General features: G+C 46.7%; 102 protein-coding genes, 1 pseudogene and 3 other annotated features (2 of these 106 cut by a window edge). Of the genes and pseudogenes, 19 read left to right on the top strand and 84 right to left on the bottom strand.

Going from position 1 to position 115,343, the window contains the following annotated elements:
• The 3 genes from LOZ80_RS02320 to LOZ80_RS02310 form a co-directional block, all read left to right on the top strand.
• On the top strand, nt 1-474 hold the 3' portion of the coding sequence (locus tag LOZ80_RS02320) for a carbohydrate ABC transporter permease (RefSeq protein ID WP_238169912.1). Its footprint begins 348 nt before the window's first position; only the last 474 of its 822 coding nucleotides appear in the window; the start codon falls outside the window, past its left edge; it ends in the stop codon at nt 472-474.
• An 86-nt stretch (nt 475-560) separates the two neighbouring features.
• Complete coding sequence (locus LOZ80_RS02315) at nt 561-1,955, top strand: ABC transporter substrate-binding protein (RefSeq protein WP_238169911.1); 1,395 nt, start codon at nt 561-563, stop codon at nt 1,953-1,955.
• 210 nt (nt 1,956-2,165) lie between these two features.
• Nucleotides 2,166-3,338, top strand: coding sequence for an FtsW/RodA/SpoVE family cell cycle protein (locus tag LOZ80_RS02310; protein ID WP_238169910.1), 1,173 nt, complete (start codon nt 2,166-2,168; stop codon nt 3,336-3,338).
• 37 nt (nt 3,339-3,375) lie between these two features.
• Here LOZ80_RS02310 and ileS read toward each other — a convergent pair whose 3' ends face one another.
• The 5 genes from ileS to LOZ80_RS02285 form a co-directional block, all read right to left on the bottom strand.
• Complete coding sequence (gene ileS / locus LOZ80_RS02305) at nt 3,376-6,459, bottom strand: isoleucine--tRNA ligase (protein WP_238169909.1); 3,084 nt, start codon at nt 6,457-6,459, stop codon at nt 3,376-3,378.
• Nucleotides 6,460-6,515: 56 nt separating this feature from the next.
• Nucleotides 6,516-6,772, bottom strand: a binding site (T-box leader).
• 56 nt (nt 6,773-6,828) lie between these two features.
• On the bottom strand, nt 6,829-7,503 hold the full coding sequence (locus tag LOZ80_RS02300) for a cupin domain-containing protein (protein WP_238169908.1): 675 nt from the start codon (nt 7,501-7,503) through the stop codon (nt 6,829-6,831).
• Nucleotides 7,504-7,813: 310 nt separating this feature from the next.
• Nucleotides 7,814-8,374 carry an AAA family ATPase gene (locus LOZ80_RS02295; protein ID WP_238169907.1) on the bottom strand — a complete coding sequence of 187 codons (561 nt, stop codon included), beginning with the start codon at nt 8,372-8,374 and terminating at the stop codon, nt 7,814-7,816.
• Between the two features lie 425 nt (nt 8,375-8,799).
• Nucleotides 8,800-9,360, bottom strand: a complete 561-nt coding sequence (locus tag LOZ80_RS02290) for a dihydrofolate reductase family protein (protein ID WP_238169906.1) — start codon at nt 9,358-9,360, stop codon at nt 8,800-8,802.
• Between the two features lie 88 nt (nt 9,361-9,448).
• The gene (locus LOZ80_RS02285) at nt 9,449-10,396 is read right to left on the bottom strand and encodes an aldo/keto reductase family protein (protein WP_238169905.1); all 948 of its coding nucleotides are present in this window, start codon (nt 10,394-10,396) and stop codon (nt 9,449-9,451) included.
• 403 nt (nt 10,397-10,799) lie between these two features.
• Here LOZ80_RS02285 and serC point away from each other — a divergent pair, with 403 nt between their 5' ends.
• A complete protein-coding gene (gene serC, locus LOZ80_RS02280; RefSeq protein WP_238169904.1) occupies nt 10,800-11,891 on the top strand; it encodes a 3-phosphoserine/phosphohydroxythreonine transaminase in 1,092 nt (363 codons plus the stop codon).
• A 6-nt stretch (nt 11,892-11,897) separates the two neighbouring features.
• Here the strand turns inward: serC and LOZ80_RS02275 are convergent, their stop codons facing one another.
• The 5 genes from LOZ80_RS02275 to pdhA form a co-directional block, all read right to left on the bottom strand.
• Nucleotides 11,898-14,048, bottom strand: coding sequence for a methyl-accepting chemotaxis protein (locus LOZ80_RS02275; protein WP_238169903.1), 2,151 nt, complete (start codon nt 14,046-14,048; stop codon nt 11,898-11,900).
• Nucleotides 14,049-14,303: 255 nt separating this feature from the next.
• Nucleotides 14,304-15,719, bottom strand: coding sequence for a dihydrolipoyl dehydrogenase (lpdA, locus tag LOZ80_RS02270; RefSeq protein ID WP_238169902.1), 1,416 nt, complete (start codon nt 15,717-15,719; stop codon nt 14,304-14,306).
• Nucleotides 15,720-15,723: 4 nt separating this feature from the next.
• Nucleotides 15,724-17,040 carry a dihydrolipoamide acetyltransferase family protein gene (locus LOZ80_RS02265; protein WP_238169901.1) on the bottom strand — a complete coding sequence of 439 codons (1,317 nt, stop codon included), beginning with the start codon at nt 17,038-17,040 and terminating at the stop codon, nt 15,724-15,726.
• Between the two features lie 31 nt (nt 17,041-17,071).
• A complete protein-coding gene (locus LOZ80_RS02260; protein WP_238169900.1) occupies nt 17,072-18,052 on the bottom strand; it encodes an alpha-ketoacid dehydrogenase subunit beta in 981 nt (326 codons plus the stop codon).
• A gap of 58 nt (nt 18,053-18,110) precedes the next feature.
• On the bottom strand, nt 18,111-19,193 hold the full coding sequence (gene pdhA / locus LOZ80_RS02255) for a pyruvate dehydrogenase (acetyl-transferring) E1 component subunit alpha (RefSeq protein ID WP_238169899.1): 1,083 nt from the start codon (nt 19,191-19,193) through the stop codon (nt 18,111-18,113).
• A 263-nt stretch (nt 19,194-19,456) separates the two neighbouring features.
• Between pdhA and LOZ80_RS02250 the strand changes: the two genes are divergently transcribed.
• Nucleotides 19,457-20,188, top strand: coding sequence for an alpha/beta hydrolase (locus LOZ80_RS02250; RefSeq protein ID WP_238169898.1), 732 nt, complete (start codon nt 19,457-19,459; stop codon nt 20,186-20,188).
• A gap of 44 nt (nt 20,189-20,232) precedes the next feature.
• Here LOZ80_RS02250 and LOZ80_RS02245 read toward each other — a convergent pair whose 3' ends face one another.
• The gene (locus tag LOZ80_RS02245) at nt 20,233-21,060 is read right to left on the bottom strand and encodes a lipoate--protein ligase family protein (RefSeq protein ID WP_238169897.1); all 828 of its coding nucleotides are present in this window, start codon (nt 21,058-21,060) and stop codon (nt 20,233-20,235) included.
• 192 nt (nt 21,061-21,252) lie between these two features.
• On the opposite strand from LOZ80_RS02245, the gene LOZ80_RS02240 reads away from it, so the two are divergent.
• Nucleotides 21,253-22,521, top strand: coding sequence for an ATP-binding protein (locus tag LOZ80_RS02240; protein ID WP_238169896.1), 1,269 nt, complete (start codon nt 21,253-21,255; stop codon nt 22,519-22,521).
• On the opposite strand, the gene LOZ80_RS02235 is transcribed toward LOZ80_RS02240, so the two are convergent.
• The 10 genes from LOZ80_RS02235 to alaS form a co-directional block, all read right to left on the bottom strand.
• Nucleotides 22,507-24,327 carry a peptidoglycan D,D-transpeptidase FtsI family protein gene (locus tag LOZ80_RS02235; RefSeq protein ID WP_238169895.1) on the bottom strand — a complete coding sequence of 607 codons (1,821 nt, stop codon included), beginning with the start codon at nt 24,325-24,327 and terminating at the stop codon, nt 22,507-22,509. The genes LOZ80_RS02240 and LOZ80_RS02235 overlap by 15 nt on opposite strands.
• A gap of 141 nt (nt 24,328-24,468) precedes the next feature.
• The gene (locus LOZ80_RS02230) at nt 24,469-26,670 is read right to left on the bottom strand and encodes a methyl-accepting chemotaxis protein (RefSeq protein WP_238169894.1); all 2,202 of its coding nucleotides are present in this window, start codon (nt 26,668-26,670) and stop codon (nt 24,469-24,471) included.
• 178 nt (nt 26,671-26,848) lie between these two features.
• The gene (locus LOZ80_RS02225; RefSeq protein WP_238169893.1) at nt 26,849-28,132 is read right to left on the bottom strand and encodes a peptidase U32 family protein; all 1,284 of its coding nucleotides are present in this window, start codon (nt 28,130-28,132) and stop codon (nt 26,849-26,851) included.
• Between the two features lie 29 nt (nt 28,133-28,161).
• Nucleotides 28,162-29,091: a peptidase U32 family protein gene (locus LOZ80_RS02220; protein ID WP_238169892.1), complete on the bottom strand. Its 930-nt coding sequence runs from the start codon at nt 29,089-29,091 to the stop codon at nt 28,162-28,164.
• A gap of 38 nt (nt 29,092-29,129) precedes the next feature.
• Nucleotides 29,130-30,236, bottom strand: coding sequence for an endolytic transglycosylase MltG (gene mltG / locus LOZ80_RS02215; RefSeq protein ID WP_238169891.1), 1,107 nt, complete (start codon nt 30,234-30,236; stop codon nt 29,130-29,132).
• 86 nt (nt 30,237-30,322) lie between these two features.
• Entirely contained in the window at nt 30,323-30,619 is a 297-nt protein-coding gene (locus LOZ80_RS02210; protein WP_189013324.1) for a DUF1292 domain-containing protein, read from the bottom strand.
• The gene (locus tag LOZ80_RS02205; RefSeq protein WP_167067890.1) at nt 30,616-30,924 is read right to left on the bottom strand and encodes a DUF1292 domain-containing protein; all 309 of its coding nucleotides are present in this window, start codon (nt 30,922-30,924) and stop codon (nt 30,616-30,618) included. Before LOZ80_RS02205 ends, LOZ80_RS02210 begins: the two co-directional genes overlap by 4 nt.
• Before the next feature lie 6 nt (nt 30,925-30,930).
• Nucleotides 30,931-31,347 carry a Holliday junction resolvase RuvX gene (ruvX, locus tag LOZ80_RS02200; protein WP_238169890.1) on the bottom strand — a complete coding sequence of 139 codons (417 nt, stop codon included), beginning with the start codon at nt 31,345-31,347 and terminating at the stop codon, nt 30,931-30,933.
• Nucleotides 31,348-31,365: 18 nt separating this feature from the next.
• Nucleotides 31,366-31,626: an IreB family regulatory phosphoprotein gene (locus tag LOZ80_RS02195; protein WP_028555746.1), complete on the bottom strand. Its 261-nt coding sequence runs from the start codon at nt 31,624-31,626 to the stop codon at nt 31,366-31,368.
• A gap of 111 nt (nt 31,627-31,737) precedes the next feature.
• Nucleotides 31,738-34,365, bottom strand: coding sequence for an alanine--tRNA ligase (gene alaS / locus LOZ80_RS02190; protein WP_283214735.1), 2,628 nt, complete (start codon nt 34,363-34,365; stop codon nt 31,738-31,740).
• 489 nt (nt 34,366-34,854) lie between these two features.
• On the opposite strand from alaS, the gene LOZ80_RS02185 reads away from it, so the two are divergent.
• Nucleotides 34,855-35,076, top strand: coding sequence for a DUF3951 domain-containing protein (locus tag LOZ80_RS02185; RefSeq protein WP_238169889.1), 222 nt, complete (start codon nt 34,855-34,857; stop codon nt 35,074-35,076).
• 218 nt (nt 35,077-35,294) lie between these two features.
• Here LOZ80_RS02185 and LOZ80_RS02180 read toward each other — a convergent pair whose 3' ends face one another.
• From LOZ80_RS02180 to cymR, 5 genes are all read right to left on the bottom strand, one after another.
• Nucleotides 35,295-36,365: an AI-2E family transporter gene (locus LOZ80_RS02180; RefSeq protein ID WP_238169888.1), complete on the bottom strand. Its 1,071-nt coding sequence runs from the start codon at nt 36,363-36,365 to the stop codon at nt 35,295-35,297.
• A 158-nt stretch (nt 36,366-36,523) separates the two neighbouring features.
• The gene (locus tag LOZ80_RS02175) at nt 36,524-36,724 is read right to left on the bottom strand and encodes a hypothetical protein (RefSeq protein ID WP_238169887.1); all 201 of its coding nucleotides are present in this window, start codon (nt 36,722-36,724) and stop codon (nt 36,524-36,526) included.
• 10 nt (nt 36,725-36,734) lie between these two features.
• Nucleotides 36,735-37,256 carry a PRC-barrel domain-containing protein gene (locus LOZ80_RS02170; RefSeq protein WP_238169886.1) on the bottom strand — a complete coding sequence of 174 codons (522 nt, stop codon included), beginning with the start codon at nt 37,254-37,256 and terminating at the stop codon, nt 36,735-36,737.
• A gap of 28 nt (nt 37,257-37,284) precedes the next feature.
• The gene (locus LOZ80_RS02165) at nt 37,285-38,433 is read right to left on the bottom strand and encodes a cysteine desulfurase family protein (RefSeq protein ID WP_238169885.1); all 1,149 of its coding nucleotides are present in this window, start codon (nt 38,431-38,433) and stop codon (nt 37,285-37,287) included.
• A 9-nt stretch (nt 38,434-38,442) separates the two neighbouring features.
• Nucleotides 38,443-38,862: a cysteine metabolism transcriptional regulator CymR gene (cymR, locus tag LOZ80_RS02160; protein ID WP_189013338.1), complete on the bottom strand. Its 420-nt coding sequence runs from the start codon at nt 38,860-38,862 to the stop codon at nt 38,443-38,445.
• Nucleotides 38,863-39,176: 314 nt separating this feature from the next.
• Here cymR and mnmA point away from each other — a divergent pair, with 314 nt between their 5' ends.
• The 3 genes from mnmA (at nt 39,177) to LOZ80_RS02145 (ending at nt 41,843) form a co-directional block, all read left to right on the top strand.
• Nucleotides 39,177-40,265 (top strand): tRNA 2-thiouridine(34) synthase MnmA, encoded by a 1,089-nt coding sequence (gene mnmA / locus LOZ80_RS02155; protein ID WP_238169884.1) that lies wholly within the window; start codon nt 39,177-39,179, stop codon nt 40,263-40,265.
• A gap of 36 nt (nt 40,266-40,301) precedes the next feature.
• A complete protein-coding gene (locus LOZ80_RS02150; RefSeq protein WP_238169883.1) occupies nt 40,302-40,994 on the top strand; it encodes an AlkZ-related protein in 693 nt (230 codons plus the stop codon).
• 477 nt (nt 40,995-41,471) lie between these two features.
• Nucleotides 41,472-41,843: a DUF3889 domain-containing protein gene (locus LOZ80_RS02145; RefSeq protein ID WP_238169882.1), complete on the top strand. Its 372-nt coding sequence runs from the start codon at nt 41,472-41,474 to the stop codon at nt 41,841-41,843.
• Here the strand turns inward: LOZ80_RS02145 and LOZ80_RS02140 are convergent.
• The 6 genes from LOZ80_RS02140 to LOZ80_RS02120 all read right to left on the bottom strand — a co-directional run bounded on the left by LOZ80_RS02140 (nt 41,838) and on the right by LOZ80_RS02120 (nt 48,018).
• Nucleotides 41,838-43,157 carry a replication-associated recombination protein A gene (locus LOZ80_RS02140; protein ID WP_238169881.1) on the bottom strand — a complete coding sequence of 440 codons (1,320 nt, stop codon included), beginning with the start codon at nt 43,155-43,157 and terminating at the stop codon, nt 41,838-41,840. The genes LOZ80_RS02145 and LOZ80_RS02140 overlap by 6 nt on opposite strands.
• A 223-nt stretch (nt 43,158-43,380) precedes the next feature.
• A complete protein-coding gene (locus LOZ80_RS02135; RefSeq protein WP_238169880.1) occupies nt 43,381-44,139 on the bottom strand; it encodes a tRNA threonylcarbamoyladenosine dehydratase in 759 nt (252 codons plus the stop codon).
• A 24-nt stretch (nt 44,140-44,163) separates the two neighbouring features.
• A complete protein-coding gene (gene aspS / locus LOZ80_RS02130) occupies nt 44,164-45,945 on the bottom strand; it encodes an aspartate--tRNA ligase (protein WP_238169879.1) in 1,782 nt (593 codons plus the stop codon).
• Between the two features lie 72 nt (nt 45,946-46,017).
• On the bottom strand, nt 46,018-47,283 hold the full coding sequence (gene hisS, locus LOZ80_RS02125) for a histidine--tRNA ligase (protein ID WP_238169878.1): 1,266 nt from the start codon (nt 47,281-47,283) through the stop codon (nt 46,018-46,020).
• Between the two features lie 126 nt (nt 47,284-47,409).
• Entirely contained in the window at nt 47,410-47,544 is a 135-nt protein-coding gene (locus LOZ80_RS39105) for a hypothetical protein (RefSeq protein WP_283214734.1), read from the bottom strand.
• Between the two features lie 168 nt (nt 47,545-47,712).
• A complete protein-coding gene (locus LOZ80_RS02120) occupies nt 47,713-48,018 on the bottom strand; it encodes a winged helix-turn-helix transcriptional regulator (protein ID WP_189013353.1) in 306 nt (101 codons plus the stop codon).
• A 159-nt stretch (nt 48,019-48,177) separates the two neighbouring features.
• Between LOZ80_RS02120 and LOZ80_RS02115 the strand changes: the two genes are divergently transcribed.
• Both LOZ80_RS02115 and LOZ80_RS02110 read left to right on the top strand, forming a co-directional pair.
• The gene (locus tag LOZ80_RS02115) at nt 48,178-48,570 is read left to right on the top strand and encodes a DoxX family protein (protein WP_238169877.1); all 393 of its coding nucleotides are present in this window, start codon (nt 48,178-48,180) and stop codon (nt 48,568-48,570) included.
• Between the two features lie 1,185 nt (nt 48,571-49,755).
• Nucleotides 49,756-50,046: a hypothetical protein gene (locus LOZ80_RS02110; protein ID WP_238169876.1), complete on the top strand. Its 291-nt coding sequence runs from the start codon at nt 49,756-49,758 to the stop codon at nt 50,044-50,046.
• 91 nt (nt 50,047-50,137) lie between these two features.
• Here the strand turns inward: LOZ80_RS02110 and LOZ80_RS02105 are convergent, their stop codons facing one another.
• The 10 genes from LOZ80_RS02105 to LOZ80_RS02060 all read right to left on the bottom strand — a co-directional run bounded on the left by LOZ80_RS02105 (nt 50,138) and on the right by LOZ80_RS02060 (nt 61,959).
• Nucleotides 50,138-52,084: an FAD-dependent oxidoreductase gene (locus LOZ80_RS02105; RefSeq protein ID WP_238169875.1), complete on the bottom strand. Its 1,947-nt coding sequence runs from the start codon at nt 52,082-52,084 to the stop codon at nt 50,138-50,140.
• Nucleotides 52,085-52,282: 198 nt separating this feature from the next.
• Complete coding sequence (locus tag LOZ80_RS02100; protein WP_238169874.1) at nt 52,283-52,456, bottom strand: hypothetical protein; 174 nt, start codon at nt 52,454-52,456, stop codon at nt 52,283-52,285.
• A gap of 87 nt (nt 52,457-52,543) precedes the next feature.
• On the bottom strand, nt 52,544-52,984 hold the full coding sequence (dtd, locus tag LOZ80_RS02095; protein WP_238169873.1) for a D-aminoacyl-tRNA deacylase: 441 nt from the start codon (nt 52,982-52,984) through the stop codon (nt 52,544-52,546).
• A 39-nt stretch (nt 52,985-53,023) separates the two neighbouring features.
• Nucleotides 53,024-55,207 carry a RelA/SpoT family protein gene (locus LOZ80_RS02090; protein WP_238169872.1) on the bottom strand — a complete coding sequence of 728 codons (2,184 nt, stop codon included), beginning with the start codon at nt 55,205-55,207 and terminating at the stop codon, nt 53,024-53,026.
• Nucleotides 55,208-55,392: 185 nt separating this feature from the next.
• Nucleotides 55,393-55,905, bottom strand: coding sequence for an adenine phosphoribosyltransferase (locus LOZ80_RS02085; protein WP_238169871.1), 513 nt, complete (start codon nt 55,903-55,905; stop codon nt 55,393-55,395).
• Nucleotides 55,902-58,349, bottom strand: a complete 2,448-nt coding sequence (gene recJ / locus LOZ80_RS02080; RefSeq protein ID WP_238169870.1) for a single-stranded-DNA-specific exonuclease RecJ — start codon at nt 58,347-58,349, stop codon at nt 55,902-55,904. The genes LOZ80_RS02085 and recJ overlap by 4 nt, the downstream gene beginning before the upstream one ends.
• Before the next feature lie 21 nt (nt 58,350-58,370).
• The gene (locus LOZ80_RS02075; RefSeq protein WP_238169869.1) at nt 58,371-59,270 is read right to left on the bottom strand and encodes a cation diffusion facilitator family transporter; all 900 of its coding nucleotides are present in this window, start codon (nt 59,268-59,270) and stop codon (nt 58,371-58,373) included.
• 66 nt (nt 59,271-59,336) lie between these two features.
• Nucleotides 59,337-60,263, bottom strand: a complete 927-nt coding sequence (secF, locus tag LOZ80_RS02070; RefSeq protein WP_238169868.1) for a protein translocase subunit SecF — start codon at nt 60,261-60,263, stop codon at nt 59,337-59,339.
• Nucleotides 60,253-61,485, bottom strand: a complete 1,233-nt coding sequence (secD, locus tag LOZ80_RS02065; protein ID WP_189013541.1) for a protein translocase subunit SecD — start codon at nt 61,483-61,485, stop codon at nt 60,253-60,255. Before secD ends, secF begins: the two co-directional genes overlap by 11 nt.
• Nucleotides 61,486-61,608: 123 nt before the next feature.
• A complete protein-coding gene (locus LOZ80_RS02060; protein WP_337950992.1) occupies nt 61,609-61,959 on the bottom strand; it encodes a post-transcriptional regulator in 351 nt (116 codons plus the stop codon).
• A 163-nt stretch (nt 61,960-62,122) separates the two neighbouring features.
• On the opposite strand from LOZ80_RS02060, the gene spoVB reads away from it, so the two are divergent.
• Entirely contained in the window at nt 62,123-63,688 is a 1,566-nt protein-coding gene (gene spoVB, locus LOZ80_RS02055; RefSeq protein ID WP_238169867.1) for a stage V sporulation protein B, read from the top strand.
• 33 nt (nt 63,689-63,721) lie between these two features.
• On the opposite strand, the gene LOZ80_RS02050 is transcribed toward spoVB, so the two are convergent.
• Entirely contained in the window at nt 63,722-64,399 is a 678-nt protein-coding gene (locus LOZ80_RS02050; protein ID WP_238169866.1) for a DUF421 domain-containing protein, read from the bottom strand.
• A gap of 106 nt (nt 64,400-64,505) precedes the next feature.
• Nucleotides 64,506-65,849, bottom strand: a complete 1,344-nt coding sequence (locus tag LOZ80_RS02045) for an ArsB/NhaD family transporter (RefSeq protein WP_238169865.1) — start codon at nt 65,847-65,849, stop codon at nt 64,506-64,508.
• 109 nt (nt 65,850-65,958) lie between these two features.
• Between LOZ80_RS02045 and LOZ80_RS02040 the strand changes: the two genes are divergently transcribed.
• The gene (locus LOZ80_RS02040; RefSeq protein ID WP_238169864.1) at nt 65,959-66,339 is read left to right on the top strand and encodes a TIGR04086 family membrane protein; all 381 of its coding nucleotides are present in this window, start codon (nt 65,959-65,961) and stop codon (nt 66,337-66,339) included.
• A gap of 95 nt (nt 66,340-66,434) precedes the next feature.
• Nucleotides 66,435-67,271 (top strand): phosphatase PAP2 family protein, encoded by an 837-nt coding sequence (locus LOZ80_RS02035; protein WP_238169863.1) that lies wholly within the window; start codon nt 66,435-66,437, stop codon nt 67,269-67,271.
• Between the two features lie 65 nt (nt 67,272-67,336).
• On the opposite strand, the gene yajC is transcribed toward LOZ80_RS02035, so the two are convergent.
• From yajC to LOZ80_RS01995, 8 genes are all read right to left on the bottom strand, one after another.
• Entirely contained in the window at nt 67,337-67,645 is a 309-nt protein-coding gene (gene yajC / locus LOZ80_RS02030; protein WP_238169862.1) for a preprotein translocase subunit YajC, read from the bottom strand.
• A 15-nt stretch (nt 67,646-67,660) separates the two neighbouring features.
• Nucleotides 67,661-68,800 carry a tRNA guanosine(34) transglycosylase Tgt gene (tgt, locus tag LOZ80_RS02025; protein ID WP_238169861.1) on the bottom strand — a complete coding sequence of 380 codons (1,140 nt, stop codon included), beginning with the start codon at nt 68,798-68,800 and terminating at the stop codon, nt 67,661-67,663.
• 41 nt (nt 68,801-68,841) lie between these two features.
• Nucleotides 68,842-69,921 carry a tRNA preQ1(34) S-adenosylmethionine ribosyltransferase-isomerase QueA gene (gene queA / locus LOZ80_RS02020; protein ID WP_238169860.1) on the bottom strand — a complete coding sequence of 360 codons (1,080 nt, stop codon included), beginning with the start codon at nt 69,919-69,921 and terminating at the stop codon, nt 68,842-68,844.
• Between the two features lie 9 nt (nt 69,922-69,930).
• A complete protein-coding gene (locus LOZ80_RS02015) occupies nt 69,931-72,123 on the bottom strand; it encodes a SpoIID/LytB domain-containing protein (protein ID WP_238169859.1) in 2,193 nt (730 codons plus the stop codon).
• Between the two features lie 1,917 nt (nt 72,124-74,040).
• Complete coding sequence (gene ruvB / locus LOZ80_RS02010) at nt 74,041-75,048, bottom strand: Holliday junction branch migration DNA helicase RuvB (protein ID WP_189013394.1); 1,008 nt, start codon at nt 75,046-75,048, stop codon at nt 74,041-74,043.
• Between the two features lie 88 nt (nt 75,049-75,136).
• Nucleotides 75,137-75,769 (bottom strand): Holliday junction branch migration protein RuvA, encoded by a 633-nt coding sequence (gene ruvA, locus LOZ80_RS02005; RefSeq protein WP_238169858.1) that lies wholly within the window; start codon nt 75,767-75,769, stop codon nt 75,137-75,139.
• Nucleotides 75,766-76,269 carry a crossover junction endodeoxyribonuclease RuvC gene (ruvC, locus tag LOZ80_RS02000; protein ID WP_189013398.1) on the bottom strand — a complete coding sequence of 168 codons (504 nt, stop codon included), beginning with the start codon at nt 76,267-76,269 and terminating at the stop codon, nt 75,766-75,768. Before ruvC ends, ruvA begins: the two co-directional genes overlap by 4 nt.
• A 119-nt stretch (nt 76,270-76,388) precedes the next feature.
• Nucleotides 76,389-77,060 (bottom strand): BofC C-terminal domain-containing protein, encoded by a 672-nt coding sequence (locus LOZ80_RS01995; RefSeq protein WP_238169857.1) that lies wholly within the window; start codon nt 77,058-77,060, stop codon nt 76,389-76,391.
• Nucleotides 77,061-77,555: 495 nt separating this feature from the next.
• Here LOZ80_RS01995 and sigW point away from each other — a divergent pair, with 495 nt between their 5' ends.
• Entirely contained in the window at nt 77,556-78,167 is a 612-nt protein-coding gene (gene sigW / locus LOZ80_RS01990; protein WP_238169856.1) for an RNA polymerase sigma factor SigW, read from the top strand.
• A 61-nt stretch (nt 78,168-78,228) separates the two neighbouring features.
• Here sigW and LOZ80_RS01985 read toward each other — a convergent pair whose 3' ends face one another.
• The 5 genes from LOZ80_RS01985 to LOZ80_RS01965 all read right to left on the bottom strand — a co-directional run bounded on the left by LOZ80_RS01985 (nt 78,229) and on the right by LOZ80_RS01965 (nt 83,398).
• Complete coding sequence (locus LOZ80_RS01985; protein WP_238169855.1) at nt 78,229-79,518, bottom strand: LysM peptidoglycan-binding domain-containing protein; 1,290 nt, start codon at nt 79,516-79,518, stop codon at nt 78,229-78,231.
• Nucleotides 79,519-79,711: 193 nt separating this feature from the next.
• Nucleotides 79,712-80,575, bottom strand: a complete 864-nt coding sequence (gene pheA / locus LOZ80_RS01980; protein WP_238169854.1) for a prephenate dehydratase — start codon at nt 80,573-80,575, stop codon at nt 79,712-79,714.
• The gene (gene thrB, locus LOZ80_RS01975; protein WP_238169853.1) at nt 80,572-81,549 is read right to left on the bottom strand and encodes a homoserine kinase; all 978 of its coding nucleotides are present in this window, start codon (nt 81,547-81,549) and stop codon (nt 80,572-80,574) included. Before thrB ends, pheA begins: the two co-directional genes overlap by 4 nt.
• A 50-nt stretch (nt 81,550-81,599) precedes the next feature.
• The gene (locus LOZ80_RS01970; RefSeq protein ID WP_189013403.1) at nt 81,600-82,886 is read right to left on the bottom strand and encodes a homoserine dehydrogenase; all 1,287 of its coding nucleotides are present in this window, start codon (nt 82,884-82,886) and stop codon (nt 81,600-81,602) included.
• A gap of 29 nt (nt 82,887-82,915) precedes the next feature.
• Nucleotides 82,916-83,398 carry an ACT domain-containing protein gene (locus tag LOZ80_RS01965; RefSeq protein ID WP_229757699.1) on the bottom strand — a complete coding sequence of 161 codons (483 nt, stop codon included), beginning with the start codon at nt 83,396-83,398 and terminating at the stop codon, nt 82,916-82,918.
• Between the two features lie 166 nt (nt 83,399-83,564).
• Here LOZ80_RS01965 and LOZ80_RS01960 point away from each other — a divergent pair, with 166 nt between their 5' ends.
• A complete protein-coding gene (locus LOZ80_RS01960; protein WP_238169852.1) occupies nt 83,565-84,074 on the top strand; it encodes an NUDIX domain-containing protein in 510 nt (169 codons plus the stop codon).
• 105 nt (nt 84,075-84,179) lie between these two features.
• On the opposite strand, the gene LOZ80_RS01955 is transcribed toward LOZ80_RS01960, so the two are convergent.
• From LOZ80_RS01955 to LOZ80_RS01850, 21 genes and pseudogenes are all read right to left on the bottom strand, one after another.
• Nucleotides 84,180-84,953, bottom strand: coding sequence for a C40 family peptidase (locus LOZ80_RS01955; RefSeq protein WP_238169851.1), 774 nt, complete (start codon nt 84,951-84,953; stop codon nt 84,180-84,182).
• A gap of 442 nt (nt 84,954-85,395) precedes the next feature.
• Nucleotides 85,396-86,573, bottom strand: a pseudogene (locus tag LOZ80_RS01950) (IS3 family transposase).
• 1,058 nt (nt 86,574-87,631) lie between these two features.
• The gene (locus LOZ80_RS01940) at nt 87,632-88,705 is read right to left on the bottom strand and encodes an anthranilate phosphoribosyltransferase (protein WP_238169848.1); all 1,074 of its coding nucleotides are present in this window, start codon (nt 88,703-88,705) and stop codon (nt 87,632-87,634) included.
• Nucleotides 88,706-88,876: 171 nt separating this feature from the next.
• Nucleotides 88,877-90,178, bottom strand: coding sequence for a GTPase ObgE (obgE, locus tag LOZ80_RS01935; RefSeq protein ID WP_238169847.1), 1,302 nt, complete (start codon nt 90,176-90,178; stop codon nt 88,877-88,879).
• A gap of 26 nt (nt 90,179-90,204) precedes the next feature.
• The gene (locus tag LOZ80_RS01930) at nt 90,205-90,987 is read right to left on the bottom strand and encodes a Spo0B domain-containing protein (protein ID WP_238169846.1); all 783 of its coding nucleotides are present in this window, start codon (nt 90,985-90,987) and stop codon (nt 90,205-90,207) included.
• A gap of 188 nt (nt 90,988-91,175) precedes the next feature.
• Entirely contained in the window at nt 91,176-91,487 is a 312-nt protein-coding gene (gene rpmA, locus LOZ80_RS01925; protein ID WP_147947051.1) for a 50S ribosomal protein L27, read from the bottom strand.
• 5 nt (nt 91,488-91,492) lie between these two features.
• Entirely contained in the window at nt 91,493-91,846 is a 354-nt protein-coding gene (locus LOZ80_RS01920; protein WP_238169845.1) for a ribosomal-processing cysteine protease Prp, read from the bottom strand.
• 11 nt (nt 91,847-91,857) lie between these two features.
• Nucleotides 91,858-92,169 carry a 50S ribosomal protein L21 gene (rplU, locus tag LOZ80_RS01915; protein ID WP_029194673.1) on the bottom strand — a complete coding sequence of 104 codons (312 nt, stop codon included), beginning with the start codon at nt 92,167-92,169 and terminating at the stop codon, nt 91,858-91,860.
• 12 nt (nt 92,170-92,181) lie between these two features.
• Nucleotides 92,182-92,270, bottom strand: a sequence feature (ribosomal protein L21 leader region).
• Nucleotides 92,271-92,322: 52 nt separating this feature from the next.
• Nucleotides 92,323-93,486 (bottom strand): Rne/Rng family ribonuclease, encoded by a 1,164-nt coding sequence (locus LOZ80_RS01910; RefSeq protein WP_238169844.1) that lies wholly within the window; start codon nt 93,484-93,486, stop codon nt 92,323-92,325.
• Nucleotides 93,487-93,509: 23 nt separating this feature from the next.
• The gene (locus tag LOZ80_RS01905; protein WP_238169843.1) at nt 93,510-94,385 is read right to left on the bottom strand and encodes a M50 family metallopeptidase; all 876 of its coding nucleotides are present in this window, start codon (nt 94,383-94,385) and stop codon (nt 93,510-93,512) included.
• Complete coding sequence (locus tag LOZ80_RS01900) at nt 94,378-95,271, bottom strand: M23 family metallopeptidase (RefSeq protein WP_238169842.1); 894 nt, start codon at nt 95,269-95,271, stop codon at nt 94,378-94,380. The genes LOZ80_RS01905 and LOZ80_RS01900 overlap by 8 nt, the downstream gene beginning before the upstream one ends.
• Before the next feature lie 125 nt (nt 95,272-95,396).
• Nucleotides 95,397-96,545 carry an FtsW/RodA/SpoVE family cell cycle protein gene (locus LOZ80_RS01895; protein WP_238169841.1) on the bottom strand — a complete coding sequence of 383 codons (1,149 nt, stop codon included), beginning with the start codon at nt 96,543-96,545 and terminating at the stop codon, nt 95,397-95,399.
• A gap of 7 nt (nt 96,546-96,552) precedes the next feature.
• Nucleotides 96,553-97,347: a septum site-determining protein MinD gene (gene minD, locus LOZ80_RS01890; protein ID WP_238169840.1), complete on the bottom strand. Its 795-nt coding sequence runs from the start codon at nt 97,345-97,347 to the stop codon at nt 96,553-96,555.
• A 39-nt stretch (nt 97,348-97,386) separates the two neighbouring features.
• Nucleotides 97,387-98,055 (bottom strand): septum site-determining protein MinC, encoded by a 669-nt coding sequence (gene minC, locus LOZ80_RS01885; RefSeq protein WP_238169839.1) that lies wholly within the window; start codon nt 98,053-98,055, stop codon nt 97,387-97,389.
• 72 nt (nt 98,056-98,127) lie between these two features.
• The gene (mreD, locus tag LOZ80_RS01880) at nt 98,128-98,655 is read right to left on the bottom strand and encodes a rod shape-determining protein MreD (protein ID WP_189013427.1); all 528 of its coding nucleotides are present in this window, start codon (nt 98,653-98,655) and stop codon (nt 98,128-98,130) included.
• Between the two features lie 13 nt (nt 98,656-98,668).
• Nucleotides 98,669-99,532, bottom strand: coding sequence for a rod shape-determining protein MreC (gene mreC, locus LOZ80_RS01875; protein WP_238169838.1), 864 nt, complete (start codon nt 99,530-99,532; stop codon nt 98,669-98,671).
• 19 nt (nt 99,533-99,551) lie between these two features.
• Complete coding sequence (locus LOZ80_RS01870; RefSeq protein ID WP_238169837.1) at nt 99,552-100,589, bottom strand: rod shape-determining protein; 1,038 nt, start codon at nt 100,587-100,589, stop codon at nt 99,552-99,554.
• Nucleotides 100,590-100,623: 34 nt separating this feature from the next.
• Nucleotides 100,624-101,313: a RadC family protein gene (gene radC / locus LOZ80_RS01865; RefSeq protein ID WP_238169836.1), complete on the bottom strand. Its 690-nt coding sequence runs from the start codon at nt 101,311-101,313 to the stop codon at nt 100,624-100,626.
• Between the two features lie 111 nt (nt 101,314-101,424).
• Nucleotides 101,425-101,874, bottom strand: coding sequence for an RrF2 family transcriptional regulator (locus tag LOZ80_RS01860; RefSeq protein ID WP_238169835.1), 450 nt, complete (start codon nt 101,872-101,874; stop codon nt 101,425-101,427).
• 111 nt (nt 101,875-101,985) lie between these two features.
• Nucleotides 101,986-102,594 (bottom strand): Maf family protein, encoded by a 609-nt coding sequence (locus LOZ80_RS01855; RefSeq protein WP_238169834.1) that lies wholly within the window; start codon nt 102,592-102,594, stop codon nt 101,986-101,988.
• Between the two features lie 53 nt (nt 102,595-102,647).
• Entirely contained in the window at nt 102,648-102,890 is a 243-nt protein-coding gene (locus LOZ80_RS01850) for a DUF4321 domain-containing protein (RefSeq protein ID WP_189013437.1), read from the bottom strand.
• 145 nt (nt 102,891-103,035) lie between these two features.
• On the opposite strand from LOZ80_RS01850, the gene LOZ80_RS01845 reads away from it, so the two are divergent.
• Nucleotides 103,036-104,286 (top strand): N-acetylmuramoyl-L-alanine amidase, encoded by a 1,251-nt coding sequence (locus LOZ80_RS01845; protein ID WP_238169833.1) that lies wholly within the window; start codon nt 103,036-103,038, stop codon nt 104,284-104,286.
• 48 nt (nt 104,287-104,334) lie between these two features.
• On the opposite strand, the gene LOZ80_RS01840 is transcribed toward LOZ80_RS01845, so the two are convergent.
• The 6 genes from LOZ80_RS01840 to LOZ80_RS01815 all read right to left on the bottom strand — a co-directional run bounded on the left by LOZ80_RS01840 (nt 104,335) and on the right by LOZ80_RS01815 (nt 114,007).
• Complete coding sequence (locus tag LOZ80_RS01840) at nt 104,335-105,684, bottom strand: SPOR domain-containing protein (protein WP_238169832.1); 1,350 nt, start codon at nt 105,682-105,684, stop codon at nt 104,335-104,337.
• 159 nt (nt 105,685-105,843) lie between these two features.
• Entirely contained in the window at nt 105,844-107,232 is a 1,389-nt protein-coding gene (gene murC, locus LOZ80_RS01835; protein WP_238169831.1) for a UDP-N-acetylmuramate--L-alanine ligase, read from the bottom strand.
• 7 nt (nt 107,233-107,239) lie between these two features.
• Nucleotides 107,240-108,616 (bottom strand): bifunctional folylpolyglutamate synthase/dihydrofolate synthase, encoded by a 1,377-nt coding sequence (locus LOZ80_RS01830; RefSeq protein ID WP_238169830.1) that lies wholly within the window; start codon nt 108,614-108,616, stop codon nt 107,240-107,242.
• Nucleotides 108,617-108,686: 70 nt separating this feature from the next.
• Nucleotides 108,687-111,359 (bottom strand): valine--tRNA ligase, encoded by a 2,673-nt coding sequence (locus LOZ80_RS01825; protein WP_283214733.1) that lies wholly within the window; start codon nt 111,357-111,359, stop codon nt 108,687-108,689.
• A 96-nt stretch (nt 111,360-111,455) separates the two neighbouring features.
• Nucleotides 111,456-111,713, bottom strand: a binding site (T-box leader).
• 179 nt (nt 111,714-111,892) lie between these two features.
• The gene (locus LOZ80_RS01820) at nt 111,893-113,002 is read right to left on the bottom strand and encodes a LysM peptidoglycan-binding domain-containing protein (protein ID WP_238169829.1); all 1,110 of its coding nucleotides are present in this window, start codon (nt 113,000-113,002) and stop codon (nt 111,893-111,895) included.
• 117 nt (nt 113,003-113,119) lie between these two features.
• Entirely contained in the window at nt 113,120-114,007 is an 888-nt protein-coding gene (locus LOZ80_RS01815) for an RluA family pseudouridine synthase (protein WP_238169828.1), read from the bottom strand.
• Nucleotides 114,008-114,277: 270 nt separating this feature from the next.
• On the opposite strand from LOZ80_RS01815, the gene LOZ80_RS01810 reads away from it, so the two are divergent.
• Nucleotides 114,278-115,343: the 5' portion of a phosphodiester glycosidase family protein gene (locus tag LOZ80_RS01810; protein WP_238169827.1), read on the top strand. It continues 416 nt past the right edge of the window; only the first 1,066 of its 1,482 coding nucleotides appear in the window; the start codon lies at nt 114,278-114,280; its stop codon lies off the right edge, out of view.

The raw sequence follows: 115,343 nt of genomic DNA, 5'->3' as shown, positions 1-115,343 counted from the left end.
TGGGAAGTCACGATCATTCCGAACTATTTGATGGTCAAAAAGTGGGACTGGCTCGATAGCTTGCAGGGCTTAACGGTCCCCTTCCTGGCAACAGCCTTCGGCACTTTTCTGCTGAGGCAATTCTTCCTGCAACTGCCCAAAGAGTTATTCGAAGCGGCACGGATAGATGGATGCGGCCATTTCCGCAGCTTCTTCCGCATCGTTTTGCCCCTTGGACGGCCAGCATTAGCCACTCTCGCTGTGTATGCCTTTTTGAATGCCTGGAACATGTACTTATGGCCACTTCTAATCACGAACAGTGAGGGCATGCGCACGGTGCAGATCGGCATCGCCATGCTCCAATTCGAAGAATTAACCGTGTGGAACTTGGTTTTGGCCGGTGTCACTGTCGTCTTGCTACCTTCCCTCTTAATGCTGATTCTTGGTTTAAAACAACTCGTTCGCGGACTTACCGCAGGAGCTTTGAAAGGCTGATCCATAAGGATGGCTACTCAGTTCAGCCCAACGCTGATCTCGATTCCCATAAAAAAATGCAAACAAAAGGGAGAGAAACAAAGAACATGAAATCATTGAAAATGAGAAGCTCCGCGCTTGCGATGACCGCACTGATGGTCTTATTAACCAGCGCTTGCGGCAGTAAAGCAGAAACGGCAACAACTGCCAGCACAGCAGACACGAAAGCTTCTACACCTTCAGCGACAACTGACACCAAGAAATCGGCTGAGCCGGTTAAAGTCATTTGGTGGCACTCCATGAGTGGCGAACTTGGCAAAGCTGTCGATAAATTGGTTGCAGACTTCAATGCTTCTCAGAAAAATGTCATCGTGGAAGCAGTTTTCCAAGGTACCTACGACGAAAGCTTAAACAAAATGAAAGCTTCCATGGATACCAAAAGCGGTCCTTCACTCATTCAAGTATACGAAATTGGTTCCCGCTTCATGATCGACTCCAAAGCCATTACGCCGGTACAGCAATTCGTGGATGCAGATAAATTTGATCTTTCGCAGCTCGAAGACAATATTTTGAGCTATTATAAATTTGATAACAAACTTTATTCTATGCCTTTCAATACATCGAATCCAATCCTTTACTACAACAAAGATATGTTCAAAGCAGCCGGTCTCGATCCCGAGAAGCCGCCAAAAACGTATGAAGAAATTGCCACCGCCGCTAAAGCGCTGTCCAAAGACGGCAAATCCGGTTCTTCCTTTGCGATCTATGGCTGGTTCATGGAGCAATTCTTTGCCAATCAAGGTGTGGAATATTTGAATAATGGCAACGGTCGCACAACTTCAGCGACGGAGTCACTGGTTAACAATGAAGCTGGCGTAAAAACATTGACATGGTGGAAAGACATGGTCGACAACAAAACTTCCGCGAACCTCGGTCGCAAAACCGATGATACCAAGAAAGCATTCTTGGCTGGTCAAGTGGCGATGACTCTGGACTCCACAGCCTCCCTTCGCGGTATCGTGAGCGGTGCTGACGGGAAATTCCAAGTTGGGACAAGCACGCTGCCGAAGCCAGCGGATGCCAAAGAAGGCGGTGTCGTTGTAGGCGGAGCGAGTCTGTACATCTTGAACAACAAATCCGAAGCTGAGCAAAAGGGAGCATGGGAATTCATTAAATTCCTCACGACTCCGCAAACACAAGCATGGTGGCACGTAAACACTGGCTACTTCCCTATTACCAAAAAAGCTTACGACGAGCAGCTTGTGAAGGACAACCTGGCCAAGTATCCGCAATTCCAGACGGCCATTGACCAGCTTCACAATACCAAAGCGAATAAAGCAACTCAAGGCGCTGTCATGGGCGTATTCCCCGAAGCCCGTCAAATCGTAGAAACAGCCATCGAAGAAGCTTTAACTGGCAAAAAAGCGCCAAAAGAAGCGCTCGATGGAGCTGCGAAGAGCATTACAGAGAAGATTGCCGCTTATAACAAAACGGTTAAGTAGGCTTTAACGAACAAGAGGAGCAGGGCGCCTAGGCGCCTTGCTCCTCTTTGGTTATTTGATGATCGATGGCAATTTGCGCTACATGATGCAGACCTTCGCTAGAGCCTGTGTATCGAAAATAAAATGTAACTTTTTGTAAATAGCTCCGTCTAATTTAAATAACGTGCGTTTCATAACCGCACATACTAAATTTGAAGGAGCACAGTTGGAATGGCATTTCTGCTCAAAAGAATTATCACCAAGCTTGATTGGATTATCTTGTTATTATTGCTCGTTTTTATGTTCATCTGTATTTTTTGTATATATAGCGCAACCCTAACAGACCCTGATCTTGCTAACTCTCCTGTCAAAATGATCGTCTATTACATCGCGGGCTTTATCGTTTTATTCGCCATGCTCTTTGTTAACTACCGGGTCATTCTCAAATTTTCAACATCCTATTATCTTATTGGACTAGGCCTGTTGGTCTTGTTATATTTTAAAGGTTCTACGATAAACAATGCGCAGGGCTGGTTTAAATTAGGTCCAATCAGCCTCCAGCCTGCTGAATTATGCAAGCTGATTTTGATTCTTTTTCTGGCTTATTATCTCTCTAATAGAAAAAGCCCGGAAGCACCGCTTAACTTTCTGAAGGACGTTATTCCCATGGGCGTTATTACATTTATTCCTTTTGTTTTGGTTCTGATGCAGCCCGATCTGGGTAATTCCATCGGTTATCTCGTCATTTTCATCGTCATCTGTTGGTTCGGCAACATTCGGCTCAAGCATGCCTTAATCGGGCTAGGCATCGTCATTGTCTTATGTGGATCTTCCCTCTACAGTTATGTCAAATATCATGAGAACGTTCAAGCCTACATGGTATCTAAAAATAAAGCCTACTGGCTGGATCGCATCGATGCCGTCCTTTTGCCCGAGGAGGCTTCCGAGAAAGCTACCTATCACATGAAACAATCCGTTCGAGCCATCGGTTCAGGAGCTTTACAAGGTGACGGCTACCTGCACGGTGGATCCGTACAAGGCGGACAAGTCCCCTATACGTATGCCGATTCCATTTTCGTCGTTATAGGTGAAGAATTTGGATTTATGGGTTCATCCGCGTTGATCATACTTTACTTTCTTCTTATTTATAAAATGATAACGACCGCGTTAATGATCAACAATAAGGCTGGCATCTATATCATCGGCGGTATTGCCGCGATGTTCCTGTTTCAAGTTTTTGAAAATATCGGGATGCTCATCGGCCTTATGCCCATCACTGGCATAACCCTGCCATTTATTAGCTACGGAGGCACCTCATTATTAATCAATATGCTTTCCGTTGGTTTCGTTCTCAATATTAGAATTTACGATGATGTTGAAATAGACGATATTCTTGTCGGTTAAAGGAAAAAGCAGGTGCCGCGGCACCTGCTTCACTTCCTTACTCCTCAATCAGCAAACCGAAACTCTTATCCCCAATGGATACCGGCTCCATGCCATCCACCTTCGAGAATCTAACCCCGGCAAGCAGCACATTCTCTTGCAGCACATGATCAAAGCGCTCCAAAGCTTCTTTCAGCGGCAACCCCACATCCAAGACAAGGTTGATCCTCTTTTCAATCGGAAGCTCCAGCTTTTTGCGATAATCCTGTATAACACGGATCACTTCCCGGACAAGTCCCTCTTGTTCCAGTTCCTCCGTTAATGTGGTGTTGAGGGTAACGGTAACCTGATTACCGGAGGCTGATGCGAAGCCTGGTTTTGCCTGCTTGTCTACAAGCAAATCTTCGAGCTCGACACGCAGCTCAGCTCCCTCGATTATCACTGTTAAGAAGCCCTTGTCGATAGCTTGTTTGGTTTCTGCAGCAGACAATTGCTTCAGATAATTTTGCAAAGGACTGACGGCCTTGCCGTACTTTTTCCCTGCTACTTTCAGATTCAACTTCACGTTGAAGTCTACAAAACCACTGTCGCCTTGTTCCAAACGAATTACTTTAACATTCATTTCATCTTTGATGATATCCTCGAACCGGCTCAAGTCAAAATCACCATTCAGTGAAACCATCATCTCGGAAAGCGGCTGACGCGTTTTGATCCCCGTCTCATTCCTCACGTTGCGAGCCAGTTCAACAATTTGCCGAGTCGTTTCCATCTCGCGTTCAAGGGTTAAATCAATGACGGATTGGTTCTCTTGCGGATAATCCGCCAGATGAACGCTTCCGTCTCCGCCTAGATTCCCATAGATATCTTCTGCGATAAGCGGTGCAAATGGTGCGATCATCCGCGCAATCGTCAGCAAGACTTCACGCAGCGTTTGATAAGCGGATACCTTATCAGCGGTCATTTCACTTCCCCAGAAACGGTCACGGGAGCGGCGGATGTACCAGTTGCTAAGCTCATCTACAAAAGCCTCGATTTGCTTTGCAGGGTTCAAGAAATCATTTATTTCCAAGCCTTTGCGCACATTCTGCAAGGTGCTGTTCAGCCGCGAGATGATCCAGCGATCCAACTCATTCTCGGAGGAGAGTTTCGGGTGATCCTCTGGCTTATACTGGTCAATCTCTGCATATAACGCATAAAAAGCATGTGTATTGTTGAGCGTATCCACCAGTTTGGACTTCGCTTCCGCTACGATTTGCTTAGAGAATCGTTTGCTGTTCCATGGAGCGCTGTCCGCAAGCAGAGCCCAGCGAAACGCATCCGTGCCAAACTCATTGATGATATCCCAAGGATCGATACCGTTTCCTTTGCTTTTGGACATCTTTTGCCCATTCTCGTCCAAAACGTGACCTGTAGAAAGCACAGCTTTGTAAGGTGCTTTCCCATTGTACAACGTTGAAACCGCTAGCAAGCTAAAGAACCAGCCTCTCGTTTGATCAATCCCTTCGCAGATCATGTCTGCCGGGTATTGCTCATTGAACAGCGCTTCATCTCCAAAAGGATGATGATACTGTGCGAACGGCATAGAACCGCTATCGAACCAGACATCGATAACCTCAGAGGTTCTGTGCATGACGCCTCCACAAGAGCAGCGAAGCTTCACTTCATCGATATAAGGCTTATGCAGCTCTAAGTTTTCGTCTAGCGGCTGCACCGATTTTCCCTGTAAATCCTTGCGACTTCCAGGAGCATATTCGCACCCGCAATCATCGCATAACCAGACGTTAAGCGGAGTACCCCAATAACGGTTGCGACTGATGTTCCAATCCACAAGTTCCTCCAGAAACTTTCCAAAACGGCCTTCTCGAAGGTGCCCAGGATACCAATCGACTTTGCTGTTATTTTCAATCAATTGCTCTTTGATAGCGGTCGTTTTGATAAACCAGCTTTCCATGGCGTAATACAGCAGCGGTGATTTACAGCGCCAGCAGAAAGGATAACTATGCTCGTACCGCTCTTTGGAAAATAACAGATTGCGCTCGGATAAATACTTCACGATATCCACATCGCAATCTTTGACGAAGCGACCAGCGAAGTCGGTGATCAGGTCGTGGTAACGTCCCGCCAAATTGACCACGTTCACGAAGTCCAACTCGTGCTGGCGAGCAGTGCGATAATCATCCTCGCCATGTGCGGGAGCAATATGAACGATACCCGTACCGCTTGTATCCATAACATAATCTGCGTCTACAACGATATGACCTTTGTTCGGGCTGATATAGCCGAATGGCGGCTCGTAGGAAGTGCCAACGAACTCTGCCCCTTTATGGACAGATAGTATCTCGTAGTCTTGCTTGAACAGCTTCTCCACAAGCTTCTGGGCCACGATATAGACTTCATCTTGATATTTCACCCTAGCATAGTCGATATCGTTGTTCACAGCCAAAGCTACGTTCGCTGGCAGTGTCCAAGGCGTTGTCGTCCATGCCAAAAAGTTCTCATTTCCGCTTTTACTTTTGAATTTCACCGTAGCGCTCAAATCTTTCACATCTTCATAACCTTGCGCGACTTCGTGCGAACTCAATGTCGTTTGGCAATCTGGACAATAAGGACTGACCCGATGCCCTTTGTACAGCAATCCTTTGTTGTGCACTTCCGCTAAAATATGCCAAACGCTCTCGATATACTCGTTCTTCAACGTCACATATGGATCATCCATGTCCGTCCAGTAGGCGATGGCTTCGGTCAATTCCCGCCACTGCTTTTCATATTCAAATACACTGCTTTTGCATTTCTCGACGAACTCGGCTACCCCATACTCTTCAATTTCTTGTTTGCCGGAAATTCCGAGCTGCTTTTGAACGCCAAGCTCAACAGGCAAGCCATGCGTGTCCCAACCCGCCTTGCGGACGACATGGTGTCCCGTCATCGTTTTGTACCGGCAAATGAAATCCTTCACAACACGGCCGAGCACGTGTCCGATATGAGGTGAACCGTTCGCTGTCGGTGGTCCTTCATAGAAGACGAAATTCGGTTTGCCTTTGCGATTCTCAATCGATTTGTGGAAAGTATCGTTCTGTTTCCATTGCTCCAACACACGCAGATCGCGTGTTCTTGCTTTCTCTTTCACGTCAACTTTTCTCATCAGTTACAAACGCTCCTCTATTTTCCTGGTATGAAAAAACAAAAAAATCCCGCCCCGTAAGGGACGAGATTACCTCTCGCGATACCACCCTAGTTCCATAATGATCAATCGTCTTGACCATCACAGCTCCTTATTCTGCGTACGAACATACGCGGCCCTTGTAACGGCGGGATCCCGGGGCAGCTTACTCAATTCCTTCAGCTTTCCTTCTCGGAGAGGATTTTCGACTAATTCCTGCATATTGGCTTTCAGCTCTTGGCCAACTCTCTGGGAAACAAGGTATTAGCTTACTCGTTCTCGTCAACAAATTTAAATCATAGTTGAACATGTAATTCCTTTATTTTTACACCATTTACGCTTCAATGTCAATTAACGATTTGGATACCCGTAGTGAATAGGGCTTTGTGGGGGATTTGAGTATTGCGGCATTGTCTGGGGCTGGCTCTGCATATTCATATAAGATCCATGACCATACTGTTTGTTTTGCTCGTGCGCTTGCATCACACATTCATCCGTAGGTCCAATAATAATCGTTTCGTTATTAAGAGGTTTGAGCACTTTCTTCAAAAGTTCAGGATCCAAACAATACGTATGGGCAAGAACTTCGATCGGCGTTTTGGTAAGAATATCAGACCCGAAAATATACTCCGGATAAGGCGCATCAAAAATCGCCAGCAAGTGGGTATCATCTTCTAAAGCTACTTCCCAATGCCACCAGCCCTGCGGAATATTGCCCACTTGTCCGGGCGTTACCGTGATGTTGGTAATTTCATTATCGAACGGGTTGATCAGAGAAATCATGGCTTTCCCTTGAATACAATAGACAAGTTCAGAAGCATTTTGGTGATAATGCGGCTCAACCACACGCCCTCTGCTCAAGTAAATATCGAGCATAGACACATTGCCAAGCGTATTTAAATTATCCCGCCCTAGGCGATTAATGAAATTTTCCGCATTTCGTGTCATCAAGCGATTCTTGTTAATATCGAAAAAATACTGCACATTAGGGTTCGTGTACACGGTACTAGGCGTAGGTGCAGGCATCCATCTTTCCACTCCACTCCGTTAGTTTATATGCACCCATGATATGCAGCGGAGTTATAATCGTGACAGGAGTCTAGGTGATAATTGCCTCTACCCAGCTGTAACAAGCCAACAGTTCCTCCTCTTTTACCAAATCTGAACGATGTTCAAACATAATTTTCACTTGTTTATTCTCGTGTGTAAGAATGTGCAAATATTCTTCAATAGGAGCCCAACCATCGTTTGAAACTTGATGCCGCATAACAGGAATCCGACTCTCACAATCCACCCTGTCTCTTGCATGATACTCTCATAGGCTTGCGATCTAATTTCACAATTGAAACCTGTCTTTAACCATTCTAGCAACTTCCTCAGGACTTAAATTTGTATTATTAATTCTTATATAGTTTGCCCGCTTGATCTCATCTTCTAGAGAGTTCAATCTGTGATTCTCAGCGGTCATTCTTAGATTTTGTTCCGATTGTTCTACATTTCTTTTCGTTGATTTATGTTCAAGCCTGTGTGGTGATTTATTACGTTCAAGCCTCTTGGATAAATCTGCTTCAAGCTCAACCAAGTAAACCTCACTACCCTTTGATTCAAATATATCGTAAACTTTATCGATAAATTCCCAGTCGGATTGCTGATCAAATGCCCACACATAGGTAAAAATCATTCCGCTCAGATCATTGCTTTTAGACACAGCTTCAAATATTTCTGTCCGAAATAAGTCGACAAGTCTCCATGTTTCTTTACTAAATCCAAAAAAGGGATAGAGCAGGTCAATCGTCATATGATTATGAAAGACTGTCATTCCAGTCACTTTTTCTAGTTCATGTCCTACTGTCATTTTACCAACGGCTTGTGGTCCAAAAATAATTATTAATTTCATAACTCAGCCTCATCTCCATGTCGAACATTAACCTGACAGTAATCCAGAATCTGTAAGCATGCAAGGGAAAGAACTAGTTCATATAACTTTCCTGAAAAAAACGGCTTCGCCGCCAGGAGAGTCAGCCTCTTATTAGCGACAAAGCCTTGTGAGGGAACTATAGTACGTTATTTAGGCAAATAACAGGGATGCGAGGGTCATAGCGGAACTACAGGGTCTTATTTCCACGAAAAGCGATAAAATTCCCGCGGAATAGCAAAATAGCGAACTGTAGTTCCCTCAGCTTCGCGATATGGACACTTTGGGCTGGAATAGCGCCCTGTAGTTCCCTCATGCTCTCGACAATGACACTTTTTGCAAGAATAGCGTCCCACAAACCCGCAATATTTCGTAAAATAAGACCATCACCTTATTCCACTGCCACTTTAACGAATCCCATAATACAGCAAAACATTCCCTGACCCAAACCCTCTGGAGGCAAGAAGCTTTAGATTCATTTTCCCTACGTTGTCAAACAACCCTCTACCCGTACCCAAAACAACTGGAGTGACCACAATCAATAACTCATCAATCAAGCCCGCATCCACAAGCTGCTGAACGATAGTGCCACTGCCAAATACGGTAATATCCGCGCCATCGCCTTGCTTCAAAGCTCTAACTTCTTCCACAAGATTATCTTTGATCAATCTGCTGTTCACCCAAGTTGCTTCTTCCAAGCTGTTGGAAAAGACGACTTTCGTCATCTGATTTAGCTCTTCCGCCAACGCTCGGGCCTGCTCAGGTGCATTAGGGTTCGTCGCTACATTCGGCCAATAACTCACGAACATCTGATAAGTCAACTTGCCAAATAGTAATGTGTCTGCATGCATATATTCATGCGCAGCTTTATCCACTTCCGGATCATGCAGAAACCAATCAATTTCCCCATTAAGTCCAGTAAAAAAACCATCCAGTGATAGTCGATTAAACACGATTACTTTTCTCATAACTGCCTCCTAATGGATACTGTAAAAAAACTCATCCCCGCTGATTAGCATCAGAAGGAATGAGGTTCTATGTGTTTGCAATCTATTTTTAAGCCAAAATCTCTTCGAGCTTCTGAACAACATCAGCCGGCAATACCACACCAGATGCTTTCACGTTTTCTTCCAGCTGCTCAATCCGGGTCGCACCGACAAGCGCGCTTGCTACATTAGGCTGTCTTAGAATCCAGGCAAGTGCCAAGGTAGACAACGAAATACCCAACTCGCTCGCAATGCCAGTCAGCTGCTCAACCTTATCCAAATGAGTATCGGTAAGGAAATTAAAAATCCACGCATTCGCCGAGGAATCATTCGCTCGACTTCCCTCCGGCAGCGGCTGCCCTTTGCGGTATTTGCCCGTCAGCACACCTTGTGCCAGCGGTGAAAAGACGACTTGAGAGACGCCGTTTCGCTCACTCAGCGGAATGATTTCAGACTCAATCGTGCGATTGAACATATTGTATTGCGGCTGATTCACAACAATTCGATCGAGCAAGTAGCGATCCGCCACAGACAGCCCTTCCTGAATTTGCGAAGCAGTCCACTCACTAACGCCAACATACAGAACCTTGCCTTGACGAACCATATCTTCAATCGTGCGCAAAGTTTCATCAACAGGTGTCTCAGGGTCATAGCGGTGGCAATAGAAAATATCGACGTAGTCTGTTTGCAGACGTTTTAAGCTGGCATGAACTTGCTCAAACACATGTTTGCGCGATAGCCCTCTGTCGTTGGGACCTTCGCCCATCGGCCAGAATGCTTTCGTGGCAAGCACATAGGAATCACGGGAATGCGATTTCAAAGCTTTTCCAAGCAAAATCTCAGCCTCGCCTCTGGCATAAACATTCGCTGTATCCAAGAAGTTAATTCCTAAATCAAAAGCCCGCTGTGTCAGCTTGGCAACCGTTTCTTCTGCAACAGAATTACCGTAGGTTAGCCAACTGCCCAGACTGATTTCACTTACTTTTAACCCTGTTCTACCCAATCTCCGGTATTGCATCTGACAACGCCTCTTTCCTTTTTTAGATTAAATCCTCGATTTAAACGCGCGTTCAGTTTATTATATCACTTCGTAGATTCAGAGGAAAACTTCTCCAGAAACGATTGATTTTTTGTCGTTTTCGATTTATACTACATATCAATATTCATACATGATCGTGCCTAGGAAGAGAATCCAACTCGGAGGCGTTATCGCCAAGATATGACTGCTGCTGTAGCTGTCAATCTAAGTTAACCGGCACCGCCCGTTACCGCGGAACCAAGTGGAGAAGCATTCACCGGAATGTTTCTTAAATTGGGTGGCACCGCGAGCAAACGCTCCTCGTCCCAATCGGATGAGGGCGTTTTTTGTCGTTTTTCAAAGTCATATCGTTCGAAAAACCACTAACGGGAGGTAACACGCAATGACGAAACGTTTGTACAATTTTAACCCAGGACCCGCAGCTTTGCCTTTGGAGGTGCTGGAAGAAGCCCAAGCAACCTTCGTGGACTATCAAGGGAATGGCATTTCTTTGCTGGAGATGTCCCATCGCAGCCGCGGAGTTGAAGAACTGAATCACGAGACACAACAGTTGCTGCTGCAATTATTAAATTTGCCAACAAGCGAATATGACGTGCTTTTCATGGGCGGAGGAGCAAGCGCACAATTCGCACTGCTTCCTATGAATTTTCTGCACACAAATCAGACCGCACATTATGTGCTAACCGGCAGCTTCGCCGAAAAGGCCTATAAAGAAGCAACATATATCGGGCAAGCCGCGATTGCAGCAAGCTCCAAAAATCAGAATTGGAGCCATATCCCACTCTTGGATGAGATCCAACTGAGCGGCAATCCCGCCTATCTTCATCTCACCCTAAACAACACAATTGAAGGCTCCCGCTTCAATTCGATTCCGAATGTCGGAAGCACGCCACTCGTTGCCGATATGACTAGTGACATTTTGAGCCGAAAACTTGATCTTCAGCCTTTTTCCATGATCTATGCCGGTGCTCAAAAAAATCTGGGACCTGCCGGAGTCACAGTAGCCATTCTACGCAAAGATTGGCTGCTGCAAGGCTCCAAGTTGATCCCAGAAATTATGCGTTATGAAACATTTGCCAAACACCAATCGCTGTTCAACACACCACCGGTGCATGCCATTTATATGATGAATCTTATGCTGAAATGGGTTCTGCAACAAGGCGGTGTTGCGGCACTCGAACAACAGAATGCAGGCAAAGCCAAGTTGGTTTACGATGTGATCGATAACAGCAATGGCTTTTACAAAGGAATCATTGCACATAAGGATCGATCTGATATGAATATCACATGGCGCATGGCAGATGAAGCTTTAGAGAAAGCCTTTATTCAAGAATCATTGGCACACGGTTTCGAAGGCTTGGCAGGCCACCGCAGTGTCGGCGGCTTGCGAGCATCGGCCTACAATGCCGTGCCGGTGGAGGCTTGCCAAGCATTAGCCGAATTAATGATTGCTTTTGCTCAAAAACAAGGCTGAATCTTCCTACTGCAAGCGATATTTGGCCAAAGCCTCAAGCAGTTCATTCGATAACTGGTTAAGCATGTCAGAAGATGCTGCAACTTCCCGTGTTGAGGCAACTTGCTGCATTAAAGAGGCTTTTACATTCTGTGTATGCGCTGTTGCTTTCTTCGAGATGTGGACGCTATCTTCCATGGAAGCTGACACCTGCTCTGTACTCGCAGAAATTTGTTCGGAAGCGGCAGAGACTTCCTGAATCTGTTCCGCTACACGATCAACTGATTTCAATATCGAGTCAAAGGTTGTGCCTACCCGTGTTAACATAGCACCGCCTTTCTCAACCTCAATAATCTCGGCCTGTGCTTTGCTAGCCACTTCCTTGGAACTGAATTGAACGCTTGCAATCATGTGAGCGATTTGTTTGACAGATTCCGAGGATTGGTCAGCAAGCTTTCTGACCTCCGTCGCCACGACCTGGAAGCCCCGCCCATGCTCACCGGCACGTGCAGCTTCAATCGAAGCATTCAGCGCGAGCAGCCTCGTTTGTTCCGAAATATCTCGGATCACTTCCAAAATCCGGTCAATATGTCTCGCCGTTTCGACCAAATGGGCAAGCGTTGCCGATGTTTCGGTAACTTTTATTTTAATCGCATCCATTTGTTCAATGGCTTGGTTGACTCCTATATATCCTTGTCTAGCTTCATCTGCGGCTTCTGTTGCTGCCTCTGCAACCAGAGATGACGTTTCGGCAATACGCTGGATACCGGAGGAAACTTCGCTCATGGCCGTCGATGTCTCTTCAGCAGCTTGCACCAAGACTTCCGATCCCGCGGCGACTTCTACCATAATCGTTGATATCTCTTGGGAACCTCGGGTTGTGTCCTGTACAGACACTTTAAGATGCTCGGAGGAAGCATAAGCTCGTTCGACTACCACTCTGCTTTGCCCCACCACCTCCATGAAACTATCCGCCAAATTATTAAAAGCCATAATAACTTGCTGAAATTCATCCTTCGTTTCGGCCTTCACCCTTACCGTCAGATCACCTTCCACAAGCTTAATTGATGCTTTGCCCAGCTCATCTATCCCTCTCTTCACAGCCAGATAGAAGGCAGCAAATAAATAGGCAACACAGACAAGCATCGCCAGGATGATAACCGTAATCACAACCATATTCCGCATATGAATATGGACTCTTTGCTGCAATTGGTTGTTCAGAAGCTCCCTCTGGCTCTGGTAAAGTTGAATGCCCGCTTGTTTAGCTTCCTGACTGGCGTCAAGCATTGCTTTGGGGGTGATCTGAATGACCCCGGCATTCACCATTTTTTCATTGAGGATGTCTACAATCACGCTGGCTGCAGAACGATTCTTGTCCAGAAGCTCTCCCATTTGAACGCTTAGTTCCGGATTCTTCTTCTGTATCGTCTCAGTCGTGCTGGTGATACGGGCAAGCAGTGCTTCTATATCTCCGCTCAAACGGATTAGATCTTCTTGTTCCTGCGGATTTTTAATTTGTCCACGTACAGCAACTTCTTTCCCGATCAGCTCGACTTTCTCCAGCTTCGTCCAGTAATCTGGAAACAGATCTACGGTAAGATCGATGAGATAATGACTGACAAGCTCAGGATCAAGAGCCAAATTCGCAGACTGACTGACTTCCTCCATAAGCAGCATCACATGCTGTTCCATTCCCTCATGTTGTATTTCATAAAAGTTCTGACTGATAGCTTCACTCCCGCTCGTCAGCGATGTCCATTGATCCGTTAATTCCTTAAAAATCTTTTCATCGATCTGGAGAGCATTCGCCATCCCATTCTCTTGTTTCATGGCAGATAAAATACGATCGGTTCTTTCTTTAATCACAGAACTAGGTTCGCTGTTCGCCGGCGGCCCGCCATTTGCCCCCTGGCCAAGACTTCGACTATAGGTATCCATAGCGATCATCAATTCACCCAAATAACCCTGATACGCAATACCGCGCATCTCCCGCTTGACCGTCCGAATGTCTTGGGTAACGCTCATAAATAATTGAACCGTCAGAATGAGAATCGGCACAACAAAAACCCCGCCAATGACGAAGAACTTCTGCGGATAACGCAGCTTGTTCATCATCGAAATGGCGGGTTTAAAAGCATGTGAGCCTCTCCAAGCGCGAAGTCTATCGAACTTTTCCATGTGATCTCATCACCTTTGTCAGTTATTCTAACATGAACAATTATCGAGATCATTGTACTATAGAATTGACAATTTCGGACAAATTTCGCATTAGATTAAATCACTTGCACAAAGAATTGAGAAAAATATGTCAAAATATCTAACACAAAACGAATTTCCGCATATAAATAAAAGAGTCCCGTAGAGCGGCCTAGGCCAAACTCTCGGGACTTTTTATCTAAAGGTAGTAGAAACCAGGGAATAACGTTAAGTTACTTATTTACCCAATTGGTGAATCGGGTGTCCAAGGGCACCTTCTGCTGCATCCATAATCATTTCAGTCAAGGTAGGATGTGCATGAATGGTAAGCGCAATGTCTTCCAGATTAGCGCCCATCTCAACCGCAAGAGCAAGCTCTCCGATCAAGTTCGAAGCTTCTGGACCAACGATTTGACCACCAAGCAGTTGGCCTGTTTCTTTGTCGCCGACAAGCTTCACAAAGCCTTGACCTGCGTTCAAAGAGTTGGCGCGGCCGTTAGCTGCATAAGGGAACTTGCCGATTGTTACATTGATTCCTTGTGCTTTGGCTTCCGTTTCACTCAGTCCTACTCCGGCAATTTCCGGATCTGAGAATACAACAGCTGGCATAGCTTTGTAATCTACGATACTGGAGTGGCCTGCAATAGCTTCAGCAGCGACTTTAGCTTCATAAGAAGCTTTGTGTGCCAAGGAAAGACCTGGTACAACATCTCCGATAGCAAAGATATGAGGAATGCTTGTTCTGCCTTGGTTATCAACTTCGATCAGTCCACGGTCCGTCAATTTCAAGTTAATAAGATCAAGACCAAGCTCGCCATCTGTATTTGGACGGCGACCAACCGTTACGAGCACATAATCCGCTGTCACTTGTTTCTCTTCACCTTTGACAGTGAAAGTAACCGTTACATCGTTGTCTGTTTTCGTGCACGATTGCGCTAACGCTTCAGTATGAACCTCAACGCCAACTTTCTCCAGGTTGCGGGCAACAAGCTTCGTCAATTCTTTCTCGAAGCCTGGAAGCACATGGTCAGAACCTTCAAGAACAGTGACTTTCGTACCGAATTTCGCGTACGTTTGGCCAAGCTCGATTCCGATGTAGCCGCCGCCGATAACGACCATGCTTTTCGGAATTTCAGGCAAGTTCAGCGCCTCGGTGGAAGAAATAATTCTTCCGCCGTAAGGGAACGCCTTAAGCTCAATCGGACGGGAACCCGTCGCGATAATACAGTGCTTGAAGCGGTAACGAGGAGCTTCTGCGTCATTGAACACACGCGCTTCGTGCTCATTGATGAACATCACTTCGCCTTGGAACGTTTGGATCTTGTTGCCTTTGAGCAGCGCGCTAACGCCGCCTGTTTGCTTAGCAACGATACTGTTTTTCCACGCTTGCACTTTCGCGAAGTCAACCTTCACGTTGTCCACGGAAATCCCCATGCTATCCGCATGCTGGGCATGCTCGTAGGTGTGAGCCGCAGAGATCAAAGCTTTGGAAGGGATACAGCCGCGGTTCAAACATACGCCGCCCCAATCCGATTTATCAACAATCAGAACACTTTGTCCAAGCTGAGCAGCGCGAATTGCCGCTACGTAACCGCCTGGGCCAGCACCGATGACCAACAAGTCAATATCTAAAGAAGCATCTCCTACTACCATGCTGTTACACCTCCAAGACGAGAAGCTCTGGATCAGCCAGAAGCTGTTTGATGTAGTTCAAGAAGCTTTGTGCTGTCGCTCCATCCACGATACGGTGGTCGAAGCTCAAGGAAAGCGCCATAACCGATGCGGCAACGATTTGACCGTTTTTCACAACAGGCTTTTCAGTGATACGCCCAGCGCCCAGGATCGCAACTTCAGGGAAGTTGATAACTGGCGTGAAGAACATACCGCCTACAGAACCAATGTTCGTAATGGAGATCGTGCCGCCTTTCATCTCGTTCGGAGACAATTTGCCTTCGCGTCCGCGAACTGCCAAATCTTTGATGGAAGAGGCGATGGACCATACGTTTTTGCGGTCAGCATCATGGATGACAGGAACGAGCAAGCCATTCTCTGTATCCGTTGCGATACCGATGTTGTAGTACTTTTTGTAGACGATTTCTTGCTTCTCTTCGTCGATCATGGCGTTCATAACCGGGAATTGACGGCAAGCGGCGACCAAGGCTTTCACGATGAAAGGCAGGTAAGTCAACTTCACGCCTTTTTTCTCGGCAAGCGGCTTCGTGCGCTCACGCAGAGCGACTAATGCGCTCACGTCGATTTCGTCCATCAGTGTCACATGCGGTGCAGTGTACACGGATTTCACCATAGCGTTCGCGATGATTTTGCGGATTCCTTTGAATGGAATCCGCTCTTCGACGCGATCGCCCACGACAACCTGCTGCGGAGCCGCCGCAGGTGCCGCTGCACCAGCTGCTGCTACGGCAGCTGTATCAGCTTCCGGAGCTGCGGCTGCGCCCGCTCCGCTGAAGCCAAGCACGTCCTCGCGTGTTACGCGGCCGTGCTTCCCTGTAGGCGTCACCTCTGCGAGTGTGATGCCTTTTTCTCTTGCAAGCTTGCGGATGCTAGGCGTCGCAAGCACTTCGCGGCCCGCGCTCGGCGCGGCCGCAGGTGCTGGAGCAGCTGCCGCAGGCGCTGCTGTAGGAGCCGGTGCTGCCGCCGCTGGGGCAGCAGGAGCCGCTGCAGGCGCAGCGTGGCTGTCGCTCTTGTGATGCATGGATTCCGCAGGCATCTCACCTGTCACTTCAATCGTCATCACAAGCTCGCCGATGTTGCACACTTGTCCTTCTTTTACGGAAACAGCAACGACTTTCCCTTCAACCGGACAAGGTACTTCGACAACCGCTTTGTCGTTTTGTACTTCCATAAGGATCGTCTCGTCTGTTACGGTGTCACCCGCTTTAACCAACAGTTTGACGATCTCGCCTTCATGTATGCCTTCACCAAGCTCTGGGAACTTGTATTCAAACAATGCCACGTGCACTACCTCCTATTACCTTCGACTGTGATTAGAATTCGAGTACTTGATTAATCCCTGCAATGACACTTGCTGGACTAGGCAACCAAGCGTCTTCGATTTGAGCGAACGGATAGACGGTATCTGGCGGAGAAATACGCAGAACCGGAGCTTCCAGGTGTAGAATAGCCTTTTCATTAATTTGTGCAATAACTTCTGCTGCAACACCGGAAGTTTTTTGAGCTTCTTGCACGATAATCGCACGATTCGTTTTCTTAATGGAAGTAACAATCGTATCGATATCAAGCGGAAGCAGCGTACGAAGATCGATCACTTCGACTTTCACGCCTTGTGTTTTTTCGATTTCTTCTGCAGCTTTCACAGAAGTGTGGACCATAGCACCGTAAGTGATAATCGTAACGTCAGAGCCTTCGCGAACGACATTCGCTTTCCCCAGCTCAACCGTGTACTCGCCTTCTGGTACTTCTGCGCGGAATGCGCGGTATAAGTTCAGATGCTCCATGAAGAAGACAGGGTCATTATCGCGAATAGCCGCGATAAGCAGTCCTTTGGCATCATATGGGTTGGAAGGTACAACAACTTTAATCCCAGGCGTTTGAACTAATAAGCCTTCAAGTGCATCCGTATGCAGCTCAGCCGCTTTTACGCCACCGCCAAAAGGTGTACGGAAAACGATCGGTGAGTTATAACGTCCACCGGAACGGTAACGCATACGAGCAGCTTGTACGCAAATTTGGTCAAGAGCTTCATAGATAAAACCGACGAATTGAATTTCTGCGATCGGGCGGAAGCCTTGAACACCAAGACCAACCGCGAGTCCGCCGATAGCGGACTCAGCAAGCGGTGTATCAAATACGCGGTCTTCGCCGAATTCTTTTTGCAAACCTTCTGTCGCACGGAACACGCCACCAACATGGCCAACGTCTTCACCGAACAAAATTACATTTGGATCTCTTTCCAATTCAACGCGCATAGCGTCTTTTATCGCTTGAATCATCGTCATTTGTGCCATGACTTCTCCGTGCCTCCTAATTGTTTTCGTGAGAAAACTTGCATCGTAAGCTGATTATTTATTTATACGCTTGCTTCTGTTCTTCGAGATGTGATGGTGTTACTTCGAACATGGAATCAATTAAGCCGGAGACTGTCATTTTCTCAGTTTCTTCCGCTTTTTTAATATGCTCGGCAACGGTTGCTTTCGCTTCTTCTTTTACTTGGGCTTCTATTTCTTCGTTCCATAGACCTTTTTTGGTCAAGAACAAACGCATGCGCGTAAGCGGATCTCTCGGCTCCCAATCGGACTCTTCATCTTTGGTACGATATTTCGTCGTATCATCAGCCAAGGAATGCGGACGGTAACGGTATGTCAATGCTTCGATTAACGTAGCGCCTTCGCCTCTGCGTCCTCTTTCAGCAGCTTCCGTTACAGCTTGAACAACAGCCAATACGTCCATGCCGTCAACTTGAACGCCTTTGATACCGGCAGCAAGTGCTTTATGGGCAACAGAAAGTGCTCCTGTTTGTTTGGAATAAGGAGTTGTGATGGCATAACCGTTATTTTGCACAAAATAAATGACAGGCAATTTGAACGCGCCTGCAAAGTTCATGCCTTCATAGAAGTCGCCCTCGGAACTACCGCCGTCACCCGTATACGTGATCGCTACACGCGGTTGGTTACGCTTTTTGAATGCCATGGCTACACCAGTAGCATGCAAAATTTGTGCGCCGATAATGATTTGCGGCATTAAGACGTGCACGTCTTGCGGAATTTGACCGCCATGTTGATGACCGCGGGAATATAGGAATGCTTGGTAAAGCGGAAGTCCGTGCCATACGAGCTGCGGCATATCGCGGTAACCTGGGCAAATAAAATCATCTTTATTTAAAGCAAATTCACTACCGATCATGGAAGCTTCTTGTCCGGATACCGGTGCGTAGAAACCAAGACGTCCTTGACGACCGAGATTGACAGCTCTTTCGTCCCATACACGAGTGAATACCATTCTTCTCATTAATTCTTTTAATTGGTCATCGCTAAGATTAGGCATTTTGTCGGAATTAACAATTGTGCCGTCTGGAGCCAGAACTTGTAAAGGCTCAACCTTTTCTGTGGTCACTTCATAATTTGCTTGGCTGACAAGTGGCTTACTCATACCATTTCACCTCTTATATGATTTTGATGCCTGCTAGCTACACTTCTGTTATAGTATTATTATAAACCTGTTTTCGTGAATTGTACACCAGTATCCTTGTGGTATATGACCTTTATTCAGAGAATTGAATAGTACAGTTTCGGAAAATATATAATACAGTTAACACAAAATTTACAACTGCTATAATACACCTTACCCTTTTCCAAATAAACTTACGCTCTAATCCCCAAAAATACCCAAGCGCATTTCAAAGGAGCCTACACATGTCAGATGATTCTCGCTTTTATAAACGGACCATTATCAAAGATGAACTATCCTCGATTCATCTTCAAGAAAATCGTTCACTTCGCATCTATTTGCCTCCTGGTTACAACGAACTGCTGTCCTACCCTGTCATTTACTGCCAAGACGGTGAACAGTTCTTTAATTTCGGGCGAATTGCCACGACCCTCACGCGCTGCATCTTAGATGAAGATCTGGAGCCCACCATCGTGGTCGGCGTGGATGTGAATAATGTCAACCGAACTTCCGAATATGCGCCTGAAGGAGACCGTCATGATGCCTATTGCCGCTTTTTCGCAGAGGAGCTCCTCCCTTATGTAGAAAGCCGTTATCCTGTCCGTACCGAACGAACAGAACGTATTGTTGCAGGAGACTCACTGGGAGGGACTGTATCCTTGCATCTCGCCTTAGATTATCCTAGCCTTTTTTGCCGCGTTATATCCTTATCAGGCGCATTTTTTGACATCACGCGAGAACGGATCAAAGCTGAGGATGATTTATCTTGGCTAGAGGTGTACATGTTGATAGGATTGGATGAAACGGATGTAAAGACGGAGCGTGGCACTTTTGATTTTGTCCGCGAAAACCGGTTAGCCAAAGAGGAAATGGACACCAAGGATGTCAAACTTCATTATATTGAGAAACCAGGCAAGCATCTGTGGGGATTTTGGCAGGGGGAGCTGGACGCAGCGCTGCATTATTTCCTTGCTTAAATAAAACGGTCCAATCCTCAACAGAGAGATTGGGCCGTTTTGTTTCAAACTTTGATCGCATAACGATTCTTCAACAGTTCCATCATTTCTTGAATTTGTTGTTCTTCAGGATACCCGGGGATTTCCTCCCGTTTCTTCACTTGCCCCCCTTTGGCTGCCATGGCCTCGAGTAGATTAGCTATGAAAAGCTCAGACGTCAAAGGAATCTCCAGACATTCCGATAAACTTGCCATACTGCCCGGCGCCACTATGGGATAATCGGTAGAAGAAGCTTCACCCGCGGCTCTCTCATAGAAATTTCTAGCCAGCGATGCCTTTTCCTCGCCAGTCCCTTCTACAATTATGAAGGCTTGCACTGAAATAGCCCGCTGCTGCCTGCGTTGCGCAATGCCGCAAAATTTCCGCCCTTTGACACTTAGATCAAACTCGCCAGGACAAAAGGAGCCCAGTACTTCTCCTTGTTCAATCTGATCTGTCAGAGAACCCATAACTTCGCGAATCAAGGCTACCATGGAATCAAAATCTTTGCGATGTTCCATATCACCTGCCTCTTTGGGCATTAACAGAGAGATGTTCACGACGCCCAAATCAAGCGGAACCGCGGCGCCTCCAGAGTTTCTAACCGCTGTTTCGTAGCCCATCTCAGTCAGCCAAGTGCGGGCTGCTGCAGCTTCTGGAAGCCTGCTGTCTCTGAGTCCCATTACAAAAGACCTAGGGTGCCTCCAAATGTGCAAAATAGGCGGAGTCCCCTGTCCAATGGCCCTGCATAGAAGCTCCTCCAGCGCAAAAGCATATAAAATTGGTTTCGATTCCGTTTCACCGGACCGATCCAAAACAATCATAGCTGATGTAGATATAGGTATTTGGGTCATCTTTTTATTCTCCTGAACCAGTAAATTAAGTGCTCCTAGAGAATTGTATGCTATCCTAGACCTAGTCGCAATGCATATCTGGGCTATCCATGTCATAAAACATCAAAATTTTGGAAAGAATCAAAGGATTTTCATATTTACTGTCGAAATAAAAACTAAGCAATCAAATTTTTAATTAAGTAGGCGAGATCATTGAATGTAATTGACGACTTACTACTCAATATTTTGGTACTAACCTCACCGATCTTACTCTGTCACATCCTATGGCTCGATCGGCCCAATCCCTTCAATTTCAGAAGATTAGGTCGCCCATTAATTGGTCTGAGCTGCTCCATGGCCGCGATATTTTGTATGTCGCATCCATTTTTCACAATAACAGGTGACGACTTTGACTTGCGCATTATCCCTGTTCTTGTCGCCTTTCTCTACGGAGGCATTCGATCTGGCCTTACAGTATCCACGATCATCCTAGCCTACGCCTTCTACATCGATGGGTCCAATTTTATCTCGATTATTACTTTGTCTGCTCTTCTTGTACCCTTCATCTTGGCTTTCATCGCATTAAGTAATTGGAAGCACTTAACCCCCAAAGTCATGTTTCCCAGTCTTCTTGCCTTCATCAGCGCCATAGCTACCTTCTGTATAACCATGCTTTATCGGATCGGTTCATTCGTCGCTGTAGATAAACCCTTTCTTCTTTATGGCTTATTATTTTGTCTCGTACATATGCTCACGATGTGGTTGTTAACTTATCTGATCGTTCGTATTCGAGAAAACAGTGCCATGCGCCAAGAAGTTCAGCGATCAGAGAAGCTGAATGTGCTAAGTGAATTAGCCGCTTCTGTTGCCCACGAGATTAGAAACCCAATGACCGTTGCCCGTGGTTTTATGCAAATTCTCAGTCAATCTACTGTTACGGAAGAAAAGAAACTGATTTATACCTCGATGGTTATCGAAGAAATCGACCGCGCACAGAACATTATTACTGATTATTTATCTTTCGCCAAACCACAGGCGGAAAAGCTCGAAGAGCTGGACGTGTCGAGTTTATCGCACAAACTTATCAATCTCATTAATCCGTACGCTGCCATGCGCGGAGTAGAAGTCAGTATCGACATGGAACCTGCTCTCTTAGTCAAAGCCAACAGTGAGAAACTGATACAATGCTTGGTCAATTTAACGAAAAACGGCATCGAAGCCATGCCTAGCGGCGGTCTGTTGCAAGTCTCCGGCTTCCGTGACAAAACGAAGATCATCCTGCAAATCAAGGATAACGGAATCGGCATGACAGCTGAGCAAGTAGACCGTCTGGGAACGCCATTTTACTCAACCAAGAATAAAGGCACAGGGCTAGGTCTCATGGTCTCTTATCGGATCATCAAAACATTCGGCGGACTCATTGATGTGACGAGTGAACCGGAGCATGGGACCTGTTTTACCATTTCTTTACCGGCCGCTTGATCCTTCGCTGCTGGCCAGAATATCCATAACACCTTTAAACAAGGGGATGGACTTGTTGCTATCCGATGCATTCAAGTTCTTAACGACGACAGACACCGCGTACTTTGGCGTCGCAACAGGTCCATATCCAATAAACCATTGATTCACTTTCTCCTGTTTCCCGTTCTGCATCTGAGCTGTTCCTGACTTACCCGCCAATTTCCACTTGGCATCCTGCAGACCTTTTCCCGTGCCGTCAGTCACAACTTCTCTCATCCAGTTTAGCAATGTTTTGCTGGTAGCAGCTGACACACGCCCCGCTTCAACCTGCTGCAACTTGGGGGCATAGCTTTCCATCAGGCGATCTGTCTGATAACGAATTTCTTGAACAACCCTAGGCGAATATCCTTTGCCGCCATTCAGTAAAGTGACGATCATATTCGAAGCTTGCAGCGGAGTCATCATCACATCTCTTTGGCCAATGGCTGTTTGCATCAGAACACCTTCGTCATCGTGCGGGGTATGCGCGCCAAATAGCTGGCCACTCTCCTCAGCATCCAATTGGTGAAGGATAAGCTGGGTATCTGTTTTCCCAGTCCATCCCACTTCATTCAGAACCCCTAGTTTGTGGGCATAAGTCTCCAACTGACTGGCTGTAAGCCGCTGCATCACTTTGGCAAATACAATGTTGCAGGACTGTGCGAAGCCTTGTTCTAAGGTTAGCGGCCCATGCCCTGCTCTTAACCAGCATGTAAAGCCATATTTGCCAAGAGCCCCTTCACAGTTAAATGTCTCCTTAGGATCAACAACACCTTCATCCAGCGCCGCAGCAGCAACTACTGTTTTGAAAATAGATCCTGGCGCTGTCGCTTTTACTGCATAATTGCTCCAGTTATTACTTGCCAGATCAACTTGCGTCGGATCATAATTGGGCCTGCTCGCCATGGCAACAATATCACCTTGCTTCACTTCCTGCACGACTACGGCGCCATCTCGAATTTGCATGCTATCCATCAACGCTTCGATTCTCTGTTGTATACTGCCATCTAGTGTGATCACTAGCTTAACCGGATAGAACGTATTATCAGGGGCAATCATACGGGCATCCAACCCAGCCAGCGGCCGTTTCCCTGCATCCGTGAAATAAGAGATAGAGGTCTCACCTATGCCGCGGAGAAACAAGTCAAAGGTTTTTTCAAGGCCGGCGCCACCAATTTTGGAAGTAAGTGTCAGCTTGCCCTTTTCCAAATCATCCCCATACAAACGCATCACGCGATCCGGGTTTTGCCCGATAAACCCAATCAACTGACGAGCCGTCATCCCGGTGGGATAGCGATCTTCCATCTCAGTCACCTTCACATTCGGCAAGGTCAAAGTCTGTATCTGAGCCTCCTGCCCAGCACTCAAAGCAACGGGTTTCCCTGTATCTGTCACACTCCAGACTTGCGGTTCTTTCAATTGACTGGAGAAAGCAAGCCAGCGTTCCTTGGTTGTCTGCAAAATCCGAACAAGCTGATTAACCTGCTGCGGATCAACTCTGACTTCCTTGCTCATAGGGAACACAACCAGTGATTTTATCATTTTCCCTGTCAATGGCTTAAGGTTGCGATCCAGAATTTCACCTCGGCCGCTATCGAGCACCAAAGCTCTCTGCCTTTGAATGACCGAGTTTTTGAGCAAATTAACACCTCGGGATGAATAATTCTCTGTTGCCGCAATTTGTATCCAAAAAAGCTTGCCTATGATCCCTATAAACAGAAGAAGGATAGCGAAAAGCACAAGAAAGATCCGACGTTTTTCAAGAGCCGACAATTGGCTTGGTTTCATTTCCTTACTCCTAACTAAAAGTTGGTATAACATTCAGTATCGTCATTCCTGACCCTTGTCAAACGGCTTGCTAAGCGCCCCTAACATAAAAAATCCACTCTCCGCTTAGGAGAGTGGACTATGTATGAGAAGAAGGATAGCTTAAACTTCAAATTTGGAAAGCGTATCATTGAGTGACTTGGACAGCAGGTCCAGCTTGTCTGACAATTTCACCAGACCATCGCTGATGCTAAGCTGTTCAGAGCTCAATGAAGCAACTTCCTCAGAGGTAGCAAGAGATTCCTCAGCTACTGCACTTACATTCGTCATCGCGTCGGAGAGAACCACTTGGGACTGTTCCAGTGTAGAGATCGAATCGCTCACAGTGCTCAATTGCTCAATGAAACCACCCATATGACTCGTAACTTGCTTGAAAATAATATCAGCTTCTTTAACAGCTAATATTTGTTCTTGGAAAATCGGCGTTGCTGTCGACAGCACCTTCACCGTCTCGTCAATTTCCTTCTGAATCGTCTCTGTAATCTGACCTACAACATCAATGGATTGCCTCGATTGATCCGCAAGCTTACGGATTTCGTCAGCAACAACCATGAACCCTTTGCCAGCAGCGCCTGCACGGGCAGCCTCAATCGTTGCGTTCAAAGACAAGATGTTGGTCTGCTTCGTCATATTATTGAGCAAATCGAGAATTTTACGGATAGAGCGTGTGCTGTCTTTCAAATTATCAACTTTGTCTGCCATAGACCGAATCATCTCTTCGGTCAGGTTCGTTTTGGAAATCAACTCGGACATATATTTCGTTCCTTGCTCACTGGAGCTTTGAACATCTGCCGCTGCTGTCCCCATTTCCAGATTGGCTTCGATAACTTGTTTCATCTGAATACCAATGTGATGCGTCAACTCATTGCCTCTTTCGGATTCCGTCGCCAAACCGCCGGCACCGTTAGAAATTTCGTCTGTGGCTACGGCAATTTCTCTTGCTGCTGTAGCTGTCACTTTGGAAGAGTTCGTTAATTCTTGCGCCGTTTCGAATACGGATTGAGCAGAAGCACTCGTCTGCGAAACAAGGTTCGTAATCTGCTGCATCATGACATCAAAACTTGCGCCTAGTTGGCCGATTTCATCTTGTGTCTTGTAGTTCGCTCGTACGGTTAACTTCCCTTTGGCACCTTGCTGCATCAGGTTGCGAAGATTAACCAGAGGACGACCGATCATTCTAGCCACGAACAATCCAATCAATACCGCTGCAATCGCCGCAAATAAGGCAATCAGAAGCGTATAATTAAATATTTTCTTAGCATCCTTCACCAAACTGCTTACCGGGATATCGCCAACAAGGTTCCATCCGGAGATGGAAGATTTATAATACGCAACGAGGTGATCGTCTTTGGTAATAAACGAACCATTCTCTTCTTCAAGCTGCTCTTTGCTTAGTTGAATCGCTGAATCTTTCTCAATATCCGTCAAATTTTTGGCAGCGATATTTTTGTTCTCATGATTCGTGACCACAACTGCGCTGTCATCGCCTAGAGAAATGCCATTCAGTTCTTTCGCGAGAATATCTGCGTTCAATTCTAAGACTAGAATGCCGGAAGTGCTGTTAGTCAACGTATTTCTCATAACACGACCAATGGCAAATGTATTCGCCGAACTGCTGGAATATCCTTTGCTTTTGCTATCCAACCAAGCCACTTTTCCGCCTGCATCAACGATCTTTTTAAACCAATCGGTCGAACCTGTGTTGTCAGACAACGAACTTCCGCCAGCACCGGTAATCACGATCAATTTGCCGTCCGGTCTATACAAATGAAGCGTTTTAATCGATTTGTTCGAGAACGTCACAACATTTAATTTCTCGGTCAATTGACGAATAACTTCAAGTGATTCATAAGAGGATGCATCTAATTTCGGAATTTTATCAAGTAAATCCTGCAATTCCTTATTCAACATAATCTGCAACGAGACGTCATCAAAGGTTTGATAAAGGAAATCTAATTTCTGACCTGCTTGTGTAACGGTTTGAAGACTGGATTCTGATACTTTGTTTTTAATAACGCTTTTGGAAATGGAGTAAGAAATCATCCCTACAATCAGTACGAAAAAAAGAATACTGGCAAAAAACATTAAAAACAATTTCATACCTACAGATTTCACAGGATTCTCCATTTTAACTTGCCTCAATTCCTTAAATGCAACCGTGCCCATTTGTTTAGATGTTTTACCTGCTACACCTACCATACGACCCCATGGAACATTTTGAATTGCTTTTACGAGAGATTGAAGTGCTTTGTTAAAGAAAGCAAGAATACTTTGCACCTTGTTATTCATTCTGTTCACCGCCATTGGTTTCTACTTCTTAAATGGGCCCCTTACTTTCGAACTATATGAAAAGGGTTACATAAGAAGTTGGTTAATAAATTCGACACACTTTAACATTTTCCTTTAATATTCGATCCACATTTAAATAAAAAAATAGAAACTTTCTCCAATATACCCCAGTCTGGAGAAAGCTTCCATGGTACTATTTACCTGTTTTTTTACGCATCATATCCCATTGTTTCACAGGTTGATCTGTTTTTAGTTTAATAAGTTGCAGCGGATGTCTGGCAGCATCTAACTCTTGATCCTGCTCATTCCAGATCAAGTCGACCTTTTGTTTGAATTGTGTCCCCTGCGGTCCAAAAAACTCAATTTCCTGCCCTGGCTTGAAATGATTTCTCTGCTGAATGACAGCCGTGCCTGATTCTTCATCATAAGACATCACAAGCCCTACAAAATCAAAGCCAACTACTTTATCCTCAGGCTCAAAAATATGATCTTCATGTCCTGGAGCCTCATAGAAAAAGCCGCTATTTAATGGTCTGTTGGCTGCTTTATGAATTTCATCCTGCCAGACTTGGCTGATAGCGAAATGCTCCGGATCAGCAAAATAGGCATCTATCGCTTGCCGATAGGCATTCACTACCGTTGCCACATAATGAATGCTTTTCATGCGGCCTTCGATCTTAAAGCTGTCTACCCCAGACTCGATCATTTCAGCAATGTGGTCGATCATGCTCAAGTCCTTCGAACCCATGGTAAAAGCATCATCCTCTTCACCAAACATAGGCAGGTCAGTTGCTAGAGGGGCTGAAAGCGGCTGATCCTTGGCGAACAGATCGTATTTCCAACGACAAGATTGCGAACAGCCTCCACGATTGGAATCGCGGTCCGTAAAATGGTTGGAAAGCACACAGCGCCCTGAATAGGAGCTGCACATGGCCCCATGAATGAAAGCCTCTATCTCCACATCCACATGCGCCTTGATTTGATCAATTTCAGACATGCTGACTTCGCGGGCCAGAACAACGCGTTCAATGCCTTGATCTTTCCAAAATTTAACCGTTTGCCAGTTCATTACCGACTGCTGTGTACTGACATGTACCTCCAGCTTAGGCGCGACTCGCCGGCAGGTCTCCATAATGATCGGATCCGCGGCAATGATCGCCGAAATCCCTACCTCTTGAAGCCCGCGCAAATAGTCATCCAAGCCCTCGATGTCCTCATTATGGGCGTATATATTCGTTGCCACGAACACTTTGGCCCCATATTGATTGGCAAACTCGACACCTTCCCGCATTTCTTCCAGAGAGAAATTGTCCGCATTGGACCTCAGTCCATATTTCTGCCCGCCTATATATACCGCATCTGCTCCATAATGGATCGCAAATTTCAATTTTTCCAGACTGCCCGCTGGGGCCAGCAGCTCCGGCTTATCCAGTCTTACCCGTTTGCCTCTTGCTCGTGCTTCTAATGCTGTCGTCATCTCGGAGAGCACCTTCTTTCATTCATATATCAATAAACCTGTTCTTTGTAGAAAAATCCATATGACAATTCACGTTCAGGGTCTTGCAGACCAGCTATGGCATCCAGCCATTCCTGCCTGAACTCGTACCCTTGTGGATCTGCGGCATAAGCATCGATGGCAGCCCGATATCCTCTTACTACAGTTTCATTATAGGCCTCAGATTTCAATAAACCTTCAATTTTCAAGCTATCTACTTGACCATCCATGAGCTCTGGCAGGTTTTCCAGCATACAGATATCCTCCGAGCTCATAATGTGGGTGCCGTTGCCGTCTTCATAAACAGGGTACCGCTGATCACGGCGTTCATGTTCGATCAGAAATAGCCCCCGCTCTATTGAACGATCTTGTGTAGAAGCATCATTGCCCTGATGCTCGATATAATTTTTGACAAGCTCACGCTTGGAGTGATAGATATTGGTAATTCCATGAACTTGAACCTCAACCGCCAGTTCCGTCTGCTGCTTAAAAGCCAGAACCTGTTCCATGTTCAACTCTCTGGCCAGCACAACACGTGTTGCTCCTTGCTTGCCCCAATAATTCGCTGTTGCGTAATTCGTCGACGTCATCTCCGCGTTCCAGTGCAGTGCTATCGGCTTAGCCAAACTGTGTGCAGCCATTAACACGGACGGATCACCAAAAATAACTGCATCCACGCCATATTCCTGCAATTTGCTCATATATTCGAACAAGCCATCCAACGAAGCATTATCGAAAATTTTGTTTACAGCCACATAAACTTTAGCTTGTTTCTCATGCGCCCAAGCTACTGCTTTCTGGATTTCATCGAGCTTGATCTCTCCCGGAAGGCGCATGCCATATCGCTCTTCCCCGATAATTACAGCATCAGCGCCCGCTTCAATTAATCGTTGCAATTCAGCGACACTGCTGCAGCTTACTACTAGTTCTGGTTTCTTCACTTGCTTACCCTACCTTCTGTCAGCTTTCTAGCCTACGATTAGTTTCCGGCCTTTTTACTTTCAGCAATATTCTTCTTATGCGCTTCAAAGGTTTCTGCAAACAGATGTCCCTTCGTACCATCCTTTTTCGTTACATAGAACAAATACTTCGTTTCTTCGGGATAAATAGCCGCTTTCATCGAAGCGAGACTTGGACTGGCAATCGGCCCTGGCGGCAAACCAACGTTTAAATACGTATTATAAGGACTTTGGATCTGCAGATCCTTCTCCAGCAGTCTGTCTTTGGACTTATCAAATAAGTATTGGACCGTTGCATCAATTTGCAAAGGCATATTCTTCTTTAAACGATTCTGGATCACGCCTGAGACAAGCGCGCGTTCTTCGTCGACCACAACTTCCCGCTCTATCAAAGAAGCAATCGTCAGCATCTGGTGAATGCTAAGCCCACGCTCCTTGAGCTTGTCCTTCCAATCAGGAGGAAGCGTTGCTAGTTTCTTATCCAACTGCTGCAAAGTGCGCTCTATGAACTCTTGTTCACTCGAGCCTTTCTTGAATTCATAGGTCTCAGGGAACAAATAACCTTCTAGCCGGTGCTTGAGATTCTTATTATCGGGAATCGATGCAGTCGCCTCTGTCTTAATATCAATTGGCGCGTCAGCTATTTGTAGAAAAGCTTCTTTTTTCCAAGGCGTCTGCTCACTAATTTTGGCGGCAATTTGATCAATGGTATAGCCTTCAGGAATGGTGATGCGTATCATATCTTCCTTGACGATATCGCCTCTATTCAGCTTGTCAATCATCTCATCGAACGTCATACCTGGCTTCATGCTATATTCGCCTGCTTGAAATTTCGAGCCTTGTTTGTTCCATTTCAAATAATACGTGAAAATCGATGAGTTCTTAATAAGTCCTTTGGTTTCCAATTCTTTGGCGATTAACGCAGATCCCGAACCTGGCTGTATCGAAACTCGTACTTCCTGTTCAGCAGCATCGACAGGCTGCAAAGCATTCGCAATATACAGGCCTATACCGCCTGCTGTGCCAATAATAATGAGCAGCAATAAACCAATCACAAGCAGGGTGACTTTCACCTTGCTTCGTTTGGGCTTATTCTGTTCATTCTCTTGCTCAAGCAAGTTATTCACTTTAATCCTCCTAAGAGCTTTCGTGAAGAAAGCTATCTACGTAAACAAACAAAAACGAGCGGATGCAATCCGCTCGGTGGTCATCTTTACACATCATCCTGATCTGGAAATACCATCTCGTCGTAAAGTTCTGAGACGGTTTCCCACTCATCGTCATCTTCGATGGTCTCCAATTCGTACTGCCCATCTGCATCCGTGATCACTCGGAAAACAGCTACATCGTCTTCCTTCTTGAGCGCATCGGATTGCAAAACTGCGTACGTGTAATCTCCATACACAAACTCTTTCAGCAGATGATACACCGTTGACTCATTTTGCTCGTCAAACAAGATAATATCATCCCCGTAAGCTTTGCGCAATACGTCGGAAGGCGTCGTACTCATGCTTCTTCTTCCTCGTCGAATTCCGCCATAAGCGTGTTGAACGTTTCTTCAACAATATTCCACTCTTCTTCATCTTCGATGGTGAACAATTTCAAATCTTCGCCATCATCATCTTCTTCATAACGGAAAGCATACACTTCATCGGATTCTTCGTCTCCGCCGTCTGTTGGAACAACCATCATGTATTTCTTGTCGGAACCGTCCACTTCGAATTTCATGATAACCTCGAACTCTTCTTCGTTGCCTTCGTCGTCCGGGATGTAAATGATTTCTGGTTCTTCTTCACGCAATTCTTCTTTGGACATGTTCGTTCACCTCTTCATATTAGCATCCATGTACCCTTGCAGGATGAGCTGCGCAGCCATCTTATCAATGACTAACTTCCGTTTCTTCCGACTAACATCCGCTTCTAGCAGTGTGCGTGTCGCAGCAACAGTCGTTAAGCGTTCATCCCACAAGTGTACAGGTACACTTAATTTTTGTTCCAGTTCTTTGGAGAACTCAATCGCTAGCTCCCCGCGAGGACCTATCGTATTGTTCATATTTTTGGGCAAGCCAACAATAATCTGAGTTACGCCATATTCTTTGACAATGGCTTCCAGCCTATCGATGTCTTCCCCAGGCTTGCGGCGATGGATGACTTCCAGCCCTTGAGCGGTCCAACCAAGCTCATCGCTCATCGCGACACCAATCGTTCTATCCCCATAATCCAAGCCTATCCATCTCATGCCGGTTCTCAATTCCTTCTATTTGTGTTGACCCAGATATGCACGAACCAATTCTTCAATCAGTTCGTCGCGTTCCCGTTTGCGAATGAGGCTCCGGGCATTGTTATGCCGCGGAATGTAAGCAGGATCTCCGGAAAGCAAGTATCCGACAATTTGGTTGATCGGATTATACCCTTTTTCCTGAAGAGCGTCGTACACCGCTAGTAAAACATCTTTGGGCGACGTCTCAATTTCTTCTGCCTTCACGTTGAACTTCATCGTTTTGTCCATGGAACTCATCAGGAGCACCCCACTTTCCTTGTGTAACCTTGTCATATATTTGAAAAATGTTCCGTGTATACTGGATATATTCTCTATGGGTTTAAAAATTCCTGTCCCGTCAAAAAATAATTATGCAAATTGGGAAAGAAGTCCTTCCACACTGGACAAAGCTGCCGGCAATTTGGAAGCATCTTTACCGCCTGCCTGCGCCATATCCGGACGACCGCCTCCGCTTCCGCCTACAGCCAGTGCTACCTCTTTGATAATTTTACCAGCATGGAAACCTTTGGCCACCAAATCAGGTGTGACCGCAGCAACCAGATTAACTTTATCATCGGCAACAGCGCCAAGCACGATAACCGCAGATCCCAACTTCACTTTCATCTCATCGACGATGTTGCGAAGTGAATCCATATCCGCTGCATTCACCTGTGCGGCCAATACGGACACGCCCGCAGCTTGCTTCACTTGGTCCGTCAGAGAGCCAGCCTCGATGCGCCCAAGCTTGCCGCGCAGCGATTCATTCTCGCGTGCCAGTTCCTTCATTTGCTGAAGCGTTGCTTCAACCCTTTTAGGAACATCCTGCACATTCGACTTAAGCAGGTTAGCTGATTCCTTCAGCAATTGCAATTGCTGGTCTAGATATTCGTAGGCGCTGCGACCGGATACGGCCTCAATCCGACGTACGCCAGATCCGATCCCGGACTCGCTGACAATTTTGAACAAACCGATTTGACCGGTATTCGTAACATGACAGCCTCCGCACAACTCCAAGCTGTAATCACCGACTTGCACGACACGCACGATATCGCCGTACTTTTCACCGAACAAGGCCATAGCTCCCATAGCTTTCGCATCTGCGATGGCTTGGAGTGAAATATCCACGTTGATGTTATTCCATATTTGACGATTGACACGCTGTTCCACATCCTGCAGCTCTTCGCTGGTGATGCTTCCGAAATGGGAGAAGTCAAAACGCAAGCGATCCGGTTCTACAAGGGATCCCGCTTGATTGACGTGGGTACCCAATACTTCCTTCAAAGCTTTGTGCAGCAGATGGGTCGCTGTATGATTCTTGATGATGTCTCCACGCTGAGCCGCGGCTACGATCGCTTCTACTGAATCCCCGATACGCAGAACACCGGATTCCACGATCACTTTGTGGACATGCTGCCCATGAGGCGCTTTGCTAACATCTTCCACTTTCAAAGTCACTTGATTGCTGCGAATAATTCCGTAGTCGCTTACTTGACCACCGCTTTCTGCATAGAACGGCGTACGATCCAAGACAACTTGGCAAGTCTCGCCTACGCCCACGATGTCTACTAGCGTATTTTCATGAACAATAGCTGCAATATTAGCACTAACTACCAATTCATTATAACCAACAAATTCGCTTTTAATCGTCAATTCGGATAGCGGACCGCCTTGAACCTTCATTCCACCTTCTTTGTGACTAGCTGCTCTTGCACGGTCCCGCTGCTCCTGCATGGAAGCGTCGAATCCTGCACGATCAACGGTCAATCCCTTCTCGGAAGCGAAGTCCTCTGTTAAATCAAAAGGGAAGCCGTAAGTATCATACAATTTAAAAGCATCCGGACCGCTGATTTGGTTCGTACCTGCTTGACGCGTTTTCTCAACCATCTCCGCAAGAATGATCAAACCATCGCTTAACGTTTCATGGAAACGCTCCTCTTCCGTGCGGATCACCTTTTCGATAAATTCACGCTTGTCTACAACTTCTGTATAGTAAACTCCCATGATATCGCCCACAGTTGGTACAAGCTTGTGAAGGAACGGCTTATCCAAACCTAGCACCTTCCCATAGCGCACAGCGCGGCGAAGCAAGCGGCGAATGACGTAACCACGACCTTCATTAGAAGGAAGCACACCGTCACCAACAGAGAAAGCAACCGTACGAATGTGGTCCGCGATGACTTTCAATGCTACATCATGCTCATCATTGACATGATACTGCACACCGGTTAGCTCACAAGTTTTATCAATAATCGGTTTGAACAAATCCGTATCAAAGTTCGAGTCAACATCCTGAAGAATGGAAGCAAAGCGCTCCAAGCCTGCGCCTGTATCAATGTTCTTGTTAGGAAGCGGTGTATAGCTGCCGTCTTTGTTATGGTTGAACTGGGTAAACACAAGGTTCCATACTTCCAGGAAACGCTCGTTCTCTCCGCCAGGCCAGCATTCTGGATCCGACAAATCACCGTATTTGTCTCCGCGATCATAGAAAATTTCAGTACAAGGACCACATGGTCCTTCGCCGATATCCCAGAAATTATCTTCTTTCAACTTATAGATACGATCTTCCGGTATGCCGATTTCTTTGTTCCAAATAAGAAAAGCTTCTTCATCATCTTCATGAACAGTAACCGAGATCCGATTCGGATCAAAGCCGATCCATTGCGGATCGGTTAAGAACTCCCACGCCCAAGGAATAACTTCTTTCTTGAAGTAGTCACCGATGGAGAAGTTACCCAACATCTCGAAAAACGTATGATGACGACGCGTCTTCCCTACATTCTCAATATCATTGGTACGAATACATTTCTGTGCATTCGTGATCCGCGGATTTTCGGGAATTTCACGGCCATCCAAATAAGGCTTCAGGGGAGCAATCCCTGCGTTAATCCAAAGCAGTGATGGATCATTGTGCGGAACGAGCGATGAGCTTGGCTCTACCTTATGCCCTTTACTAGCAAAGAACTGCAACCATTTGGAACGAATTTCACTTGCCTTCATCTCTCTCAAGCCTCCATATATATGCATGATCTTCAAAAACAAACAAAAAACGCCCCTGTAACATACAGGGACGAATCATCGCGGTACCACCCTGGTTATTGAAGCCGATTCTTCCTGCCGAAGCAAGAGAAAACGAAACCCAATCTCCTTGTGCGGATCTGTAACGGGTCCAACCGGTGAAGTTCTTCCACACTCCGAAACGAGCTTTGGGCCATCCTAACATCGAAAGGTTCTTTCAGCCGGTAACTAAGCAGCTTATGCTTGCTTCCCGGAACCTTCTCTCTGACAATGGGTCATGGCTTACTAAAGTTTCATCAACGTTTTCATGTTAGATATAGATAAGGCAAATTATAACTTTACGACGCATTGCTGTCAATATTCAGCGTAATAAATGAAACCATTCCTCTTTGGGAAACGTATATAAGATAAATTCGTTTCCCATTCTTTTACCAAACCTAGGAGGTGTTGTAACTGGATTTCTCTTCACTCATGTTGCTTGCTTTAATCTCGCCGATTTTTATCATTGTCATCTACATCATGGCCAAAACACTTGTAAAAAAAGAAATCCCGGATAGCCGCTACAATCCCTTCGACTATATAACAGGGCAAAGCCGGATCGAATTTCAAGAGCAAAAGGAAGAAAAGGAAGAGGCAGATGACCAAGGAGACGATAAAAATAAACATTTAATAAAACTAAAAAAACGCAGTTGACAATCGTTCTCAATGGAAGTATACTAAGTTTATTGATAATGATTTTCATTATCGAATAAGAAACAAAAGAATTCAGCATACTTATTCCGTATCCCATTCGATGGTTTACGCATTGCCACACCCTTTCATATCCTCAACCCTCGTGCAGAACCCCTATGGTCCATGATCCCGCAAGTCATGGTTCACAGGGGTTTTGTGCGTCTTCTGAGCGGTTCTCCCTAGGTGGTTGGCTTATGAACATAATGCAGGAACACATGCTGCAGAATAACTTTCATGACGGCAAAGAAAGGGACAGCCAATATTAACCCCACAATACCCGCTACCTCCCCTCCTACAAGCAGCGCGAAGATGATAAACAGAGGATGCATATGGAGCGTTCTTCCTACTACCTGTGGTGAAATCACATTTCCTTCCAAAATTTGAATCGCTAAATTTACGAGCGCTACGAACAGTACCATTTTCAAAGAAATCGTTGAAGCCATGATGATGGCTGGCGCCGCCCCAAAGAAAGGACCTAAGTAAGGAATAATATTGAAAATCGCGACCACGCTCGCTAAGAGCAGCGCATACTGCATGCCAATCAGCCAATAGCCCAAATACGCAAGTCCGCCGATAATTACGCAAACTAACAATTGTCCGCGAATATAATTGCCCAGTGCGGTGTCAATATCAATTAGCAGCTTAACCGTTTTTTTACGATGCTCACGAGGGACGATGGCTAATGCTGTTTTTTCGATAATTTGAAAGTCCTTCATAATGTAAAAGGCCACGAACGGGACAATGAAAGCAATGAACAGCATATTAATCGTGTTACCGATTTGATTCATGTAATTGGAAATAGCCAGAGAAATACTGCTTTCCAGCTTGGCCAGTGAATGATTAAATCCGCTGCGCACACTATCAGGCAGCAATTGATTCTGATTAAAGCCATCGACAAGCGATTGAGCACGCATGGCCATTTGCGGCATGTGTTCGTTCAATTCAGCAATTTGCGTCATAAACACCGGCGTCATATTCATAATAATGACCGTAAGCGATGAAATAAACACGCTATAAATCAGCAGAACGGCAATTGTTCTTGGCACTTTGCGCTTGTTGAGAAGATTAACAACGGGATTCAAGATGTAGGAAATGATCACCGCAATAAAAAACGGGGTCACAATCGCTTTGATAAATGTAATAACACTAAACAGAATCGGTTTAATTTGCAGCAGCATATACAAGGTCATCAGGGCCAGCAGCGTGTACACCAGCCCGATAAACCATCTATTTTTCCAAAATCGTTCCATGTCATTCACCTCGGGACTGTCAGATAAGTTTTCGCTCATACAGTATATGTACAACTCGTCCAAATTAATCCTGAAGCTGACATCCGCGCAACAAAAAAACGCCATCTTCATGCAGCTATCTGCTTGAAAATAGACGTTTCGTTATGATCATTTATTGATTAATTGGCATGTTCTTGGACTAGAGGCATTTCTTCCTCAAAAAATAAATCATCCAGAGAACTCAGTGTACCGTCTTCCTCAACCTGATACACGGACATTTTCTCTCCGTTAACGCTGAGTTCTATAAAGCAACCCCAGCAGTAAAATTGATGGGAACCGATCTTTCCAATATCTTTGGAATTACAGTTTGGACAACGCATCTCGCTCACCCTATTCTTCTTTGGATACGAAGAGTTCTTCCATTTCCTGAGCGCAATGTACAGGCACTATAATGGCGTCTTCCCCCTTGGTTGCCGATTCCGGCATGGGTAGCCATTTACGCCCTTCCTTTAAATCAGAAATAAACCCTTCGGACAATTCATAACCTACTATTTGTTTACCCCAATCTTGGTTTAAATAAACATCCTCCACCACGCCTAATTTATGTCCGCCTACGGTTATGACCGGAAGTCCTTTAATTTTGCGGCTTCCTTCAAGGAAAGCATGACACTCATCCACATGCTCGAGCTCTTGCATGACCGTTTCGTTCGGTATGGTAACGGCATCTTCTCCCGCAGCGGTGATTCCCTCCCAAGGTACGTAACGTAAGGAGGAGAACCATACTTTCACTTCAAGAACGATACCTCGTATGTTCCAATCAGGGTCAACCAACAGATCTTTCACTTGACCAATCTGCTTACCGGAATCTACCGTGATGACAGGAAGTCCGATCACATCATGCGCTTTGCGCAAGTTCAATTCCTCCTAGAACCACCCGGTACTAATTCATACGCAACCGAAGGATAATGGTTGCAACTTTCTGGGCAGCTGTTTCGATTTGCTCTTTAGAGTTCCCCATTCCAAAGCTAAACCGAACCGCGGAGGCTGTAACATTTTCTGGAAGTTTCATTGCTTTTAGAACATGCGACACTTCAAGGGAACCGGATGTACAAGCAGAACCGCTTGCCGCAGCCACATTGTCGAGATCTAAATTCATAAGGAGTGTTTCCGTTGAAATACCTGGAAAGCTGATGTTCAGAATATGCGGGACTGACTGTTCCGTGTGGCCATTTATCGTAAAACCTTCGCTGCCTAATTGCTGCTCCAGGACATCGATCATCACTTGACGCAGTTCTGCAGCTTGCTGCTGCATGCTGATCTGCTGGGGTAGAAACAGCTCCACCGCTTTGGCGAAGCCAGCGATAGCCGCCACATTCTCCGTTCCAGCGCGGCGCTTTCTTTCCTGTGATCCCCCGTAAACGTGAGGTATTAATTTCGTATGCTTCGATACATACAAAGCTCCGACACCCTTGGGGCCGTACAACTTGTGTGCGGAGAAGCTCACTAAATCGACTGGAAGCTCATGCAGGTTAATCGGCAATTTCCCCAGAGCTTGAACCGCATCCACATGAAAAGGAATCTGCCTTGCCCGAGCAAGTTGACCTATAGACTTAATTGGCTGAATCGTCCCCACTTCATTATTCACATACATCACTGATATAAGTGCCGTATCAGGGCGAATCGCTGCTTCGACATCCTCGATTTGAGTAAGACCAGTCGGACCTACTGGCAGGTAGGTCACCTCATATCCGAGGCTCTCTAATCGCTCACAAGGATGTAAAACAGCATGATGCTCGATTTGAGTTGTAAGGATGTGCTTCTTCTCTTCTTTGTTCGCATTCAAAAGGCCAAATATCGCCATATTATTGCTTTCAGTTCCACCGCTTGTAAAAATCAGCTCAGCAGGCAGACAGCCCAATGACTTCGCCATCGCATCACGAAACCGATTAAGTGCTGTCCTCGTTGCTCTGCCGAAGCTGTGTGTACTCGAAGGATTGCCATAAAAGGCTGTATAGAAAGGAAGCATCGCTTCCAATACGTCGGGATGCACTGGCGTGGTTGCCGCGTAATCAAGATAAATAGGATTCATTAGACACCTTTAAATGTAGAACATGTAGTTGTCACTTGAGCCTTGATCTTCGTAAGAGATCAGGTTTGCAAGTGTAGTTGAATCCAAGACATCCGCAATGCTGTCGCGGATACGTATCCACAGGTCACGCTTAGCCGGGTCATCTTCTTCTGTGAAATCAACAGGGCTGATCGGCCCTTCCAGAACGCGAATAACCTCGCCCGCCGTCACTTGATCCGCAGCTTTGGAGAGAATGTATCCACCGTAAGCTCCACGAATACTTTTCACCAATCCTGCATTGCGCAGGGGAGCCACGAGCTGCTCCAAATAGTGCTCGGATAGTTGATGTTTCTCAGCAATACTTTTCAGTGAAGTCGGTCCTTCACCAACGCGATTGGCCAGCTCCATCATGATCGTTAGACCATAGCGGCCTTTTGTAGAAATTTTCAAAATCACACCTCATTCAACATTTATGCCATCAGGAAGTCGGATCGATATTTTATGAATCTTATGTTCTGTTTGGTCCACATGCAGATACTGGGGTCGTCCCTATCTAGGTAAACAGCGTTTCCAATTTTCGCAAAAACATTCCTAAACATCCGTATATCGTATATATGTTATCATAGTTTCCTTGATTTGTGTGGGAAAATCCATGACATTCTCATGAAATATTTTAATTTTCCGAGGTAGAGTTGTATAATAGTGAAAGCTTTATTTCTGATATATCAAATTAGACTCACAAGATAGAAAAGAGGTTCATAGTTATGAGCAAAAAAACACGTGTCATTCTAGGTATGTCCGGTGGTGTGGATTCCTCCGTAGCAGCGCTGCTGCTCAAAGAGCAAGGTTATGAGGTCATCGGCATTTTCATGAAAAACTGGGACGATACAGACGAGTTTGGACACTGTACAGCTGAAGATGATGCAGAGGATGTCAGACGCGTTTGCGATCAGCTCGATATCCCTTTCTATACAGTTAATTTCGAGAAACAATATTATGACAAAGTGTTCGCTTACTTCTTGGACGAGTATACCAAAGGACGTACGCCGAATCCGGATGTCATGTGCAACCGCGAAATCAAATTCGGCGAATTGCTGCAAAAAGTACTCGACCTGGGCGGCGATTATATCGCTACCGGTCACTATGCACAGGTGAAAGAGCAAGATGGTGAATATGTGCTGCTGCGAGGCAATGATTCAAATAAGGATCAAACTTATTTCCTGAATGTCTTGAATCAGCAACAGCTCTCCAAAGCCATGTTTCCGATCGGCCATCTGCCGAAACCCAAAGTGCGTGAAATTGCCGAAGCAGCTGGACTAGCAACAGCCAAGAAGAAAGACAGCACAGGCATCTGCTTCATCGGAGAGCGCGATTTCAAAGGATTCCTCAGCCAATATCTACCTGCCAAGCCCGGTAACATGGTCGATATTCGCAACAACGAAGTCAAAGGACGACATGATGGTCTGATGTACTATACACTTGGTCAAAGACAAGGACTCGGCATTGGTGGTTCAGGTTCAGGCGAGCCTTGGTTCGTCGTTGATAAAAATTTGGAGAGCAACGAATTACTCGTCGTGCAGGGCGAACAATATCCAGGCCTTTATTCCAAAGGTCTTACAGCTACAGATGTCAACTGGATTTCATCCAACAAGCCTGCGGGTTCGTTCGCTTGCACAGCTAAATTCCGTTATCGTCAAGCCGATCAAGGCGTGGTTCTTACCTTTGCTGACAACGGGACCTGTGAAGTTGTGTTTGATCAGCCGCAAAAAGCAGTCACACCAGGACAGTCCGTTGTTTTCTATGCAGGTGACGTGTGTTTGGGCGGCGGAGTCATCGATAAAGTGCATAAATAAGTTAGGACGCTTGAACCAGAGGAAGGATGCATCCAAATGTTCAAAACGAACGCCAGTACTTTGAAAATTGCAACTTATGAAGATGCCATAAAACTTGTGAAAGAAATTGGGATTCTCCCTCTCTCTTCCTTCATCCCTGATCATCCGTCACTGGATTCCGTGACCGAATTCAAAGATTGGCATACTGGCTTAGACACAGATCCTTGGTTATGGCGGGATCGTTTTCCCGGAGAAGGCATCGCAGTTTATGGCCGTTTTTTTGCTAAGAAGCCTTTATTGATTTCTGCTGAACTTTTCCCTCTGGTCAAAAATTTACTGGAAGATCCGTATTCCGTCGAAGAACGTTATGAAGACGGACTGCTTCCCAAGGCATCTGTCGAAATTTATCAGGCGATCTCCGATCAAGAAGGCATCGATGTTAAAACATTGCGGGCTAAAACAGGCATGAAAGCCAAAGAATCCAAAAGTGAATTCGATCGTGCACTCATCGAACTGCAAAGCTCTGCGGACATTGTCATTGCTGGCATCAGTGAAAAAAGAAATGCTGATGGCAATAAAAGCGGTTGGAACAGCACCTGCTATATGACCGCTTCACATTGGATGGAACTGTATAACCACGCGCCTAATACACTGCCGACTCCGGAAGCCAAGAATCAAATGAGAGCATGGATTGCAGAGAAATACAGTGAAGCTGCTAGTCTTTATTTGCGAAAAATATTTAAGCTTTAAGGTTTGCCTCTGGATAAGAGTCTACAAAGACTTCTATTCTTGTAAAAAAGCCACATTTCGCGAAAATACGAGCTTTTTGAGACTCTTATTGCTTCGTGTGGGGGAGTTTATGCGTGTTTCACCAGACATATGGGTCTATAAGGTCCGCTATTCATGAAAAGCCCCCACTTTTTGTGCAAATAGGAGCTGCTAAAGACTCTTATCTGCTTCATAGAGGGCTGTCTCAAAGCCATGTGATCTTTTGGGACAGGCCAGGCAAGCTAGATGATCTCGCCCCCTAATTTCGAGGCATCTCGTAAGACCATAGATCGCGCTTATCTGCTGCACAACCTTAATTTTCAGACTTGGGATATGATACACGCTTGAAGAAAGAGCCTATCCGGGCTCTTTTTTTGCACTGTACCCAAATTTACCTGTGCCTCAGGAAGTATGTACGTGGAACTCTGCGCAAACGATATGGGTGAAAGGTGTGAGCGCATGTTTAAATTCTCAACCGCCCTTCTGCTTATGGGGTTTGCTTGGAGTGACGATGTGCAGGCATGTATAGGTGAAAGTGAACGATTCCTAGGCGCTGAAATTATTGCGTATCAAGAACCCGACCCTGAATATGCCAAATGGAGCCGTTTAGCGTTTCACGAAGCTGGCAAGGTGTACACCTTGCTTGATTACAAATATTTAGGACGTTCTATCGTGGCCTCTGGGGTAGCCCAGCAGCAGTTCCGATTCTGGGTCAGACATCACGGTGTTGAATTCCCTTTGATTGTCTCCATTCGGTATGATCCGATCTCGGAAAAAGTCTTTACGATTGAAATGGCGCAAGAAAAAAGAGGGAACTTACAGATATTATAGATCTGTAGGCTTCCCTCTTCTTTTTTGTTGATTGAGCTTCATCTTCTCTTCCGTTCCTTGCTCACTGGCCTGGAAAATGATCTCCCGTTGAATTTCATCAGGCAAGTATTGCTGGCGTACAAAGTGGCCGGGGTAATTATGCGGATACATATAGCCTTTATGTCCTAACTGATCAGCGCCTTTGTAGTGTGTATCTCTCAAATGCAGCGGTACATTTGCCGATTTCACTTGATCCATCAATTGCTCTGCGCGCATGATCGCAAGCGGGATTGAATTGGATTTAGGACTTTCTACGGCGAATAAAATTGCCTGGGAAATGATGTACTTCGATTCTGGCCATCCAATCTTATGATAGGCATCCATAGCCGTCACAGACTGCACCATGGCCTGCGGGTTCGCCAGGCCAATATCTTCACTGCTGGCGACGATAAGGCGCCTCAGGAACGTCATAGGGTCCATGCCAAGCTTCTCAACGGCATAGAGGAACCAGAACAGCGCGGCGTCACTGGAGCCGCGTATGCTCTTGTGAAAGGCGGACAAGACGTCATACTGCGTCGACTCGTCCGCTTTCACGATGGGGCGGCGGATCGACTCCTCCGCCACCTCAAGCGTGATCCGAACCGTACCATCCGGTTCGGGCGAAGTCGTCAGCGCGGCGAGTTCCAGCGCGTTGAGGGACCTCCGGATGTCGCCGTTGGCCATCCGGGCAATGTGCTCCAGCGCCTCCTCCTCCACCTGGAGGCGCATGAAGCCGAGCCCCTTCACGGGATCGGCGATCGCTCTTTGCATGGCGATGAGCGCATGCTCCGCCGTGAGCGGCTCGAGCTGAAACAGCGTCGAGCGCGACAGCAGAGCCCCGTTCACATGGTGAAACGGATTCTCTGTGGTCGCCCCGATGAAGATGAGGATGCCCTGCTCGACCGCAGGCAGCAGAGCATCCTGCCGCGAGGTGTTGAAGCGATGCACCTCGTCCAGGAAGAGGATAGTCTTACGTCCGTACATCGCTTTATTCGTCTTCGCCAGCTCGATAATCTCTCTGACATCCTTAACTGAAGCATCAACCGCGTTCAACTTCATGAACTCCCCTTGAGTACGGTTGGCAATGATGTTCGCCAAGGTTGTCTTGCCAGTCCCTGGCGGACCATAAAGCAGGATCGAAGACACTTGGTCGGCTTCAATCGCTCTTCTTAACAGCTTGCCTTTGCCGACGATTTGCTCCTGACCGATATATTCATCTAATGTCGTTGGCCGCATGCGGTCTGCGAGCAGCTTGCTGCTCGGCTCTTGAGATGAGGCATATGTAAATAAGTCCATTGAATGAGTTCCTTTGCTTTCTTTTCTTTGCAACCATGGCCTTCATTATAACTCGGAGATGAAAACATGTCATGTTTTCAGGCGGAAGGATCCTAAATCCCCTATGTCACAATAAACGGATCGACGTTCCCCAAAAGCAAAAATAACCTAGCCTGCGGCTAGGTTATTTACAATAATTGTGCCCTCATTCAGCGCATCTAGGGCATCTAGCGCATCCGACAACTCATCCTTGCTTTTTCAAACCAATTTCCAACAATTCTTTCACAGCTACGCTCACCATAATCAACCCCGCAACTGGCGGGACGAAAGCATTGCTCGCCGGAGGCTGCTTTGCTTTGCGAATTTCAGGCGCGTTCGCCGGAACAATTTGTTGCGTGACATCTTCGCGCGGCTTCATTGGCTCTTCTGTCGAGAAGACGACTTTCACGCCTTTTTTGATGCCTTCTTTGCGCAATTTTTGTCGTACAACACGAGCGATGGGGTCCATGCTGGTTTTGGAAATATCCGCCACTTTAAACTGCGAAGGATCCATTTTATTCGCCGCTCCCATGCTCGAAACAATTGGAATCTTGCGCTCCAGGCACTGCTTGATCAGATGAATTTTGTAGGAAATCGTGTCGCTGGCATCGAGCACATAGTCGATGTTATGAGCGAAAACTTCTTCATACGTTTCCTCTGTATAGAACATCCTCAGCGCAATTACATCGCAATCCGGGTTAATTAATTTGATTCGGTCCCGCATCAGATCAGCTTTGGGCTGACCAACAGTCGTCGTGAGGGCATGAATTTGTCGGTTGATATTAGTAATATCAACGACATCCTTGTCGATCAGAATTAGACGGCCAACGCCTGTACGCGCCAACGCTTCGGCCGCGATAGAACCTACGCCGCCAATCCCCAGCACCGCGACCGTGCTATTCTTCATGATTTCAAGGCCTTCAGGCCCAATGGCTAGTTCCGTCCGCGAAAATTGGTGAAGCATAGATACACTTCCTCTTCCGTGTTCTTAAGCTTTGGCAGCAGGCTGCTTAAGCGCTGTGCGAATGGACAGCTGCTCCAGCTGTTTGTCTTCTACCGTACTTGGGGCATCCATCAACAAGTCTGTTGCATTCGCTGTTTTCGGGAATGCGATCGTTTCACGCAAGTTGGTGCGGCCTGTAATCAGCATAACCAAACGGTCAAAACCAAAAGCAAAACCACCATGCGGAGGCGTGCCATATTCAAAAGCTTCCAGCAAGTATCCAAATTGCTTCGTAGCTTCTTCTTTGGAGAATCCGAGTGCCGTGAACATTTTCTCTTGCACATCGCGTTGGTAAATCCGCATCGAGCCCCCGCCCACTTCGTAGCCGTTGAGCACAAGGTCGTAAGCTTGCGCACGAATTTGACCTGGGTCTGTATCGAAGAAATGAATATCTTCTTCACGTGGACGTGTGAACGGATGGTGTTCCGCTACATAGCGTTTCGCTTCTTCGTCATAGCCCAGAAGTGGGAAGTCTACAACCCACGCATATTTGAATTTGGAGTCATCAATCAGACCGAGTTGACGTCCGATTTTCAAACGAAGGTTACCGAGAACATCAGCCACAACTTTCTTCTTGTCAGCAGAGAACAGAAGCAAGTCTCCTTCTTCTACCCCAAGACGCTCTGTTAACGCAGCAATTTCGGCTTCATTGAAGAATTTCACGATTGGCCCTTTGAATTCGCCGTCTTTCACTTGAATCCAAGCCAGACCTTTGGCACCATAACGTGCAGCAAATGGCAGCAGGTCATCAATTTCCTTACGGCTCCAAGTTCCGCAGCCTTTGGCATTCAATGCTTTTACTTGGCCGCCGCCTTTAACTACATTCGCGAATACTTGAACGCCGGAAGTCTCAACGATATCCGATACATCTTCAAGCTCCAAGCCAAAACGCAGATCCGGTTTATCAGAACCATATTTCGCCATCGCATCAGCATACGTAATACGTTGGAATGGACGCGGGATTTCCACTTGCGCTGTTTCTTTCATAAGCTTCACGACAAGCTCTTCCAAAAGCTCAAAAAGCTGATCCTGGGACAGGAAGGATGTCTCAATGTCGACTTGGGTGAATTCAGGTTGACGATCTGCGCGAAGATCCTCATCACGGAAACAACGTGCGATTTGGTAATAGCGCTCTAGTCCGCTTACCATCAACAACTGCTTGAAAATTTGTGGAGATTGCGGCAGCGCGAAAAATTCGCCTGGATGCACGCGGCTTGGCACCAAATAATCACGAGCGCCTTCCGGTGAGCTTTTTGTCAAAATTGGTGTTTCCACATCGATGAAGCCTTGAGCATCCAAGAAGTTGCGGAAAATGTTGGAAGCTTTGGAGCGCAGCATCAACGTTTTTTGCATTTCCGGACGACGCAGATCCAGATAACGATATTTCAAGCGAACCGCTTCATCCACATCAACGCCGTCTTCAATGAAGAACGGAGGCGTTTTGGCTGCATTCATGATTTCAATCTCGGTAACTTGAATTTCAATTTCACCTGTTGGGATATTTTTGTTCACAGTCTCCGCGTCACGTTCAACGACTTTACCTTTGATCGCAAGCACGTACTCATTGCGCGCGCGGTCAGCAATCGCAAGAGCATCCCCTGAGAAATCAGGGTTAAATACGGTTTGAACAAGCCCGCTGCGGTCGCGTAAATCAATGAACAGTACGCCGCCTAAGTCACGTCTTCTTTGTACCCACCCGTTTAATGTTACTGTTTGTCCTACCTGATCTTTCGTAAGCTGCCCGCAATGATGTGTTTTTAGCATCATGATTGTTTCCTCCTAATATAGGGATCTTTGAGCCAGAGCTCAAAGTCTCTCTTTTGTAAATTCTTTGATCATCTATTGGAATAGTGTCTTAGCTGCGTTCGAACCAATATCCACTAAACTAACCGTTAATTGAGCGCCTGTATCCATTTTCTTCAGCGTAATTTCGCCGCGCGCTAACTCGTCATCTCCAAGGATGGCCACGTAGGTTGCTTGAAACCGGTCAGCCGATTTCATTTGCGCCTTCATTTTGCGCCCTTGGTAGTCCTTCTCAGCTTTGATTCCTTGTACTCTCAACTGGTGCAGCAGCTTCGTAACTTCCTTCTCAGCCGCTTCCCCTAAACCAATCAAGTAGACGTCGAGCGGGTCCGGCTTCGGAATTTCTACACCTTGCGCCTGTAGAACGAGCAGTATACGCTCGAGCCCCAGACCTAAGCCAACGCCCGGTTGATCGTTGCCATGGCCGCCGATTTGCTCAACCAAGCCATTGTAGCGTCCGCCTCCGCCAATCGTATCAATGGCACCAATACCAGCTGCTTTGTACTCAAAAGCGGTATGCGTGTAATAATCCAGACCACGAACAAGTCGAGGATTAACGCGGAATGGAATCTCCATAGCCGTCAAATGCTCTTTCACTTGATCGAAGTGCGTGCGGCATTCTTCGTCCAGAAATTCCAGAATATCGGGAGCGCCTTCGCCAAATTTCTGATCGATTTTACAATCCAGCAGACGCATCGGGTTGCGTTCATAGCGAATTTGACAATCTTTGCACATCTGATCCTTCACTGGGGCAAAAAACGCCTGCAACTGCTCGCGGTAAGCCGCGCGGACAGCTGGCGTGCCGACCGAGTTAATTTCCACGGTTACTTCCTTCAGACCGATTTCTTTGTAGAAGGTGTAGCCCAGCGCTATGACTTCAGCATCGATACTAGGATCAACGGAACCAAACGCTTCGATACCGAATTGGTGGAACTGGCGGTATCGACCTGCTTGCGGCTGTTCGTAGCGGAACATAGGTCCCACATAATACAGTTTGGTAAGATCAGGTATTCCGTAAAGCTTATTTTCCACATACGCTCTAACAACCCCGGCCGTGCCCTCGGGACGAAGCGTCATGCTGCGGTTCCCCTTGTCGAGGAAGGTGTACATTTCTTTGCCAACGATATCCGTGGTTTCTCCGACACCTCTGATAAACAGTTCAGTCTCTTCGAAGATCGGGGAACGAATTTCTTTGTAATTAAAACGCTGGCACAACTCTCTTGCCTTGTTTTCCAGATACTGCCACTTCTCCACCTCGCCGGGAAGAAGATCTTGTGTGCCTTTTGGCTTTTGGATGCTCATATGGTCAACCTCCCTTTATCTCATGCAAATAGCAAAAAATCCCCCATCCCCGACAAACGTCAGGGACGAGAGATTTGATTAACAAATTCACCCGTGGTACCACCCACATTCAGAACGGCAAGATAGCTAGGCCATCCCACACACATTCTGCTCTTGACGGTTAACGCCCGCTACACGCACAACAGCTACTACGTTAGTCGACAAATGTCGATGCACGGTTCCCAGTTGGTCCTCAGGGAGGTCTTTTGGCTCGCTCATCATTAGGAAGCTTCCACCCTAGGCTTCCTTCTCTGACAATGTGGGGGCGAATTACTTTGTCCCTTCAATGGATCACAAAAGTATCGAATTACAATATTGTTTATTGTAAACATTGGCAGAAGTAAAGTCAAGAGACATACGTCTATTTACAAAACGACTACACTATATTAGTTAATGAGAGTCCGCCCACTTTTGCAACTCATCCATAACTGGTTTGAGCCCTTTGCCTTTGGGTGTCAACTCATATTCAATCCGAACCGGCGTTTCGGGGTATACGTGACGAATAATGATCTCAGCAGCCTCAAGCTCCTTGAATCTCTCCGAAAGCATGCGATCACTCATGCTTGGAATGAGAACAGATATATCTTTAAAACGCTTAGGTCCTGATAACAAGACATGCACGATAAGCCCTGTCCATCGCTTACCCAGAAGTTCAAACGCATTTTCGAATTTCGGGCATAGTTGATAGTCTTCCATATAAATCATCTCCTCAGAGTTTTCTTACGAAAACTTGCATCATAAGCTTATGATTAACAATTTTAACATAGTCGCTTGACAAAAGTAAGTGCTTCGTAATAATATACTAACATAAAGTAAGTTGTTAAACAAAATATATTTATAGAGGAGTTGTTAGTAATGGCTTTAGGTCTTCTTATTATTCGTTTGGTCATAGGGTTAACATTCGCGGCGCACGGTACACAGAAATTATTTGGATGGTTCGGGGGCTATGGTCCAAAAGGAACGGGTGGCTTCTTTGATTCCATCGGTATTAAGCCAGGGGTCTTGATGGCTGTACTTGCAGGTCTGGCGGAGCTTGGCGGAGGCCTTCTCTTCGCCGCAGGCCTTTGGACATGGTTAGGAGCTGCGCTCATTGCACTGACTATGCTCATGGCAATTCTTAAAGTGCACGGTAAAAATGGTTTCTGGGTTACTTCCAACGGAATCGAGTACAATTTAGTATTGCTTGCAATCGCTGTTGGCGTTGCCCTCATCGGTGCTGGCGATTATTCTTTCGATGCTTTAATGTAAAATAGATAAGAAAAGTCGATTCTGCGGCTAGTTCTGTAACCATTTTAGCTGCTGAACGCCAAACGCGCGTGAACCTGGTGAGGGAGTCACTCTCCAACACTACATTCGTGGTAAGCTTCACTTACCCTAAACTTAATAAAGGAGTTAAGCGGCTTGTACGCTTAGCTCCTTTTTTGCATCCATGGGTGTTTTATACGCCGCTCTGCAGCTTTTGTGCACTGCTCTCTGAAAGATATCCATTGCAACCATTTGCACTTGAACAGTTCCTCTGTTTCATTCGGTTTGTAACTAGCTACTTTAAGGTATAGGAGCCTGCCTGCAAAGGTACGAGCAGCAACGACATATCAGGTGAGTTCAGGTTGAATTTCAGCGTTAATGCAGCTTTTGAAGCCACTTCGAGAGCTGTAACGTCGAAAAACAGCGTTAACAGGCAAGACCGAGCACCAAAAACGACACATCAGGTGAGTTAAGGTTGAATTTCAGCGTTACTGCAGCGTTTGAAGCCACATCGAGAGCTGTAACGTCGAAAAACAGCGTTAACAGGCAAGGCTGAGCACCAAAAACGACACATCAGGTGAGTTAAGGTTGAATTTCAGCGTTAATGCAGCGTTTGAAGCCACAACGAGAGCTGTAACGTCGAAAAACAGCGTTAACAGGCAAGACTGAGCACCACCAAGCCGCCTCTCCGTTAACTTGGCAATCTAATGAACAGTAGGGTGCTTATTGACGAGAAAATGGGCTTCATTGGCAACCTAATGAACTGGATTAGCCTTACTCAGCAGCCTACAAGTGAAATGGTGTGCATTTGCATCCAATAACGCTTCGAGAATTCGTTAGATTTTCAAAATGAACCATTTTGATCATATAAAGGTTAATGAGTTCGTAAGAGGGCGACCTTCAAAATCCAAGTCCACTTCGGTTATTAGCCCGGCACCTTTGACGTGTCCACAAAAGAAAATAGCCTGCAGCACAATGGCTGCAGGCCTCAAGTTACATTATATTTTAAAGGGGGTCATCTATAAGTATAGCCCTGGTTCATTAAAACGAGATGAAAATTAAATTACAATTTCATTACAGCATATTAAAATATTTTCATCCACCTGTCCTCGTATATTCGGATAAATTCCACATATACATGTACAACAAGGCAGATGGCCTTGAATTTATCTTCAGGAGGCTGTAACAATGACAAAACAAAACGAGTTTCAAGATGATCGGCAAGACCTAGTGGTGCTCTTCTCTGAAGAATCTGAAACCGAAGCAGAAGTAGAAGATGATGCAGCTGAAGAAACAGCCGAGGATGAGGCCACTGAAGAGTCGGATGATGCCGTAGAAGCGGAAGAAGAGGAAGAAGCCGCTGAAGAGGAAGAAGTAGAAGCTGAGGAAGAGGCTGAAGCGGAAGAAGCTGAAGCGGAAGAAGCTGCGGATGAGGAAGCATCTGCCGAAGCAGAAGAGGATGCTGCAGAAGCTGACTGATATATGTAAGCGTACACACTTTATTCTCATCCTGACTCAAACTTAGAGCCTTACCGCCACATCCATTGCGGCAGTAAGGCTCTTGTTTTATTTATGGCTTCCCGGTCAAACCTGTCTTCACATCTCGAATGATCAAATAGGTATCTCCATTGGTTAGCTTTGTCTTGTCCGCAATCAGCTTCAAAGTTGCCTCGGTCAGCAGCTTGTTCTCGACCAACTTCGCTTGCGCTTCATTCTGGGAAGCTGTAATTCCAAGCGCTTGGGTGATCGTATAACTGGCTTGCTCCAAAGTTAATGATACTTTATCAGCGTTATCAAGCTTGTCGATCGCCTTCGCAACATCCCCTTTGAAAGCATCCGGTTTCATCTTCTTCGCACCGCTCACAAGGTTCACCATCCGCTTAGGATTCGCGGCATCGTCTAGACGGAAGTTGTTGGTGTATGCGCCAGAGGCTAGCCCCAACATTAGAGCAGACTTTAGCCCCTCGTAGGCTTTGTGCTCCATAAAAGGCTGCGGCTTGAGCGTCATCGGCGGTAATTCCATCCCTTGCTTCGTTAACTGTGCTTGCAGCTTTGCGATGGTTTCTTTGGATGCGGAGAGCTGACGGAACGTCATCTTCTCCTGCTTCGCCAGCATTGCAGCAGCACCTGCTGCTTCGCCTTCAGCCATCCCCGTAGGCATTACTCTCGCGCTTCCGTGCGGCAACGTATCGTAGCTGGCCGCTCGACCTACAACAAGCAGTCCATCCACTTTCTGCGGCACAATGCTGCGGAACGGAATTGCATACTGCTTCGGTTTGCAAACGACATTGCCGGAGTCTGTAGGCGAAACCCTTTGAATATCGACAGCATAAGAGCCGAATCCAATACGGTCCCACTGATCATTGTTCGTACAAACATCAACAATACTCAAGCGGTATTCACCCTGCATATGGCGTGTTTCCCTCACATAGAGCTCTGGCGCCGAACCATCGAGCTCGATAGTTGCAAATTCGGGGAACGTCTTTTTCATATAAGCGACAATATTAGGCAATTCCTTTTTTCCGATATCAAAAGCTTCTTGAACGGATTTGGGATCAAAGGTGTCTACGCCAAAAATTTGCAGGGCATTAATAAGGACAGTATTATCATTCTGCCTGCCCATATTAAATCCTCTCATCTTGGCTCTTTCTTTGTTAAGCGCCGGATAGCTGCTCATTTCACCATAACCAAAAACACTTACTTCGTTGACACCTGTATCCGGACTATCATCATTGTTCAATCTTTTGGCCATCATATTCCAAACGTCCTGCGTTACATTTTTGAGACGGAAGGCGAGCGTAACAGCCATTTTGGAATTAGGATCCCCAATATCTTCATGCCCGATTGTAAAAGGAACACCTGCCGCTGCGGCAAAATCTCCATCCTGTGTAGCATCGATCACAGAGGCAGCTTTGACCATCTGCGTATCACCGTTTTGAAGCGTAATTTTGGCCCCTTGAACTAAGGTCTTATTATCATTAATGAGCGGCTCAATGGATTTGGTTTTAAGTAAAAGATCAATGTTTTTTTCGTTTTTGACCAAGTCATAGAACGCATTCGCGGCTGTATTCACATCAAAGGAATCACCTTCGATTTTGGCATACCATTCCGAGAAGAAGCCCTTGTTAAATACATCGTCTTTCCCTAATAGAGTTTTGCCTGGAGAATAGTTCATATCGAGGGAGTTAATCCATCCCAAGGTCATAAGCCCGCCTAGAATCTCGCGGTTGCGCCCGTCAACGAGCAAGGTTGTCATTCCGTTGCGAGCCGCTGAAACAGCCGCTGCGACCCCCTCCGGATCTGTTCCCACGACAATAACATCGTAAGCCTCTTTTACTTTTTTAACCGATTTGACTTCTTCAATGCCTTGTTTGCTAACTTTATGCTCAGTTTCCGCCAGGTGTTTGTATTGATAATACAAGGATGAAGCTGCTGCTGCCACCGCGAGTAAAATCAAGATTCCCATCAACCAAACCCAGCCCTTGGATGAGGACGTATTACGATTCGAATTTGCCATTAAAACAAAAGCACCCGCCTTGTCTCCTGCTCTATGCTTACCTGAATGAATCGCAGGATAAGCCTATTTGCGCAGTTGTTTGATTTGTTGCCTGAACATCACTTGTTAGTTTACCACAACTTGGAGGTCTAGAGAAATTCTGCAGATGCACAAATAAAGCCTCACCATGCGTTTTTGAGCGCATGCGAGGCTTTATGGTTACCGATAGGATTTCTTGGGAATGCTTTTCATCTTCTCTTGATCAGACGTGAATTCACTGCTTATTTCCACATCAGCAAGCGCTGGCGCTTGGCTCATACGCTCAGCAAGGCTAGTGTGGAAGATCTGCTGCTCTGGTGCGGTCATGGCTTTGTGTTTGATCGATTGTCGCATCCGGATGCTCCTAACTGCATGAATATACCTATTCAGTATAACCAGTCAGTTAAAGCCTTATCCTTTGGCATCCTGTCCAAGATAAGCCTATTTACTGTCAATTACAAGAGTCACAGGTCCCCAATTGGTCAAAGAAACATCCATCATTTCACCAAATGCGCCCGTCTCCACGTGCAACCCTTGAGCTCTAAGCAGGTCATTGAACTTGTCGTATAAAGGCTCCGCTTGCTCTGGCCGCGCCGCTGCCATGAAATTAGGACGCTTCCCTTTGCGGCAATCCCCATACAAGGTAAACTGCGAAACCGACAAAATTTGGCCATCGGTCTCTAGGACAGAAAGATTCATTTTGCCAGTTTCATCTTCAAAAATACGCAGTCCGGCGATTTTCTCCGCTAAATATTTGGCATCCTGCTCCGTATCTTCGTGGGTGACGCCTACAAGCAGCATGAGTCCCTCATCGATACGGCCAATAGATCTATTATTAACTGTAACCTCGGCGCGCTTGCAGCGCTGCACAACAACTCTCATCGCTTCACCAAAACTCCTTACCCTTACAGCATCAATCCGCTAGCTCTGCATGATTCGCTGTACGGAATAAACATCTTTGACCCGTTTGATTTTCTCGACGACTGACTGCAAATGGTCGATATTTTTGATCAAAATCGTCATATGAACCGTCGCCATCTTATTTTTATCCGAACGTCCGGAAACGGCTGAAATCATCGTCTTGCTTTCGGAGACAGCTTGCAGTACTTCATTCAAGAAAGCGCGGCGATCATGCCCCGTGATCTCAATCTCCACGTTGAAGTTGGATTCCACGGCTTCCGCCCAGTCCACTTCAATGACGCGCTCTTCTTCTCCCATGCTGGAAGGAATGTTCGTGCAATCCGAGCGGTGAACAGACACCCCACGACCGCGCGTGATATAACCGATAATCAAATCGCCAGGCACCGGATTACAGCAGCGGGCAAAACGAACCAGCAAGTTATCGACGCCTTTGACGCGCACGCCGTTCGTCGGCCGGCCTTTCCGCTCATTTTCCTTGGATTTGACTTCCTTAACCTCGCTGGTCAGCTGCAGCACTTGTGCTTCCTCAGCTTCTCTCCGCAGCTTCTCGGTTAGTTTCGTACAGATTTGGGCCGCTGTAATACCGCCAAACCCAACAGCAGACAACATATCTTCGATATCATTGAAGTTGAATTTCTTGGCTGCTTCGAGCATTTTATCATCGCTCATCAGCGTCGGAGGATCGATCGCCAACCTTTTGAGTTCGCGTTCAATCATATCCTTGCCTTTTTCAACGTTTTCTTCGCGTTTCTCTTTCTTGAACCACTGCTTGATTTTGCTGCGCGCATGAGAGGACTGCGCAATCTTCACCCAATCCTGACTAGGTCCGTAGGAATGCTTGGACGTCAGAATTTCGATAATATCCCCCGTTTTGAGTTTGTGATCAAGCGGAACAATCCGCGAATTGACCTTGGCGCCAATCGTGCGATTGCCGACTTCCGTATGAATGCGGTAAGCAAAATCCAGGGGTACGGAACCAGCAGGAAGCTCGATCACTTCACCTTTTGGCGTAAATACGAAAACAAGGTCAGAGAAGAAATCCATTTTCATGGATTCCATGAATTCGGAGGCATCGTTCGTTTCATGCTGCAGCTCCAGAATTTCACGGAACCAGCTCATTTTATCTTCAAATGTGCCGGAAGGGACGACTGTGCCTCCCTCTTTGTAAGCCCAATGAGCAGCGATTCCGAACTCTGAGGTTCTGTGCATCTCCCAAGTCCGAATCTGAACCTCCAAGGGCTCTCCCTTAGGCCCAATGACAGTCGTATGCAGGGATTGGTACATATTCGGCTTAGGCATCGCGATATAGTCCTTGAAACGCCCTGGCATCGGCTTCCACAACGTATGAATAATGCCCAAAGAAGCGTAGCAATCTTTGATTCCATCGACTATGACGCGCAGCGCCATGAGATCATAAATCTCATTGAACTGCTTGCCGCGGGAACTCATTTTTTTGTAAATACTGTACAAATGTTTGGGTCTTCCAGAAATATCTCCTTGAATACCCATCTCATCCAATTTCTCTTTGATGCTGTGAATAACATCCTCAATATACTGCTCGCGCTCGGTCCGCTTCTTCTGCATAAGATTCACGATTCGGTAGTATTGCTGCGGATTCAAATAACGGAGGGCAATGTCCTCCATCTCCCACTTGATCGTGGAAATACCAAGGCGATGCGCAATCGGACAGAAGATTTCCAAGGTTTCTTCCGCGATGCGCCGTTGGCTTTCTTCCGACTGGTACTTCAATGTGCGCATATTATGCAAGCGGTCAGCCAGTTTAATCAGAATAACCCGAATGTCCTGCGCCATCGCGACGAACATTTTGCGATAATTCTCGTTCTGCTGCTCTTCCTTGGACTTGAATTTAATCCGTTCCAACTTCGTCAAGCCATCAACAAGCATTGCGCACGTTTTCCCAAACTTATCTAAAACAGTTTCCAGTGAAACTGTTGTATCTTCAACGACATCATGCAGAAGTGCCGCAATGATGGATGTCACATCCATCTGCATATTCACCAATATATCTGCAACAGCGAGTGGATGCAGAATATAGGGCTCCCCCGATTTGCGAACTTGGCCATGATGGGCTTCATCCGCGAATTCATAGGCCTCCCGAATCCTCTGCAAATCATTCTCTTTCAGATAGGTGGCGGCCTTCTCTAGAAGCTGCTCTATACCCATGCATCTACCCATTCCCTTTAATCGATTTTTATCCATTATGCCTGCAAGGCAGGCTCCGCGTCAACTATTCGCCCCTACACTTTCGACAAATTGCATCATTTTATCGCAAACCTTTGGATGATTTCTCAAATTGTTAGGAAAACACCCCACGATTGCCTGGGCAATCATGAGGTGTTTCGGTGTCATTAATATTGAACTAGGGATACCACATCGATGCCGTCAAACTTGCTTCTTCCGTCCAGGTAGCTGAGCTCAATCAAGAATGCGGCCCCGACAATATCGCCGCCCAACTGTTTAATCAAATCGATGGAAGTTTGAATCGTCCCGCCTGTGGCCAGCAAATCATCAGCGATCAGGACCTTTTGACCTGGTTTAATCGCATCTTTATGCATCGCCAATTTATCTTTGCCGTATTCCAGCGCATAATCCGCTTCGATCGTTTCACCAGGCAGCTTGCCGCTCTTGCGAATCGGAATAAAACCAACTCCAAGGGAGTAAGCAAGCGGAGCGCCAATCACGAAACCGCGGGCTTCAGGGCCGGCAATTACATCGATTTGCTTCTCTTTGATCAATTCTTTCAACTGGTCAATAGCTTCTTTGTACACAGGACCATTTTGGAGCAACGTTGTAATGTCCTTGAACCGAATGCCTGGTTGTGGAAAGTCCGGGATTACGCGAATATATTCTTTGAAATTCATATGATTTCCTCCAATAAGTGATGTTCTTTTTGTAATTGTTCAGCGATCCATTGTTCAAGCTCTTTGGCTGAGGAATACATAACAATGGACTCCACTTCCTGACGATGCAATCTATGTTGATACAAGCGGGATGCTGTAAGATCTTTTTTGGCTGGTGACGCCTGCAATCTAACATGAGGACCTTGCCGGTCAACAAAACCCAACTCTTCAAAAACCGATAAAATGAATTGAATCATTGCAGGTGAAAGTCCGGAACGTTTGCTAAATGAGGTCATGATACGCACATCTTGCACGTTCAGTGAACCGTCCTTTTGCAAAGTGCCATAAAGCATTTTGAACATCTCGCGAGACGGCAGCGTACTGCCGCTATCAGGTCCCAGTTCCGCAAAAACTGGGTAGCAGCGCATCATTCCGCTCGCTTGTTGAAGCACGCTTTGCAAGCTGGCGATGCTTCTTGGAATCGTATAAAGAATAATGTCCTGCATATGGGCAAAATCATTAAGTCTCGCTGCTTCGTTCCCCGGTCGAACTTGCTCGTCATCTTGAACAACCCAGTAAGGCACGTCGTCGCCTAACTGAAAAGCTGTTGATGTGAATCTGTTCACATCCGCCTCATCGAACAGGACAACGGCTGGCGTCTTCACGCTTTTCTGGTTGCTGGAAGCCAAATTATTCTCAAGCACTTGCAGCTTTGCGCTCAGCTGTCCGGCTCCGCGCCAATCAAAAAGCTGCATATGCGTGATCCGCAAATCCTGCATCACAATTTGCGGCTTGCGTACGCCATTCCATTCATTGATGGAGAGTTCACCCAGCACATCAACTTTGGCAGCTGGCGCCATCAAAGTCGCGAGATTGCCTTTGCCGAAGCCCACGGCTTCTACTGCGCAGCTGACTTCCTCTTTGGCCTGCGACAGCGCGAGCTTCAAGTGCTGCTTCTCTTTGCCCATTGTGCGAATCTCACCTAACAGCAAATCCGCAAACATAAATTTCGGTGCTGGATTCCCCATACCGAAGGGCGCAAGCTTCTCTAACTGCTCAATGCTGGCTATCGGCACATCTGGCAAGCTGCATACGGCATCTGCTTTGAACAGCGGAATATAATCCTGTTCCGTTAGCGTAGCTGCGGCCAGCTCATTGAGCTTCTGCGTGAAAGCATCGAGATGAATCTGATTTAAGCTCATGCCCGCTGCGGCCTGATGGCCGCCATAGTGATCCAGCCATTCGTCACAAGCTGTCAAAGCTTTGTGCAGGTCGAACCCGGCAATTGAACGGGCAGAGCCTTTGGCTATCCCCGTTGCAGGATCAAGACTGAGTACCAGGGTCGGCCGATAAAATTTCTCCACAATTTTGGAAGCGACAATACCGACTACACCCACGTTCCACTCTTCCTTGACAACCACGATGACTTTATCCAACCCTTTGGCCATCTGTTGTTCGGCAAGCACGAAAGCTTCCTTCACCATCTCTTCAACGATAAGTTGACGTTCTTTATTCAGCGCATCCAGTTCATAAGCAATCTGCTCGGCTTCTTGGTCATCGGTCGTTGTCAGCAGCTTAACCGCAATATCAGCGGCTTCCAATCGACCGCTTGCATTAATTCTCGGTGCCAACGAGAAACCAATATGGGACGCGGTGACTTCCTTGTTATCAATGCCGGATACCCCGATCAGAGCCCGAAACCCCGAATACGCCGAATCCTGCATACGCTGCAAACCTTGCTTCACAATCAGCCTGTTTTCCCCCGTCAGAGGCATCAAGTCTGCCACTGTACCCAGTGCGGCAAATTCGAGCAGCTCCTCTGGCAAACGCTCCAGAAGGGCGTGCGCCAACTTCAAGGCAACACCGACCCCTGCAAGATGTTTATACGGATACGGGCAGCCAGGCTTCTTCGGATTGATGACGGCTAGAGCTTGCGGCAGCTCATCTGGCGGCTCATGGTGATCAGTTACAATCACATCTAGACCGAGCTCCTGGCAATACGCGATTTCTTGCACGGCGCTTATGCCAGTATCAACGGTGATCAATAAATCGACGCCTTGTTCCTTCGCTAAATCGATGGCACCTCGATTCAGGCCATAGCCTTCTCGAATGCGATGAGGGATATACGTGTCAAAGCGGGCGCCCAAACCTTTTAACAAATGAGCCATTAAGGAAGTACTGCTTACACCATCCGCATCATAGTCCCCATATACACGAATAAATTCCTCATTCTTAATCGCTAAACGAATACGTTCCACTGCGGGAAGCATCCCATCTAACAGATACGGGTCAAGATAATACTGGACTCCACCATGCATATATTGTTCGGCATCCGGCACCGTGCGTATATCTCGCAAAACAAGCAATCTGGCGACAAGCGGGTCAACCTGCAGCTCACGCACAAACGTTTCTACGAGCATTTCATCCGCATTTCCTATGCTCCATCTTGCCTTAGGTGCTAGCACTTGGTGTGTCCTCCTTCTTTTTTAATGAACTACAGACGGAAACTCACTATGCTCTGTATCCACATTATGTTTATAGGGAAAGCCAGCATCATAGGGGGCCACATGGACAAGTACATCTGAAACATGTTGGTACCGTTTCATAAGCAGCTGCTTGACCTTTTTGGAAAGCTCATGCCCCTCCCATACGGATGCTCTTGGATTTACACTAATTTTAATATCAATGATAACATAGTGGCCCTGCTCGCGTGCTTTCAAGTCGTCAACCGTTATAATTCCCTTTATGGCCTGCACGGCTGCAATGAAATCTGCCGCATCTTCTTGCTGCCACGCCTCATTAGGAGGAGTATGTATCGCATCTTTCACAAACAGATACCCTTTGCGAATGACCAATATGGATATCACCAGCCCTGCTAATGGATCCAAGTAATAAAGAAATGAAAGACCTGCATACTGACCGAGCAAAGCCCCGGTTACACCAATCAAAGCCACAAGAGTAGAGTATATCTCGGAACGGCGCCCTCTTGCATTGGCAATTAATTCCTCATCTTTTAAACGCTTGCCCAGCCTGTAAGTATATTGAAAAAAGAGTTCTTTCGCCAGGAGAGCAACACCGACAGCAGCCAGCGCATAAACTTCCGGAGCCTGATCGCCCCCAGTCCATAGCGACTTCACGGATGAGAATCCCATCTCAACGCCTAAGAGCAAGATGACCAGGGAGAGCAGAATGGTCGAGATGGATATCCTCTTATTGGATTTGCGAGAACTCCGTATGGCTTCCGATGTTGAATGTGCTGCGTCAGCAAGCAGTGCAGTGCTCTGCGCCATTAAGCCGACGATCCCCTTGAGGAGCGCCAGTCCTACATTCCCTGCAATTCCGAGCCCCACTATGAGTTCGGTCCTTTGAAAACGCTCGTCAGTCACCTTGACACTCCCCCTGAACGGATACAAAGGCCGCGCAACATACACGCGGCCGGTTTATTATGGTTATTACGCTGCAGCTTTCTTTTTAGAACTACGCAAGGATTTTCTTTTCAACAAGTACCAAAGCGAACAAGCGATGAAGATGGAGGAGTAAGCTCCGCTTGTCAACCCGATTAACTTCGCCAAAGCGAAAAGCTTAATGGATTCACTACCGAAAATGTATAAACATCCTGCTGCAATCAAGACAACGAGAACCGTGTTGATATTCCGTGCCATCGTTTGCCAGATACTATCATTCACCAGTGCAACCAAGTCTTCGTCCGTTTTGAGCTTAGAAAATCTTAAATTCTCACGGATACGGTCAAAGATAACGATTTTATCATTGATCGAATAACCAATCGTGGTCAAGACTGCCGCCAGAAACGGCAAGTTCACTTCAAATCTGAAAATCGCGAACATCGCGATAACCATGAAAGCATCATGAAGGATAGCGATAATCGCCGCTATGGCAAAGCGCCATTCGAAACGAATGCTTACATACAGACAAATTAGTACGCTTGAAATGGCAACCGCATATACGGCTTTAAGCAGCAATTCTTTTGCCAGTTGTGGATCAACGGTATTAATTTCTTTGGAAACTTCCGTGCTATAGGCCGTTGCAAATGCCTTCTGAATCTTATTTACTACATCGTCCGTCAACACATCGTCGAACCGAATTGAAACGCGGTCACTATTGTTGCCGCCAATCGTTGGATCAGCAAATTTGGAGTTTACATCACCGCTTGTAGTCAGTGTATGCAAGATTTCTTCCACTTTTGCTTTGTCCAACTGTTTGCCAACCACGAGGTCAATATTCGTACCTGCTTTGAAATCTACACCGAAATTCATACCGGAGAACAGCATCACAGCTAAGCCGATGATGAGAAGGGCTAGTGAGACGATAAAGAATTTATTGCGGTTTTTGACAAAATCAAACCTTTGTTTAGAGCCCACGAATGTCTGCCTCCTTCACACCAAAATAACTTGGCTTCTTCAGCAAGTTGCCTCGTATGATAAGATGCAGCAGCCATCTGGAGAACAGAACGTTCGTTAAGATACTGATAATAATACTCATCATCGTAATAACCGCGAATCCGCGGATTGCACCGTTCCCTACATAATACAGGACAATACCGGCAATTAAGTTGGTTACGTTAGCATCCATAATCGTACGGAACGAATGCTTGGTTCCTGCTTTTAAAGAGGAAAGAATGCTTTTGCCCGCGCGAATTTCCTCACGGATTCTTTCGTATGTAATGATGTTCGCATCAACTGCCATACCCGCTCCTAACACAAGGGCAGCAATACCTGGCAAGGTCAGCGTCGCATTCATAAAGTCGAAAATAGCGAGAAGCACCCATACGTAGGTAATGAGTGTAAATGCTGCTACTAGACCAGGAACGCGGTAGTAAATCACCATGAATAAGAAGATTAAGATCGAAGCAATCAGACCTGCTCTTGCTGTTTCATGCAGGGAAGCTTTACCTAACGTTGCATCTACACGTTGAATATATTTCTCAGTTAACTTCAATGGCATCGCGCCCAAGTTAATCATTTTGGCTACTTTCGTGGCTTCTGCTACATTGGTTTGTGTAATGATCGCAGAGTCGCTGTCAATCGGGAAATTAACGGATGCTGTGGACTGAACAACATCATCTAAGTAAATAGACAGGGTGCTGCCTACCAGCTTAGTTGTAACTTCCTTGAATTTCTCTCTGCTCTTCATTTTGATCTCAACGATCGGCTGTTTCGTGTTCGGATCGTAGCTTAATTTCGCTGCGTTCTCTACGAAATCCGTTCCGTTCATGTAAATCGTTCCATCCGGTCCTCTGAAGGTTAGAACAGAAGGTTTGGACATCAAGGTTCTGACTTCCTCTTCGTTCTCCACACCGGCTAGACGCACACGAATGCGGTCTGATCCTTCCGGATAGACCTCAGGTTCAGCTACACCAAGGGTATCGGCACGTTTGGCCAAGCTTTCTGCCGCTTGCGTAAGCGTTTCCTTCGTCAGAGGTTGTCCAGCCGACAAAGGCTCAGCGGTGTACAAAATTTCAAACCCGCCTTTTAAATCCAATCCAAGCTTGATTCGTTCTACTAGTCTAGGACTTGTTGCCCCAATGGCTCCGAGCACAATTATGACCGTAAGAAAAAAGAACGAAATTCTTTTCCAATCCAGCATCTCTTGCTTGTCTCCCTTCGATACTCAATATGCCTATTATACTCAGGTCTGAAAATCGAGTCAATTTAAGTCGATAACTATCCTTATCATTTCACATTCACAGAAAAATAAGCCCTATTCTTAGAATTGGGCTCCTCTATACATGCTAATCGTCATCCAGTTCATAAACTGAGTCGATTTCAGTGATAAAATGTCATTCACGATTTGATGAAGCGAAGGAACACCGGTCTTCCGATATTTATCACTCACACAATCCCATATATCCTTGCCGCTTACATGATCGTAGCCGAGCAAGATGAATTCCTCCACTTTGCTTAAACATAAGCTCTCAATAATTTCATTGAGTTCTGTGTCAGAAAGACCGTTCTCCTCTTCCTCTTCAACGCTCACCGAAGCGTCTTCTTCTGCTGCCTGTTCGTTCTCTGTATCCTCAGGATGATGAGGGACTTGATCGTTATCTTCTCCGTTCATGGGGAGATCCTCCTAAGGTGTGATTTACCTTCTGCTCTATCTCATTCGCTAGTCATCCATGATTTTCCTGCCTGGCAGGTACCTGTCCCCAAAATGTTAGCATGAGCTTGACCAACACCTGCATATTCATAAGGTATGTCAAGTATCGGAAGAGGGAGTGGCAGTGACCAAGCAGTCATTTATCAGAGGCACGATGATCCTGTTGGCCGCAGGGATTTTGAACCGCATATTAGGATTCATTCCGAGAATTACTTTACCGCGTGTCATCGGTGCGGAAGGCATCGGTATTTACCATATGGGCTGGCCCTTCTTGTCTGTTATCCTAACCATCATTACGGGTGGAATCCCTATTGCGATTGCCAAATTAATCGCTGAAGCCGAAGCCGAGCAGAACGAAACAAGAATTCGCAGTATTTTGCGCATATCTCTAGCCATCACTATCGCCTTAAGCATCCTGTTTACAGTAGCTTGCGTGGTCTTCGCCTCCTGGATTACTTCTCATTTATTAACCGACTCACGGGTCTATTACACATTTCTGTGCATGAGCCCCATGATTCCGATTATTGGGGTTTCCGCGGTTTACCGCGGCTATTTCCAAGGCAGGCAGAATATGATTCCAACCGCTACTTCGCAGATTATGGAAACATTAATTCGTATCGTTATGGTGCTTGTCTGCTCGTATGTCATGATCCCTTATGGCATCGAATATGCCGCTGCCGGGGCGATGATAGGTGTGCTTGCCGGTGAAATAGGCGGTTTGGTTGTCCTGGCTATCCATTTCAGATATGACAAAAAAACATCCCCCAAAGTTCCTAACGCTCACATTGGTTCCACCAAAGGGAAAGGACGATTAGCTAACTTTCGCCGAATTATGCGAATAGCTGTCCCCATTACAGGCAGCAAATTAATCGGCGCCAGCTCTTATCTCTTCGAATCGATCTTAATCGCGCAAAGCTTGGCCATTGCAGGTATCTCCACCTCTCTCGCAACGGCGCAATACGGCGCTCTGCAAGGCATGATTATTCCCATTATTCTTTTACCAAGCGCACTCACCATGTCCTTGTCCGTATCGCTCGTTCCCTCATTAAGCGAAGCCGCTGCCCGCAAGGATATGAAAACCATTCATATGCGTCTGCATCAATCATTGAAATTAGCTCTGGTGACAGGTGCTCCCTTCACCGTTCTCATGTTTGTGCTTGCCGAACCCATTTGTACGTATATGTACAATCAACCGGATGTCGGTGTAATGCTGAAAATGATGGCTCCTATCGCCATATTCATCTATTTCCAAGCTCCCTTGCAGTCCACTTTGCAAGCTTTGAACAAGCCTGGAGCCGCTTTGGTTAATACGTTAATCGGTTCGATCGTTAAGCTTGTGCTGATCTATTGGTTAGCCAGCAAACCGGAAATGGGCATTCACGGCGCTGTCTTCGCGATTAACGTCAACATCGTATTAGTGACTCTTCTGCATTGGAACAGTGTTGTACGCTTGCTGAAATTCCGTATGGAAGGAAGCGATTTCGGCAAAATAGGAGCAGCGATGGCCCTTTCCGGGCTTTGCAGCTACTTCGTCATGTATACAGCTTGGACATCTGCCGATTGGCTCCGTTTTGTTACCTCGCTCATCATTGGGTTCCTGACCTACATGATGCTTATCACGCTTTTCCGGCTGATCAGCCTGAAGGATATCAGCCGCTTAATGAATATGGGCAAGAAAATGATTCGCTAATCGCGGGTAAGGTAGCACCATGAATGGGCTGCCTTATCTTTTGCGATCCAAAAAGATCCGTCCTCTGTGATCAATTGAGCAGTAAAACACCTCTTTGAAATCACGAACCCCTTTGACTTGAATTTGATTTTTCAACCAAAACCTCGTTTTCCCGATCTTTTCTAAATTCTGATCCTGCACCTTGCTATCCATAATAAGTGGCAGCGGAAGTCCTTCATATCGGAAAGTGCCTTTCGTCGCTTCTGCCGGTTCTGACTCTTTCACCGCTTTTTCCACGACACTCAATTTCCCCGACGGCTCGAGCACCGCAAACTCCACATCGGCGACGTTCATGATCTTATTTTGCCGCAATTGGAGCATCAAATCATCCAGATTATACCGATGTTTCTTCATCTCATCGCGATCGATCATGCCTTTGCTGATAATGACGCTTGGCTTTCCGTCGAAAAGAAGCCGCAGGGTTCTGCTTTTTAACGTTAAGTAAGCGATGAAAATTTGGATAATGACCAGTGTCCCCATCGGGATAAGGCCATCCAAGAGCGGCTTTCCTGAATCCTCTAAAACGAAAACAGCAATTTCCGCAATCATGATTGAAATCACCAAATCGAACAGTGACAGTTTACCGATTTCCCGTTTCCCCATCAGGCGAAGCATAAGAAAAACGACAAAGTAAATCAGCACAGTGCGCAAAAAAATGGTCAGAATATCCATCGTCGGCCTCCCCTGATCTAAGCTCTTGCTCGTTCTCGGAGTTCAATGGTATTCTGACCGCGGATGTACTTCATCATGCAGAATTTACGTATTCAATTGTTGGCAATTACAGCAGAAACAAGTTGAAATAAATCGTCGCGATGATGCATAAAAGCAGAGAAATTGGCGCTGCCACCAGAAAGTAATTGCGCTGTGTCAATCCTCCGCCTTCCTGATCTGACAATACGGCCGCATACATGCTCGTTGTAGAACTAAGCAAAGTTACCCCGCTTCCTATCGCAGTTCCTATCAGTAAAGACCACCATAGCGGCATAGCCGTGGTAAAGGAAGAATAACTGAGAATTACATTGCTCATGTCTTTGACAACTGGAATCATTGCGGCCGTATAAGGGATGTAATCCATCATGGCAGATCCGAAGGCGGTAAGCCATAAGAGAAGATTCGTTAAGAAAGGCACATTGCCTTGACTTAACTCCAAGCCTTTGACAGCGATTAAACCTGTGAAACCCGCATGAATTAGCCCACCGACCATCACAAACAATCCGAAGAAAAATAATAATTGCGAGTCCTTTAAAAGGATCCACGCTGCCAGCCAATCCTTTTGCTTCGCAAGCCCAACGATGGATTTGTAATTGAGCAAGGAGAAGAGAATGGCCCCGGTTGCTGCAATATAAGAAGCGTGCCATCCCATGAGATTCTGCAGTAAAAGCGCGACTAGCGTTAGACTGGCAACGAGACTGCCGCCTATCAAGTACGTGCGATCATCCGTTAAAGACGAAGCAGGCTGCAAGCTGAGCAGTTCCCTTTTCCCCGTCTCCGCTATGATCATCCGCCTGGCGTACACAAACCATATTACGATGTAAACGACTGCCAGCAAAATAAGGCTAAGCGGCCCAATGTTAAGCAGCATATCCGCGGCCGAAATGTCGACCGATTCGCCAATCAACCGATTCGGCAGATTGCCCATTAAGGTTGACGCTCCGCCGATATGAGCGGATAACAGGACAGAAATCAGAAAAGGAACAGGTGATACTTTCATCATCTTTGCTATTCTCATCACAATCGGGACGAGTACAGCTATTGCTACTAAGCTATCCCATAAGGCTGAGGAAATCGCGGCTAGTAGGGATAAACCAACTAAAATGGTAAAAGGCTGCAAGCGAAACTTGCGAATCATACGGCTTGCCCCATATGAAATAAGTCCTGTCTTCTGAAAAAGTCCAGCAATTATGAATAAGCTGGCGAGCAGCATAAGAACTCGCCAATTCGCGTAAGTCGTAAGGGCTTTGCCTATAGGCACAATACCCAAAACAATCATCAGCACGGCTCCGCCTAACGCTGTATACATGCGATCCCATCGCTCAATCAAGATGAAGATATACGCCGCTGCAAAGATAACTACAGCCGCGATGGCCTGCCACAGAACAGGACCTTGCGAAAATTCCGTCATATTTATTCACTTCCCCCTTAAACAGTCTGTACTAATTCTATGTGCTTGGCCATACAATGATGTTAATGAAAAGAACGAATATAAGAAAGGACTGGTGTCTGTGAACCCTATGAAAACGGTCAGTCAGGTTCGAATAACGTCTCCTTTATTTTCCGGACTCACGTATTCATTAAGTATGATGACAATTGGAACCATAGTAACGTCCTTGTTTCTGCTATTAACCAGCACACAAGAAAGCTCCTTACATACGCTAACGACAATTATCCATGCGGCGTCATTATTTATTGGAGGCTGGGTTTCAGGTAAAAGAGCCGGCAACCGCGGCTGGTACCACGGAGGCATCGTTGGATTTGTTTATTTCATCCTTATTTTCCTCGTGGGGTTCCTGGCTTTCGATGCAGGTCTGAACCTGCAATCCCTGCAGCTGCTTGGCATTTTGTTCGTTTCTGGCGCGCTTGGCGGCATGCTTGGCGTCAACACTAAAAAATAAGACGTTTCCGTGAAAATATCACTTTCCCCCTCAGATTGTGGTATAATATCAAAGTTATTGCCGCAATATATTTCCAATATTAGGGGGAAAACACCATGAGTCCGTTTCAGTCCATGACGCATGCAACGGTCTATATAGTTATTACCATCTTTGTCTTTCTGATTGCTGCAACACGTTCAAGCCCGTTTAATATTGCCGGCAGCTTTGTCCAAGAAGTGTTTACTTCACGTAAATATGTCCTTCATTTCGCTGCACTCATAACCATTTTATTTTTCAATAAAGTTGAGATGATCATCGAAAAAAAAATGCAATTTCGCGCTGATTTCACCAAATCGATTTATGGAATTGAAGGCAATTTCGTAGCTGCGATCCAGAACTTTTTCCATAATGATATCCTAACCTATGTCAGCAGTTATTTCTATGTCGTTGTCTTTCCGTCCGTTATGATTGCCTCTATCGCACTTTACACGTATCAGAAAAATTATAAGCTGTTTTACGCCATTTGCTATGCATTAATGTTCAATTATATGGTTGCTATTCCATTTTATCTGTTCTTCCCAGTGAACGAAGTGTGGTCCTTCCATCCTAATGTCAAATTGTTGATTCTGGATGTGTTCCCTACCTTCGAGCAAGATTATCGTCCATTATCCGGACTTGATAATTGTTTTCCAAGCTTGCACACATCGATCTCTGTCTCCATGGCTGTAATCGCGGTGAAGAGCCGCAATACATTTTGGAAAATCTTCGTGCCTATCTCTTCAGCCTTTATCATCTTCACCATCTTCTACTTGGGCATCCACTGGTTATCGGATATGTGCGCAGGTGTTGTACTCGGTGTTGTCGCTGCAAGAGTCGGGTTGCGCATCGCCGAAGGCCGACTGGTGCTTGGCGAGCAAGCACTGCTCAAGCCACTTAAGAATAATGAGCTTTAACTGCCTCTTATAAAAAAAGCCAAACAAAAAGCGAGAGCCTGATTGAAGGTTCTCGCTTTTTTATTTTATTCCTTTGCTGCCGATTTAGAAATCGCATTGACGGCGGAACGGTCAAACGTCATTTTCGTTGCATCATTGACACGAAGTACACAAATGTCATCCGTGATTTCCATGATCGTTCCGTGTAAACCACCGATCGTAACGACCTTATCCCCTTTTTTCAATCCGCTAAGCATTTGACTGCGTGTTTTCTGTCTTTTTTGTTGTGGACGAATAAGTAAGAAGTAAAGTACGACAAACATGAGCACTAAAGGTCCGTATGTATACAAATACCCAACTGCACCTGTATTGGCAGTATCTGCTGCTAGTAACATAGGTATCCTCCTTTCTTAAAATCCTCTTTCATTATCATTCAGCCCATAAGCGGCAAAGAATTCATCCCGGAAATCAAGCAAACGATCTTCCTGGATAGCTCCTCTTACATCACGCATGAGCTGTAGTAGAAAGTGAAGGTTATGAATCGTTGTTAAGCGAATACCGAACGTTTCGTCCGCTTTAATCAAGTGGCGAATATAAGCTCTACTGTAATTCTTGCAGGTATAGCAAGAACATTTGGGATCCAATGGTCCGAAGTCAGTCGCGTGCTTCGCATTGCGAATCACCAGACGTCCCTCGCTCGTCATACATGTCCCATTCCGTGCAATCCTTGTCGGCAAAACGCAATCGAACATATCGATTCCACGAATAGCGCCTTCAATTAGAGCATCGGGAGAACCTACCCCCATCAGATAACGAGGTTTGTTCGCAGGCATAAGAGGTGTTGTATAATCCAGCACATCATACATCAAGTGCTTAGGTTCGCCAACACTCAGTCCACCAATAGCATACCCCGGGAAATCCATGGAAGTCAACTGCTCCGCACTTAGCCTGCGCAGATCCTCGTGCATGCCCCCTTGGATGATGGCGAACAAGCCCTGATCCTGCGGTCGGCTGTGGCTTTGCAGGCAGCGCTCCGCCCAGCGTGTCGTGCGTTCTAGGGATTTCTTCACATAGTCATACTCAGCAGGGAAAGGCGGACACTCATCAAACGCCATCATAATATCAGAACCCAAGGCATTCTGAATCTCCATCGCCACTTCTGGAGAAAGGAACAATTTATCTCCGTTCAAATGCGACTTGAACTGAACGCCTTCTTCTGTAATTTTACGCATATTACTCAAACTAAATACTTGGAAACCGCCACTATCGGTCAAAATCGGTCGATCCCAATTCATGAATTTATGCAAACCGCCCGCAGCTTTCACGATATCATGTCCAGGACGAATAAATAAATGATACGTATTGCTCAAAATAATTTGAGCGTCCATCGTCTTTAATTCCTCAGGACTCATCGTCTTAACGGTCGCTTGCGTGCCAACCGGCATGAAAGCAGGAGTCTCAATGACGCCATGAGGCGTGTGAACTTTTCCTAGTCGCGCTCCCGATTGCTTGCAAGTTTTAATTGCTTCATACGTAACTGCTGCTGCCAATACATCCACTTCCTATTCTGAGCTTCATCTTTGTTTGAATCTTAATAGATCAACATGGCATCGCCAAAACTGAAAAAGCGATATTGTTCCCGAACAGCTTCCTCATAGGCTTGTAATACGTTTTCTTTCCCAGCTAGAGCACTAATCAGCATTAGCAGCGTTGACTTGGGCAGATGGAAATTCGTCAACAAGGCATCTACGACGCCAAACTCGTATCCGGGATAAATAAAAATACTCGTCCAGCCCTGAGAAGGCTCAATATATACAGGCTCATTGCCGCTCGTTCCCGCCTGCTCACGACTGATTCCTGCTGCTGTCTCCAGGGTGCGTGCCGATGTTGTCCCTACGGCGATAACGCGTTTGCCCGTTGACTTCGTCTCATTGATGAGAGCCGCTGTCTCGGGAGACAGCACATAATATTCCGCGTGCATCTGATGTTCTTCAATCGTATCCACGGAAACAGGACGGAATGTTCCTAGCCCCACATGCAGCGTAACAAAAGCAATACGAACCCCTTTTGCTTGAAGCTTATCCAGATAGGCTTCCGTAAAATGGAGTCCTGCCGTTGGAGCAGCCGCTGAGCCTTCATGCTTCGCATAAACGGTTTGATAACGTTCCCGTTCTGATAGCTGCTCCTTGATATAAGGAGGCAGCGGCATTTCACCCAACTGATCGAGGATTTCATTGAAAATGCCCGTATAGCTGAATTTCAGCACACGGCCTCCCATGTCGCTCGATTCCACCACTTCTGCGGTCAACAGCGGTTCATCGGGATTTGCCGGATTTGTGCCAAAGACAGCCACGGCCCCAAGCTTCATCCGTTTGCCCGGTTTAACCAGAGCTTCCCATCGATCGTCGCCAAGCGGCTTCAGAAGAAGCAGTTCCACCTTGGCCCCCGTGTCTTTCTTCGCACCAAAAAGCCGGGCTGGTATGACCCGTGTATCGTTCATCACGAGCAAATCGCCGGCTTCTACATAATCAATCAATTGCTCAAATGTTTGGTGGTTGATGTCGCCTGTTCGTTTGTTCAGCGCAAGCAGCCTAGACGCCGTGCGGTTCAGCAGCGGCGTCTGGGCAATTAAATTTTCGGGTAAATCAAAATCAAAAGATTGTACATCCATGAAGTAGTTTCATTCCTTAGTTATGTTAATTCCAGCATAATAAGACTGGAGTATTTTCTTATAGTCATAGCCGATTTCGGCATAGCCTCTTGCGCCCCATTGCGACATGCCCATGCCGTGGCCATAGCCTGTCCCGCGAAAGACAAACTGCTGCCCTTGTCCAATCGGCACCACGCCGCTTGGATTGCTGCCTGTGGTTGCGGCCGGTTTGGATACTCCGGATGTGCTGATGGCCGTCAAATCTGTTTTCTTTAAGGTCACAGGTTGGGACTGCCCACCCGATAGGACGTAGATTGTATCAGCACTTGCGCTGCTTGTCTCCGTCGTGGTTGCTCCCGCGATCGCCAGACCTGGCGAATTTGGCGTATTACCAGTATAACTGCCAGCAGGTTCAATTTCAAACAGGGTACTCGGCAGCCCTCCAAGCACAGTTCTTAAAGCATCCGGATAAGGCACCTTCACGACAACTCCGTTGGCTTTCATCTCCGTCACGCGACCCGACGGACCACGTTTGGATATTTCCAGCGTTTTCAAATCTCCACTAACCGTAATGCCTGCAGCCGTTAGTTTGCTTTTCATGTCACTGGCGGTAAAAGGACCACGAATCCAGGAATAAGCGTTTGATTCCTTTTCCTGACCAATGACAAGCACCTTTTCTTTGTTTGCGAGCTGTGCAACGGAAGGATTGGCCGTATTATCCACATAAGGGGCCAAACGTACATTTACACCTTGCTCCGTTGCCTCATAGTAAGCTTTGCCATCCTTAGCTTTCTGACCGCTGTCTTTGAGATACATAGAATGAACGTAACCTGCCCGTCCATCTGCTAATTGAATCCTGTACCAGACAGCTTTCCCCTTCTCTGCGCCCTGATCGGGGCTCGTGACGCTGCGCAAATAAGCAACCGGATTTCCCCATACCTCCGAAGGATCAGCCGTCACGCCACCGGAATTAGAAGAAAACACAGGGGATATAAGACCATTTTTATCGGATATCACTTCATCCTTCGTTGCATCTACCGCTTGGTTGCCTGCCGGGAATTCCTTCAGAATCCCATAATAAGCCTGATCCAACGTCGTATCTGTCACTTGCGCGATCTCATATTTATTCACTTGATTGATCGCAAAAGTCCTTGCAGCAACCGCTTGCGCCTTGAGTGCCTCAACAGGCCAGCCTGCGCTTAGCTCTGATCCTAGCACTCCATACAAATAGGACTCCATGGCGACTTCATTCACTAGTGCTAATTTGTCATGGTACGTGCTAATTTCCATATCCCCACGATATTTGCGATCTCCCCGTTCCTTGATCGTTATTCCTTCGCTTTTGGGATGAAGCAGCGTCTTTTGGTCACTTGCAGCTGAAGCATAGTGCGGCACAGAGGTCGCGCCATTGACAGAAGTCGTAGCTTCCGATTTGCGAATGAGATACGCGCTCTTCGGATTTACCGCTTGCAAAATGACATTTGGCACTGCCTTTAATACAGCCTGTTTGACTGTTTCTAACTGGGCCGCTGTTGCTTCGCTCCCAACAAAAACACTATAAGCCAACTGCCCCGATGCATCCTCCTGAAGTGCAAGATCCGCTTGAATTCCCGCTTGGGCAAACAAGTTTAATTGCTGCTGAGCCGCTGCTTCTGAAGCATAACTCCCCGCATTCCAATGCAGAGGCCCCGTTACTGCGGGAGCTGTTGATTTCGTTAAGGCCGCAACCGTTGCATCTTTCAGCGCTTGCGCTGCCGTTCCTTCGGCTGCTTCTTTGGTGGGATAGCTCCCGTAATACACTTGATAAACGGTTTTCCCTTGTTTCACTCGACTTATTATGTATCCGTCCGCGGGCAGAGTAGCAAGTTTTCCATATAGCGCCTTGGCTGCAGAAAAGTCCGTCGTTTCCAGCATCAGAGCACTATACTGATCCAGAGACATGCGGATGGAAGCATCCGCAATCGAGATCCATGGCTTAACAGCCGCACTCGCTGCGGAACGAACGCCAATATCCAGCCCTCCGGCTACAGATAGCGTAACAACAGGCTCTATTAATTTATACTTCGCTGAATCTATGAACAGAGCAACACGAATTTGATCTAGATGCTTAATTTCCGCTGCATTCGCGGTGGACTCCTCCAAAGGGTATGTTCCCAAAGTCAAAGCGGCTGTTGTAATCACAATCAACATCTTAGGGGCAAGCAGCTTTTTTCTCCAATTCATTCGACAATAGTTCCTTTCTTTCGATGCATTCTACTAGGTTAGACTCTAGGAATCGGAAGAAGTTTTGTTTAGTCGTGTCGATATTGGCAAAAAGTCGGGTTTTCAGTCGCGGTGAGGAGTGAGGATAAAGAAACGATAAGAGTGGAAAAGAGACGTTAAGGACTTCTATACAGCTCAAAATTCGTTTAACCGTGCGGGTAAAAGACGTTCGGGACTCTTATTCGTCTGAAATGCTGCCTCTTCTCCAGTTTTGCTGCCGATAGAAGTCTCCAAAGACTTCTATCCTGCTCAAACAGTCGATTTTCGGGTGGATAGGAGTCGTTAGGGACTCTAAAGACTTAGCCTGCGATTAGGTCATCCAGCCTCTGGACCTTGAGGCAAACCCAGGCTTCCTAACGAATTCAATACCCTTTATTCGGCCAAAATCGCTCATTCTGAAATTCTAATGAATCCCAGACCCTCTATTACAACCAAATGATCACCTTTCCGCCTACAATTTGCTCGATAACGCCACTCCAGTTCATTAAATCGCCAAAGTAGCCATTTTCCGGTCTATAAGCATCCGGCAGTTCATTAGATTCTCTTTGGGACCGAAAAGCCCTAAAGCGAAGAAGTCTGTTTTGGACGTCAGTAAGAAAAACCTGGCCGGCGATCAGGTCAGCCAGCATCTGGACCTTGAGGCAAACCCAGGCCCCCTAACGTACCCAATACCCTTTATTCGGCCAAAATCGCTCATTCTGAAATTCTAATGAATCCCAGACGCTCTATTACAACCAAATGATTACCTTTCGGCCTACAATTTGCTCGATAGCGCCAATCCAGTTCATTACATCGCCAAAGTAGCCATTTTCCGGTCTATAAGCATCCTGCAGTTCATTAGATTCTCTTTGGGACCGAAAATCCCTAAAGTGAAGAAGTCTGTTTTGGACGTCAGTAAGAAAAACCTGGCCGGCGATCAGGTCATCCAGCCTCTGGACCTTGAGGCAAACCCAGGCTTCCTAACGAATTCAATACCCTTTATTCGGCCAAAATCGCTCATTCTGAAATTCTAATGAATCCCAGACCCTCTATTACAACCAAATGATCACCTTTCCGCCTACAATTTGCTCGATAACGCCACTCCAGTTCATTAAATCGCCAAAGTAGCCATTTTCCGGTCTATAAGCATCCTACAGTTCATTAGATTCTCTTTGGGACCGAAAAGCTATAAAGCGAAGAAGTCTGCGGTGGACGTCAGTAAGAAAAACCTGGCCTGCGATCAGGTCACCCAATCACTGGACCTTGAGGCAAACCCAGGCCCCCTAATGAACCCAATACCCTTTATTCGGCCAAAATCGCTCATTCTGAAATTCTAATGAATCCCAGACGCTCTATTACAACCAAATGATTACCTTTCGGCCTACAATTTGCTCGATAGCGCCAATCCAGTTCATTACATCGCCAAAGTAGCCATTTTCCGGTCTATAAGCATCCTGCAGTTCATTAGATTCTCTTTGGGACCGAAAAGCCCTAAAGCGAAGAAGTCTGCTTTGGACGTCAGTAAGAAAAACCTGGCCGGCGATCAGGTCAGCCAGCCTCTGGACCTTGAGGCAAACCCAGGCTTCCTAACGAACTCAATACCCTTTATTCGGCCAAAATCGCTCATTCTGAAATTCTAATGAATCCCAGACCCTCTATTACAACCAAATGATCACCTTTCCGCCTACAATTTGCTCGATAACGCCACTCCAGTTCATTAAATCGCCAAAGTAGCCATTTTCCGGTCTATAAGCATCCTGCAGTTCATTAGATTCTCTTTGGGACCGAAAAGCTATAAAGCGAAGAAGTCTGCGGTGGACGTCAGTAAATAAGGCGAAAGCATCGCTCACCCAAACCCAAAAAAATCTTTCGCCCCACCTTCCGGCACGGGCAAAAGATCTATTTCTGTTCCGGTACCGGCAGGCCCAGATGGTGATAAGCCGCAGGCGTGACGGTTCGGCCTCGCGGTGTTCGCTGCAAAAAACCAATTTGCAGCAAGTAGGGCTCATACACATCTTCGATCGTCTGGCTCTCCTCGCCGATCGTCGCTGCAATGGTCTCCAGTCCGACAGGGCCGCCCTGGAAGCTCTGAATGATCGCTCGCAGCATTTTGTGGTCAATCTCATCCAAACCTAAGTCATCGACCTGAATGAGCTTCAGCGCCTCTCTGGAGATGTCTAGCGTGATGATGCCATCGCCTTTGACCTGAGCGAAGTCACGCACCCGCTTCAGCAAGCGGTTGGCAATCCGCGGCGTTCCGCGGGAACGCATGCCAATCTCGCGCGCAGCTTCGCCGACAATGCCGACCTGCAGGATGTCGGCTGTCCGGCTGACGATGTAGGTGAGCTCTTCCACCGTGTAAAACTCCAGCCGGCTGACGACTCCGAAGCGGTCGCGCAGCGGCGCAGACAGCAGGCCGACACGCGTCGTTGCGCCGATCAGCGTAAACGCCGGCAAGTCCAGACGCACCGAGCGCGCGCTCGGCCCCTTGCCGATGATAATGTCAAGGGCAAAGTCCTCCATCGCCGGATACAGCACCTCTTCCACCGTCCGGTGGAGGCGGTGAATCTCGTCGATGAAGAGCACGTCCCCCTCCTGTAAATTCGTCAGGATGGCAGCAAGATCCCCCGGCCGCTCAATAGCGGGACCGGAGGTTGTTCGTATGCTTACGCCAAGCTCGTTGGCGATAATGTTTGACAATGTCGTTTTACCTAAGCCTGGAGGGCCGTAAAGGAGCACATGATCCAGTGCTTCTTTACGCATCTTCGCGGCTTCGATATAAATTTTGAGGTTCTCCTTCGCCTGCTTCTGGCCGATATATTCGGCCAAATAACGAGGACGCAGGCTATATTCAATGACATTGTCCTCCATCATCAAATTAGCCGATATAATCCGGTCATTATCCATGGTGATCCTCCTAAGAGCTTTCCGAGGAAAGCTGACTTCATTTGCTTCTGATGCATCGTTTGCATTCACTTTCCCTCAACCCAAGCCTCTACTGCATCGTATACAAAGCCTGCAAAGCAAGCTTCACCAACACATCCACCGAATCCCCCGGAGTCGTTTTGGGCTTCACTTGCAGCCAAGCTCGGTCTGCTTCTGCTTCCGTATAACCCAGCGTCATCAGCGCTTCCTTCGCTTCGCTCCAGACATGGCCGCCTTCTGTCAATTGCGCAGAACCTACTACACTCAGAGCAACAGCCGCTTCCGGACTCGAGAAACTCACAGAACCTAATTTGTCCTTGAGATCCAGAATAATCCGTTGCGCCGTCTTCTTGCCAATGCCTGGAAGTTTCGTCAAGAAAGCTAAATTCTCCTGGCTAATTGCCAAAATAACAGCCTCCGGCCGCCCGCCAGCTGCGAGAATACCCAGTGCAACCTTTGGTCCTATGCCTGTGACATCCAGCAGCAAGCGAAACAAGGATTGCTCATCCCGTGAAATAAAACCAAATAACAAGTGGGCATCTTCACGCACATGATAATGTATGAACATCGTCACATCCTCATCTTCCTTGTGAGGCAAGGCATAAGGATTGGGACAAAATACACGGTATCCTACGCCGTTAACGTCCAGTACCGCATAATCGCTCTCGCGAAATGCAACTTTCCCTCTTAAGAAATCTATCATCTTTTCCTAACCTCATTTATCCTAGATTGCAAAGCTGATGAATGTGCATGACAAATAGCAATCGCAAGGGCATCGGCCACATCATCTGGTTTAGGTATCTGCGAAAGTTTAAGTAAAATTTTGACCATTTCCTGCACTTGGCGCTTCTCCGCATTGCCATAGCCAACAACGGATTGCTTTACTTGCAGAGGGGTATATTCAGCTACGGGCAGCCCGGCTTGAACACCTGCAAGAATCATGACACCTCGCGCTTGCCCTACCGTAAATGCCGTTGTTACATTCCTATTAAAAAATAATTTCTCAATCGACATCGCGTCGGGTTTATATTTCTCTATTAATTGCACCGTAGCATCATAGACATCCTTGAGCCTGATGCCCGGGTCCGTGTGTGCCTCGGTTTGAATGGAGCCATACTGCACAGGAACGAGCTTGCTGCCAATCTTATCAATAAAGCCAAAACCTACAATCGCGATCCCCGGATCAATCCCCAGAATACGCACAGCATTTCTCTCCCATCTTAAAAAAGCGAACATATGTAGTCATTTCTCATTATAGCAGATAACAAAAAAAAGAGATAGACTCGGGAATCCCCTTATCCATCTCTTCTTTTCACCTAATTTTAAGGCCTTGTCATCGCCCGTTCTGTCTCCTCGACGGCATAATCGCTGAATGTAGATAATACGCTATTATACTCCTCTATATCCGATACACGTATTCCCTCGTGCAACTGCTGAACCGTATCGCGAGGTAAACTGCTTTCCAAATACTGAATATTCAACTGGAAAAATGTCCGAATCACATTGTCCTTGGTCGGCGTCCCGTTAAAAAGCGAGAGGTTGCTGCTGCCATCGATCCCGAATACCGCTTTCTCTTTGCAGGCAGGTGATAAATCCTCGATATTTTCGGTGAATGTCACCTCACCGCCAGCGTTTAGGCTGAACACCCACTCAGGATGTTTGAGCTGCATTGCCAGCAGTTGTTCTGAGGTTTGAAGTCCTAGTTGACTTTTTTCTTCGCCACAGACATAAGATTTCAGCAAATAACTTTCTCTGCTATCGGTTATTCGTTTCAGGGTTTCCATCGTTTCTTTTAACCGTTCATTGTCTACTGGCGTTAATTGCGCCATAGCCGACCTAACGTCTGCGCCTGAGCGTCCTGCATTTAAACCCGTATTAGAAGCATACAATTGCCAACCCGCAATTCCGGCAAGAAAGAACATCCCTAACGTCAACAAACTGCGTTTTCGCCGCAGCTTTCTTTTCCAATGCTTCAAAAAGCGTTGTACATTCACTGATATCCCCTTCTATCTCTTTTCTCCGTATTGTTTCCATTTGCATCAAACACTATACATCATTTACCATAGAGGAAGAAGCATGAAAACAATCAAGACGGACGGTGAGCCCTATCATGAAAGGTAAAAAACGGATCAAACGTACAACACTCCTAATCATAGGAGTTGTCCTGTTATGGGGGTCAGTCGCCATTTGGAATGAAGTACAAAAAAGCAGGTCATCTGTGACCACACCACGTTCAACATCAGCCTCACATCCTTCACCTAGTCAAAAAAGTAACCAAACCTCCATAAATTCTGTCACAAATGGGTATAAAATCAGCTCTCAATAGCTTACAATTTGACTGTAGCCACAGAAATGATATAGTCAGAAGTAGATGAAATAATCTCATACTTATTCAGGAAAAACGATATAAATGGAATTAGGAAAAAATTACTAAATCTTATGCTTTCGAAGCCAGTTTTCTTACGAAAACTCTAAGGAGGGGAACCATCATGAATGTGGCAGAACTGCAATTGATCCAATTATCCAGACGCGGCGATCGCAACGCTTTCGTGGAATTAGTCGAGCTGTACCGCAACAAAATACAAAAGCTGGCTTTCCGAATGCTGCACAATCGACCAGATTCGGAGGACATTGTCCAAGAAACATTTATCCGTGTCTATCTGAACTTAAATCATTATGATGAAAGCCAGAATTTTTCTACATGGATTTATCGCATCGGCAAAAATGTGGCTATTGATTTGCTCCGCAAAAAAAGACCTGTGCAATCCCTTGACGCCGAGCTTAATGATCATGACGATGACTACAGCTACTACAGCAAGCTGGCCAGTCAAGACCAATCTCCAGAGCATGCCGTGCTGCAAACCGAGATTCAGGATCACGTGCATACGTCGATTAATAAATTAGCCGATAAATACAAAAGTGTCATCACACTTTACTATCTCGAAGAGCTGTCACTGCAAGAAATCAGTGCAAAGCTGAATTTGCCCATCACAACGGTGAAAACCCGCTTGCATCGCGGACGTGAGCTGCTCCGCAAGAAATGGGGCATGAATTTCGTCGTTGGATTAATGGTGTTTTTTACAATCGGCATGATTGCCTAAGACTGGACATAAACAAGAAGCCTCCTAACCCACAGCCGTGGTTAGGAGGCTTTTTATTCGCTCAGTAATTAATCCAAGGTCCAACAGGTTTGGAATCCTGTTCCTGCCTGTCAACAGCTCTCTGTTGACGTCTCAAGAAGGCATTCAAAGCTGAGTTGCCTGATAGTCTCACTTTTTTGGTGGATCTGCTGCTTTTGGATTTTGCCGGCTTCTCCGAACGGATGTCAATTTCGACCACTTCTTCCGTATCCTTTTCTTTGGCTAATTCATGTGTATGGACTTGCGGCATCATAGGAGCCTCATAAGGAGCCTGATAGTGCGCACCGGCAAAAGGGATCCCGTATGGATCTTCCGCATAGCCATAAGGGTTATGGCTCGCTTGAGCGTGATGCATGTCGTAAGGCGATGCCAGTGGAGGATACAGACCAGGAATCGTCGGCAAACCTTGTTGGTAGCCGTCCCATGGCATTCCTACGGAACCGGTTGGATAACCTGCCGGGTAGGCTGACCAAGGCTGTTCCATCATCGAAGGACCGCCACAACCGCATCCTTCTTCGCTGGCAAGATTGGCTTGCGGCATCCCTCCATATGGATGCTGCTCCCACGGAGCCTGCTGATACGATGAAAAAGCTGGATAAGTCGCAGCTTCCGGCTGCTCATTGGCGGGCTGCGCGAATACTTCTGTTGCCTTAATATGAAATTGGTGAAAAGGATGAACCGCTTGCTCATACGGACTTTCCAAACCGGTAACACCAGGTTCAGGTTGTGGTATCACCGGAACCGATGCTATTGGTGCAGCCGCAATTGGTTGTTCTGCAACAGGGGCTTCTTCCACTTCCGGCGCTGGCACTATTGCAGGTTCAGGCATTTGAGCAACTGGCGGGGCTGCCTGCTGCCCGCTTGTATCCACACTCGGCCAAGGCTGTAAATTCGGCATTTCTTCGAATGGCATGGTCGAAGGCTTCGCAGAATTTATAGGCTTAATTTCCGCATGCTCTTGACCCTGATGATGTTGATGATTGGCTTTGGGAACATAAACGATTTCCCCTGTCATAAGTACATTGGGATTCTTAAGCTGTGGATTCGCTTGAATCATCGCCTGCAGCGGTACATCCCACGCTTTGCCCAATTTCCATAAGCTATCTCCCTGCGCCACGACATGCTTATACGCATACTCCTCAGGCGGCGCAATATGACTCGGTTTCGAAGGTATCTTCACCTTCATCCCAATGTCAAGATGATTCGGGTCTGCCAACTGCGGATTGAGTGCGATAATCTGGTCCAGCGTGGTGTGATACTTGGTTGCAAGCTCGTACAGGGAGTCTCCCTTTTTGACAATATGGATTTTCAACACCATACCTCCTTTGAGTTTTTCGTCAGAAAAACTGGCTTCGTAAGCATAATCTTCAAGACTCCTCACCAAACCTGCTGCGTGCGTCTTATGCTTATTCACATTGATATTACAGTTTATGCACGTTCCTAGGCTTTTGCCCCTTTTGGACAAAAAAATTCCCATGCGCTTATAACGCATGGGAATAGATGAATCAACTTATATACGAGTAGCTTGGGTAACTGCCCAAAATTCGGACCTGACAACCAATGGCTTCAATTTCTTGAATCGCTGATGGCAGCAGCACGGAATCCAATGAATCTGCGATGTCGATATAAAAGTAGTAAGTGCCTAATTTCTTCTTTGTCGGCTTGGATTCAATCTTGGACAGATTGATTCGGCGCCAAGCAAACGCGGACAGCACTTGATGAAGAGCTCCCGGGTAGTCTTCAGGCAGCGTCACCAATATCGTAGTTTTCCTATCTGCCGATGTCGGAAGCTCAGGAGCCTCTTTGCCTACCAATAGAAAGCGAGTCATATTGTCTTTATGGTCCTGTATTTCCTTCTCCAGCATGGGTACGCCATAATTGGTTGAAGCAATCGCCGTTCCGATCGCAGCGACCGCAGGGTCCTGCAAAGCGGACACAAGCCTTACCCCTTCAGCTGTAGAACTCACCTGCTCAAACTCGGCTCCGCTCAAATATTTCTTCATAAATCGACTGCACTGCGCAGGTACGACATGATGAGACAACACCTTACGAATATGCTGATACGGATTCGATCCCTCATCTTGGCCTTCCTTATTGGCAAAACCAATCAGATTCATATCAATGGGGAATACCCACTCCGCGCGTATCGGTAAATCCACCTCATGCACCAGCCAGTCAACATGCAAATGTACCGAACCTTCCAAAGTGTTCTCAATCGGAATCACACTGAGATCCGTTTCCCCCGCTACCGTCGCATTAAAAACTTCAGAAATCAATTTATAGGATACATAAATAAAATCATCTTTCAAGAAATGACGGGTTGCTTCTTCCGAGAAGGTACTCGGCCCTAGAATAGCCACTTTCTTCATGCGAGAACCTCGCTTTCAACGAGTGACTGCAAATCTTCGTCACCTTCGAGAAGCTCGATAACTGAAACACCTTCTTGGCTTGGCTTGAGCCACAGCGTTTGAGCCTCAATACCTTCACTCGCCAAGGTATCTTTAAGGAAACCCTCAAGCTCAGCCTTCTGACCGCTGCGCGCGTCCACAAGAGCGAGCATCGTCGGCCCTGCTCCGCTAAGGGCAACCCCCAGCGCGCCGTGATTCTCGGCTTGCTCGAGCAGGGTCGTCATGCCAGGAATGAGCGCAGCACGGTAGGGCTGGTGCAGCGCATCCTTCATGGCATGACGGATCATACCCAAGTTGCCGGTGCTTAACGCGGCAACCAGCAGTGATGAATGGCTGAGGTTGTACACCGCATCCTTCATCGGCACCTGCTTCGGCATGACGCCTCGCGCCTTCTCAGTAGACAGCTGGAAGGCCGGTATTGCTACCAGTACTTCCAGATTGCTATCTGGCTCGATACGAATCGATTCAGCGCGCTCGCCATCCCAGAAAGCCACGACAATGCCGCCATACAAACTTGCTCCGACATTATCAGGATGCTTCTCGAGGCGGCTAGCCAGTTGGAACAACGCATAAGGCGTAAGCTTATTCCCGATCAGCGCATTGGCTCCTGCCAATGCGCCTACGATAGCCGAAGCGCTGCTGCCTAAGCCGCGTGTCAGCGGGATATCACTATACATGGTAATCTCTAGCTCAGGATGTGATACACCCGCTTCTTCAAAAACCATTTGGGCTACTTTATAGATTAAATTGGACTTGTCCGTTGGAATGCCATGCATCTGATCACCGATTAAATGAATCGTCGTTTGATCCGAAATGGCGAGATCGATCCAGGCGTACAGATTCAGGGCCATCCCCAGTGAGTCAAAGCCAGGACCTAAGTTAGCCGTACTTGCCGGCACCTTCACTCTTACCTTTTGTACTGCCTTATAACTCATTTCGAAATAGCGCCTCTTTTCAATAATTTAGCTGTAAGCTTTCGTTGCTATTAACCTTCTACGCGGTAGACACTTTTGATGGCATGGATAACATCCATCGATTCAAATTGTCGCAGCACATTTTTCATGCTAGCTTGGTTCGCATCATGCGTGATAATGATGATTTCAGCTTTCGGATTACTTTGATTCGGATGTTGAAAAACGGATTCCAAGCTTACTTCATGGTGAGCAAAAATTTGAGTAATTTGCGCTAACACGCCAGCTTTATCCTCTACATGCAGAAGAATAAAGTTTTTGGACGCGATTTGCTCATCCGTTTTGAGCTTCTTCTCTTTATAAGGTGCAAGCACCGTACGTCCGTTCACGCCCAGCTTCAAGTTGCGAACAACCGCGACCAAGTCAGCCACGACGGAAGTTGCCGTTGGCAATTCACCCGCGCCGGCTCCATAAAACATCGTTTCTCCAACGGCTTCACCTGTTACATAAACAGCATTGAAAACGCCATTTACGGAAGCTAGCGGATGGGAGTTTTTGACCATTGTGGGCTGTACACTTACGGAAATATGTCCATCATGGTTTTCAGCGATGCCCAGAAGTTTTACTTCATAGCCTAACTTTTTACCGTATTGAATATCTTCCTTCGTTACATTTGAAATCCCTTTGGCTTCAACGTCACTCAAAGCAACATTAGCATGGAAACCTAGTGTAGAAAGAATCGTCATTTTGCGAGCCGCATCCAAACCTTCAACATCCGAAGTCGGGTCTGCTTCTGCATAGCCCAGCTCTTGCGCTTCTTTTAAAACATCGGCATATGCCGCGCCTTCTTGGCTCATTTTTGTTAAAATATAATTCGTCGTTCCGTTCACGATACCCATAATCTTCGTAATCCGGTCGGATGAGAAACCCTCTACGAGCGCGCGGATAATTGGAATACCACCAGCAACACTGGCTTCATAGAATACGTCACAGCCATGCTCAGCAGCTTTCGCCAAAATTTCAGCACCGTGCATAGCCATAAGGTCTTTGTTAGCTGTAACGATATGTTTGCCATTCCCTAGTGCAGTCAAAATGTGATCCTTAGTCGCAGCAACGCCACCCATAACCTCAATAACGATATCAATCTCACTATCGCCGATGACATCCCATACGTTTTCAGTAAGTTTATCTGCATCCACGCTGATGTTGCGGAGCTTCGATTTATCTTGCACCAAAATTTTGGCAATTTCAATCACAGAACCCGTTTGGCGCTGTAAATCTTCCTGATGCTTTTCGACAATACGAACAACACCTGTTCCTACTGTTCCTAGTCCGAGTAATCCAACCTTGATGGGTTTCATTTCATTTACCTCCAGTTTAATATTCCTGATCAGCTGCCCTGACCGATAATAGTAGCACGTTTGACGCCATCCTGCGCCTGAAGTCGATCCATAATTTGACGAATTTCTTCCCCCATGGAAGACGTTTCTACGGAAATAACCACATTCGCCATGCCTTGCAGAGGAATCGTTTGATGAATTGTCAGGACATTTCCGTCCAAATTAGCAATGAGTGCCAGCACGCGGGACAGGATCCCGGACCGATGCTCCAAATCCATCGATATCGTAATAATGCGTTCTCTTTCCAGCTTGCTGAGAGGATGAATGCCATCCTTATACTTATAGAATGCGCTCCGGCTGAGTCCTACTTGTTCAACAGCCTCATGAATCGTCTTCACTTCGCCTCTTGCCAGCAATTCCTTCGCCTGCGCCGTCTTGAGCACACCTTCCGGCAAAATATCTTCCCGGACTAAATAGTACCTCTCAGGGCCGGTGTGCTTGATCGTTTGTAAAAACTCTTTGCTTTCCGGCACTGCGCTACCGTCCTCTCTAGAAAGACCATTGTTTCTCTATAGAGGACATTATATCGAATCAAGCGAGCAGATGCAATAGGCATCACTCCTCTTATTCTTGCATTCTTTGCAGCTATGCTCCAACCTATGATAAGCTGAGTTTACTAGATCAGAAGGGAACCTTTCCATGATTACATTGCGCATGATTTCAACGGCTCTCTTATGGAACAGCCGGAACGAATTACTGATGATGAAACGATCCCTGTCACGTACCGTGTCGCCGGGACTTTGGGCTGCTGTAGGCGGTCATTTGGAACCAAATGAATTAAACAACCCGCGCGAAGCCTGCTTACGAGAAATTTGGGAAGAAACTGGCATCGAGCACGACGAAATTCAAGGATTACGCTTGCAGTATATACTGCTGCGTTTAAATGGACAAGAAGTCCGGCAACAATTTTTCTATATCGGAACCACCGATGTCAGCCCACGCATAGTCACGAACGAAGGGGATCTACACTGGATCGCAAAGGATCAAGTTTTGGATCGACCTGTCCCTTTCATCTTCCGCAGTTTGCTAGAACATTATTTCACAGTTGGCCTTACACCGCATCCATGGATCGGATCGGCCGGCGTAATTGCAGGCACAGAGGAGCCAACGATTCACTGGAACCCTTTGATCGATCCTTTACAGGCTTAGCATTTTAAAATACGCAAAAAGAGGCTTTTCTCAAAAGGTTAATACCCTAGAGAAAGCCTCTTCTTTTATTATCGTAACGTCTATAGAAATTCCCTCAGCAAACGCCTAGAGCGCGCTTCCCCCAAATAAGAACCGGTACTCCCAATGCTTATTGGCAATGGAATCAATGCGTACCCCGCCGCTTTCCTTGGAGTAAGTCGACAAGATCTGGCCATTGCCCAAGTAGATGGCAACATGTGTAATTTTCTGCGTAGATTTATTGATGCCATTGTAGTTGGATTTACTTGTCCCTTTATAATCCATGAAGAACATCAAATCTCCCGCCTTCAGATCATGCCAGTCCGTTTTGGCATGTCCCAGAGATTTCACATAACTGCCTTGACCTCGGGAGTCACTTGGAAGCGTTACGCCAATTCCATCCAAGAAAGCTTGCCGAACAAAATCGGAACAGTCGAAGGTCGCTGTATTATTGCGGCTTGAGCCGTATTCATACGGTGTGCCTAAGTACTTTTTGCCTGCGGCTATAATTTTCTGTACCTTTGCACTAGTTGAACCGCTTTCCGTTCCGCCATTCGTATTGCCTCCGGAGGATGATCCTCCCGATGTTTGTATGTATTTGGAACTCGTACTTATGTAACCTTCGCGTCCGTCCGATGCTTTAACTTTATACCACCAACTGTTTACTTTAGATAAAATGGTGACTTGCTCACCTTGCTTCAGGTATCGGATCCGAGTAGAATTCTCGTCCGCGCTTTGACGCAAGCTGACACTGCTTACAATTTGAGCTGTAGCAGCCGAAGCTTGCTGTGGCATTGGGATCGCAGCTGCGCCAAAAATGAGAGCAGGCAAAAGCGCAAGAGTCAAAAGTTGTTTTTTCATGATGTTAGCCTCCTAAGCATATCGCTTTTAGTCTATGAACATGGTACCCAAACATAGAGTTCGTAAGGACTGGCTAATTTCAGTCTATTTTGAGAAAATTGGTTGCGCCGCTCTGAGAGATAAACCTCTTATAAGCGATAGATCCTTTAAGGGAAATACGCTGGCACAGAACGCAGTGTGAAAAGGAACTATAATCCGCTATTTGGCTGAAGCTGGTGTAAAAGCAGCATGAAAGGGAACTGAGGTATGCAATTTAAGTGGAATATGCTGATTCCGAGCGGGAAATGATGGAATAGCGGATCGTAGTTCCTTTTGGTGGGGAATTTGGCGGAATTCAGCGTTATAGCGGATCGTAGTTCCCTTTGGGCTATGCGATCACACAGAACGCAGTGTGAAAAGGAACTATGTATCTGAGTCAATAGAGTGGACACAAAAAAAAGAGCTAAGAAATCAGTTTTATTTGCTTGTAGTACTGGGATTCAAACTTGTCTGGAGACAAATAGCCAAGCTTGCTGTGCGTACGTTTCCTGTTGTAGAAAAACTCAATGTACCAGTAGATTCGTTGGTGTGCTTCTTGGCGGCTTTGAAATTTATATCTGTACACCAATTCCCGCTTGAGAATGCTGTGAAAAGCCTCTATACAAGCGTTATCGTAGCAATTACCTTTACGGCTCATACTACGAATCATATGGTATTCTTTCAGTTGTTTACGGTACTCATTTGACGCATACTGCGATCCCCGGTCTGAATGATGGATAAGGCCTTTAGGCGGCCTTTTGGCTTCGTATGCTTGATTTAAGGCGTCTAGCGTCAGTTCCACGGTCATGCGATTGCCAAGCTGCCAGCCAACGATTTTGCGGGTAAACAAGTCAAGAACGCTTGCTAAATAAAGGTTTCCTTGACGTGTATGGATGTACGTGATGTCGGTAACCCATACTTGATTCGGTCTTGTACACACATCAAAATGCTGATTTAACCAATTTGGCGCAATCGGGTGGCTGTGATTGGAATCCGTTGTTTGCACCTTGAATTTCCCTATAGCTTGTGAGCGTAAACCCTTCTTTTTCATGATACGCCCAACCGTTTTGACAGCGACTTTGAAACCTTTCTTTCTCAGTTCCTTTGTAATTTTCGGACTCCCGTAATTCCGATCCGATTCCAAATACTCCTTTTCCACCTCTTTAGCCAACGCTTCGCGGTGCTTTTTCCGCTCACTTGGGGGTGTGGTTCGCCATTTATAATAGCCGCTCTTGGATACACTTAGTACGCTGCACATCTTCTCAACTCGAAATGTTGAACGGTGGTCATCAATGAACTTGAATCTCACTTCGGGTCTTTGCTGAAGATGTGCAGCGCTTTTTTTAAGATAGCTAGTTCTTCCTCTAGGTCTTTGTTGCGTTGCTCCAAGTCTTTCACGAACTGATCATGGCTACGTAGATTGCCACTTCCTACGAAGGGCTCATCTGGAAATTGGCGATATTTACTGACCCAACTGCTCAATGTCTTCGCTGGAATGTTCAGTTCGTTTGCAATATCCGGAATCGATTTACTATGTTGTAGAATGTACTTAACCGTTTCTTCTTTGAACTTTTGATTGTACCGTTGGCGGAATTCATTCATCTCGGACACCTCGTCATTTAGATAGGTCTATTATCTAATTTCCCAATTCGTTGTGTCCACTGTTAAGTCTAAATGCACTATAATCCGTTATTTGGCTGAAGCTGGTGCAAAAGCAGCATGAAAGGGAACTGAGGTATGCTATTTAAGTGGAATATGCTGATTCCGAGCGGGAAATGATGAAATAGCGGATCGTAGTTCCTTTTGGAGTGGAATTTGGCGGAATTCAGCATTATAGCGGATCGTAGTTCCCTTTGGGCTATGCGATCACACAGAACGCAGTGTGAAAAGGAACTACGATCCTCTATTTGGCGGAAACTGGTGTAAAAGCAGCATGAAAGGGAACTGAGGTATGCTATTCAAGTGGAATATGCTGATTCCGAGCAGGAAATGATGAAATAGCGGATCGTAGTTCCTTTTGGATTGGAATTTGGCGTAATTCAGCGTTATAGCGGATCGTAGTTCCCTTTGGGCTATGCGACCACACAGAACGCAGTGTGAAAAGGAACTATAATCCGCTATTTGGCTGAAGCTGGTATAAAAGCAGTATGAAAGGGAACTGAGGTATGCTATTCAAGTGGAATATGCTGATTCCGAGCAGGAAATGATGAAATAGCGGATCGTAGTTCCTTTTGGAGTGGAATTTGGCGGAATTCAGCGTTATAACGGATCGTAGTTCCCTTTGAGCTATGCGACCACACAGAACGCAGTGTGAAAAGGAACTATAATCCGCTATCTGGCTGAAACTGGTGTAAAAGCAGCATGAAAGGGAACTGAGGTATGCTATTTAAGTGGAATATGTTGATTCCAAGCGGGAAATGATGAAATAGCGGATCGTAGTTCCTTTTGGTGGGGAATTTGGCGGAATTCAGCATTATAGCGGATCGTAGTTCCCTTTGGGCTATGCGATGGTAGGACCCTAACGGATCTACAGGTCCTTATTTCCATGAAAACAACTGAATTCCCAATTAAAAAGCAAAATAGCACTGCCCGACACTACACGCTTATCTATCAAAAAAGACCCCGCCCTCACCTCATCAAGCTGTGGCAAAGGAAGAATCTTATCCGATTTTTGTGGAAGAATCATTGGCATTCAGCTGGTCTTTTCGCGCATAGCGCTGACTCTGGTCCACCCACTTTTGCATGACTTTATGCGCTTCTTTCCTCTGTAAAAGTGATTCGGCCAACTGAAAGCCCTCTTCGTAGCTCCCCACTTTATCAAACCAAGTCAATCGCAAACCTGCATTAAAAATGATATGGTCACGTTCCCGCTTCAATTCCTCTGAAGTGTCTCCGGCAATGATTCGTTGCACAACGGCAACTTGCTCCTCTTTGCTAAGCGGCGGCAAGGGCTCGCTCATAAAACCAAATTTCTGCGGCTCTACCACGCGCGACTCATCGCCCCAAGGTGTAACGATCCGAATCGTGCTGTTTTGGTAGAGGGGCAAATCCTCAGAACCTTCAATCCCATTTACAATATACACATTCTGCAAACCGGATCTCATGGTAATGGGAATCAATGACTCCATCATTCTCCGCTGATTGACGCCAATAATCATATTCATGGACTGCACGGGGTTCATCAATTTTTCAACGGTATTCATCACGGTCCGCAAACCAATTTGTTCACGTACCTGCTTCAACTTCCCCAAAGGGGGACAGAGCCGTTCCGTATGGAGAAAACCGATATGCAAATGAAATAGCATCGTTTCCCAAGCTTCGATAGATACATCCAGTGCTATCCCAAAGCTTTCGAGCAGTTCTTTCATAGCCGTTCCCTGTCTGGGCGGATAGGTATCGCCACCATGCAGAACTTGGGAAAAGCCGACAGAAGCTAACAGCAAACTGACCGGAAGGGAGATGGGGAAAAATTGACGTCCCTCAGTAGGGCCAGCACAATTCAGCGAATTCGCAAATGCATGGTAGTTCAAGGAATAGCTGCGAAAAACATCAACGAATGCGCGAAGCTCCTCATCGGTTTCCCCTTTCATGCAAAGAGCCATCAGGAAGGCTGCGCACTGCGCATCCGTCGAGTCTCCTCTGGCCATTTCATGTGCTGCCTCAACGGCTTCTTCGTAAGATAAATCTCTTGCGCCTTGCTGACTAGAGCCTATGGCTTGAATCCATCTTTTCATCCTCACTCCTCCTTCCGCCATAAATCTACATGTCATATTAACTAACAAAATAAAGATATTCCTAAGAAAATCGTAAACCTTTTCTATTTACATGTCAAGTTTTATGACATAAACGTAGAGTAAGCACAAAAAAACACCTATCCTCCTACAAGGATAAGTGTTCCGTTTCAATTACTGCTTCTCATCAAATTCAAAATCAAAGTCACCGATTTGAATCGTCTGTCCGTGAACAGCTCCACGGTTACGCAAATCTTGATCAATTCCCATGTTGCGCAAAATACGCGCAAATCGGGCGACGCCGTCTTGCGTACTGAAATTCGTCCGTTTGATCAGCTTTTCAATGGATGGACTTTCAATGACGAAGACATCGTTATCACGACGAATTGTGTAGTCATTTTCTTCGCGCTTCTCAAAGCGATATACTTTACGCTCTTCTTTAGCCGAAACGCCTTCCACTTCAGGCGCATTTGGAATGCTTTCAACGATGTCCGAAATCTTATAAAGCAGTTCCTGAATTCCACCTCGCGTCAAAGCCGAAATCGCATACACATCAACTTCTTTGCCATCCGCAGCCAATTGCTCCTTGAACAAAGTCAGGTTGTCCTCGGAATCAGGCATGTCCATTTTGTTCGCAACTACGATCTGCGGGCGCTGTTCCAGCTTCGCATTGTAGAGCTTGATTTCCTCATTGATTTTGAGGAAATCTTCGTAAGGATCGCGACCATCCGCAGCGGACATGTCCACGACGTGCACGATCACTCTCGTCCGTTCTACGTGACGCAGGAATTCATGACCGAGCCCCACGCCTTCGTGGGCGCCTTCAATCAGACCCGGAAGGTCCGCCATCACGAAGCTGCGTCCATCGCCAACATCCACCACCCCAAGGTTCGGGGTAAGGGTTGTGAAATGATAGGCCGCAATCTTTGGCTTCGCGGCAGAGACGACCGACAACAGCGTTGATTTCCCAACGCTAGGAAAGCCCACTAAGCCGACGTCGGCCATCACCTTCATCTCAAGCACAACCCAGCGTTCCACGCCCTCTTCGCCATTCTCGGCGATCTCAGGGGCTGTAACGCGCGCTGTCGCAAACCGTGTGTTGCCTCGTCCGCCTCGTCCACCCTTAGCAACCACGACTTCTTGACCGTGACGCGTCAAGTCGGCGATGACTTCTTGCGTGTCATCGTCAATAATCGTCGTTCCTGGCGGAATGCGCACAACCATATCGTCGGCGTTGGCGCCATGCATGGATTTGTTGCGGCCCTTCTCGCCGCGTTCCGCTTTGAAGTGCTTCTGATAGCGGAAATCCATCAGTGTGCGGAGACCCTCGTCGACTCGGAAAACGACATCGCCGCCATTGCCTCCATCACCACCGGCAGGTCCACCCTCCGGTACATATTTCTCACGACGGAAAGCAACTAACCCATCACCGCCGTCGCCGCCTTTTACAAAAATCTTCGCTTTATCAACAAACATTCCTACACCTCAACTAAGGAGAGACTTTAGCCCACGGCTAAAGATCCCTTCTGTTCTATTTGAAACGGCAGCCGCAAAGTCACAACGGCTTCTTCCTCTTGCCAATCATGCTGCTCAAGCGAGCAAGCATTGGCATTCAATACCAGACGCTCATTCAAAGCGTTCTCAAGTTGCTCCCTTTCATAGGGGCCTTGATATACAAAATCAAGCAGTAAGCTATCTTCTTGAACATCGAGCTCCAAGCTAAGCGTGCCACACTCACCTTCACCTGTAGCCGCATGCTGTTGAACGCATTCCACCGTTTGACGGACCACTCTCTCGATCAGTCCACTGCGTAAAGGAAGTTCAGCCAGGTTTATTTCCTGATCTAATTCAACCACGAACTCGAGTGACTTCGACTCAACTCGAAACAGCAACAAGAAAGCAATAAAAGAGGGAAGGCCTAGCTTGGATAGATTACTTTCCTGCTGCATATTCAATTTTATTTTTTCCATATAAGGCTGCAAATTATCAAACTTCTTCATTTGAATGTATCCAAATATAATTTGAGTATCATTCATCCAATCATGCCGCAAACGATTCATCACTTGAATCAGCTTGCGATGGCTTGTTTGTTCCTGCTCGTGAAGGGTTTGGCTCCACGTCTCTTGCACTCTGCTTGTTTCCAACTTGAAAGCCGTATATCCACATAACACAATAATAATCAGTAATGCGCCTCTGACTAACCAAGGTTCCACAAACATCATCCCTGTTAGCCCGATGAGCACAAGTGCCAATAAGTAAACCTGCGCGCTGCCCACTCGCTTCATTCCCCGTCCGCTCCGTTCTCCCTGCTTTGTAAATGTTCATCCAGTATACCATGATGTACTAGCAAACTTCACCAAACAAATGAGAAAACCTCCGCCCTCGGCCATCGGAAACCGTGACCGCGTTTAGAGGTTTGTTTCGTACTTGAGAAAAAATCCCTGAGCGAACTCACGCTCGCCAGGGATTCTTATTACGCTTCTAAAGCTGCAGCTACAGGAGCTACATCAACTGGGTATACGCTCACTTTTTTGCGATCGCGGCCCCAACGCTCGAATTTCACTACGCCTTGTACCAAAGCGAAAAGTGTATCATCCGAACCAATGCCTACGTTCGTTCCTGGGTGAATTTTCGTACCGCGTTGGCGATAGAGAATGCTTCCCGCAGTAACCGTTTGACCGTCAGCACGTTTAGCGCCAAGGCGCTTGGAATGCGAGTCACGTCCGTTCTTCGTGGAACCTACTCCCTTTTTGGAAGCGAATAACTGGAGATCCAATTTCAACATGGTGTTTATCCTCCTTTGTGATAGATTGTTTCAATCGTTATATAGTCACCGTAGTTTTGTTCAATCGTTTGCAGCATAACGACCATCGATTCCAGAATCAACTGAACTTGATTCCACGTCTCCACCATGTCCCGCGTGCTCTCCGGGATTGTAACATCCAGAAGGCCTCGTTCCATTTCGTGAATAGGAATCACACCGGTTAAAGATTCTATAGAATTGAAGGTACCAACGGAAACCGCCGATACCGCAGCACAGACTAAGTCTTTGCCGGGTACGTCATACTCAGCATGGCCTTCTACTACATAAGATAAGATATGAGGCGAATCCGGTTCAAGACGCTTTATGGTCACGTAGATCATAAGTCAGCCTATTACGCTTGGATTTTCTCTACAACTACTCTTGTGTACGGTTGACGATGACCTTGCTTTTTGTGATAGTTCTTTTTCGGTTTGTACTTATAAACGATGACTTTAGCGCCTTTGCCGTGTTTCTCCACTTTCGCGGAAACTGAAGCACCAGCTACCAATGGAGCACCTACTACTAAGCCACTCTCTTTGGAAACCAGGAACACACGATCAAAAGAAACAACTTCACCTTCAGCAGCGTTCAATTTCTCGATGTAAAGAACATCGCCCTCTTGAACTTTGTACTGTTTACCACCTGTTTCAATAATTGCGTACATTTTCATTACCTCCTCATGTCTCAGACTCGCCTTGTCCAGGTGACGGTCAGGATCAAAATCCGTTCCGTGCTTAAACCCGATTCGTGCGGTTACAGCATGCCTAAACAACACACTCCGAGTATTATATCACAGAAACATTTTGATATGCAATCTTTATTTGCGTTTGCGCGTCATTTCGAGTAAGCCTAACTTCGTCCAACCAACAATAATCGTTTTGGAGCGATCCTTGCGTACCGCTTGCGTCATGGTGTCCATAACAGCGGCGCGGTTTAATTCTGAGATCATATCGATGAAATCCACAATAATAATCCCCCTGATATTGCGAAGACGCAGAAGTCTTGGAATTTCTCCAGCTGCTTCTCGATTAATATCTGTGACTGTCTGCTCCAAATTAATGGATCCGGTATATCTGCCTGTATTCACATCAATAACTGTCAGCGCTTCGGTTTGATCAATAATTAAATAACCTCCGCTAGGCAGCCAAATCTTTCGTCGGAAACTAACATTAAGTTCTTCCGTCACGCCAAACTGATCAAAAAGCGGGGTTTTGCGGTCATAATAAGCAACTCTGCCTCGCCAATTGGGGTGCTGCTTGCGAAGCAGCTGCCTCATTTCTTCATACACTTTGGCTTCGTTGAGCCATACTTCATTCACGTCATCCGAGATGACATCCCGCGTTAGTCTGGGAAGGAGTTCTAAATCTTGATACAACTGAGCTGGCGCATGCGCTTCCTCCATTTTGGAGCGAATCGTTTGCCACAAGTCCCGTAAATTTTGCAAATCATCGCGAATGGATTCTTCACTTTGACCGATGGATCCTGTTCGAAGAATGACGCCTTCACCAGGCAGCAGACTGCCTTCAGCCAATTGCTTGAGCCGCTGTCTTTCCGCTTCCAAATCAATTTTGCGGGAAATGGCAATATAATCAGCATCCGGCATATACACAATCCAACGACCGGGAATGGAGATATGCGTCGTTACTCTTGCACCTTTGGTACCTTGGGGATCCTTGGTAACTTGCACCATCAGCGTCTGTCCAACTTCAGCGAGCTCCGTTATGGAGGGTTTAATCTTAGGTTGCTTGTCCAAATGGACAGGGAGGAGATCGTCTATATATAGAAAGGCATTCTTCGCAAGTCCGATATCGACGAATGCCGCCTGCATGCCGGGAAGAACGTTGACGATGCGACCCATGTAGATGCTGCCTGCTCTTTGGGAATCAAGCGGATACTGCGTATCATACTCAACAAGACGACCGTCTTCCAGCAATGCCGCCTGTGTAAGTTCGGGTGCGCAGTGAATTATAAGTTGCTTCATACATGTTCACCTCAACAGTTATTTTACATGAAAAGATCGGAAACTGCACTCCCCGGTTTTTTTCCATCCAAATAACCGCTCACAATTTGCTGCTCTGGCAGCACAGCTTGTATGCGCCCAACTTCGTTGACGACATAGATTAAATGATATTTTTCGCGCATAAAAAGCTTCAGCGTTTCAGCCATCGTTCGATGTTTGGTAATGACAATCGGCTGTGCGAGGGTGCCGCGGCTTACCAATTGACTCATCCGGGTTCCGCGGCCGATCAAGAAGCGGACAAAATGATACGGCAGCTGCCGATAGGCATACCAATTGGAAACGAGCAGGAAAATGCCGATGACCATGACATTTAGCGGTAGATGCCCACTGATCAGTTGCGTGATAGCCGTAACAATAATCGCAAGACTAAGCATCATGCTGATCCAAACCGTATACAAAATCGTGGTGTGATACGGCATCAAGTATCCCAGCAAGGACTGCAGCACTTTCCCTCCATCAAGAGGCATGACCGGGATCAGATTGAATAATCCAATCATCAGATTGGCTTCAATAAAGTAGTCCCACCAGGTGTCAACGCCTACCCCCAACCACTTCATGAGCAGCGCCAAGACGATCATCCAGACATGCTGGATGGGGCCAGCCAACGATACAACCAGTTCTTCCCATGTTGGTGCAGTTCCCAGTTCGTCGACTACCAGAACTCCGCCAAAAGGCAGTAATTGCACTTCTTTCACTCGCCAGCCTAAGCCATTGGCTGCAACCAGATGTCCCAGTTCATGGACAAGCACGATGCCAAATAACGTAACAGCTTCGAGAAAATAACCCGTTAGGGCAGAACCGATCATGATGAGCGTAAATAAAGGATGAAAGCGGTACGTTGTTCCAGCCCATTTAATCAAAGTTCGTCACATCCAGCGGGTTAACGGGATGTCCATCCCTCGTCAAAGCCACGTATAAGGTTCCTTTGGCCGGGTCCTTCTTGGAAGCCTTGCCGATGGACTCACCTACTTTCATCCAGTCACCAACTTCCACTGCCGCTTCACTTAACCCGCCGTAAATGGATTGCAGCCCGCCCGGATGGCGAATAATGATCGTCAGCCCTGTATCCGTGGCTACTCCGGAGAAAATCACCTGTCCGGTGTCCAGGGCATAGACAGGTGCGAACTCGGCCGTATTGACATAAACGCCCAGATGGGTCGTCCCATCATAAGGCAGAATAATATGACCTTTGGCTGGAGAATAAAAGGACCGTTTGGTTGTGCTCACTTTAACGGCTTCATCCCCCTCCTTGCTAAAACTGGGAATAAACGAGGGAGAACCGCCAAACTGATTCGTATACCATGCGGAAAGAGCCGAGAAATCATAAGAAGTCGTTAGCGAAGCGGTAATGAACTGTTTTCCCTTGATCGCCCACGGCTGATTCAGCTGAAACATGCCGTAAGTCGCTGCAAACAACATACCGCTTATCAACAGCTTGACTGCAATTTTGCGGCTGGATGGAGGCGCTAGGAGTCCTCTATCTTCATCTACCCGATATTCCCGCCCGTGTAACGTTTTTTCCAGCAGCATTTTTTGCTGCCAAGCGTATTCAGGATCCTCCATCCGTCGTTTCCAGTCGGCATCCGCATAAAGCGGTGGTTCCTCCATATGCCTCGAAGGCAGCAGCGGCTCGTGAAATCGTGAAGGTCGGAGTGGGCCTCCGCTTCCATTCACGGGCTCTGGCGTTTCACGCAGATTACGAAGCCGTTCCAGTCGTCTTTGTTTCACTTTATCTTTGACTTCCATGGAAGCCCCTCCTAAACAGTACTAGCTAGATATGCTTAGTACAGCCTATGAGGAGAAGGACAAGATTATGTGAATAAGAAAAAAGCCCCATGACCAAGGGTCAGGGGCTTGTAGGCAGCAAATCGTTAAAACAGTTCCGGTTCCCGATCCTGGTGCAGCTTTACGCTCATGACTAACCCTAAGGAAAGCATGTTAATCAGCAGTGAGGTTCCTCCGTAACTGACGAAAGGAAGGGTTATGCCTGTCAAAGGCATGATGCCGATCATCATACCTACATTTTCGAAAATTTGAAAAACGAACATGGACACTACGCCAACAACGATATAGGCGCCACCCAGATGCGAGCTTTGAATGGAGATGAGAATCATCCGGTAAATTAACAAGAAATAGATGAGCAAGAGAACTGCCGATCCGCGAAAACCGAACTCTTCTCCAACCACAACGAAGATGGAATCGGAATATGCGAAAGGGATAAAGTTGCTGTGAACAGAAGTTCCCTTGAGGAAACCTTCTCCCTCTAATCCTCCTGAACCAATCGCTCTTATCGCGTTCTTCACTTGATAATTATCGTCAGCGGATACTTCTGTAGGATACAGGAACGTATCGATCCGATCCATCCAGTGGCTGAACCCATACCCTTTGAGTGCCTCAAACAATGGCTGATGGAAATGCTTATATAAGGTCATCAGCAGGAACCCGGCCCCGGCCAAGATCAAAACACTAAAAAGAACATGCGTATACTTGATATTGCCGATCCATAGCATACCAATCAAAATAATGACAAAAATAATCGCATTCCCTAAATCAGGCTGAATAAGAACCAGTATAAATGGCAGTGCGACAGCTGCTGCAACGGGGATAAGATCATTCTTTATCAACAACAAGCTCCCGCCGCGTCTGGCCAAGAGTGCTGTAATGCAAATGATTAATATTAACTTCACCAATTCTGCCGGTTGAAAGGTTAATCCCCCGGGAAGCTCGAACCAGCCGCGCGCTCCGTGTATTTTTTTACCAAAGAAATACACCGCAATCAATGAAATAATGCCAATCCCATACAGGTAGGGCGCAATGCGAATAAGTACACGGTAATCAAACAAGCTGCAGGCCAGGAAGGCTACTAATCCAACTGCGTATAAGATGAGAATTTTGCTAATGCTGATCACGATCGACGGATGATCGACCGATGCGCTGTACACCATCATTGTGCTGATAACCATGAAAGCAAACAAAATGACTACAATAGGAATATCTATGTTTTTCAGTTTGGCAAGCACTGTCCAATCATCCTATTCCAATAAACTTTTTCATGCGCTTCACCCAACCCGTTTTGTCTTCCAACTGCATGAGTGGCACGGTGTCGCCCAAAATACGACGAGCGATATTCCGGTAAGCGATAGCGGCGCGCGATGATGGATTCATAACCGTTGGTTCCCCGAGGTTAGCGGCTTTGATGACATGTTCATCATCCGGTACGATACCCAGCAAATCAATAGCAAGCACAGAACAGATTTCGTCAATATCCAGCATCTCGCCTTTTTTCATCATCAGTGGACGAATACGATTGATAACGAGCTTAGGGGAAGAGATTTTCTCATTTTCCAAAAGTCCGATAATCCGGTCAGCATCACGTACAGCCGCATTCTCAGGGGTCGTCACAACAATCGCTTTATCTGCCCCGGCAACCGCATTTTTGAACCCTTGCTCAATACCAGCAGGGCAATCGATAATGACAAACTCGAAATCTTTTTTGAGCTCCAAAATAATATCCCTTACCTGATCAGGCGATACGGCGTGTTTATCCTTCGTCTGAGCCGCTGGCAGCAAATACAACTCATCGAAACGCTTGTCCTTGATTAACGCTTGCGGCAAACGGCAGCGACCTTCTGCCACGTCCACGAGATCATAAATAATCCGGTTTTCGAGTCCCATCACGACGTCCAAGTTGCGAAGCCCAATGTCGGTATCCACCATGCATACCTTTTTGCCTAGCAGCGCCAAGGCTGTTCCAAGATTCGCAGAAGTTGTAGTCTTGCCAACGCCGCCTTTTCCTGAAGTGACAACGATTGCCTCTCCCATGTTTTCTCACCCCACACGCAATTTTTCTATATTTACGAACTAAGATTTCATAGTGGTATTGGTATCTGGCCACAACCGATGCATCTGGTGTACCTTATCGATTTCCATTTTACCTTCTTTGACATAGGCAAATTCCATAAACGCCTCTTCGATCCCCCACTCATCCGGAGAGCGGCTAATAATACCGGCTATTCGCAATTGCGTTGGCCGCATATGAGAAGCTGCGATAATCGCTTTATCGTCGCCATCAATACCAGCATGCGCCATTCCGCGCAAGGAACCCATAATATAAATGTTTCCCGTAGACGTAATCGTCCCGCCAGGGTTCACATCACCCAAATATAATAAATCACCCTCATGGTGGAGGGTTTGTCCCGATCGAATCATCCCTTTAATCGTTGTCATTGAAACCCTAGGTTCGTCAGCGACAGGCTCCTTGCGGGCCTCATTATCGATCGATTGAATAAGCAGATTGCCTTTTTGCTTAATGACAGATCTAATCTCATCTCTCATCTCGTCCGTCACTTCACGACTGCCTAATTTCACATGTACATGAATAATCGGTCCGGTCAATATCTGTTGATGCGTTTTCTCAAGCTTATGCTGCAGCTCGCTCAGCAAATCTTGCCATTCGCATGCATCGTTTAGTAAAAAAACTAGGCCATCTTTGACCCCTTTTATCATCACATGGTGTTTCGCTACGGACATAATAGTATGACAACCTCCCAACCTATACATTTCGGTTCATGTCCTGAATTCTCCTGCTGAGCGCCCAGAAAATTAATCTTCGTTGCCTGTTGGCGCTAACCGCTTTCCTTCAAGCAGCTTGCGTATAGGCACGTAGAAAATCAGGGCAAATAACAGATTAAACAGCACACTTGGAAGCATGTAATGGGTGAGAGCAAATTTCAAATCAATGTCAATAAGCTTGAACAACCGGTTGATGCCGTAATTGAGAAACTCAAACAAGAGCAATCCCAATCCCGTAATCAACAAATTATAAAATATTAAATTAGGCTGCCTGCGCTGTGCCAAACCGGCCAAATAGCCTGTAAGTCCCATACCGAAGGAATACACACCAAGCATAGATCCATAATAATTGAAATCATGCAAAAGCCCAAACAGCAGCCCATAAATGAGAGCGGTATGACGATGATGAAAAAGTCCGATAAACAAAATAAAAACCAATGTGAAATGGGGAGTTACATGTACCGTCCCTTGCCAAGCCGAAGGGATCAGCCAGATAACAATACTCCCTTGCAGAATAAAAATGCCAAGTAAAATGAGCCACAGCAGATGTCGATTCACTTCACGGCTCACCTCATTTCACTTCTGGGACTTCGACCACAAACACTTCGCGAATATGGCTGAACGAAGCTTTGGGCTTCACCATAACCTTGTAAGTGATGCCGAATTCCCCAGGGCCGATGGAGGCAATGGTTCCAACCTCAATGCCTTTAGGAAACACTTGACCCATGCCTGATGTAATAATCGTGTCTCCAACTTTCATTTCGTCCGCATGCTCAACCTTGTTCATCACAAGCTCGCCTGTATCGGCATAAGACTCAATGATCCCGAACGGCTGATTCTCATTGCCCTTAACCGTGACGGCGATAGCCTTGGAGTTATTGTCAGAATCATTGATTTCGTTGAGCAATTGCACATTCGAGTGAAAGCCGAACACTTTGCTTACTCTGCCTACCAAACCGTCCACGGTCATGACGGCCATATTTTCCTTGATCCCATCTTTATCGCCTAAATTAATCGTTACCGTTGTGTTGTATGGATCCGTATCCATCGTGACCACTTCAGCAATGCGATACGTATAGACGTTGGCTTGACGCTGTCGTTCTGTGAAGCCAAGCGCTTCCATCAACCGCTTATTTTGCGCCTCTAGATCGTTCAGACGCTGTGTATCTCTGGCATACTGCGTCAGCGTCAGCTTGAGCGTCTTATTTTCTGTGTAGATGACTCTTAGTTGCCGGATATCTTCGAAGAAACCCGCTACCTGCGCAGCGGGCTTGTAGAAGAGTCCTTGCGTCCATGAAACCGAGTCTTTCACGAATTTCTCCGGCCACGTCATCGGGCCCCTATTTCCCAGTGTCAATCCCATCAAAATGAAGAAGCAGACAAGTCCGAACATCAGGAAAAATAGCCTCTTGTTTCCCATAAATTTAAACAACATGAGCACCTTCTAACGAATATTAACGCTGCTTATATCGCGAGCCTGATCCAGACTTGTTTTTGAACAAATGAATATTTTCCAGCGCACGGCCAGTACCGATCGCCACGCAATCCAGCGGGTTCTCTGCCACGAGTACAGGCATCCCTGTCTCTCTGGCAAGCAAGCGATCCAGATTGCGCAGCAAGGCGCCGCCACCCGTCAGGACGATCCCGCGATCCATAATATCCGCTGACAATTCTGGCGGACATTTCTCAAGCGTGACTTTGACCGCTTCCACAATCGCATTGACCGTGTCCTGAAGCGAATCTGTAATTTCATCCGACGATACGCTCATCGTTTTGGGCAATCCCGAAACAAGATCACGTCCACGGATTTCAAGCGTTTCTGGTTTCTCCATCGGAAGCGCAGAGCCAATTTCCATTTTGAGTGTTTCGGATGTGCGTTCCCCGATCATCAAATTGTATGTACGCTTAATGTATTGAATGATAGCTTCGTCCATTTCATCCCCGGCGATGCGGATCGAACGGCTGGTCACGATGCCCCCGAGAGAAATCACCGCGACTTCTGTCGTTCCGCCTCCGATATCGACGACCATACTGCCTGTTGGTTCCCAAACAGGGAGGTCGGCTCCGATCGCTGCGGCGAACGGTTCTTCAATCGTATACGCCTCACGTGCTCCGGCTTGTTTGGTGGCATCCTCTACGGCACGTTTCTCTACGGCCGTAATCCCGGAAGGCACACAAACCATGACATTCGGGTGACGTTGGAACAACCAACGCTGCTTCTGAGCTTGTCTTAAAAAGTAGCGGATCATCGTCGCTGTTGTCTCAAAATCGGCAATTACGCCATCTTTCATCGGGCGAATCGCTCGGATATTGCCCGGCGTGCGTCCGATCATTTTTTTGGCCGCGTCTCCGACAGCCTCGATTGTTTTCGTATCCGTACGTAGAGCAACCACGGATGGCTCTCTAACGATAATTCCTCTGCCTTTTACATAAACCAGCGTATTCGCTGTACCCAAATCAATACCCAAATCTTTCGTAAAACTGCCAAACATGGCAATGCTCCTTTCCTGTTGCCAATCTATTATATTACATAAAGCCTTGTTCCTTCAAACTAATGAATCGCTGATCACCAATGATAACATGATCCAGTACTTCAATACCAATGATTGTTCCAGCCTCTATCAATCGATGAGTAATTTGGATATCTTCCGGACTTGGTGTAGGATCCCCACTGGGATGATTATGAACACAGACGATCGAAGCGCTGCTGCGTTTGATCGCTGCCCGAAACACCTCTCTAGGGTGAACAATCGATGCATTCAAGCTGCCCATCGACAACGTCTCCTGTCCAAGCAGATGATTCTTCGTATTCAGAAACAAACATACGAAATGTTCTTTCTGCAAGTACCGAAGATCTTCGCTCATGAAATCAGCGATATCCTTCGGTGATCGAATCGTCACCCGCTCGGAATGTTTACTCTTGGCAAGCCGGCGTCCGAGCTCGATTCCTGCCAGTATCTGCAGTGCTTTGGCATCTCCAATCCCCTTGATCTGCGTGAGCTGATCTTTGCTCATATCAACTAGACTGCGCAACCCACCACTTTCGTTCAATATTCTTGCAGCCAAATGCACGGCAGATTCGGATACCGTCCCTGTTCGCAGAATAATCGCCAGAAGCTCGACATGACTTAACGCCTCGGCGCCATATTGCAGCATTCTCTCTCTCGGTCTTTCCTCGGATGGTACTTCTCGCAGCATCAAGCTGATGGCTTCCATGAATTCCCCTCTTCCATCTTGTAGGTTATGTTACTTCCTTGTATCCCATTCATCTCTCTATAAGTGCATAAAAAGACATAAAACCCCCGGAATCATAAGATCCGAGGGCTTCTAGGACAATTGCTCATTATTCGTTTGTGGGCATTCGAACGCTTTAATTCGTTCCAACATGCTGCCGATGGTATGACCATTGAAATAAAGTTCCATCTGCTTTTCCGCGTCTGCGAACATATCTCCCATCAATTTATCCATCTTGGATGAAATCATGCAGGGTTTATTCTCATCTCCGGAACACCAACTTGGTTTCAAGGATCCTTGGCAAGTCAATCGGTATATTTCACCGAGTGTCACTTCTTCCGGCTTGCGGCTAAGGATAAAACCCCCGCCAATTCCTTCTTTCGTTGAAACGTAACCAGCTTTGCGCAGGAAGCCCATCACTTTGCGAATACGAGCAGAATGTGTGGATACATTCACCGCTATTTCTTCACTTGTTGCCATATGATCAGGCAAATTCGCTAGAAAAACGAGACTGTGGACGGCTATCGTAAATTCGCTGTTCATGGTTGAATCCCCCCGGTAGAATGCGATGTTATGTCGCTTACTGTCATTGTAACCGTTACAGATTACACAGTCAATGGATGGGCCCTTTTCGGGAGGAACAACCGTGAACATTTAGAGAACTTCGATATCAAAGGCGAGAAGCAAGTCGCTGAGCTTGGAAAGCGGCAAGCCAACCACGGTAAAATAATCGCCTTCAATCGCTTGCACAATCGTTGCCCCAATCCCTTGGATGGCATAAGACCCTGCTTTATCCTTGGGTTCGCCTGTTGCAATATAACGCAAAATCTGCGCATCCGACATCGGTTTCATGGTCACATGGGTCACACTGTGCGTAACGACATGCTTCCCATTAGAAGCATCTATGCAAGCGATACCGCTGTACACCTGATGAGTGCTGCCTTGCAGCGATTGAAGCATGCGAAAGGCGTCCTGCTCGTCCACAGGTTTCCCCAGAATTTCATCCTTATAAACAACAACCGTATCAGAGCCGATAATAATACCATGCTTCTCTTCGGCTTCTAGCATTTCGCGGACCATCGACGCTTTGCGTACAGATAATACTTCTACCAATTCAGCAGGCGTAATTTTTCCTTCGACGGTCTCATCTGCGTCACTGACCCGAATGATATAGGGTAGTCCAAGTGCTTGAATCAGTTCTTGTCTCCGCGGTGAAGAGGAAGCAAGAATTAGTCGTTGATTAAGGTTCGTGCTCGTGTTCAAATGAAACAACTCCCAGCTCATTATAATATCGGACGAATGTCGGATAATGCTTTTTACACCTTGCGATACAGGAGGAATGCGCCCACCAAACCAAGAATGCTGCATAAGTTTAGTTTCACCAATAGATGGAACTCATATTTCACAACTTGCAGATCGGCTTTGGGCTCCCAAGTAATTTGCGCTGATTTGGTCAAAAAAGCGAGGGCAGGGACCGGAGCCAGCAACTGGCCTATGATAATCCCGGCAATGAGACCGACGATTAAAAATACGATTAATGTGAAGGTGTTTTTCTTCATGCCCGACATCCTCTCTCCTATGTACAAGCCCTATTATACTTGCACACATCCCTTTTTTCCATGAGAAATGTGGTCGTATGGTGATTGTTACCTGCTTACATCCCATACCGATCCTAGTAAGATAGTTACCGGAGGTATTTCAACCATGACGCTACTTAAAAGACTTGTTCTGTTTACATTACTGTTAACTTGCGCCTTTCCCTATCAAGCTTTTGCCTACAAAGTTGTGCTGGATGCCGGACACGGCGGAAGTGACCCCGGTGCATCCGGCGTAAATGGACTCCGTGAAAAAGATGTCAATTGGGACATCACCCAGAAGGTACGAGACGAGCTGACAGCACTAGGCTATGAGGTTGTACTGACAAGAACGGATGATTCCTATTGGTCTCTTGCACAGCGGGTCGAATTCACGAATACGCTGCAAGCGGATTTGTTCGTATCCATTCATGCGAATGCACATCCCGATGGCAAAACCAAAGGTTCTATGGTGCTCTACTACGACAATGCCTACCCGCAAGAAGATTATCCTGCCAGCGAAACGATGAAACAATTAACACCCTATAGCAAAGACCTCGCACAGCATGTTCTGGATTCACTCGTTTCCGCAGCGGGCACCAAGAACTTGGGACTAGTGCCAAGCGCCGTATATGTCGCCAGAATGGGAACCATCCCCAGCATCCTTGTTGAAACAGCGTTTCTGAGTCAATCCAGCGATGCCGCTTTACTCGCCACTGATGCCGTGCGTGCCAAAATGGCCAAAGGGATTGCGAGTGGGATTGCTGCCTATACACCGCCGCTTTTTACTGACACATTAGTACACTGGGCCAGAGATCCGATCTTGCGTATGAAAAACAAAGGCGTTATTGAAGGCATCGCCAACCGTTATGAACCAGATCGCGCTCTGACCAGAGCGGAATTTCTCACCTTGATGGATCGCGTCTTCACCTTCAGCAGCCTGAAATCAACCTGCGCCCCGGGTGGAAACGGAACCGTCACCTCGATTGTATACGGCTGCCAATCTGTGACTGAGCAAGACTACAAGGATTTGCCTGCTTCTCATTGGGCCAACGCCGTGTTTGCCAAAGCTAAGAAGCTGAATCTATTGCAAGGCTATTCGGATGGAACGATTCGTCCCAATCAATCCATTACAAGAGGTGAAGTCGCTTTTCTCTTTGATCGCCTCTTGCAGCTTTCATCCAACAACAGCAGTCAGGCAACTTTACCGTCAACCGGTAGATTCGACGATGTGCCTTCCGACTTATGGAGTGCCAAAGCTATCTACGCTTTGAAAAACAAGGGCATCATCAATGGGATCACCGACACAACTTTCAAACCGGATCAAACGATAACGCGTGCCGAGATGGCCGCCCTGTTGGATCGTTATTATGTCAAATAAACAAAGAGCGTGTCCGAACCCTCTAAAGGTTTGGACACGCTCTTCCTGTTAGGACACACTTATTTTTTTAAGCAGTTCCTTCTGCGCAATTATATATTGCATCATCGACGACTGGGTTTGCCATAGCATCGCCGCGGAAGGCGTTTTCTTGTACTCATCCATCGATTGGACAGCGCTGTTCATAGCTGAGACCATTTTTTGCACGATAGCTTTGGAGTCATCGGCTAAGCCTTCATTCAACGACGTCGACAAAGTCGTCAACTGTTGATGAGACGCATGAATCGTCTGCACAGAGGCATCCGCCAAAGCTCCTGGCTTCGTCTCAGCCAAATGCACAAGCGTCAAACCTGTCATCGTATTTAAAAGTTTGTCCCCTTCTGCTAGAAACGCGGGAACTGCTTCCGGTTTCTGTCCTCCCCAACGAATCCCTGTCGCGGCCGGGATCTCCAAGCTTTTCATATAAACTTCGATCGATTTATCCGCAGACTGAACCTCTCCCCTTAATGTGAGCGCGTCATCTTTGGTTTTGGCAAAACCAACGAAAACCGTCAGCTTATCCATGGTATCCAGCGCCGAGGCCAAACCTTTCTTTTTCAGTGTATCCTGGGTGGCTTGGGCTCCTTGCAAGCTGCTAAACACCCCATTTTGCAAAAAAGTATAGGATTTGGCTGGAATTTGTACCGCGGTGACGACACCTGCGTTTGCCGTTGCGGCAATCGCTGTCCCCTGATCGGGAGTGACTTTGGTAGCTCCAGTCGGCGCTTTCGAAGGTACGACTGCTTGCGCCTTGGGCGAAGATACTGCCACCGTATTTTTGACAGCTGGCGAATCACCGCTTTTGGGATCAGATGAAAACATGGAAAGTACGAAAAAACCAAAGGCGATGCCCGTCACGACCGCCCCAGCCACTGAAGTCGCAATTCGTATCCACGGCGTCCCTGACGATTTGGCATATCGGGCACCTGTCTCAGGCTCTACATATGGCCCTTTAGGCGTCCAGCTTGACCACTCATCCTGATTTCGCTCTATTCTAGGCTCTGATCTATCTATGGGCTCTTCTCTTCCACCTTGACGCTCCTTGGCCTCCTGAGAATCGCGAATGATCCGTTCCACTCGATCGCTTTCCGTTTCTATTTGGCTGTGCCAATTTCCAAAATCCGTTGTGAACGTATTCAGCGCATGAGGCTCGAACAAATGCTCGACTTGCTCCCTCTCCGCCTGTTGGTAGGGAGTCACCTGATCGGGCACGACATATGTTGGTTCTTCAGGGATAACTTTAAATTCTTCTTGATAGAGAGGAATCACTTTCTCCTCTTGATCCGGTACACGTGAAGCTTTGCGGGTCGATTCTGCAGCTTCTTTCGGATCGAAACGATACGTAATTCTGGCTTTATTCATTCTCTTCACTCCCTCGCAAAATGTATTTGGAAACGGGCGAAGCGCCGCGTTGTCTTGTCCAAATCTTCTGATACTAGATTATGATTGAGAGAGTAGAATTATGTTCCTTTCTGCAAAAAAAGACCGCCCCAGCCAAATTGGCTAACAGCGATCTTCATCCTAAGCTTTCGTTTCGTACTTTTTGCGCAGCGACTTTGCTAGTCCATCCGCCGCTTTCCAAATGTCACCTGCTCCCATTGTTAAGACAAGATCCCCAGGCTGTACACGCTCGATCAGATCGGCAAGCACTTCTTCCCTGGTTGCAATGTGTCTCACATTGGGGTTGCTGTTGCTACGGATCAATTCAACGAGTTTGACGGAATCTACGCCCTCGATGCGCTGCTCCCCTGCAGGTGAGTAAATATCTGTAATAATCACTTCATCCGCTTCATCGAATGATCGGCTGAATTGTTCAAACAAATAATAGGTTCGTGTGTACCGTTGTGGCTGAAAAACTGCAATGATACGCTTTCCTGTTGCTTTCGCCGCCGATATCGTAGCTTGAATTTCTGTTGGATGATGCGCATAATCATCGATCACCAACATATTTTCAACTTCGCCGAGCACTTGGAATCTACGTTTTGCGCCACGAAACTCTTGAATGGCATCGGCGATTTTATCGAAAGGCAGTCCCGCTTCCAAGCAAGTGATTAAGGTTGCCAATGCATTGTATACATTATGCTTGCCTGGCACTGACAAGCTGACCTGGCCCAAGGATGTGCCACGGAAGTCCACCGTGAAGGTAACCTTACGATCGCCTAACGTGATGTCCTTGGCTACATAATCAGCCTCCTGATCAATCCCGTACGAGATGACTTCACTTTGGATATCTGGAATCATTTCCTGCAAGAACGTATCATCCTGACAAACAATCGCCTTACCGCCCGGTCTGACTTGGCTTAAGAATTGCTTGTATGCCTTTTTCAAATTCTCGAAATCACCATTATAGTTTTCCAAATGATCGGCTTCGATATTATTCACCAAGGCAAGGGTTGGATGATATTGCAGGAACGTGCCATCGCTCTCATCCGCTTCAGCTACAACGAATTCGCCTTTCCCCGCTTTGGCATTGCTGCCGACATTCATGATCTCTCCGCCAATGATATACGTTGGGTCTAGTCCGCAAATCTCCATGACCAAAGCAATCATCGAAGAAGTCGTTGTTTTGCCATGAGCGCCTGCAATAGCAATCCCTTTGCGTTCGTTCATCAGTCTGGCCAGCATCTGTGAGCGATGAATGACGGGAATATTCAATTCCTCCGCTGCCTGCATCTCCACATTATCCTTGGATAGGGCTGTTGAATAAACAACCAGATCAGCGCCGGATACATTGCCGGCTTCATGACCTATAAACACTTGTGCACCTTTTGCGATTAGCTTTTCTGTTAGTTCTTGCTGTGCTAGATCGGAACCGGAAATTCGGTATCCCATTTCAAGCATGACTTTGGCAATAGCACTCATGCCGTATCCGCCGATGCCAATAAAATGTACGTGTTCTGCTTGACTCACGCCGTTCTCACCATCCTTTTTCAGAATCGGTTTGATAGGTAATCCAAGAACGAACATCAGAAATTAAATACAGCGTGCCGGATACGACCGCCAGATCATCCTGCTCAGTTCTGCTTGTTAGGACTTCTAATGCTCGCTTCCAATCGCGCTCCACCACGATCTCCACCGTTCGATTCATTTCCCGGAGCAGTTCGCTGGCAAGCTCGGCAAGCTTGGAAGCATCACCTTTTTTATGAAAATCAGGTTCCGTAAGAATAAGAGTATCCACCAATGGTAGTATATGCCTGAGGTAGCCTGTATGATTCTTTGTCGAAAGCATTCCCATCATCAGATGCAGCTTTCGATACGAATAAACACTTTGAAGCGCTGCAGCCAGTGTCTCGGCTCCTTCGGGATTGTGCGCGCCATCAAGTAAAATGCGCGGCTCTTGCGATATCATCTCAAGGCGTCCCGGCCAACGCGTTTCCTTGAGGCCTTTGAACAAATCCTCATCATCCACGATGCAGGCATAGTATTGACGAAGTACTTCCAGCGTCATAACCGCCACTGCGGCATTCGTCAGCTGGTGTTCCCCATTCAGCGTGATTGGCACACCTTCGATACTGCGGAAAGGTCCGCTGAAATCAAAGGTTTGTTGATCCAATTTACTTGTCGTATTGGCATAGTTGAATTGCTGTCCCAGCGAGTAAAGCGTCGCTTTCTTCGCCTTCGCCGTCTGTTCGATGACATGCCAGCCTTGGTCCAGGCTAACGGCAGTGATGACTGGCACGCCTGCTTTAATGATACCTGCTTTCTCAGCAGCTACCAATTCCAGTGTGTCACCTAGAATATCCATGTGGTCATGGCCGACATTCGTAATAACGGTCACAACGGGATTGACGATATTCGTGCTATCCAGCCTTCCCCCTAAGCCTGTTTCCCATACCACATAATCTGGATAGGCGACTTTGCCAAAGAACAGAATCGCTAACGCTGTGGAAATTTCGAACATGGACGGCGCACCCAGCTCCGTCTCCGCAATTTCATCGACAATGGGCTTCATCTGATTAACCAGACGAAGCAGCACTTCGTCCTCGATGTCGACCCCATTGACTTGCATACGGTTCGTATATTTCTCCAAATAAGGAGAAGTAAAGGTACCCACATCATACCCGCAAGCCTGGAGTACTGATGATAAATAGGCGCAAGTGGAGCCCTTCCCATTCGTTCCAGCCACATGGATGAACTTCAACCTGCGCTCGGGATGTCCGAGCTTCTCCATGAGTAGCTGCATGCGTTGAAGTCCTGGTTTGATGCCAAGTTTCTCCATTCGGCCGACAATCCAGGCAATTGCTTCTTGCGCTGTTTGAAATTCAGCCGAACGGTTATCTTTTATATCATTCATTGATCTCATCCTCATTTACTATATGAATCAACTTGTCTCTGTAACTAGGCAATTGCGTATTTTACCAGTTTTATCCTTTTAATTCCGCTAATCGTACAATTACTTTATCACGCTTATCCGCATAGTCAGCTAGTTTCGCTTTCTCTTCTTCAATAACCTTGGCAGGCGCTTTCGCTACGAAGCCTTCATTGCCCAGCTTCTTCTCAATACGCTCTACTTCACCATGCAAGGATTGAAGCTCCTTATCCAAGCGAGCAAGCTCTTGCGCAATATCAATAAGACCTGCTAACGGCAAGAATAGTTCAGCCCCTGTAAGGATAGCCGTCATAGCTTTCTCAGGCGCAGGCATCTCGGCATCGATTTGCAGCAGTGACGTGTTGCAGAAACGCTTCAAGTACTCTTCATTGCTGCGAAGGATGCGCAGGGATTCACTGTTCGCCGGTTTCACGAGAAGCTCAACCTTCTTGCTCATCGGCACATTCACTTCAGCGCGAATGTTGCGAACAGAACGAATCGCGTCCATCAGAAGCTCCATCTCTCGAACAGCGTCAGGCGACTCGAATGCAGCCTGCTCCACTGGCCATGAAGCCAATGTAATCGTCTCGCCTTCGTGAGGCAAATGCTGCCAAATCTCTTCTGAAATAAACGGCATGAACGGATGAATCAACCGCTGTGTTTGGTCAAGTACATAGGCCAGTACGGATTGCGTTTGTTTCTTAGCTGCCGGATCAGCCCCGTATAAACTCAGCTTGCTGAATTCAATATACCAATCGCAGAGATCGTCCCAGATAAAGTTATACAGAAGTCGGCCCGTTTCACCGAACTCATAACTGTCAATGAGACGGGTAACATCACGAACAGTTTCATTCAGACGGTGCAATATCCAACGGTCCGCTGTTCCCAGTTTCCCTGACAGATCGATATCCGCTGCGCTTACACCTTCCAGGTTCATCAAGGCAAACCGGGAGGCATTCCAGATCTTATTGGCAAAATTCCGCGCCTGTTCCACACGTTCCCAACGGAAACGAAGATCTTGACCCGGCGTGCTGCTGGTCGAAATCATATAGCGCATCGCATCAGCGCCATACTTCTCGATAACTTCCAAAGGATCAACGCCGTTGCCTAGAGATTTGGACATTTTGCGGCCTTCCGAATCACGTACAAGACCATGCATCAAAACATCTTTAAACGGAATTTGCTTGGTGAATTCCAACCCTGTGAAGATCATCCGGGATACCCAGAAATAGATGATATCATAGCCGGTTACGAGCACATTTGTCGGATAGAAGCGTTTCAAATCCTCAGCTTCTTCATTGGGCCAACCGAGCGTTGAGAACGGCCACAAAGCCGAGCTAAACCACGTATCCAACACATCGTTATCTTGGTTCAGGTTGGTGCTTTGGCAATGCGAGCACGAGGTCGCATCTTCACGAGTTACTGTGATTTGACCACAGTCCGCACAGTGCCAAGCTGGGATGCGGTGTCCCCACCATAACTGACGGGAGATACACCAATCACGTACGTTTTCGATCCAATTCAAATAAATTTTCTCGAAGCGATCGGGAACAAAATTAACGCCATTGCCTGATTTCTGTGCATCAATGGCTTTCTCGGCAAGCGGCTGCATCTTCACAAACCATTGTGTCGATAGATACGGCTCGATAACCGCGCCGCTGCGCTCACTGTGACCAACTTGATGAACGTGTTCTTCAATTTTGATAAGAACGCCTTGCTCCTTCAGATCAGCAATGATTTGCTTGCGGCATTCAAAGCGATCTTGCCCTTGGTAAGGGCCTGCATTGGCATTCATCGTGCCGGTTTCATCCATGACGAGAATTTGCGGGAGATCATGACGTTTGCCTACTTCGAAATCGTTCGGATCATGCGCAGGCGTAATTTTAACCGCACCGCTTCCGAATTCTTTCTCTACATACTCATCGGCAATGATTGGAATCTCGCGATTTACAATCGGCAGCAGCAGGGTTTTACCGATAAGATGCTGATAGCGCTCATCTTTGGGATGTACAGCAACAGCGGTATCTCCGAGCATGGTTTCCGGTCTTGTCGTTGCCACGACGATAGAATCAGTTCCGTCAGCAGTTTTATAAGAAAGATGATAGAGGGCGCCTTGCACCTCTTTGTACTCTACTTCAATATCAGACAAGGCTGTGCGTGCAGCTGGATCCCAGTTAATAATATAATTGCCGCGATAGATTAGCCCTTTCTCATACAAGCTTACGAAGACTTCGCGTACCGCTTGGGAAAGTCCCTCATCCAGCGTAAACCGTTCCCTGGAATAATCGAGCGAGAAGCCCATTTTAGCCCACTGCTCACGAATCGTATTGGCGTACAGTTCTTTCCATTCCCATACTTTCTCCAGGAATTTCTCGCGGCCTAGATCATAACGCGTCTGGCCATCTTCACGAAGCTTCTGTTCCACTTTTGTTTGCGTCGCAATACCCGCATGGTCAGAACCCGGCAGCCATAGCGTGTCGAATCCTTGCATCCTCTTGGTACGCACCAGAATATCCTGCAAAGTGAAATCAAGCGCATGCCCGATATGCAGCATACCGGTAACATTCGGAGGCGGAATGACAATTGTATACGTTTCGGCATCCGGACGGTTGCCCGCTTTGAAAAACTCATTCTTAATCCAGTAATCATACCACTTGCGTTCAGCTTCTTTCGGATCATACGTTGTTGGCATTTGTAATTGCTCTTTGGTTTCGTTAGCTTCAGTCATCGGACTACCTCCATTACTAGGATCTCTGTTTATAGGCTTCGTGAGCCTGCAATTCATCGTAACCAGCTAAATTCAAACAAAAAAAGCCCTCCGCCCGCAAAGGACGAAAGGCTTGCGCTTCCGTGGTACCACCTTCATTCCGCGCAGCTTCAACAAAGGAAGCGCGTGGCTCTCAAACAGATAACGGCTGCGGCCGGCAAATGCTATTTCAACAATTCCGAATATACGGATGCTGCTGTCACATTTACAACTCCAGGGCGACTTCGTTCGGTTGCTTCCTATGGAACCTTTCAGCGCTACCAGTTCCACTCTCTGAAGGGCTTACCGCCTACTACTCCCTATCAACGTTTCCATTATTACTCAAAATGGTTTACATCATATGATAACCAACATTTGAAACAGAGTCAATATATCATTCCAGTATTACCGATTATCCATAAAATATGCTTCTTTTTTGCAAGATGTTACAGCATGCCAAAAGAGCCCCCAGCCGCGAAAAGCAGCCAGAGGCTCTTGCCTATGTATCTTGTTACTTACCGAGGTAGATAAATAACTTGACCAATGGAAATATCCTGATCGTTCAAACGATTCAAAAGTTGAAGCTCCCGCGGATTAAGCTCATAGCGCTTAGCAATCGACTCGAGCGTATCTTCCTTTTGAACAATACACAGCTTGAGCTTTCTGAATTCCTGGGAATTCGTGCTGCTGGAGAGGAACAGGCGACGCCATTCTACCGGATCTGCCCGCGACTCCTCAGCAAGCGCAGCCTCCGCCGCTTCCTCCGCTTTCCTTTTATCAGTGAGATAGGAGCCCGCCTTGGATAGTAGCGATTTGATGCCGTAGGGATTGAGGTCAGTCGCCTCATTGGCTTTCTTGCCAAATGCGACTTTAAGATCCTTCTTCTCTTCCGTAACAACCGTGTTTTCAGGATGGGGAGTCACCTTCAATTCTGTTTGTTCAATGTCAATGACCATCGTGCCCTCAGTATCATCATCTTGCGGCATCTCTTCCTGTACGAAAGGAGCTGCCGGATTCGCAGTTGGTGCTTCCGCTATCGGCCCTAAATCTTTAAATTCAGGAACAGGCTGCATAGCGGGCGGCTCTTGGTAGGTCTGCGCCGGAGCTGGCTGCGGCTCTTGGGCGTTCTGCACGGGCATAGGTACAGGTGCAGGCTCTGCAGGGGCTGGCTGCACGGGAGCAGGCGGCTCGTACCGCGGTATGCCAACTTCGTGCACGAAAGTAACCTCTTCATCCTCACGCCAGCTCTCCTGTGGAACAGAAACAATTTCGATCCCTTGGAGGGAAAGAACTCCAGTCACATTCAAGCTACGCGCGGACAACAGATCGATATCAAAGTTCTCAATCTCAACCTGAATATCTTCTACACGATGGATACGGTTCAGCGGCAATGTGATTTCGACTGGAATCAAGTGCTCGAGAGAACGAGGCGTTCCTCCATCCTCACCATTGTAATTGCCTGTGAGAAGTAAATTCCCCTTGAGGATGGCCTGATCATCCAACGTAAGTACTTGAATATGAGGAAGCAATTCAACATCGTTTAATTCTTGAATCCCCGCCAAATCCTCCTGCAAATGAACCCGCTCATAGATATCAAATCGTAAACCTGGTTGTTGTTCAGACACCGAATGAATCCTCCCTTCCATCAAACCCGGCAGCTTATCAGCATTCGGATTGTTTGGCCATATACTTGTTTGTCTCTAAAAGTATATGGATAGGAAGGGCCAGGCATGACTACATTTTTATGGGTTTGAGACTTTACTCAAGAGCAGTTTCATATCTTGCGGCAATGCCGCATGCACTTCGAGCTGTTTGCGGCTAATCGGATGCTCAAATAACAACCGTTCTCCATGGAGTGCCTGCCTGTGAAATAATCGCGATGAACCGCCATACAACGTATCCCCGACAAGCGGATGACCCAGATAACTGAGATGAACACGAATTTGATGCGTTCGGCCCGTTTCCAGCTCTAGCTCTACCAGAGCAGCTCTCTTCATTTGCTGAAGCACCCGGTAGTGGGTGACAGCCTGATCCCCGCCTGATGCCACCCTGCGCTTGCCTGCCAGATGGCGATCCTTGCCGATGGGTTCATCAATCGTTCCCTGTTTCGAGCCAAATACACCTTCAGCGATTGCTACATAACGGCGATCAATCCGCTTTTCACGCATAGCCTCATCCAACAGGACATGAGCCCATTCATTTTTGGCATAAAGGACAGCGCCGGTCGTATCTTGATCTAGACGATGAATATGCCTGACACCGCAGGCTTGACCTGTAGAAGCATAATGATGAGCTACAGCAGAAGCTAATGTGCCCACCTGTCCCTTCTCAGAGGGATGAACAGACATACCAGCCGGTTTATTCACAACGAGGCAGAAATCATCCTCATAGAGGATCTCAAGATCATGCGCCTCAGGTTTGAAAGCGGGCTGCTCTTTGGGAAATAGTTGAATTCGAATCCTATCGTCCTGAACGCGAATCAGACCTTGCGAAGCCAAACGCAGAAAAAACTTGCGCGGGACGGGCAGCAATTGGGTCAGTTCTTCTATAGCGCCAGGTTTCAATGGCTTCCATTGCGCATTAGGCAATGGAAGCTCTAACCACTCGCCGCTGCGCGTGCCTGCCATCATGAACGCATTCCTTTGCGAAAGGCAAAAAAGATAACGACTAAGAGAATTAAGAACACAAAAACAACCGCCATTAAATCTATCGGAAAATCAAAAAAGTAATATCGCTTCATTCGTTTCAAAAACTCCTTACAGGAATAGGGATTATGTACACTTTATTTTAACAATTACCAATAACAATTGCATGCGAAAATATGATAATATAAGTCTTGTATTGATTTTTTTCGACATTAACACATCAAAATAGAATAATAGAGCAGGAGAGGAACATCTTTGGGTAGTTCAATCGTAGAGCATTTTCGCAATTATAGTTGGCTTAAACGTATTTTTCTCGTCATAGCAGTTTGCACATTTCTCAGTTCAAGCTTTTTATTTCTTACGCCGCCTGGCGAATTTATTCGTGAGTACTTGGCCAAAACGGTCATTACGACACAGCATCGGGATTGGGCATGGATTTTCGTAGGTGCTCAGCGAAGAGATCAAATGGTGCTTGAAATGCAAAATTTAACCGAAGTTAACTCTGTTGAGAAACAGGATTTGCATGCGGTTCAATTTAACAAGAATCGTCCCCTAGAAAGTCTAGTGAAAGTAGAAGATATATCCGGACAGTTCTGGAAAGGCAAGAAAATGTATGTGTATGACCCACGAACCATTCGTGTTGTCGTCCCTGCCAAGCAAGGCGAAGGCGAGCGAATTACGGCGATGGTTCAGCGTACAGGAGCTGTTGCTGGCGTTAACGGCGGTGGATTCAATGATCCTGACGGACTTGGAAACGGATTTGCGCCAATTGGTGTTATTATGTCCGGCGGCGAAATTCTGTATACCGACCAAGAAGGCAGCATTGCGCAGCAAATTGTCGGTTTCACCAAAGAAGGCACGCTCATCATTGGGAAATATACGATTAATGAGCTCCTGAGACTTGGTGTTTCAGATGCCGTTTCCTTCTATCCTCGCGTTATTGCCAACGGCAAACCGCTTATTACTAGCGGCGACGGAGGCTGGGGCCGTGCTCCTCGTACAGCTGTAGGTCAAAAAGCCGATGGAACGGTCATCTTCATCGTGATCGACGGCCGACAAACGAGCAGTGTGGGGGCAACCCTGAAAGAAGTCCAAGATATTTTCTTAGAGGACGGCGTTATTAATGCCGGCTTCCTGGACGGAGGAGCTTCCTCCGAAATGGTTTACAACGATGAATTGATTACGAAGCCATCCAGCCGTTACGGCGAGCGTCGTCTGCCTTCTGCTTTCTTGGTTTTCGATCATCCGGATGAAGTAAAGGTCAAGAATGTTTGGGAAGGTCTTAAGACGATTGATCCGGGTGGTGCCTATGACCATCCTG

This window comes from Paenibacillus sp. HWE-109 (assembly GCF_022163125.1).
In the GTDB taxonomy this organism is placed as follows: domain Bacteria; phylum Bacillota; class Bacilli; order Paenibacillales; family NBRC-103111; genus Paenibacillus_E.
This window is presented reverse-complemented; position numbering and strand designations above follow the sequence as displayed.

Excerpts from the sequence above, each read along its gene's own strand:
- serC (WP_238169904.1), top strand. The coding sequence starts at position 10,800 with ATGACGAAACGTTTGTACAATTTTAACCCAGGACCCGCAGCTTTGCCT.
- LOZ80_RS02165 (WP_238169885.1), bottom strand. The coding sequence starts at position 38,433 with ATGAATCCTATTTATCTTGATTACGCGGCAACCACGCCAGTGCATCCC.
- queA (WP_238169860.1), bottom strand. The coding sequence starts at position 69,921 with ATGGATGTACAATCTTTTGATTTTGATTTACCCGAAAATTTAATTGCC.
- minC (WP_238169839.1), bottom strand. The coding sequence starts at position 98,055 with ATGTCCGTAGCGAAACACCATGTGATGATAAAAGGGGTCAAAGATGGC.
- LOZ80_RS01955 (WP_238169851.1), bottom strand. The coding sequence starts at position 84,953 with ATGAAAAAACAACTTTTGACTCTTGCGCTTTTGCCTGCTCTCATTTTT.
- LOZ80_RS02150 (WP_238169883.1), top strand. The coding sequence starts at position 40,302 with ATGTTCAAAACGAACGCCAGTACTTTGAAAATTGCAACTTATGAAGAT.
- LOZ80_RS01970 (WP_189013403.1), bottom strand. The coding sequence starts at position 82,886 with ATGAAACCCATCAAGGTTGGATTACTCGGACTAGGAACAGTAGGAACA.
- LOZ80_RS01845 (WP_238169833.1), top strand. The coding sequence starts at position 103,036 with ATGACGCTACTTAAAAGACTTGTTCTGTTTACATTACTGTTAACTTGC.
- LOZ80_RS02115 (WP_238169877.1), top strand. The coding sequence starts at position 48,178 with ATGGCTTTAGGTCTTCTTATTATTCGTTTGGTCATAGGGTTAACATTC.
- LOZ80_RS02245 (WP_238169897.1), bottom strand. The coding sequence starts at position 21,060 with ATGACCCAAATACCTATATCTACATCAGCTATGATTGTTTTGGATCGG.
- LOZ80_RS02315 (WP_238169911.1), top strand. The coding sequence starts at position 561 with ATGAAATCATTGAAAATGAGAAGCTCCGCGCTTGCGATGACCGCACTG.
- radC (WP_238169836.1), bottom strand. The coding sequence starts at position 101,313 with ATGGAAGCCATCAGCTTGATGCTGCGAGAAGTACCATCCGAGGAAAGA.
- minD (WP_238169840.1), bottom strand. The coding sequence starts at position 97,347 with ATGGGAGAGGCAATCGTTGTCACTTCAGGAAAAGGCGGCGTTGGCAAG.
- LOZ80_RS02040 (WP_238169864.1), top strand. The coding sequence starts at position 65,959 with ATGAAAACGGTCAGTCAGGTTCGAATAACGTCTCCTTTATTTTCCGGA.
- LOZ80_RS39105 (WP_283214734.1), bottom strand. The coding sequence starts at position 47,544 with ATGATGAGCGAGCCAAAAGACCTCCCTGAGGACCAACTGGGAACCGTG.
- mnmA (WP_238169884.1), top strand. The coding sequence starts at position 39,177 with ATGAGCAAAAAAACACGTGTCATTCTAGGTATGTCCGGTGGTGTGGAT.
- ruvB (WP_189013394.1), bottom strand. The coding sequence starts at position 75,048 with ATGGATAATGACCGGATTATATCGGCTAATTTGATGATGGAGGACAAT.
- LOZ80_RS02085 (WP_238169871.1), bottom strand. The coding sequence starts at position 55,905 with ATGAATTTCAAAGAATATATTCGCGTAATCCCGGACTTTCCACAACCA.
- obgE (WP_238169847.1), bottom strand. The coding sequence starts at position 90,178 with ATGTTTGTTGATAAAGCGAAGATTTTTGTAAAAGGCGGCGACGGCGGT.
- LOZ80_RS01900 (WP_238169842.1), bottom strand. The coding sequence starts at position 95,271 with ATGGAAGTCAAAGATAAAGTGAAACAAAGACGACTGGAACGGCTTCGT.
- LOZ80_RS01910 (WP_238169844.1), bottom strand. The coding sequence starts at position 93,486 with ATGAAGCAACTTATAATTCACTGCGCACCCGAACTTACACAGGCGGCA.
- rplU (WP_029194673.1), bottom strand. The coding sequence starts at position 92,169 with ATGTACGCAATTATTGAAACAGGTGGTAAACAGTACAAAGTTCAAGAG.
- LOZ80_RS02250 (WP_238169898.1), top strand. The coding sequence starts at position 19,457 with ATGTCAGATGATTCTCGCTTTTATAAACGGACCATTATCAAAGATGAA.
- LOZ80_RS02300 (WP_238169908.1), bottom strand. The coding sequence starts at position 7,503 with ATGCCTGCACCTACGCCTAGTACCGTGTACACGAACCCTAATGTGCAG.
- LOZ80_RS01920 (WP_238169845.1), bottom strand. The coding sequence starts at position 91,846 with ATGATCTACGTGACCATAAAGCGTCTTGAACCGGATTCGCCTCATATC.
- LOZ80_RS02135 (WP_238169880.1), bottom strand. The coding sequence starts at position 44,139 with ATGCTTCACCAATTTTCGCGGACGGAACTAGCCATTGGGCCTGAAGGC.
- LOZ80_RS02230 (WP_238169894.1), bottom strand. The coding sequence starts at position 26,670 with ATGGCGGTGAACAGAATGAATAACAAGGTGCAAAGTATTCTTGCTTTC.
- ileS (WP_238169909.1), bottom strand. The coding sequence starts at position 6,459 with ATGAGAAAAGTTGACGTGAAAGAGAAAGCAAGAACACGCGATCTGCGT.
- LOZ80_RS01850 (WP_189013437.1), bottom strand. The coding sequence starts at position 102,890 with ATGAAGAAAAACACCTTCACATTAATCGTATTTTTAATCGTCGGTCTC.
- hisS (WP_238169878.1), bottom strand. The coding sequence starts at position 47,283 with ATGAGCATCCAAAAGCCAAAAGGCACACAAGATCTTCTTCCCGGCGAG.
- LOZ80_RS02045 (WP_238169865.1), bottom strand. The coding sequence starts at position 65,849 with ATGACGGAATTTTCGCAAGGTCCTGTTCTGTGGCAGGCCATCGCGGCT.
- ruvA (WP_238169858.1), bottom strand. The coding sequence starts at position 75,769 with ATGATAGATTTCTTAAGAGGGAAAGTTGCATTTCGCGAGAGCGATTAT.
- LOZ80_RS02260 (WP_238169900.1), bottom strand. The coding sequence starts at position 18,052 with ATGGCACAAATGACGATGATTCAAGCGATAAAAGACGCTATGCGCGTT.
- LOZ80_RS02225 (WP_238169893.1), bottom strand. The coding sequence starts at position 28,132 with ATGACGACAGCATTAGAAGCACGAGCAAGAGGCAAACGGGTAAGACTG.
- LOZ80_RS02180 (WP_238169888.1), bottom strand. The coding sequence starts at position 36,365 with ATGGAACGATTTTGGAAAAATAGATGGTTTATCGGGCTGGTGTACACG.
- dtd (WP_238169873.1), bottom strand. The coding sequence starts at position 52,984 with ATGAGAGTTGTTGTGCAGCGCTGCAAGCGCGCCGAGGTTACAGTTAAT.
- LOZ80_RS01860 (WP_238169835.1), bottom strand. The coding sequence starts at position 101,874 with ATGAACAGCGAATTTACGATAGCCGTCCACAGTCTCGTTTTTCTAGCG.
- LOZ80_RS01930 (WP_238169846.1), bottom strand. The coding sequence starts at position 90,987 with ATGAAGCGAGTGGGCAGCGCGCAGGTTTACTTATTGGCACTTGTGCTC.
- LOZ80_RS02120 (WP_189013353.1), bottom strand. The coding sequence starts at position 48,018 with ATGGAAGACTATCAACTATGCCCGAAATTCGAAAATGCGTTTGAACTT.
- LOZ80_RS01815 (WP_238169828.1), bottom strand. The coding sequence starts at position 114,007 with ATGATGGCAGGCACGCGCAGCGGCGAGTGGTTAGAGCTTCCATTGCCT.
- LOZ80_RS02275 (WP_238169903.1), bottom strand. The coding sequence starts at position 14,048 with ATGGAAAAGTTCGATAGACTTCGCGCTTGGAGAGGCTCACATGCTTTT.
- LOZ80_RS02290 (WP_238169906.1), bottom strand. The coding sequence starts at position 9,360 with ATGAGAAAAGTAATCGTGTTTAATCGACTATCACTGGATGGTTTTTTT.
- LOZ80_RS01830 (WP_238169830.1), bottom strand. The coding sequence starts at position 108,616 with ATGAATGATATAAAAGATAACCGTTCGGCTGAATTTCAAACAGCGCAA.
- thrB (WP_238169853.1), bottom strand. The coding sequence starts at position 81,549 with ATGAGTTATAAGGCAGTACAAAAGGTAAGAGTGAAGGTGCCGGCAAGT.
- LOZ80_RS02105 (WP_238169875.1), bottom strand. The coding sequence starts at position 52,084 with ATGGCAAATTCGAATCGTAATACGTCCTCATCCAAGGGCTGGGTTTGG.
- LOZ80_RS01870 (WP_238169837.1), bottom strand. The coding sequence starts at position 100,589 with ATGTTTGGCAGTTTTACGAAAGATTTGGGTATTGATTTGGGTACAGCG.
- LOZ80_RS01825 (WP_283214733.1), bottom strand. The coding sequence starts at position 111,359 with ATGACTGAAGCTAACGAAACCAAAGAGCAATTACAAATGCCAACAACG.
- LOZ80_RS02285 (WP_238169905.1), bottom strand. The coding sequence starts at position 10,396 with ATGCAATACCGGAGATTGGGTAGAACAGGGTTAAAAGTAAGTGAAATC.
- aspS (WP_238169879.1), bottom strand. The coding sequence starts at position 45,945 with ATGATGCTAAAAACACATCATTGCGGGCAGCTTACGAAAGATCAGGTA.
- LOZ80_RS02100 (WP_238169874.1), bottom strand. The coding sequence starts at position 52,456 with ATGCGACAATCGATCAAACACAAAGCCATGACCGCACCAGAGCAGCAG.
- LOZ80_RS02015 (WP_238169859.1), bottom strand. The coding sequence starts at position 72,123 with ATGAATTGGAGAAAAAAGCTGCTTGCCCCTAAGATGTTGATTGTGATT.
- alaS (WP_283214735.1), bottom strand. The coding sequence starts at position 34,365 with ATGAAGGCAAGTGAAATTCGTTCCAAATGGTTGCAGTTCTTTGCTAGT.
- LOZ80_RS02210 (WP_189013324.1), bottom strand. The coding sequence starts at position 30,619 with ATGAGTACGACGCCTTCCGACGTATTGCGCAAAGCTTACGGGGATGAT.
- yajC (WP_238169862.1), bottom strand. The coding sequence starts at position 67,645 with ATGTTACTAGCAGCAGATACTGCCAATACAGGTGCAGTTGGGTATTTG.
- LOZ80_RS01840 (WP_238169832.1), bottom strand. The coding sequence starts at position 105,684 with ATGAATAAAGCCAGAATTACGTATCGTTTCGATCCGAAAGAAGCTGCA.
- LOZ80_RS02035 (WP_238169863.1), top strand. The coding sequence starts at position 66,435 with ATGAGTCCGTTTCAGTCCATGACGCATGCAACGGTCTATATAGTTATT.
- LOZ80_RS02295 (WP_238169907.1), bottom strand. The coding sequence starts at position 8,374 with ATGAAATTAATAATTATTTTTGGACCACAAGCCGTTGGTAAAATGACA.
- rpmA (WP_147947051.1), bottom strand. The coding sequence starts at position 91,487 with ATGTTGAAATTGGATCTCCAGTTATTCGCTTCCAAAAAGGGAGTAGGT.
- LOZ80_RS02205 (WP_167067890.1), bottom strand. The coding sequence starts at position 30,924 with ATGTCCAAAGAAGAATTGCGTGAAGAAGAACCAGAAATCATTTACATC.
- LOZ80_RS02050 (WP_238169866.1), bottom strand. The coding sequence starts at position 64,399 with ATGGATATTCTGACCATTTTTTTGCGCACTGTGCTGATTTACTTTGTC.
- LOZ80_RS02175 (WP_238169887.1), bottom strand. The coding sequence starts at position 36,724 with ATGCGTTGTCCAAACTGTAATTCCAAAGATATTGGAAAGATCGGTTCC.
- LOZ80_RS02195 (WP_028555746.1), bottom strand. The coding sequence starts at position 31,626 with ATGAGTTCCATGGACAAAACGATGAAGTTCAACGTGAAGGCAGAAGAA.
- LOZ80_RS02235 (WP_238169895.1), bottom strand. The coding sequence starts at position 24,327 with ATGAAACCAAGCCAATTGTCGGCTCTTGAAAAACGTCGGATCTTTCTT.
- ruvX (WP_238169890.1), bottom strand. The coding sequence starts at position 31,347 with ATGAGATGGATAGGCTTGGATTATGGGGATAGAACGATTGGTGTCGCG.
- LOZ80_RS01940 (WP_238169848.1), bottom strand. The coding sequence starts at position 88,705 with ATGAAAAGATGGATTCAAGCCATAGGCTCTAGTCAGCAAGGCGCAAGA.
- LOZ80_RS02090 (WP_238169872.1), bottom strand. The coding sequence starts at position 55,207 with ATGGGTATAGAGCAGCTTCTAGAGAAGGCCGCCACCTATCTGAAAGAG.
- lpdA (WP_238169902.1), bottom strand. The coding sequence starts at position 15,719 with ATGGTAGTAGGAGATGCTTCTTTAGATATTGACTTGTTGGTCATCGGT.
- pheA (WP_238169854.1), bottom strand. The coding sequence starts at position 80,575 with ATGAAGAAAGTGGCTATTCTAGGGCCGAGTACCTTCTCGGAAGAAGCA.
- LOZ80_RS02185 (WP_238169889.1), top strand. The coding sequence starts at position 34,855 with ATGTTGCTTGCTTTAATCTCGCCGATTTTTATCATTGTCATCTACATC.
- LOZ80_RS02140 (WP_238169881.1), bottom strand. The coding sequence starts at position 43,157 with ATGGACTTATTTACATATGCCTCATCTCAAGAGCCGAGCAGCAAGCTG.
- sigW (WP_238169856.1), top strand. The coding sequence starts at position 77,556 with ATGAATGTGGCAGAACTGCAATTGATCCAATTATCCAGACGCGGCGAT.
- LOZ80_RS01960 (WP_238169852.1), top strand. The coding sequence starts at position 83,565 with ATGATTACATTGCGCATGATTTCAACGGCTCTCTTATGGAACAGCCGG.
- pdhA (WP_238169899.1), bottom strand. The coding sequence starts at position 19,193 with ATGAGTAAGCCACTTGTCAGCCAAGCAAATTATGAAGTGACCACAGAA.
- mreC (WP_238169838.1), bottom strand. The coding sequence starts at position 99,532 with ATGTTGTTTAAATTTATGGGAAACAAGAGGCTATTTTTCCTGATGTTC.
- LOZ80_RS02310 (WP_238169910.1), top strand. The coding sequence starts at position 2,166 with ATGGCATTTCTGCTCAAAAGAATTATCACCAAGCTTGATTGGATTATC.
- LOZ80_RS02145 (WP_238169882.1), top strand. The coding sequence starts at position 41,472 with ATGTTTAAATTCTCAACCGCCCTTCTGCTTATGGGGTTTGCTTGGAGT.
- LOZ80_RS02060 (WP_337950992.1), bottom strand. The coding sequence starts at position 61,959 with ATGAACGGAGAAGATAACGATCAAGTCCCTCATCATCCTGAGGATACA.
- LOZ80_RS02110 (WP_238169876.1), top strand. The coding sequence starts at position 49,756 with ATGACAAAACAAAACGAGTTTCAAGATGATCGGCAAGACCTAGTGGTG.